Source organism: Streptomyces sp. NPDC020801, assembly GCF_044334385.1.
Lineage (GTDB): Bacteria > Actinomycetota > Actinomycetes > Streptomycetales > Streptomycetaceae > Streptomyces.
The window spans coordinates 641,291-755,021 of sequence record NZ_JBIRST010000001.1; the positions used below are offsets into that span (position 1 = coordinate 641,291).

At 72.0% G+C, this 113,731-nt stretch carries 100 protein-coding genes and 2 pseudogenes (2 of these 102 cut by a window edge); 68 read left to right on the plus strand and 34 right to left on the minus strand.

Features of this window, described 5'->3' with window-relative positions; all coding sequences use genetic code 11:
• The 6 genes and pseudogenes from ACH4UM_RS03065 to ACH4UM_RS03090 all read left to right on the plus strand — a co-directional run.
• A protein-coding gene (locus tag ACH4UM_RS03065; protein WP_398172886.1) for an ATP-binding protein crosses the window boundary here: on the plus strand, nt 1-326 show its 3' portion. Its footprint begins 103 nt before the window's first position; only the last 326 of its 429 coding nucleotides appear in the window; its start codon lies off the left edge, out of view; its stop codon occupies nt 324-326.
• A 251-nt stretch (nt 327-577) separates the two neighbouring features.
• Nucleotides 578-3,190, plus strand: a complete 2,613-nt coding sequence (locus tag ACH4UM_RS03070; RefSeq protein ID WP_398172888.1) for a SpoIIE family protein phosphatase — start codon at nt 578-580, stop codon at nt 3,188-3,190.
• A 207-nt stretch (nt 3,191-3,397) separates the two neighbouring features.
• The gene (locus ACH4UM_RS03075) at nt 3,398-4,270 is read left to right on the plus strand and encodes a TNT domain-containing protein (RefSeq protein WP_398172890.1); all 873 of its coding nucleotides are present in this window, start codon (nt 3,398-3,400) and stop codon (nt 4,268-4,270) included.
• 65 nt (nt 4,271-4,335) lie between these two features.
• Complete coding sequence (locus tag ACH4UM_RS03080; protein ID WP_398172892.1) at nt 4,336-4,743, plus strand: hypothetical protein; 408 nt, start codon at nt 4,336-4,338, stop codon at nt 4,741-4,743.
• A 408-nt stretch (nt 4,744-5,151) separates the two neighbouring features.
• A pseudogene (locus tag ACH4UM_RS03085) lies at nt 5,152-5,739 on the plus strand (hypothetical protein); the annotation flags it as partial.
• 147 nt (nt 5,740-5,886) lie between these two features.
• A complete protein-coding gene (locus ACH4UM_RS03090) occupies nt 5,887-6,174 on the plus strand; it encodes a hypothetical protein (RefSeq protein WP_398172894.1) in 288 nt (95 codons plus the stop codon).
• On the opposite strand, the gene ACH4UM_RS03095 is transcribed toward ACH4UM_RS03090, so the two are convergent.
• The 4 genes from ACH4UM_RS03095 to ACH4UM_RS03110 are packed head-to-tail and all read right to left on the minus strand — an operon-like array spanning nt 6,171 to nt 10,099.
• A complete protein-coding gene (locus tag ACH4UM_RS03095) occupies nt 6,171-6,938 on the minus strand; it encodes a succinate dehydrogenase/fumarate reductase iron-sulfur subunit (protein WP_398172896.1) in 768 nt (255 codons plus the stop codon). The genes ACH4UM_RS03090 and ACH4UM_RS03095 overlap by 4 nt on opposite strands.
• A complete protein-coding gene (locus ACH4UM_RS03100; RefSeq protein WP_398172898.1) occupies nt 6,935-8,911 on the minus strand; it encodes a fumarate reductase/succinate dehydrogenase flavoprotein subunit in 1,977 nt (658 codons plus the stop codon). The genes ACH4UM_RS03095 and ACH4UM_RS03100 overlap by 4 nt, the downstream gene beginning before the upstream one ends.
• 36 nt (nt 8,912-8,947) lie before the next feature.
• Nucleotides 8,948-9,784: a hypothetical protein gene (locus ACH4UM_RS03105; protein ID WP_398172900.1), complete on the minus strand. Its 837-nt coding sequence runs from the start codon at nt 9,782-9,784 to the stop codon at nt 8,948-8,950.
• A gap of 27 nt (nt 9,785-9,811) precedes the next feature.
• On the minus strand, nt 9,812-10,099 hold the full coding sequence (locus tag ACH4UM_RS03110) for a hypothetical protein (protein ID WP_398172902.1): 288 nt from the start codon (nt 10,097-10,099) through the stop codon (nt 9,812-9,814).
• A 344-nt stretch (nt 10,100-10,443) separates the two neighbouring features.
• On the opposite strand from ACH4UM_RS03110, the gene ACH4UM_RS03115 reads away from it, so the two are divergent.
• The 12 genes from ACH4UM_RS03115 (at nt 10,444) to ACH4UM_RS03170 (ending at nt 27,151) form a co-directional block, all read left to right on the plus strand.
• A complete protein-coding gene (locus tag ACH4UM_RS03115) occupies nt 10,444-12,687 on the plus strand; it encodes an ABC transporter family substrate-binding protein (protein ID WP_398172904.1) in 2,244 nt (747 codons plus the stop codon).
• A gap of 168 nt (nt 12,688-12,855) precedes the next feature.
• Nucleotides 12,856-14,772 carry a translational GTPase TypA gene (gene typA / locus ACH4UM_RS03120; RefSeq protein WP_398172906.1) on the plus strand — a complete coding sequence of 639 codons (1,917 nt, stop codon included), beginning with the start codon at nt 12,856-12,858 and terminating at the stop codon, nt 14,770-14,772.
• A gap of 634 nt (nt 14,773-15,406) precedes the next feature.
• Complete coding sequence (locus ACH4UM_RS03125; RefSeq protein WP_398172908.1) at nt 15,407-17,029, plus strand: ABC transporter substrate-binding protein; 1,623 nt, start codon at nt 15,407-15,409, stop codon at nt 17,027-17,029.
• 149 nt (nt 17,030-17,178) lie between these two features.
• Nucleotides 17,179-18,105, plus strand: a complete 927-nt coding sequence (locus ACH4UM_RS03130; RefSeq protein WP_398172910.1) for an ABC transporter permease — start codon at nt 17,179-17,181, stop codon at nt 18,103-18,105.
• Nucleotides 18,098-19,036 carry an ABC transporter permease gene (locus ACH4UM_RS03135; RefSeq protein ID WP_398172912.1) on the plus strand — a complete coding sequence of 313 codons (939 nt, stop codon included), beginning with the start codon at nt 18,098-18,100 and terminating at the stop codon, nt 19,034-19,036. Before ACH4UM_RS03130 ends, ACH4UM_RS03135 begins: the two co-directional genes overlap by 8 nt.
• Before the next feature lie 11 nt (nt 19,037-19,047).
• On the plus strand, nt 19,048-20,109 hold the full coding sequence (locus ACH4UM_RS03140; protein WP_398172914.1) for an ABC transporter ATP-binding protein: 1,062 nt from the start codon (nt 19,048-19,050) through the stop codon (nt 20,107-20,109).
• Nucleotides 20,102-21,250, plus strand: coding sequence for an ABC transporter ATP-binding protein (locus tag ACH4UM_RS03145; RefSeq protein ID WP_398172916.1), 1,149 nt, complete (start codon nt 20,102-20,104; stop codon nt 21,248-21,250). The genes ACH4UM_RS03140 and ACH4UM_RS03145 overlap by 8 nt, the downstream gene beginning before the upstream one ends.
• 318 nt (nt 21,251-21,568) lie before the next feature.
• On the plus strand, nt 21,569-23,191 hold the full coding sequence (locus tag ACH4UM_RS03150; protein WP_398172918.1) for an ABC transporter substrate-binding protein: 1,623 nt from the start codon (nt 21,569-21,571) through the stop codon (nt 23,189-23,191).
• A gap of 4 nt (nt 23,192-23,195) precedes the next feature.
• Nucleotides 23,196-24,119: an ABC transporter permease gene (locus ACH4UM_RS03155; protein ID WP_398172920.1), complete on the plus strand. Its 924-nt coding sequence runs from the start codon at nt 23,196-23,198 to the stop codon at nt 24,117-24,119.
• A complete protein-coding gene (locus ACH4UM_RS03160) occupies nt 24,112-25,107 on the plus strand; it encodes an ABC transporter permease (RefSeq protein WP_398172922.1) in 996 nt (331 codons plus the stop codon). Before ACH4UM_RS03155 ends, ACH4UM_RS03160 begins: the two co-directional genes overlap by 8 nt.
• Before the next feature lie 9 nt (nt 25,108-25,116).
• Entirely contained in the window at nt 25,117-26,091 is a 975-nt protein-coding gene (locus tag ACH4UM_RS03165) for an ABC transporter ATP-binding protein (RefSeq protein ID WP_398172924.1), read from the plus strand.
• Nucleotides 26,084-27,151, plus strand: a complete 1,068-nt coding sequence (locus tag ACH4UM_RS03170; protein WP_398172926.1) for an ABC transporter ATP-binding protein — start codon at nt 26,084-26,086, stop codon at nt 27,149-27,151. Before ACH4UM_RS03165 ends, ACH4UM_RS03170 begins: the two co-directional genes overlap by 8 nt.
• 157 nt (nt 27,152-27,308) lie before the next feature.
• On the opposite strand, the gene ACH4UM_RS03175 is transcribed toward ACH4UM_RS03170, so the two are convergent.
• Complete coding sequence (locus tag ACH4UM_RS03175; protein WP_398172928.1) at nt 27,309-29,432, minus strand: prolyl oligopeptidase family serine peptidase; 2,124 nt, start codon at nt 29,430-29,432, stop codon at nt 27,309-27,311.
• 186 nt (nt 29,433-29,618) lie between these two features.
• On the opposite strand from ACH4UM_RS03175, the gene ACH4UM_RS03180 reads away from it, so the two are divergent.
• Nucleotides 29,619-29,813 (plus strand): hypothetical protein, encoded by a 195-nt coding sequence (locus tag ACH4UM_RS03180; protein ID WP_276107604.1) that lies wholly within the window; start codon nt 29,619-29,621, stop codon nt 29,811-29,813.
• A 53-nt stretch (nt 29,814-29,866) separates the two neighbouring features.
• On the opposite strand, the gene ACH4UM_RS03185 is transcribed toward ACH4UM_RS03180, so the two are convergent.
• The 3 genes from ACH4UM_RS03185 to ACH4UM_RS03195 all read right to left on the minus strand — a co-directional run bounded on the left by ACH4UM_RS03185 (nt 29,867) and on the right by ACH4UM_RS03195 (nt 31,720).
• A complete protein-coding gene (locus ACH4UM_RS03185) occupies nt 29,867-30,547 on the minus strand; it encodes a hypothetical protein (protein ID WP_398172930.1) in 681 nt (226 codons plus the stop codon).
• Between the two features lie 91 nt (nt 30,548-30,638).
• Entirely contained in the window at nt 30,639-30,848 is a 210-nt protein-coding gene (locus ACH4UM_RS03190; protein ID WP_398172932.1) for a DUF397 domain-containing protein, read from the minus strand.
• Nucleotides 30,845-31,720, minus strand: coding sequence for a helix-turn-helix domain-containing protein (locus ACH4UM_RS03195; protein ID WP_398172934.1), 876 nt, complete (start codon nt 31,718-31,720; stop codon nt 30,845-30,847). The genes ACH4UM_RS03190 and ACH4UM_RS03195 overlap by 4 nt, the downstream gene beginning before the upstream one ends.
• Nucleotides 31,721-31,874: 154 nt before the next feature.
• On the opposite strand from ACH4UM_RS03195, the gene ACH4UM_RS03200 reads away from it, so the two are divergent.
• From ACH4UM_RS03200 to ACH4UM_RS03240, 9 genes are all read left to right on the plus strand, one after another.
• Nucleotides 31,875-32,330, plus strand: a complete 456-nt coding sequence (locus ACH4UM_RS03200; protein WP_398172936.1) for an ATP-binding protein — start codon at nt 31,875-31,877, stop codon at nt 32,328-32,330.
• A 56-nt stretch (nt 32,331-32,386) separates the two neighbouring features.
• Complete coding sequence (locus tag ACH4UM_RS03205; RefSeq protein WP_398172938.1) at nt 32,387-32,650, plus strand: hypothetical protein; 264 nt, start codon at nt 32,387-32,389, stop codon at nt 32,648-32,650.
• Nucleotides 32,651-32,660: 10 nt separating this feature from the next.
• Nucleotides 32,661-33,560 (plus strand): N-acetyl-1-D-myo-inositol-2-amino-2-deoxy-alpha-D-glucopyranoside deacetylase, encoded by a 900-nt coding sequence (mshB, locus tag ACH4UM_RS03210; RefSeq protein ID WP_398172940.1) that lies wholly within the window; start codon nt 32,661-32,663, stop codon nt 33,558-33,560.
• 23 nt (nt 33,561-33,583) lie between these two features.
• Nucleotides 33,584-33,976, plus strand: coding sequence for a DUF6113 family protein (locus ACH4UM_RS03215; protein ID WP_398173594.1), 393 nt, complete (start codon nt 33,584-33,586; stop codon nt 33,974-33,976).
• Between the two features lie 156 nt (nt 33,977-34,132).
• Nucleotides 34,133-36,463, plus strand: coding sequence for a hypothetical protein (locus ACH4UM_RS03220; protein ID WP_398172942.1), 2,331 nt, complete (start codon nt 34,133-34,135; stop codon nt 36,461-36,463).
• Nucleotides 36,464-36,632: 169 nt separating this feature from the next.
• Nucleotides 36,633-37,586: an ABC transporter ATP-binding protein gene (locus tag ACH4UM_RS03225; protein WP_398172944.1), complete on the plus strand. Its 954-nt coding sequence runs from the start codon at nt 36,633-36,635 to the stop codon at nt 37,584-37,586.
• Nucleotides 37,583-38,323 (plus strand): ABC transporter permease, encoded by a 741-nt coding sequence (locus ACH4UM_RS03230; RefSeq protein WP_398172946.1) that lies wholly within the window; start codon nt 37,583-37,585, stop codon nt 38,321-38,323. Before ACH4UM_RS03225 ends, ACH4UM_RS03230 begins: the two co-directional genes overlap by 4 nt.
• A 5-nt stretch (nt 38,324-38,328) precedes the next feature.
• Nucleotides 38,329-39,519 (plus strand): sensor histidine kinase, encoded by a 1,191-nt coding sequence (locus ACH4UM_RS03235; RefSeq protein WP_398173596.1) that lies wholly within the window; start codon nt 38,329-38,331, stop codon nt 39,517-39,519.
• The gene (locus ACH4UM_RS03240; RefSeq protein WP_398172948.1) at nt 39,516-40,130 is read left to right on the plus strand and encodes a response regulator transcription factor; all 615 of its coding nucleotides are present in this window, start codon (nt 39,516-39,518) and stop codon (nt 40,128-40,130) included. The genes ACH4UM_RS03235 and ACH4UM_RS03240 overlap by 4 nt, the downstream gene beginning before the upstream one ends.
• A gap of 449 nt (nt 40,131-40,579) precedes the next feature.
• Here ACH4UM_RS03240 and ACH4UM_RS03245 read toward each other — a convergent pair whose 3' ends face one another.
• The gene (locus ACH4UM_RS03245) at nt 40,580-41,431 is read right to left on the minus strand and encodes a tetratricopeptide repeat protein (RefSeq protein ID WP_398172950.1); all 852 of its coding nucleotides are present in this window, start codon (nt 41,429-41,431) and stop codon (nt 40,580-40,582) included.
• A 29-nt stretch (nt 41,432-41,460) separates the two neighbouring features.
• Entirely contained in the window at nt 41,461-42,753 is a 1,293-nt protein-coding gene (locus ACH4UM_RS03250) for a GNAT family N-acetyltransferase (RefSeq protein ID WP_398172952.1), read from the minus strand.
• Between the two features lie 140 nt (nt 42,754-42,893).
• Here ACH4UM_RS03250 and fdxA point away from each other — a divergent pair, with 140 nt between their 5' ends.
• Both fdxA and ACH4UM_RS03260 read left to right on the plus strand, forming a co-directional pair.
• Nucleotides 42,894-43,214, plus strand: a complete 321-nt coding sequence (gene fdxA / locus ACH4UM_RS03255; RefSeq protein WP_276107596.1) for a ferredoxin — start codon at nt 42,894-42,896, stop codon at nt 43,212-43,214.
• 135 nt (nt 43,215-43,349) lie between these two features.
• Nucleotides 43,350-44,447, plus strand: coding sequence for a bifunctional succinyldiaminopimelate transaminase/glutamate-prephenate aminotransferase (locus tag ACH4UM_RS03260; RefSeq protein ID WP_398172954.1), 1,098 nt, complete (start codon nt 43,350-43,352; stop codon nt 44,445-44,447).
• Between the two features lie 169 nt (nt 44,448-44,616).
• On the opposite strand, the gene ACH4UM_RS03265 is transcribed toward ACH4UM_RS03260, so the two are convergent.
• Entirely contained in the window at nt 44,617-45,033 is a 417-nt protein-coding gene (locus ACH4UM_RS03265; RefSeq protein ID WP_398172956.1) for an ATP-binding protein, read from the minus strand.
• A 342-nt stretch (nt 45,034-45,375) separates the two neighbouring features.
• Nucleotides 45,376-46,419, minus strand: a complete 1,044-nt coding sequence (locus tag ACH4UM_RS03270) for a heavy metal transporter (RefSeq protein WP_398172958.1) — start codon at nt 46,417-46,419, stop codon at nt 45,376-45,378.
• A 94-nt stretch (nt 46,420-46,513) separates the two neighbouring features.
• Here ACH4UM_RS03270 and dapE point away from each other — a divergent pair, with 94 nt between their 5' ends.
• Nucleotides 46,514-47,593 (plus strand): succinyl-diaminopimelate desuccinylase, encoded by a 1,080-nt coding sequence (gene dapE / locus ACH4UM_RS03275; RefSeq protein ID WP_398172960.1) that lies wholly within the window; start codon nt 46,514-46,516, stop codon nt 47,591-47,593.
• A gap of 119 nt (nt 47,594-47,712) precedes the next feature.
• Nucleotides 47,713-48,471, plus strand: coding sequence for a TIGR00730 family Rossman fold protein (locus tag ACH4UM_RS03280; protein ID WP_398172962.1), 759 nt, complete (start codon nt 47,713-47,715; stop codon nt 48,469-48,471).
• 163 nt (nt 48,472-48,634) lie between these two features.
• On the opposite strand, the gene folP is transcribed toward ACH4UM_RS03280, so the two are convergent.
• On the minus strand, nt 48,635-49,495 hold the full coding sequence (folP, locus tag ACH4UM_RS03285; protein WP_398172964.1) for a dihydropteroate synthase: 861 nt from the start codon (nt 49,493-49,495) through the stop codon (nt 48,635-48,637).
• A gap of 117 nt (nt 49,496-49,612) precedes the next feature.
• Here folP and ACH4UM_RS03290 point away from each other — a divergent pair, with 117 nt between their 5' ends.
• A complete protein-coding gene (locus tag ACH4UM_RS03290; RefSeq protein WP_398172966.1) occupies nt 49,613-49,969 on the plus strand; it encodes a DivIVA domain-containing protein in 357 nt (118 codons plus the stop codon).
• Nucleotides 49,970-50,025: 56 nt separating this feature from the next.
• The gene (locus ACH4UM_RS03295) at nt 50,026-50,640 is read left to right on the plus strand and encodes a DNA-3-methyladenine glycosylase I (RefSeq protein ID WP_398172968.1); all 615 of its coding nucleotides are present in this window, start codon (nt 50,026-50,028) and stop codon (nt 50,638-50,640) included.
• 45 nt (nt 50,641-50,685) lie between these two features.
• Here ACH4UM_RS03295 and ACH4UM_RS03300 read toward each other — a convergent pair whose 3' ends face one another.
• A complete protein-coding gene (locus ACH4UM_RS03300; RefSeq protein ID WP_398172970.1) occupies nt 50,686-51,489 on the minus strand; it encodes an enoyl-CoA hydratase/isomerase family protein in 804 nt (267 codons plus the stop codon).
• A gap of 392 nt (nt 51,490-51,881) precedes the next feature.
• Between ACH4UM_RS03300 and ACH4UM_RS03305 the strand changes: the two genes are divergently transcribed.
• The gene (locus ACH4UM_RS03305; protein ID WP_003966491.1) at nt 51,882-52,049 is read left to right on the plus strand and encodes a DUF3117 domain-containing protein; all 168 of its coding nucleotides are present in this window, start codon (nt 51,882-51,884) and stop codon (nt 52,047-52,049) included.
• Nucleotides 52,050-52,187: 138 nt separating this feature from the next.
• Here the strand turns inward: ACH4UM_RS03305 and ACH4UM_RS03310 are convergent, their stop codons facing one another.
• Nucleotides 52,188-52,949 (minus strand): O-methyltransferase, encoded by a 762-nt coding sequence (locus tag ACH4UM_RS03310; RefSeq protein WP_398172972.1) that lies wholly within the window; start codon nt 52,947-52,949, stop codon nt 52,188-52,190.
• 171 nt (nt 52,950-53,120) lie between these two features.
• On the opposite strand from ACH4UM_RS03310, the gene sigE reads away from it, so the two are divergent.
• The 5 genes from sigE to ACH4UM_RS03335 all read left to right on the plus strand — a co-directional run bounded on the left by sigE (nt 53,121) and on the right by ACH4UM_RS03335 (nt 58,667).
• Nucleotides 53,121-53,822, plus strand: a complete 702-nt coding sequence (gene sigE, locus ACH4UM_RS03315) for an RNA polymerase sigma factor SigE (protein WP_398173598.1) — start codon at nt 53,121-53,123, stop codon at nt 53,820-53,822.
• Nucleotides 53,819-54,823 carry a zf-HC2 domain-containing protein gene (locus ACH4UM_RS03320; protein WP_398172974.1) on the plus strand — a complete coding sequence of 335 codons (1,005 nt, stop codon included), beginning with the start codon at nt 53,819-53,821 and terminating at the stop codon, nt 54,821-54,823. The genes sigE and ACH4UM_RS03320 overlap by 4 nt, the downstream gene beginning before the upstream one ends.
• A gap of 142 nt (nt 54,824-54,965) precedes the next feature.
• Entirely contained in the window at nt 54,966-57,134 is a 2,169-nt protein-coding gene (locus ACH4UM_RS03325; RefSeq protein ID WP_398172976.1) for a trypsin-like peptidase domain-containing protein, read from the plus strand.
• Nucleotides 57,135-57,275: 141 nt separating this feature from the next.
• Nucleotides 57,276-57,734, plus strand: a complete 459-nt coding sequence (locus tag ACH4UM_RS03330; RefSeq protein WP_398172978.1) for a sec-independent translocase — start codon at nt 57,276-57,278, stop codon at nt 57,732-57,734.
• A gap of 261 nt (nt 57,735-57,995) precedes the next feature.
• Nucleotides 57,996-58,667, plus strand: a complete 672-nt coding sequence (locus ACH4UM_RS03335) for a hypothetical protein (protein ID WP_398172980.1) — start codon at nt 57,996-57,998, stop codon at nt 58,665-58,667.
• Nucleotides 58,668-58,751: 84 nt separating this feature from the next.
• On the opposite strand, the gene ACH4UM_RS03340 is transcribed toward ACH4UM_RS03335, so the two are convergent.
• The 3 genes from ACH4UM_RS03340 to ACH4UM_RS03350 are packed head-to-tail and all read right to left on the minus strand — an operon-like array spanning nt 58,752 to nt 61,831.
• The gene (locus ACH4UM_RS03340) at nt 58,752-59,885 is read right to left on the minus strand and encodes an Mrp/NBP35 family ATP-binding protein (protein ID WP_398172982.1); all 1,134 of its coding nucleotides are present in this window, start codon (nt 59,883-59,885) and stop codon (nt 58,752-58,754) included.
• A 43-nt stretch (nt 59,886-59,928) separates the two neighbouring features.
• On the minus strand, nt 59,929-60,522 hold the full coding sequence (locus ACH4UM_RS03345) for a DUF1003 domain-containing protein (protein WP_398172984.1): 594 nt from the start codon (nt 60,520-60,522) through the stop codon (nt 59,929-59,931).
• Complete coding sequence (locus tag ACH4UM_RS03350; RefSeq protein WP_398172986.1) at nt 60,512-61,831, minus strand: magnesium transporter MgtE N-terminal domain-containing protein; 1,320 nt, start codon at nt 61,829-61,831, stop codon at nt 60,512-60,514. The genes ACH4UM_RS03345 and ACH4UM_RS03350 overlap by 11 nt, the downstream gene beginning before the upstream one ends.
• Before the next feature lie 219 nt (nt 61,832-62,050).
• On the opposite strand from ACH4UM_RS03350, the gene ACH4UM_RS03355 reads away from it, so the two are divergent.
• The gene (locus ACH4UM_RS03355; RefSeq protein WP_398172988.1) at nt 62,051-62,797 is read left to right on the plus strand and encodes a hypothetical protein; all 747 of its coding nucleotides are present in this window, start codon (nt 62,051-62,053) and stop codon (nt 62,795-62,797) included.
• 106 nt (nt 62,798-62,903) lie between these two features.
• Here the strand turns inward: ACH4UM_RS03355 and ACH4UM_RS03360 are convergent, their stop codons facing one another.
• Complete coding sequence (locus ACH4UM_RS03360; protein ID WP_398172990.1) at nt 62,904-63,416, minus strand: hypothetical protein; 513 nt, start codon at nt 63,414-63,416, stop codon at nt 62,904-62,906.
• Between the two features lie 38 nt (nt 63,417-63,454).
• A complete protein-coding gene (locus tag ACH4UM_RS03365; protein ID WP_398172992.1) occupies nt 63,455-64,570 on the minus strand; it encodes a magnesium and cobalt transport protein CorA in 1,116 nt (371 codons plus the stop codon).
• Between the two features lie 476 nt (nt 64,571-65,046).
• Between ACH4UM_RS03365 and ACH4UM_RS03370 the strand changes: the two genes are divergently transcribed.
• Nucleotides 65,047-65,631 carry a suppressor of fused domain protein gene (locus ACH4UM_RS03370; RefSeq protein ID WP_398172994.1) on the plus strand — a complete coding sequence of 195 codons (585 nt, stop codon included), beginning with the start codon at nt 65,047-65,049 and terminating at the stop codon, nt 65,629-65,631.
• Nucleotides 65,632-65,661: 30 nt separating this feature from the next.
• Here ACH4UM_RS03370 and ACH4UM_RS03375 read toward each other — a convergent pair whose 3' ends face one another.
• Nucleotides 65,662-66,891 (minus strand): MFS transporter, encoded by a 1,230-nt coding sequence (locus ACH4UM_RS03375; protein ID WP_398172996.1) that lies wholly within the window; start codon nt 66,889-66,891, stop codon nt 65,662-65,664.
• Nucleotides 66,892-67,076: 185 nt separating this feature from the next.
• Here ACH4UM_RS03375 and ACH4UM_RS03380 point away from each other — a divergent pair, with 185 nt between their 5' ends.
• The 3 genes from ACH4UM_RS03380 (at nt 67,077) to ACH4UM_RS03390 (ending at nt 69,344) form a co-directional block, all read left to right on the plus strand.
• On the plus strand, nt 67,077-67,718 hold the full coding sequence (locus ACH4UM_RS03380; protein WP_398172998.1) for a DUF6758 family protein: 642 nt from the start codon (nt 67,077-67,079) through the stop codon (nt 67,716-67,718).
• A gap of 106 nt (nt 67,719-67,824) precedes the next feature.
• Nucleotides 67,825-68,682 carry a PHP domain-containing protein gene (locus ACH4UM_RS03385; protein WP_398173000.1) on the plus strand — a complete coding sequence of 286 codons (858 nt, stop codon included), beginning with the start codon at nt 67,825-67,827 and terminating at the stop codon, nt 68,680-68,682.
• Nucleotides 68,683-68,738: 56 nt separating this feature from the next.
• Nucleotides 68,739-69,344 carry a MarC family protein gene (locus ACH4UM_RS03390; protein WP_398173002.1) on the plus strand — a complete coding sequence of 202 codons (606 nt, stop codon included), beginning with the start codon at nt 68,739-68,741 and terminating at the stop codon, nt 69,342-69,344.
• 120 nt (nt 69,345-69,464) lie between these two features.
• On the opposite strand, the gene ACH4UM_RS03395 is transcribed toward ACH4UM_RS03390, so the two are convergent.
• The gene (locus ACH4UM_RS03395) at nt 69,465-69,641 is read right to left on the minus strand and encodes a hypothetical protein (protein ID WP_398173624.1); all 177 of its coding nucleotides are present in this window, start codon (nt 69,639-69,641) and stop codon (nt 69,465-69,467) included.
• 199 nt (nt 69,642-69,840) lie between these two features.
• Between ACH4UM_RS03395 and ACH4UM_RS03400 the strand changes: the two genes are divergently transcribed.
• The gene (locus ACH4UM_RS03400) at nt 69,841-70,746 is read left to right on the plus strand and encodes an NYN domain-containing protein (protein WP_398173600.1); all 906 of its coding nucleotides are present in this window, start codon (nt 69,841-69,843) and stop codon (nt 70,744-70,746) included.
• Nucleotides 70,747-70,938: 192 nt separating this feature from the next.
• On the opposite strand, the gene ACH4UM_RS03405 is transcribed toward ACH4UM_RS03400, so the two are convergent.
• Together ACH4UM_RS03405 and ACH4UM_RS03410 are read right to left on the minus strand one after the other, a co-directional pair.
• Nucleotides 70,939-71,844 (minus strand): alpha/beta fold hydrolase, encoded by a 906-nt coding sequence (locus ACH4UM_RS03405; protein WP_398173004.1) that lies wholly within the window; start codon nt 71,842-71,844, stop codon nt 70,939-70,941.
• Between the two features lie 150 nt (nt 71,845-71,994).
• Entirely contained in the window at nt 71,995-74,643 is a 2,649-nt protein-coding gene (locus ACH4UM_RS03410) for a DEAD/DEAH box helicase (protein WP_398173006.1), read from the minus strand.
• Nucleotides 74,644-75,138: 495 nt separating this feature from the next.
• On the opposite strand from ACH4UM_RS03410, the gene ACH4UM_RS03415 reads away from it, so the two are divergent.
• The gene (locus ACH4UM_RS03415) at nt 75,139-75,885 is read left to right on the plus strand and encodes a ferritin-like domain-containing protein (RefSeq protein ID WP_398173008.1); all 747 of its coding nucleotides are present in this window, start codon (nt 75,139-75,141) and stop codon (nt 75,883-75,885) included.
• Between the two features lie 203 nt (nt 75,886-76,088).
• Here the strand turns inward: ACH4UM_RS03415 and ACH4UM_RS03420 are convergent, their stop codons facing one another.
• The 4 genes from ACH4UM_RS03420 to ACH4UM_RS03435 form a co-directional block, all read right to left on the minus strand.
• Nucleotides 76,089-76,358 carry a hypothetical protein gene (locus ACH4UM_RS03420; protein WP_398173010.1) on the minus strand — a complete coding sequence of 90 codons (270 nt, stop codon included), beginning with the start codon at nt 76,356-76,358 and terminating at the stop codon, nt 76,089-76,091.
• 182 nt (nt 76,359-76,540) lie between these two features.
• Nucleotides 76,541-76,768, minus strand: a complete 228-nt coding sequence (locus ACH4UM_RS03425) for a DUF3107 domain-containing protein (RefSeq protein ID WP_398173012.1) — start codon at nt 76,766-76,768, stop codon at nt 76,541-76,543.
• Between the two features lie 177 nt (nt 76,769-76,945).
• Complete coding sequence (locus ACH4UM_RS03430) at nt 76,946-77,590, minus strand: TetR/AcrR family transcriptional regulator (protein WP_398173014.1); 645 nt, start codon at nt 77,588-77,590, stop codon at nt 76,946-76,948.
• A 230-nt stretch (nt 77,591-77,820) separates the two neighbouring features.
• Nucleotides 77,821-78,036, minus strand: coding sequence for a hypothetical protein (locus tag ACH4UM_RS03435; RefSeq protein WP_398173016.1), 216 nt, complete (start codon nt 78,034-78,036; stop codon nt 77,821-77,823).
• 185 nt (nt 78,037-78,221) lie between these two features.
• Between ACH4UM_RS03435 and ACH4UM_RS03440 the strand changes: the two genes are divergently transcribed.
• From ACH4UM_RS03440 to ACH4UM_RS03480, 9 genes and pseudogenes are all read left to right on the plus strand, one after another.
• The gene (locus ACH4UM_RS03440; RefSeq protein WP_398173018.1) at nt 78,222-79,286 is read left to right on the plus strand and encodes an alpha/beta fold hydrolase; all 1,065 of its coding nucleotides are present in this window, start codon (nt 78,222-78,224) and stop codon (nt 79,284-79,286) included.
• Between the two features lie 8 nt (nt 79,287-79,294).
• Nucleotides 79,295-80,980: a DUF3152 domain-containing protein gene (locus tag ACH4UM_RS03445; RefSeq protein WP_398173020.1), complete on the plus strand. Its 1,686-nt coding sequence runs from the start codon at nt 79,295-79,297 to the stop codon at nt 80,978-80,980.
• Between the two features lie 36 nt (nt 80,981-81,016).
• Nucleotides 81,017-81,342, plus strand: a pseudogene (locus ACH4UM_RS03450) (ATP-binding cassette domain-containing protein); the annotation flags it as partial.
• Nucleotides 81,343-81,545: 203 nt separating this feature from the next.
• Nucleotides 81,546-83,303, plus strand: a complete 1,758-nt coding sequence (locus ACH4UM_RS03455) for a DUF3492 domain-containing protein (protein ID WP_398173022.1) — start codon at nt 81,546-81,548, stop codon at nt 83,301-83,303.
• Nucleotides 83,304-83,758: 455 nt separating this feature from the next.
• Nucleotides 83,759-84,835: a hypothetical protein gene (locus tag ACH4UM_RS03460; protein ID WP_398173024.1), complete on the plus strand. Its 1,077-nt coding sequence runs from the start codon at nt 83,759-83,761 to the stop codon at nt 84,833-84,835.
• Nucleotides 84,836-85,003: 168 nt separating this feature from the next.
• Nucleotides 85,004-85,966 carry an NAD-dependent epimerase/dehydratase family protein gene (locus tag ACH4UM_RS03465; protein ID WP_398173026.1) on the plus strand — a complete coding sequence of 321 codons (963 nt, stop codon included), beginning with the start codon at nt 85,004-85,006 and terminating at the stop codon, nt 85,964-85,966.
• Entirely contained in the window at nt 85,954-86,703 is a 750-nt protein-coding gene (locus tag ACH4UM_RS03470) for a spherulation-specific family 4 protein (RefSeq protein ID WP_398173028.1), read from the plus strand. The genes ACH4UM_RS03465 and ACH4UM_RS03470 overlap by 13 nt, the downstream gene beginning before the upstream one ends.
• Before the next feature lie 63 nt (nt 86,704-86,766).
• A complete protein-coding gene (gene moeZ / locus ACH4UM_RS03475) occupies nt 86,767-87,945 on the plus strand; it encodes an adenylyltransferase/sulfurtransferase MoeZ (RefSeq protein ID WP_398173030.1) in 1,179 nt (392 codons plus the stop codon).
• A 314-nt stretch (nt 87,946-88,259) separates the two neighbouring features.
• Entirely contained in the window at nt 88,260-88,442 is a 183-nt protein-coding gene (locus ACH4UM_RS03480) for a hypothetical protein (RefSeq protein WP_398173032.1), read from the plus strand.
• Between the two features lie 405 nt (nt 88,443-88,847).
• On the opposite strand, the gene ACH4UM_RS03485 is transcribed toward ACH4UM_RS03480, so the two are convergent.
• From ACH4UM_RS03485 to ACH4UM_RS03495, 3 genes are all read right to left on the minus strand, one after another.
• Complete coding sequence (locus ACH4UM_RS03485) at nt 88,848-90,407, minus strand: alpha/beta hydrolase (protein WP_398173034.1); 1,560 nt, start codon at nt 90,405-90,407, stop codon at nt 88,848-88,850.
• A gap of 148 nt (nt 90,408-90,555) precedes the next feature.
• Entirely contained in the window at nt 90,556-92,106 is a 1,551-nt protein-coding gene (locus ACH4UM_RS03490) for an alpha/beta hydrolase (protein ID WP_398173036.1), read from the minus strand.
• A gap of 72 nt (nt 92,107-92,178) precedes the next feature.
• Nucleotides 92,179-94,986 (minus strand): lysylphosphatidylglycerol synthase domain-containing protein, encoded by a 2,808-nt coding sequence (locus ACH4UM_RS03495; RefSeq protein WP_398173038.1) that lies wholly within the window; start codon nt 94,984-94,986, stop codon nt 92,179-92,181.
• Nucleotides 94,987-95,172: 186 nt separating this feature from the next.
• On the opposite strand from ACH4UM_RS03495, the gene ACH4UM_RS03500 reads away from it, so the two are divergent.
• From ACH4UM_RS03500 to nudC, 5 genes are all read left to right on the plus strand, one after another.
• The gene (locus tag ACH4UM_RS03500) at nt 95,173-95,559 is read left to right on the plus strand and encodes an MGMT family protein (RefSeq protein WP_398173040.1); all 387 of its coding nucleotides are present in this window, start codon (nt 95,173-95,175) and stop codon (nt 95,557-95,559) included.
• 302 nt (nt 95,560-95,861) lie between these two features.
• Complete coding sequence (locus tag ACH4UM_RS03505; protein WP_398173042.1) at nt 95,862-99,356, plus strand: ATP-dependent helicase; 3,495 nt, start codon at nt 95,862-95,864, stop codon at nt 99,354-99,356.
• 113 nt (nt 99,357-99,469) lie between these two features.
• On the plus strand, nt 99,470-102,961 hold the full coding sequence (locus ACH4UM_RS03510) for an ATP-dependent DNA helicase (RefSeq protein ID WP_398173044.1): 3,492 nt from the start codon (nt 99,470-99,472) through the stop codon (nt 102,959-102,961).
• A gap of 10 nt (nt 102,962-102,971) precedes the next feature.
• Nucleotides 102,972-104,375 carry a dipeptidase gene (locus tag ACH4UM_RS03515; protein ID WP_398173046.1) on the plus strand — a complete coding sequence of 468 codons (1,404 nt, stop codon included), beginning with the start codon at nt 102,972-102,974 and terminating at the stop codon, nt 104,373-104,375.
• Between the two features lie 162 nt (nt 104,376-104,537).
• On the plus strand, nt 104,538-105,482 hold the full coding sequence (gene nudC, locus ACH4UM_RS03520; RefSeq protein WP_398173048.1) for an NAD(+) diphosphatase: 945 nt from the start codon (nt 104,538-104,540) through the stop codon (nt 105,480-105,482).
• A gap of 120 nt (nt 105,483-105,602) precedes the next feature.
• Here the strand turns inward: nudC and ACH4UM_RS03525 are convergent, their stop codons facing one another.
• Entirely contained in the window at nt 105,603-105,845 is a 243-nt protein-coding gene (locus tag ACH4UM_RS03525) for a mycoredoxin (protein ID WP_398173050.1), read from the minus strand.
• A gap of 98 nt (nt 105,846-105,943) precedes the next feature.
• Between ACH4UM_RS03525 and ACH4UM_RS03530 the strand changes: the two genes are divergently transcribed.
• The 5 genes from ACH4UM_RS03530 to ACH4UM_RS03550 all read left to right on the plus strand — a co-directional run bounded on the left by ACH4UM_RS03530 (nt 105,944) and on the right by ACH4UM_RS03550 (nt 109,974).
• Nucleotides 105,944-108,244: an ATP-dependent DNA helicase UvrD2 gene (locus ACH4UM_RS03530; RefSeq protein WP_398173052.1), complete on the plus strand. Its 2,301-nt coding sequence runs from the start codon at nt 105,944-105,946 to the stop codon at nt 108,242-108,244.
• Between the two features lie 166 nt (nt 108,245-108,410).
• The gene (locus ACH4UM_RS03535) at nt 108,411-108,731 is read left to right on the plus strand and encodes a hypothetical protein (protein ID WP_398173054.1); all 321 of its coding nucleotides are present in this window, start codon (nt 108,411-108,413) and stop codon (nt 108,729-108,731) included.
• A gap of 173 nt (nt 108,732-108,904) precedes the next feature.
• Nucleotides 108,905-109,273: a WhiB family transcriptional regulator gene (locus ACH4UM_RS03540; RefSeq protein WP_398173056.1), complete on the plus strand. Its 369-nt coding sequence runs from the start codon at nt 108,905-108,907 to the stop codon at nt 109,271-109,273.
• A complete protein-coding gene (locus ACH4UM_RS03545; RefSeq protein WP_398173058.1) occupies nt 109,270-109,593 on the plus strand; it encodes a hypothetical protein in 324 nt (107 codons plus the stop codon). The genes ACH4UM_RS03540 and ACH4UM_RS03545 overlap by 4 nt, the downstream gene beginning before the upstream one ends.
• A gap of 171 nt (nt 109,594-109,764) precedes the next feature.
• Nucleotides 109,765-109,974 (plus strand): hypothetical protein, encoded by a 210-nt coding sequence (locus ACH4UM_RS03550; protein ID WP_398173060.1) that lies wholly within the window; start codon nt 109,765-109,767, stop codon nt 109,972-109,974.
• 13 nt (nt 109,975-109,987) lie between these two features.
• Here ACH4UM_RS03550 and ACH4UM_RS03555 read toward each other — a convergent pair whose 3' ends face one another.
• Both ACH4UM_RS03555 and ACH4UM_RS03560 read right to left on the minus strand, forming a co-directional pair.
• Nucleotides 109,988-111,361, minus strand: a complete 1,374-nt coding sequence (locus ACH4UM_RS03555; protein ID WP_398173062.1) for an ABC1 kinase family protein — start codon at nt 111,359-111,361, stop codon at nt 109,988-109,990.
• On the minus strand, nt 111,354-112,568 hold the full coding sequence (locus ACH4UM_RS03560) for a TOMM precursor leader peptide-binding protein (protein ID WP_398173602.1): 1,215 nt from the start codon (nt 112,566-112,568) through the stop codon (nt 111,354-111,356). The genes ACH4UM_RS03555 and ACH4UM_RS03560 overlap by 8 nt, the downstream gene beginning before the upstream one ends.
• A 272-nt stretch (nt 112,569-112,840) precedes the next feature.
• On the opposite strand from ACH4UM_RS03560, the gene ACH4UM_RS03565 reads away from it, so the two are divergent.
• Nucleotides 112,841-113,437 carry a M48 family metallopeptidase gene (locus ACH4UM_RS03565; RefSeq protein ID WP_398173064.1) on the plus strand — a complete coding sequence of 199 codons (597 nt, stop codon included), beginning with the start codon at nt 112,841-112,843 and terminating at the stop codon, nt 113,435-113,437.
• A gap of 138 nt (nt 113,438-113,575) precedes the next feature.
• Nucleotides 113,576-113,731, plus strand: the 5' portion of a protein-coding gene (locus ACH4UM_RS03570; RefSeq protein WP_398173066.1) for a TerD family protein. 1,557 nt of this gene lie beyond the right edge of the window; the window shows 156 of its 1,713 coding nt (coding positions 1-156); the start codon lies at nt 113,576-113,578; its stop codon lies off the right edge, out of view.

The following is a 113,731-nucleotide window of genomic DNA, read 5'->3' on the forward strand; positions in this document are numbered from 1 at the left end:
CCGCCGTCCGCAGCCAGCTGCGCACTTGGAAACTCGACTCGCTCGGCGACACCGCGGCCCTGTTGGTGAGCGAACTCGTCACCAACTCCCTGCGGCACGCCACCGGTCCCATCGTCGTCCGCCTGGTGCGCCCCGCCGGGCTGCCGGACGTCCTGCTGGTCGAGGTCTCCGATCCGCTCCCGGACCCGCCCCGCGAACGTCCCGCCCGTCCCGACGACGAGAGCGGCCGCGGTCTGCAACTGGTCGCCTCCTCCTCCCGCCGCTGGGGCACGCGGCCGGACGCGGCCGGCAAGACGGTCTGGTTCGAACTGGCGGTACCGGGCTGAGCCGGGCTGTACACGCCCCAAGACGCTGTCGAACGACCGGAACGGACCGGTGAAGGTTGTCATCGGACGGGATTCGACGGGGTGTCGCCTGGTTAGAAGACAGGTTGTGTTGTCGCAGGCCGGACCGAAAAGCATCGGGATGGTCCTGTGATCGTGAACACCGTGTTGTGCGGCGCCGTAGTGCTGGATACTGCGGGCAGCCGCCCCCGGTGACCGGTGCCGGACGCGGTGAGCTGGAGGGGACGGTTCGCGTGAGCGAGATACCAGCGAAGGCCACGGAGTCCGAGGACCCGTCGGACGGCGCGAGGACGGAGTCCACGGGCGGTGACGCCGCCGCCGATGCTCCGCCCACCGACGCGATGTGGCAGAGCAGTCCGCCCGGCTCCATGTACGACTACATCAAGGTGGCGTCCTTCTCCATCGGTCCCGACGGTCATGTCGACCAGTGGAGCCTGCGCGCCGAGCACATCTTCGGCATCCCCGCCGCGCGCGCGGTCGGCATGGACCCCATCGAGGCCTTCGTCGACGCCGACCTGCGCGAGCGGGGCCAGCGCAAGATGGCCGAGATCCTCGACGGCCGGGAGTGGACCGGCGTGGTCCCTTTCCGGCTGCCGGACGGCGAGGACGGCGAGCGCGGCGAGGAGGGGCTCGCCGAGGTCTATGTGATGCCGACCCGGACCGCGGAGGGCGAGAAGGCCGCCGTCTGCACCGTGGTCGACGTCCGCACCCTGCGTCGCATTGAAACCGACCTTGCCGCCTCTCAGGCTATTTTCGGACAATCCCCCTTCGGCTTCCTGCTCATCGACACCGACCTGCGGGTCCGCCGCGCCAACGAGCGCTTCGCCTCCACCTTCGGCGGCACGCCCGACGACCACCGGGGCAACGGCGTGCACGACTACCTGCCGCGAGGCGAGGCCGAACGCGTCGCCGCCACCCTGCGCCGGGTCCTGGACAGTGGCGAGTCCATCACGGACATGCACGTCACCGGCTTCGTGCCGGGTTCCAACGAGCGCCGCCACTGGTCCGTCAACCTCTACCGGGTGCACAGCGGAAGCGGTCGGCCCATCGGCATCGCATGGCTCGGCACCGACATCACCGCCCGCCGAGCCGCCGCCCGCGAGGCCGCAGCCGCGCGGCGCAATCTCGCCCTTCTCAATGACGCCGGCGCCCGTATCGGCAACTCCCTGGACCTGGAGACCACCGCCCGCGAACTCCTCGACGTCGTGGTCCCCGGCTTCTGCGACCTCGCCACCGTCGACCTCTACCAGGGCCTGCTGGCCGGCGACGAGACCCCGCCCGGACTCGCCGACGGCAGCGCCGAACTGCGCCGCGTCGCCTTCGCCAGCGCCGTCTCCGAAGCCCCCTTCACCGGCACCGGCGCCCCCGTCGAGCTCGGCGCGGTCCACCACTACCCCTTCAACTCGCCCTGCGCGGACGCCCTGCGCACCGCCCGCCCGCAGAACGTGCCCGGCGAGGAAGGCGGCCTGGTGCAGTCCACGCTGGCCGTCCCGATGGTCGCCCACGACACGGTCGTAGGACTCGCGCAGTTCGCCCGGACCAAGGGCAGCGAGCCGTTCGGCGACCGGGACCGCGACCTCGCCGTCGAACTCGCCGCGCGCGCCGCGGTCTGCATCGACAACGCCCGCCTGTACCGGCGCGAGCACGAACGCGCGTTGATACTGCAGCGCTCCCTGCTCCCGCCCGGCGACCCCGAGGCCTCGGGCCTCGACATCGCCTGCCGCTACCTGCCCGGCAACGCGGCCACCGGCCGGCCCAGCGAGGTCGGCGGCGACTGGTTCGACGTCATCGAACTCCCCGGCCACCGCACCGCGCTGGTGGTCGGGGACGTCATGGGCCGCGGCCTGCGTGCCGCCGTGGCCATGGGTGAACTGCGCACGGCCGTACGCACCCTGGCCCTGCTCGACCTCGAACCGGCGGAAGTCCTGTCCCAGTTGGACGAGATCGCCCGCGGCCTCGGCGCCCCCGGTGGTGTCCAGCAGGCCACCCGGGCGGCCCGCCGCCCCCGCGAGGCCGACCTCTCCGAGGTCTACCTGGCGACCTGCATCTACGCCGTCTACGACGCGGTCACCCGAAGGTGCACCTTCGCCAACGCGGGCCATCTGCCGCCGGTCCTGGTCGAACCCGGCGAGTCCGCGCTGATGCTCGACGTCCCGCCGGGCATGCCGCTGGGTGTCGGCGGCGAACCCTTCGAGGAGGTCGAGGTCGAACTCCCCGAGGGTGCCCTGCTCGCGCTCTACACGGATGGACTGGTCGAATCGCGCGACCACCCCCTGGACGAGGGCCTGCAGGCCTTCGTGGGCGCCCTCACCGAACCGGGCCGCCCCTTGGAGGACGTCTGCGACCACGTCCTCAACACCCTCGGCAGCCACCACGGGGAGGACGACATCGCGCTGCTCATGGCGCGCGTCCAGGGCCTGCCCGCCGAGTCCGTCGGCGACTGGACCCTGCCGCGCGAGCCGCGCAGTGTCGGCCGCGCCCGCGAGTACACCCGCTCCCAGCTGCTCGCCTGGGACATGGAGCCGCTGGTCGACACCACCGAACTCCTCGTCAGCGAACTGGTCACCAACGCTCTGCGCTACGGCGAGGGCGAGATAAGACTCCGCCTCCTCCTCGACCGCACACTGGTCTGCGAGGTGTGGGACTCCGGACTCGTCCAGCCGCGCCGCCGCCGCGCCCGCGACACCGACGAGGGCGGCCGCGGTCTCCAGCTCGTCGGGCTGCTGAGCGCCGCCTGGGGATCCCGGCGGACCCCGCGCGGCAAGACGGTCTGGTTCGAACTCCCGCTCCCGGGCGGCGAGAACGGACTCGCCGACCCGGCAGAGGCGCTGCTGAGCCTGTTCTGAGCGGGTGCGGCAGGAGGCTGCGGGGTGTCGTCCGGCGGCGCCCCGGGGCCGCCACCTGGACGAACCCGTTCGGACCCAGCTTCGGCACGTCTGCACGCACTCGCCGCCCCCTGCGGCTTTAGTGATCTCGTCATTCCGGCTGTTCCATGGTCGTTTCCGTGCAACTCGGGCGGCCCGTGCCGGACGCGCGTTCACGTGGGAGGTGCAGTGAGACCGTCAAGACGGTGTGCCGGCTTCGCGGCCGGGGTCGGCCTGGCCGGTTCCCTGGTCATGGGCCTTTCCGCCCCCTCGGCCGCGACCGCGGCCGAGGACGGCGGCCGGGCGGGTGCCCTCGGGCAGGTCCGGCCGGGCGTGCCGGCGCCCCGGCCGGTGGGGCTGCTCGCACAACCGGGGCCGCAACAGGGGGACGGGCCCGACGAGCCCGGGCGGCCGCCCGTGTGCAGCGGCCTGGTGCCGTACCCCATCGCCGAGGCCTACCGCTCGTACTACTTCTGCCGTGACTGGCGGCTCGGCCCCAGGCGGTTGCCGGTCCGTGGGGTGCTGGGGAACATCCTCGAAGGGTACGACCGGCTCGGGGGTCTCACCGCGGTGAGATTCCTGGACGAGTGGTGGGACCCCACCCTCGATTCGGGCCAGGGCGACTGGAACTACCCCAAGGACGACGGCTTCGCGCACGACGCCCAGGGCGGCGTGATCGCGGCGCCCCTGACGCTCCTGGCGGGCCAGAACCTGACGGTCGACCGGTTCGGCAACGAGACCGGCCGGTTCCTCTCCCCGGCCGGCACGAAGTTCGGGCGGCGGGCGATCCCGCCGTCGAACCTCAACACCTCCGACCCCCGCTACCCGTACAGCTACCACCTGTACAGGGTGGCGAAGGACGTCACCGTGTGCGCGGGGCCGGCCGCCCCGGCGTTCGAGCAACCGGGCGGGGCGGTTCAGTACGCCACCAGCAGCAAGGTGTGCCCGACCATCCCCTTCACCACCGTGGCCAACCTGGTGTCCAACGGCACCCTGGTGCGGCTGAAGGTGCCGGCGGACAGGCAGGCCACGTCGGTGGGCGCGAAGGCCGCATCGCGCTGACCCCGTGAAGCCGGGCCCGGCCCCACGGCCGGGCCCGGCGCCGTCCGTGATGGGAGACTGGCTCCATGGACCGGTCCCAGCTGTGCAAGGCTCTTCGGGCGGCCGGGGTCCCCGAGGCGTACTACGAGATCCCGGGCTGCACCCACGGTCCCCACCTGGCCGCCGATCGCTACTTCCTGGAAGAACGCGGCGGCCTGTGGTGCGTGGGGGTCCATGAGCGGGGCACGCGCGAGGTGGTCGAGCGGTTCACGGACGAGGACCGGGCGTGCCGGTGGCTCCACGACCGCCTGACCGACGAGGGTCCCGCCTCCGTCCAGGCCACGCCCGAGGAGATGGACGCGCTCCTGCACCACAGCGACGGCATCCAGCGGCGGGCCCGCGAGGAGCTCGAGCGGGCCCTCGCCGAAGCCCGCCGCCGGACCTCCGGGCAGGGGTCCTCTCGGCCGCGGCCGAGGCGGCGGCCCCACTCGTAGGCGCCGCGGTCCCGTGGGCTCCAGCGAGGTCGGCCGGCCCAGCACCTCGCCGGACACGAGCGGGAGTCCGCACCGCTGCAACCGGAGCGGCCGTACCGAATGTCGTCACCACCGGCGCCGGCGAGGCGTGATGCGTCACAGCCGCCACCGCACGACCGGAGTGCGGCGCCGGCTCGGGGAGGGGACGGCATGGAGCGGGCGGCGGGGGACGAGGCTCCCACCGGAGCGGACGGCCCGGAGACCGGCGCCGCAGCGGCCGAAGCGGAACCCTCCGGCGAAGGACACCCCTCCGGCCGATCCGGCGCTGACACCGCGCGATCCCCCGACCCCGGCCCCGACCCCGCCTCCGCCTGGCGCGGCGCATCGCCCTCGCGCTGGTCCTCGCCCTGCTCCTGCCCCTCCTCGCCGGCCGTGGTCGGCTCCACCCGCGCGATCCTGGCCGCCGGCTTCGACGGCGCCCACTTCGACCTGGAGCCGCTGCACTCCGGCGACCGCCACTACCTGGACCTCCTGGACGACCTGCGCGAGGTCACCCGCGCCCACGGCGTCCCCCTGTCGGTCGCCGCGCACCAGATCGGCCCGCTCCCGGCGTTCCACTCCGTGTGGGGCACGCTCACCGGCCACCCCAAGTGGTGGTCGCAGGCGTACTTCGGGCAGGTCGCCCGCCGCGTCGACCAGATCGCCGTGATGTCGTACGACACCATGCAGCCGCTGCAGAGCCTGTACGGCGGCTACGTCGCCGAGCAGACGTCGCTAGCCCTGGAGGTCACCCCGCCCACCACCGGCCTGCTGATGGGCCTGCCCTTCTACCACGAGAACCGCTTCGGCCACCGCGCCGCCGCCGAGACCGTCCCTGCCGCCGTCCGCGGCGTCCGCCTGGGCCTGTCCCGCACGGACGCGGACCGCAAGGCCTTCGGCGTCGCCCTGTACGTGGACTTCGCGGCCACGCAGGACGACTGGACCGCCTACCGGGAAGGCTGGGTCCATCCGTCATGACCGCCGCCCGCACCCCGCTGACCACCGCCGCTGGCACCCCCGGCCCGCTCCGCCTGCTCGACGGCGACTTCCCGGAAGGGGAGGCGATGCGGGGATCGCGGAGTACAACCTGGCGCGGGCCCTGGACCTGGTGGGACGATGATCGTCATGCACACGTTCTTGGAAGTGGCGGGGGCGGTGGTCGTGACGATGCTCGCGGTGAGCGGCATCGCGACGGTCACGACCGGCTGGGTGATGCCGATCGGCCGGCACCGGGTCCTGCGGCCGAGGTTGTGGGGGTACGGAACGCTGGTGTGCGCGGCCGGGGCGGGCGTGTTCCTGTTCCTGGGCCCGCTCGCCAACGCCTACGGCCCCCTGCCGTGGGCCGGCTGGATCGCGTTCATGGCGGGACTGGGACTCCAGTGGATGGGCCAGCGCCCCGGCCGCGTCCCCTAGGAGCGCCTCCTGATCTTCGACCCCAGCCACACCAGCGGGTCGTACTTGCGGTCGACCGCCCGTTCCTTCAGGGGGATCAGGGCGTTGTCCGTGATCCGGATGCCCTCGGGGCAGACCTCCGTGCAGCACTTGGTGATGTTGCAGTAGCCGAGGCCGTGGTCGTCCTGGGCCGTGCGTTTGCGGTCCAGGCCCGTCTCGTCGGCCGCGTCCAGGGGATGCATGTCCAGTTCCGCGATCCGCATCAGGAAGCGCGGACCCGCGTACGCCCGCTTGTTCTCCTCGTGGTCGCGCACCACATGGCAGACGTCCTGGCACAGGAAGCACTCGATGCACTTGCGGAACTCCTGCGGCCGGTCCACGTCCTCCTGGAACATCCGGTACTCGCCCGGGCCCAGATCGGCGGGCGGTACGAAGGCCGGGACCTCCCGCGCCTTGGTGTAGTTGAAGCCGACGTCCGTCACCAGGTCCCGGATCACCGGGAAGGTGCGCAGCGGGGTGACGGTGACCGTCTCCTCGCGGGTGAAGACCGACATCCGCGTCATGCACATCAGCCGGGGACGGCCGTTGATCTCCGCGGAGCACGAACCGCACTTGCCCGCCTTGCAGTTCCAGCGCACCGCCAGGTCCGGCGCCTGGGTGGCCTGGAGGCGGTGGATGATGTCCAGCACGACTTCGCCGTCGTTGACCTCGACCTCGAAGTCCTCCAGGCCGCCGCCCTGCGCGTCGCCCCGCCACACCTTGAAGCGGGCCTCGTAGCTGCTCAATCGAAGAGCTCCTCTTCGGCGAGGTACTTGACCAGCTCCTCCTTCTCGAAGAGGGCGAGCAGGTCCGGGCGGATGGGTTCGGTGGTCTCCCGGGAGAGCGTGATCTGGCCGCGGACCGGGTCCGTCGCCGCCAGGCCGCCGGTCGGGTCGGCCAGCCGGCACAGCAGGTTGACCGGGCGCCACTTGCGGTCCATCGACGGGTAGTCCTCACGGGTGTGCCCGCCGCGCGACTCGGTGCGCTCCAGCGCGGCCCGCGCCACGCACTCGCTGACCAGCAGCATGTTCCGCAGGTCCAGCGCGAGATGCCAGCCGGGGTTGAACTGCCGGTGCCCCTCGACCCCGGCCCGGCGTGCCCGCACCCTGAGCTCGGCGAGCTTCTTCAGTGCCTGCCCCATCTCGCCCTCGCGGCGGATGATGCCGACCAGGTCGTTCATGGTCTGCTGGAGCTCCTGGTGGAGGGTGTACGGGTTCTCCGGGATTCCCCCGGCCACCGCCTCCTCCCCGGCCTCCCCGGCCTCCCCGGCCTCCCCGGCCTCCGAGTCCTCCGCGGAGAAGGGCCGCAGCGCCTCGGCCGCCGCCGTGTCGACCTGGGTGTCGTCCACGGCCGGGCGGTCGTGCGCCAGCCCCTGCGCGTACTGGGCCGCGTGCCACCCGGCCCGGCGGCCGAACACCAGCAGGTCGGAAAGCGAGTTGCCGCCGAGCCGGTTGGAGCCGTGCATGCCGCCGGCCACCTCCCCGGCCGCGTACAGCCCGGGCACCCCGCGTGCGGCCGCGGTGTCGGAGTCGACCGCGATGCCGCCCATCACGTAGTGGCAGGTCGGCCCGACCTCCATCGGTTCCGCCGTGATGTCGACGTCCGCCAGCTCCTTGAACTGGTGGTGCATGGAGGGCAGCCGGCGCCTGATGACCTCGGCGGGCATCCGCGTCGAGACGTCGAGGAAGACGCCGCCGTGCGGCGAGCCGCGGCCCGCCTTCACCTCGGAGTTGATCGCGCGGGCCACCTCGTCACGGGGGAGTAGCTCGGGCGGGCGCCGGTTGTTGTCCGGGTCCTCGTACCAGCGGTCGCCCTCCTCCTCCGACTCGGCGTACTTCTCCTTGAAGACGTCGGGGACGTAGTCGAACATGAACCGCCTGCCTTCGGAGTTGCGCAGCACCCCGCCGTCGCCGCGCACCGACTCGGTGACGAGGATGCCCTTCACCGACGGCGGCCAGACCATGCCGGTCGGATGGAACTGCACGAACTCCATGTTCAGCAATGGTGCCCCGGCGAGCAGCGCCAGCGCGTGCCCGTCACCGGTGTACTCCCACGAGTTCGACGTCACCTTGAACGACTTGCCGATGCCGCCGGTCGCGATCACGACCGCGGGGGCTTCCAGCACGAAGAAACGGCCGCTCTCACGCTCGTAGGCGAAGACGCCGCTGACCCGCTCTCCGTCCTTGAGGACCCGCGTCACCGTGCACTCCTGGAAGACCTTCAGCCGGGACTCGTAGTCCCCGGTCTCCCGGTGGTCCTCCTGCTGGAGCGAGACGATCTTCTGCTGCAGCGTCCGGATCAGCTCCAGGCCCGTGCGGTCGCCGACGTGGGCCAGGCGCGGGTACTCGTGCCCGCCGAAGTTGCGCTGGGAGATCCGGCCGTCCTTCGTACGGTCGAACAGCGCGCCCCAGGTCTCCAGCTCCCACACCCGCTGCGGCGCCTCCTGCGCGTGCAGCTCGGCCATCCGCCACTGGTTGAGGAACTTGCCGCCGCGCATGGTGTCGCGGAAGTGGACCTGCCAGCTGTCGTGCGAGTTGACGTTGCCCATCGCCGCCGCGATGCCGCCCTCGGCCATCACCGTGTGCGCCTTGCCGAACAGCGACTTGCAGATCACCGCCGTACGCGCCCCGCGCTCGCGTGCCTCGATCGCGGCGCGCAGCCCGGCGCCGCCCGCGCCGACCACGACGACGTCCCACTCCTGCCGATCGACCACGGACATCACAAGGCCCCACTCACTGGAAGGTCACAACGGTCACTAGAAGAAGCGCGGATCACCGAAGACCCCCGAGGCGACCAGGTACACGTAGAAGTCGGCGAGCGCCACGCTCGCCAGGGACAGCCAGGCCAGCAGCATGTGGCGGGCGTTCAGCCGGCCGACGAACCGCCAGGCCCGGTAGCGCACGGGATGCTTCGAGAAGTGCTTGAGCTGCCCGCCGACGATGTGCCGGCAGGAGTGGCAGGAGATCGTGTACGTCCAGATCAGCACGATGTTGACCAGGAAGACCAGGGTGCCCAGGCCCATGTGTCCCCAGCGGTAGTGCTGGTCGCGGAAGGACAGCACCGTGTCGTAGGTCAGCACGCCGGCGACCAGGATCGCCGCGTAGAAGAAGTACCGGTGGACGTTCTGCAGGATCAGCGGGAAGCGGGTCTCGCCGGTGTACTTCTTGTGCGGCTCGGCGACCGCGCAGGCCGGTGGGGAGGCCCAGAAGCCGCGGTAGTAGGCCTTGCGGTAGTAGTAGCAGGTCAGGCGGAAGCCCAGCGGGAAGATCAGGATGATGATCGCGGGGGAGATCGCCCACCAGCTGCCGAAGAGGTCGGCATTGGGCCCCGCGTGCATGGTCCGGCAGTTCGAGGCCAGGCAGGGCGAGTAGAACGGCGAGACGTACGGGGCCGCGTAGTAGTCCGCGTTCGCGAAGGCCCGCCAGGTCGAGTACACGACAAAGGCGAGCAGGCCGGCCGCGGTGGCGGCGGGAGCCAGCCACCAGCGGTCGGTCCGCAGGTGCGGTGCGGTGATCGCGGCGCGCGCCGGGGCGTGGACGCCGCCGCCGCGCGTATGGGGTTCTGTGTCGGGAGGTTCCGTACCAGTGGCCAACGTCAGGACTCCGGTCGGGTCATCGGGTCAGGGGGCGTGGCGGTCGCGGGCGCCGAGTCCCTCGTCGTCCGAGTCCGTCCACAGGGAGATGTCGTAGGGCGCGTCGGAGATGGTGACGAGCGAGGGGCGCTTGGCCGCCACGGGGCCTTCGGAGGCCTCGCGCAGCAGGGCGACACTCTCGCGCAGGTGATCGGCGTCGGCGCGCACGCGGCGCACCTCCAGCCCGCTGCCGATCTGCTGCTCCAGCCGGCTCACCGACCGCAGCAGCTCGTCGACGGTGCGCTGGACCGACGTCAGGTCGTCGTGCACGGACATGACGTGACCTCACTTCCACGGGCCATGGGGCCCTAGGTGCCAACGTTCATGCGCCTGCGAGTGTTGCGCGTCACACGTGTTGGTGGGAAGGCATGTGCATCGATTGGCGGATTGCACACCCCAGCCGCGCGCCCGCACGCGCTCTGTGTGCGCCGGGGGCGTGCGTTGCGCCTAACGGGTGACCTTGCGGGCCCGCGCCGCCGTGTCGTCCCCGGGCGGCGAACCCCTTCCTCTTCAGTGGGGCCATAGATCTGCATAGATCTGATCAGCACCAAAATACCGCCAAATGTGAACAAACCCTACCCGTGTCCACCGGCGGGAGCGGCTCCTCGGAGGTAGTACAGATGTCGTACGACGGTGTCGGGCCGCGCGCGGTCATGCGCTCGGTCGCCTTCCTGACCGCGGGCGCGCTCGCGGTGCCGCTCCTGGCCGGCTGCGGTTCCGACGACAAGGGCAGCAAGCCGCTGGCCGGGCCGGACATCGCGCCCGCCGCCCGCGACCAGGTCGCCGACGGCGGCACGCTGACCTGGGCCGTGGACGCGATGCCGCAGACGCTGAACACCTTCCAGGCGGACGCCGACGCGGGCAGCACCCGGGTCGCCCAGGCGGTCCTGCCCGCCATGTTCCGGCTGGACTCCAGCGGCCGGCCGCAGCGCGACGCCGACTATCTGGACTCCGCCCGGGTGGTGGAGACCGAGCCCAAGCAGGTCGTCGTCTACCGGCTCAACCAGCAGGCCGTCTGGAGCGACGGCCGGGAGGTCGGCGCCGCCGACTTCGCCTCCCAGTGGCGCGCCCTGTCCGGCAAGGACACCGCCTACTGGACCGCCCGCAACGCCGGCTACGACCGCATCGAGAACGTCGAGCGCGGCGCCAACGACCTGGAGGTCAGGGTCACCTTCGCCCGGCCCTACGCCGACTGGAAGTCACTGTTCTCCCCGCTGTACCCCAAGGACGTCACCGGCACCCCGGACGCCTTCAACGACGGGGCGCGCAAGAAGCTCAAGGTCAGCGCCGGTCCGTTCGCCGTGAAGAAGACCGACAGCCAGGGCAGGAACGTCGTCCTCACCCGCAACCCGCGCTGGTGGGGCCGCCCGGCCAAGCTGTCCGAGATCGTGCTGCGCGAGGTGCCGCGCGACAAGCGGGCCGCCGCGCTCGCCGCCGGCACGGTGGACGTCGCCGACGTCGACCCCGCCGACGCCGAGCGCCTCACGCTCGCCGCCGGCGCCCAGGGCAGCTCGCCCTTCCAGGGCCCGGCCGGCGGCCGCACCGCCGCCAAGGCGCTGCGTTCCTGGGCCGTCATCCACGGCTCCGACGAGAAGGCCGCCCGCCAGGAGCTCCTCGCCCTGAAGAAGGAGCGCACGTCGCTCGCCACGTACCTGAAGCAGCAGCAGGCCCTGCGCGACTTCGTGCTCCGCAGGTCGCTGGAGCCCGCCTACACCCAGCTCGCCCTCAACGGCGCCGGCGGCCCCCTGGCCGACGAGCGCGTCCGCCACGCGGTGGCCCACGCGCTCAACCGCCGGGAGCTGGCCGGGATCGCCCTCAAGCCGCTCGGCCTGCCCGCCGTGCCGGTCGGCAGCCACCTCGCCCTGTCCGGCCAGGATGCCTACGCCGACAGCAGCGATGCCCTCGGCGGCCAGGACACCGCCCAGGCCCGCGCCCTGCTCGCGGACGCCGGCTGGGTGCCCGGTCCGGTCAAGGCGCGCAAGGGGGAGAAGGCGGCGGGCCCCGAGGCCGGCAAGTCCGCGGACGCCTCGCCGGACGCCTCGGACGGCGGCGGCGACGACGGCACGTACATCGTCGGCAGGGACGACAACGTCGAGGACAACAAGGGACGCGGCGACCGGGAGAAGAACCGGTGGCAGCCGGGCCGCCAGGAGAGCCAGGAGAGTCACGGGGGCGACGGCGGCGCCAAGCAGCTCGCCCAGGACGGCAGGCAGTACGCCCAGGAGCATCCGAAGCAGGGCGGGGCGCCCGGCGCGTACGCCCCCAGGGGCACCGCGGCCCCGGCCGGCGCCTTCGCCGGACCGCTGGCCAAGGACGGCAAGCCGCTCACCCTGCGCTTCGTGCTCCCCTCCGGCCCCAGTGCGGACACGCTGGGCAAGGTCGCCGACCGCATCTCGGCCATGCTGGAGAAGGTCGGCATCGCCACCGAGATCACCAAGGTCCCCGACGAGAGCTACTTCCGGGACCACATCGCCGCCGGCCAGTACGACCTCGCCCTGTACTCCTGGCCCTCCTCCGCCTTCCCGGCCACCGACGCCCGCCCCATCTACGCCAAGCCCCTCCCGGCCGCCGACGGCTCCCTGAACGTCCAGCAGAACTACACCCGCGTCGGCACCGACCAGGTCGACCAGCTCTTCGACCAGGCCGTCGCCGCCCTGGACCAGGACGAGGCCCGCGCACTGGTCCGCAAGGCCGACTCCCGCATCTGGGCCGCGGCCGGCTCCATCCCCCTCTACCAGCGCCCGCAGCTGACCGCCGTCCGCAAGAACCTCGCGAACGTCGGCTCCTTCGGTTTCCAGACCCCGCTCTACGAGGACATGGGCTACCTGAAGAAGGGCCTGGGGCCGGCACCCGGCCACTCATGACGCCGGGCCTCTCGCGACGACCCTGACCTGCGCCGACATAGCCCGGAAAGCCCCAGCCGCGGCGCACCCGTACCATGGGGTGAGGCCGTGGCGTGTCAAGCCCGGCAGGGCCCGCGTAACACCGACGTACGCGCGTGCCGTCCTCACACTCCGGGAGTACGCCTCAATATGGCTGTGACTGCAACGCGTCACGACATCCGCAACGTCGCCATCGTCGCCCATGTCGACCACGGCAAGACGACCATCGTCGACGGCATGCTGAAGCAGGCCGGTGCCTTCGCCGCCCATCAGCTCGACTCCGTCGACGACCGCATGATGGACTCGAACGACCTGGAGCGTGAGAAGGGCATCACGATCCTCGCCAAGAACACCGCGGTGAAGTACCACCCGAAGGACGGCGGGGACCCGATCACGATCAACATCATCGACACCCCCGGCCACGCCGACTTCGGCGGCGAGGTCGAGCGCGGTCTGTCGATGGTCGACGGTGTCGTGCTGCTCGTCGACGCCTCCGAGGGCCCGCTGCCGCAGACCCGCTTCGTGCTGCGCAAGGCGCTCCAGGCCCGGCTGCCCGTCATCCTGTGCATCAACAAGACGGACCGCCCCGACGCCCGGATCGACGAGGTCGTCAACGAGACCTACGACCTCTTCCTCGACCTGGACGCCGACGAGGAGCAGATCGAGTTCCCGATCGTCTACGCCTGCGGCCGCGACGGCATCGCCTCCCTCACCAAGCCGGAGAACGGCACGGTCCCGGCCGACTCCACCAGCCTGGAGCCGTTCTTCTCCACGATCCTGGAGCACATCCCGGCCCCGACCTACGACGAGGAGGGCCCGCTCCAGGCCCACGTCACCAACCTGGACGCGGACAACTTCCTCGGCCGTATCGCGCTGCTGCGCGTGGAACAGGGCGAGCTGCGCAAGGGCCAGACGGTCGCGTGGATCAAGCGCGACGGCTCCGTGCAGAACGTGCGGATCTCCGAGCTGATGATGACCGAGGCGCTCACCCGCAAGCCCGCCGAGAAGGCCGGCCCCGGTGACATCTGCGCCGTCGCCGGCATCCCGGACATCATGATCGGCGAGACCCTCGCGGACACCGAGAACCCGGTCCCGCTGCCGCTGATCACGGTCGACGAGCCCGCGATCTCGATGACCATCGGCACCAACACCTCCCCGCTGGTCGGCCGCGGCGGCACCGGCAAGGGCGCCGACGCGAAGGCGGCCGTCAAGGACCGCAAGGTCACCGCCCGCCAGGTCAAGGACCGCCTGGACCGCGAGCTGATCGGCAACGTCTCGCTGCGCGTCCTGGAGACCGAGCGTCCGGACGCCTGGGAGGTCCAGGGCCGTGGCGAGCTGGCGCTGGCCATCCTCGTCGAGACCATGCGCCGCGAGGGCTACGAGCTGACCGTCGGCAAGCCGCAGGTCGTCACCAAGGAGGTCGACGGCAAGGTCTACGAGCCGGTCGAGCGCATGACGATCGACGTGCCCGAGGAGCACATGGGCGCCGTCACGCAGCTCATGGGCGTGCGGAAGGGCCGGATGGACAACATGTCCAACCACGGCTCGGGCTGGGTCCGCATGGAGTTCGTCGTCCCCTCCCGCGGCCTGATCGGCTTCCGCACCGAGTTCCTGACCCAGACCCGCGGCACGGGCATCGGCCACTCCATCCACGAGGGCTTCGAGCCCTGGTTCGGCACCCTCCAGACCCGTAACAACGGCTCCCTGGTCGCCGACCGCGCCGGCGCCGTCACCGCCTTCGCGATGACCAACCTCCAGGAGCGCGGTGTGCTCTTCGTGGAGCCGGGCACCGAGGTGTACGAGGGCATGATCGTCGGTGAGAACTCCCGTTCCGACGACATGGACGTCAACATCACCAAGGAGAAGAAGCTCACCAACATGCGGTCCTCGACCGCCGACGTGGCCGAGTCCATCGTCCCGCCGCGCAAGCTCTCCCTGGAGCAGTCCCTGGAGTTCTGCCGCGACGACGAGTGCGTCGAGGTGACCCCGGAGGCGGTCCGCATCCGCAAGGTGAACCTGGACGCCCGCGAGCGCGCCCGCGCCGCGAGCCGCGCCAAGCACGGCTGAGACAGGGGCCGGCCGCACGGCCGGCCGGTCCAGGTGTGACCTGTGGCCGAAAAAGGGGGCCCGCCCGGCAGCACGCCGGACGGGCCCCACCCTTTTCACGGCCCGTCTGTTCGTCGGGCCGTCAGGCCCGTAGAGGGTTTTCCCTACAACCCGGCGTCAGGTCCCTCGCTCTCACCTGTGAGGCGCGCCACCGTTGTTAGAGTGGCCGGAATCTGCGGCATACCGGTCCCTTCGCGCCGGTCTGTCCCGCGCCATGGCGTCGACAGAGCCTCGGCAGAGCGCACTCCGCTGTTCCGCGCAACTGATTTTCCGGGCCCCATGTCCGCTATCCGGACAACGCTGCCCGATAGCTGTGTAACAAGTCCGTTTCGCAGGGATCTTTCACCAAACCCTTTGTCCGAATTTCGGAAGAAGTTAGCGCCAGGTGTGATCGAACCGAGACCTTGCAGGTGTGGTTAGGCCCGGTTCACATGGCAGATAGTTAGGCGCGTAGAGCTCGGGTAAACGGGTCACGCGCTGCTGGCGGCGCCGACTCACGAGCGCGGGGGCACCTGACCATTTCAGGCACCGGTGACGGTGATGTGTCATGTGCCCCTCCATGCGGTGAACCAATGGACTCATGAGGAGGAGCCCCATGCGTGGTGCCAAGAGCGCCAAGTGGGTTGCGATAGCCGCGGTTGTGGCGCTGGGTGCGACGGCCTGTGGCGGTGGCGGAGACAACGGCAGCTCGGGCAGTGGCAAGGGCAACGGCGTGGTCTCGGTGGAGATCGGTGAGCCGCAGAACAGCCTCGTTCCCACCAACACCTACGAGACCGAGGGCGGCCAGGTCATCAACGCCCTCTTCACGGGTCTGACCAAGCTTGACGCCACCAACAAGGTCGTCAACGCCATGGCGCAGTCGATCGAGTCCAAGGACAACAAGGTCTGGACGATCAAGCTGAAGCCGGGCTACACCTTCCACAACGGCGAGAAGGTCACCGCCCAGTCCTTCGTCGACGCCTGGAACTACGGCGCCAACCAGGCCAACGCCCAGCAGACCAACCCGCTGTTCAGTCACATCCAGGGCTACGGCGACCTGAACCCGGGCGAGGGCAAGAAGCCGAAGACCGACAAGCTGTCGGGTCTGAAGGCGGTCGACGACAGCACGCTCCAGGTCACCCTGACCGGCCCGTTCTCGGCGTTCCCGACGCAGCTGTCCTTCACGGCGTTCGTGCCGCTGCCCAAGGCCTTCTTCAAGGACCCGAAGGGCTTCGGCGAGGCCCCGATCGGCAACGGCCCGTTCAAGATGAGCGGCAAGTTCAAGCACAACGAGGAAATCGCCACCACGAAGTACGACAAGTACCCGGACGCCTCGAAGATCGAGGTCAAGGGCGTCGACTTCAAGATCTACTCGAACGTGGACACGGCCTACAAGGACCTCGTCGCCGGCAACCTCGACAACCTGCTGACGATCCCGAACTCGGGTCTGCCCACGTACAAGAAGGACCTGCCGGGCCGCACGATCGACGAGGCCGACTCGGCCGTCGGTTACATCGGCTTCCCGATCAAGTACAACAAGGCCTTCCAGAACCCGGACATCCGCAAGGCCATCTCCATGTCGATCGACCGGAAGACGATCGCCGAGAAGATCTTCCTCGGCGCCCGTACGCCCGCCGACGACTACATCAGCCCCATGATCGACGGCTACCGCAAGGGCGCTTGCGGTGACGCCTGCACCCTGAACCCGGCCAAGGCCAAGGAGCTCTACAAGCAGGCCGGCGGTCTGCCCGGCGACAAGCTGGAGATCGGCTACAACGCGGACGGCGGCCACAAGGAGTGGGTCGAGGCGGTCGCCAACCAGATCCAGCAGAACCTGGGCATCAAGGTGACGGCCAAGCCGTTCGAGCAGTTCCAGACGATCCTGAACGACCTGGACGCCAAGAAGTACCAGGGCGCGTTCCGGATGGGCTGGAGCATGGACTACCCGGACATGGAGGACTACCTCCGCCCGGTCTTCTCCAAGGACGCCATCGCCAACGGCTCGAACTACGCCGGTTACACGAACGAGCAGTTCGAGAAGCTCATCGTCCAGGGCGACAAGGCCCCGTCGCACGAGGCGGCCATCAAGAAGTACCAGCAGGCCGACGACGTCGTCCTGAAGGACATGCCGTACATCCCGGTGTACTTCTACACGCTCAACGCCGGCTTCAGCGACAAGATCAAGTCGATGCAGGTCGCCGGTCACCAGATCCTGTGGGACACGGTCAAGCTCAGCTGACCCGGATCTGAGCAGTCCCGACAAGCGGACAAGGGTGAGCAGGGGGAGGAGGCGAAAGCCTTCCCCTGCTCACCCCTTCTGCCGTCTCCCGTCCGACCGTGCCTCCGCCCCGGCCGCGGGCGGGTCGAGCACCCCCCTCTGGAGTACCCATGGGCCGATACGTCGTGCGCCGCCTCCTGCAGGTGATCCCTGTGGTGATAGGCGTCACGTTCATCATCTTCTGTCTGGTCTTCGCGCTGCCCGGCGACCCGATCCAGGCGCTGGCCGGCGACAAGCGCGCCGACCCCAACGTCGCGGCGATCCTCCGCGCGCACTACCACCTCAACGAGCCGCTGTACCAGCAGTACTGGCACTACATCAGCGGCGTCTTCACCGGTGACCTCGGTGAGACGTACAACGGACGTGCCATCTCCGACATCGTCTCCGAGCGGTTCCCGGTCACTGTGAAGCTGGGCCTGACCGCCTTCGCCGTAGAGGCCGTCATCGGCATCCTGGCGGGCATCATGTCCGCGCTGAAGAAGGGCAAGTTCCTCGACAACGTGGTGCTGGTCGCCACGCTCGTGCTGATCTCGATCCCGGTCTTCGTGCTCGGCAGCGTGCTCCAGCTGGAGTTCGGTGTGAACCTGAAGATCACGCCGGTCGCCGGTATCGAGAGAGGCTGGCCGCAGAGCTACATCCTCCCGGCCATCGTGCTGGCCTCGACCTCGATGGCGTACATCGCGCGACTGGTCCGCACGAGCATGACGGAGTCGATCCGGGCCGACTACGTGCGCACCGCGATCGCCAAGGGCCTGCCGCGGCGCCGGGTCATCGGCCTGCACGCCCTGCGCAACTCCATGATCCCGGTCGTCACCTTCCTGGGCTTCGACCTCGGCGCCCTCATGGGCGGCGCCATCATCACCGAGCGCGTGTTCAACATGCCCGGCATCGGCGGGCAGCTGGCCCAGTCCGTGTATCTGCGCGAGCGACCCGTCGTCGTCGGTCTGGTGACCCTGCTGGTGCTGATCTACCTGGTCGCCAACCTCCTCGTAGACCTGATGTACGCCGTGCTCGACCCGAGGATCCGCTATGAGTGAGAAGACGATAGAGAAGCCCACCACCGACGCGCTGACCGCGGAGCGGGAGGCGGAGGCCGAGGAGAAGGCGGCGGCCCGCCAGGCCAGCCTGCTCAAGGACGGCTGGGCGGACCTGCGCAAGCGGCCCATGTTCATCGTGACCGCCCTGATCATCGTGGGTCTGCTCGCACTGGCGATCGCACCGGGCCTGTTCACGGCGCGCTCCCCGTACTCCGACGGCTTCTGCCAGCTGCAGAACTCCATGAACGGGCCGTCGTCCGGGCACCTGTTCGGCTTCGACGTGCAGGGTTGCGACATCTACACGCGGACCGTGTACGGCACCCGCAACTCCATCGTCGTCGGCGTGGTGACCACCGTCGCCACCACCCTGATCGGCGGTCTGCTGGGCATGCTGGCCGGTCTGGTCGGCGGCTGGGTCGACATGCTGCTGTCCCGGATCACCGAGGTGTTCTCGGCCCTGCCGCTCATCATCGGCGGTCTGCTGATCATGTCGATCTGGCGTACCGGTGACGTGTGGTCGGTGTCGTTCATCATGGCGATCCTCGGCTGGCCGCAGGTCTTCCGGATCATGCGCGGCGAGGTCATCTCCAACAAGTACAACGACTACGTGATGGCGGCCCGGGCGCTCGGCGCGGACTCGTGGCGGATCGCGTTCCGGCACATCCTGCCGAACACGCTCGCCCCCGTCATCGTCATCACCACGATGAACCTCGGTGTCTACATCTCCGCCGAGGCCGCCCTGTCCTACCTGGGTATCGGCATCCAGTCCCCGAACATCTCCTGGGGTCTGATGATCAGTGACGCCCAGGACCGGTTCCTGACCTCGCCGCACGCGCTGATGTTCCCGGCCGGCGCCCTGAGCATCACCGTGCTGGCGTTCATCATGCTCGGCGACGTCGTCCGCGACGCCTTCGACCCCAAGATGCGCTGAGGGAGGCGTACGTGACCATCATCGACCCGACGGACGCCGTCCCGGCTCCGCGATCCGGCGACGCCGAGAAGACCGGCCCGCTGCTCGAAGTGCGTGACCTGCACGTCGAGTTCCAGACCCGTGAGGGTGTGGTCAAGGCCGTCAACGGCGTCAACTACTCGGTGCAGTCCGGGGAGACGCTCGCCGTGCTCGGCGAGTCCGGCTCCGGCAAGTCCGTGACCGCGCAGGCGATCATGGGCATCCTCGACATGCCGCCGGCGCGCATCCCCCAGGGGGAGATCCGCTTCTACGGCCAGGACATGCTCAAGATGGCCGAGGAGGAGCGGCGCAAGCTGCGCGGCGCGCGGATCGCCATGATCTTCCAGGACGCCCTGTCCTCGCTCAACCCCGTGCTCAGCGTGGGCTTCCAGCTGGGCGAGATGTTCCGCGTCCACCAGGGGCTCTCCCGCAAGGAGGCCAAGGCCAAGGCCATCGAGCTGATGGACCGGGTGAAGATCCCGGCCGCTGCCGCGCGCGTGAACGACTACCCGCACCAGTTCTCGGGCGGTATGCGCCAGCGCATCATGATCGCGATGGCGCTCGCCCTGGAACCGGACCTGATCATCGCCGACGAGCCGACCACGGCCCTCGACGTCACGGTCCAGGCGCAGGTGATGGACCTGCTCGCGGAGCTGCAGCGCGAGTACCGGATGGGCCTGATCCTCATCACCCACGACCTCGGTGTGGTGGCGGACGTCGCCGACAAGATCGCGGTGATGTACGCGGGCCGGATCGTGGAGACGGCGCCGGTGCACGAGCTGTACAAGCGCCCGGCCCACCCCTACACGCGCGGGCTGCTGGACTCGATCCCGCGCCTGGACCAGAAGGGCCAGGACCTCTACGCGATCAAGGGCCTGCCGCCCAACCTGCTGAAGGTGCCCAGCGGCTGCGCCTTCAACCCGCGCTGTGAGAAGGCGCAGGACATCTGCCGCACCGAGCTTCCGCCGCTGGTCCCGGTGACCGAGCGGGACGGAAGCGAACTGCCGGGCCGCGCCAGCGCGTGCCACTTCTGGAAGGAGACGATCCATGGCTGACCCGACCAAGGCCGACGAGCCGACGGACGCGACGCCGAACGTCTCCGGCGTGCAGGTCGCCGACGTGCACTCCGAGGAGCAGGCGGTCGCCGCCCTCGACGCGCCCGTCCACCGGGGCGAGCCGATCCTGCAGGTGCGCGATCTCGTCAAGCACTTCCCGCTGACACAGGGCATCATCGTCAAGCGGCAGATCGGCGCGGTGAAGGCCGTCGACGGCATCTCCTTCGACCTGTACCAGGGCGAGACCCTGGGCATCGTGGGCGAGTCCGGCTGCGGCAAGTCGACCGTGGCCAAGCTCCTGATGAACCTGGAGCGGGCGACGGCCGGCGAGATCTTCTACAAGGGCCAGGACATCACCAAGCTGTCCGGGCGTGCCCTGAAGGCGGTCCGCCGCAACATCCAGATGATCTTCCAGGACCCGTACACGTCGCTCAACCCTCGTATGACGGTGGGCGACATCATCGGCGAGCCCTACGACATCCACCCCGAGGTGGCCCCCAAGGGCGACCGGCGCCGCAAGGTGCGGGAGCTGCTGGACGTCGTCGGTCTCAACCCGGAGTACATCAACCGCTACCCGCACCAGTTCTCCGGCGGCCAGCGCCAGCGCATCGGCATCGCCCGCGGCCTCGCGCTCAACCCCGAGGTGATCATCTGCGACGAGCCGGTCTCCGCGCTGGACGTCTCCGTCCAGGCGCAGGTCATCAACCTGATGGAGCGACTGCAGGACGAGTTCAACCTGTCCTACATCTTCATCGCGCACGACCTGTCGATCGTCCGTCACATCTCCGACCGCGTGGGTGTGATGTACCTCGGCAAGATGGCCGAGATCGGCACGGACGAGCAGATCTACGAGCACCCGACGCACCCCTACACCCAGGCGCTGCTGTCGGCGGTCCCGGTGCCGGACCCGGACGCCCGTGAGCACCGCGAGCGGATCATCCTCACCGGCGACGTGCCGTCCCCGGCCAACCCGCCCTCGGGCTGCCGCTTCCGCACCCGCTGCTGGAAGGCGCAGGACAAGTGCGCCGAGGAGGTCCCGCTCCTCGCGGTCCCCGAGCGCTTCAAGTCCTCGGACTCCCCGGCGGCCCACGAGTCGGCCTGCCACTTCGCCGAGGAGAAGGACGTCGTCCACGCGGCGTGACGTCTCCCGGCGCGACCGCCGGATCCCGGTACCCTCCAGGGTGCCGGGATCCGGCCGTTTCAGGGTCCTGCGCGACCGACACGGTCCCGCGCCGCCGTGGGCACGGCCCCGCGCCGCCGTGGGCACGTCCCCCGCCGCCGCGGCACCTCAACCGCCCCCGCGGCCGTGGCAGCGGCCCCCCCCCGGCCGGCCCGCCTCCATACGCCCATCCGGCTGGACTTCCGCCGTCCTCGGTGAGGCGAACGTGCGATAGGTGGCTTATGTGCTGGCATCTCGGCAGCACGCATCCGCGCCGCAGCGCACTCGAGGAGGCACCCCATGCGTGGAGCCACGCGCGCGAAGTGGGCCGCTGGCGCGGTGGTGGCCGCGCTCGGGGTCGCCGCCTGCGGGAGCTCGGGGGCCACCGGCAGCGGGGGTGCGGTGGTCAGTTCCTCCTGGGGTGACCCCCAGAACCCCCTCGAGCCGGCCAACACCAATGAGGTGCAGGGCGGCAAGGTGCTCGACATGGTCTTCCGCGGGCTCAAGCGGTACAACCCCAGGACCGGCAAGGCCGAGAACATGCTCGCCGAGAAGATCCAGACGACCGACTCGCGGAACTTCACCATCACCGTCAAGGACGGCTGGAAGTTCAGCAACGGCGAGGCGGTCACGGCCAAGTCGTTCGTGGACGCCTGGAACTACGGGGCCAGTCTGCGCAACAACCAGAAGAACGCCTACTTCTTCGGCTACATCCAGGGGTACGACAAGGTCCACCCCGACAGCGGCCGGCAGAGCGCCGACACGCTCTCCGGGCTCAGGGTCACCGGGCCGCGGACCTTCACCGTCACGCTCAACCAGAAGTTCTCCACCTTCCCCGACACCCTCGGCTACGCCGCCTTCGACCCGCTGCCCTCCGCGTTCTTCACCGACCACGCGGCCTGGGTGGGCAAGCCGGTCGGCAACGGGCCGTACACCATCGAGTCGTACACCAAGGGCGCCCAGATGTCCCTGAAGAAGTGGGACGCCTACCCCGGCCCCGACAAGGCGCGCAACGACGGCGTGAGCCTGGTGGTCTACACCGACAACAACACCGCGTACACCGACGTGCTGGCCGGGAATCTCGACCTGGTCGACGACATCCCCGCCAGCCAGCTCAAGAACGTCGAGGCCGACCTGGGCGGCCGCTACATCAACACCCCGGCCGGGATCCTCCAGACCCTGGCCTTCCCGTACTACGACGCCAAGTGGAACACCGCCGGGGCGGAGAAGGTCCGTACGGGGCTGTCCATGGCCATCAACCGCAAGCAGATCACCGAGACCATCTTCCGCGGTACCCGCACGCCGGCCACCGACTGGACCTCCCCGGTGCTCGGCACGGACGGCGGCTTCAAGCCGGGGCTGTGCGGCAGCGCCTGCGTGTACGACCCCGCCCGGGCCAAGACGCTGATCCAGCAGGGCGGCGGGCTTCCCGGCGGCCAGGTGAAGATCACGTACAACGCGGACACGGGCTCGCACAAGCAGTGGGTGGACGCCGTGTGCAACTCCATCAACAACGCGCTGGGCAACGACAAGGCGTGCGTCGGCAACCCGGTCGGCACCTTCGCCGACTTCCGCAACCAGATCTCCCAGCACAAGATGTCCGGGCCGTTCCGGGCGGGCTGGCAGATGGACTACCCGCTGATCCAGAACTTCCTGCAGCCGCTGTACTACACCAACGCCTCCTCCAACGACGGCAAGTGGTCCGACAAGCAGTTCGACCAGCTCGTCGACCGGGCCAACGCCGAGAGCGACACTCCCCGGGCCGTCCAGCTCTTCCAGCAGGCCGAAGGGGTCGTCAGGGACCACATGGCCGCCATTCCGCTCTGGTACCAGAACGGCAGCGCCGGCTACTCGGACCGGCTGTCCGACGTGGCGCTGAACCCCTTCAGCGTCCCCGTCTACAACGAGATCAAGGTCGGCTGACCCCATGGGCCGCTACGTCGCCAGACGACTGCTGCAGATGATCCCGGTCTTCATCGGCGCGACACTGCTGATCTTCCTGATGGTGAACGTGATGGGCGACCCCATCGCGGGCCTGTGCGGCGAACGGCAGTGCGACACGGCGACCGCCGCCCAGCTCAAGCGGGAGTTCGGCCTCGACAAGCCGGTGGGGCAGCAATACCTGACCTACATGGGCAACGTCTTCACCGGCGACTTCGGGACCGCGTTCAACGGCCAGCCCGTCACCGAGCTGATGGCGAGCGCGTTCCCCGTCACCATCCGGCTGACCGTCGTCGCCATCCTCTTCGAGATCGTCATCGGCATCACCCTGGGCGTGGTCACCGGGCTCAGACGCGGCCGGCCCGTGGACACCTCGGTCCTCGTCCTCACCCTCGTCGTGATCTCCGTGCCGACCTTCGTCACCGGCCTGCTGCTCCAGCTGCTGCTCGGCGTCCAGTGGGGCTGGATCAAACCCTCGGTGTCCCCGGCCGCGACCTTCGGCGAGCTGATCGTGCCGGGCCTGGTCCTCGCCTCCGTCTCCCTCGCCTACGTCACCCGCCTGACCCGCACCTCCATCGCCGAGAACAGGCGCTCCGACTACGTCCGCACGGCAGTCGCCAAGGGCCTGCCCGGACACCGGGTGATCACCCGGCACCTGCTGCGCAACTCGCTCATCCCCGTGGTCACGTTCATCGGCGCCGACATCGGCGCCCTGATGGGCGGCGCCATCGTCACCGAGCGCATCTTCAACATCCACGGTGTGGGCTACCAGCTCTACCAGGGCATCCTGCGCCAGAACACCCAGACCGTCGTCGGCTTCGTCACCGTCCTCGTCCTGGTCTTCCTGGTCGCCAACCTGCTCGTGGACCTGCTGTACGCCGTACTCGACCCGAGGATCCGCTATGCCTGACCAGCAGCCGTACCGGCCCGAAGGCGCCGTCGCGGGCACCGGCATGGGCGGCGGCATGGACCTCGCGGCGAGCGAGGCGGCCACGCTGGAGCGGGCCCCGGGCGGTCCGGGCGCCGGACCGGAGGGCGCCGGACCGGCGGGCAGACCCCGCAGCCTCTGGTCCGACGCCTGGCGCGACCTGCGACGCAACCCCGTCTTCCTCATCTCCGCACTCGTGATCGTCTTCCTGGTCGTCATCTCCGTCTGGCCGTCCCTGATCGCCTCCGGCAACCCGCTCAAGTGCGACCTGGCCAAGGCCCAGGACGGCTCCCAGCCCGGCCACCCCTTCGGGTTCGACGGCCAGGGCTGCGACGTCTACACCCGCACCGTCTACGGCGCACGCGCCTCCGTCACGGTCGGAGTGTGCGCCACGCTCGGGGTGGCGCTCCTCGGGTCGGTGCTGGGCGGGCTGGCCGGGTTCTTCGGCGGGGCGTGGGACTCGTTCCTGTCCCGGATCACCGACGTCTTCTTCGCCATCCCGGTCGTCCTCGGCGGCCTCGTCCTGCTGTCCGTCGTCACCAGCAACACCATCTGGCCCGTGGTCGGGTTCATGGTGCTGCTCGGCTGGCCGCAGGTCTCGCGCATCGCCCGCGGCTCGGTCATCACCGCCCGGCAGAACGACTACGTGCAGGCCGCCCGCGCGCTCGGCGCCTCCCACTCCCGCATCCTGCTGCGGCACATCGCGCCCAACGCGGTCGCCCCGGTGATCGTCGTCGCCACCATCGCGCTCGGCACCTACATCGCGCTGGAGGCCACCCTGTCCTACCTCGGCGTCGGGCTGAAGCCGCCCAGCGTGTCCTGGGGCATCGACATCTCCGCCGCCTCGCCCTACATCCGCAACGCCCCGCACGCCCTGCTGTGGCCCTCCGGGGCGCTGGCGATCACGGTGCTGGCCTTCATCATGCTCGGCGACGCGGTGCGCGACGCCCTCGATCCGAAGCTGAGGTGACGGCGCGTCATGCTGCTCGAAGTGCGTGACCTGCAGGTGGAGTTCCGCACCCGGGACGGGATCGCCCACGCCGTCAACGGCGTCACCTGCCAGGTGGACGCGGGCGAGACGCTCGCCGTGCTGGGGGAGTCGGGTTCCGGCAAGTCCGTGACCGCGCAGGCGATCATGGGCATCCTCGACATGCCGCCCGGCCGGATCACCGGCGGCGAGATCCTCTTCCGGGGCCAGGACCTGCTGAAGCTGAAGGAGGACGAGCGGCGCCGGATCCGGGGTGCCGGAATGGCGATGATCTTCCAGGACGCGCTGTCCGCCCTCAACCCCGTGCTGAGCGTGGGCGCCCAGCTCGGCGAGATGTTCACCGTGCACCGGGGCACGTCCCGCAAGGAGGCGCGGGCCCGGGCGGTCGAGTTGATGGACCGGGTGCGCATCCCGGCCGCCGCCCAGCGGGTGGGGGACTATCCCCACCAGTTCTCCGGCGGCATGCGCCAGCGCATCATGATCGCCATGGCGCTGGCCCTGGAGCCGGCGCTCATCATCGCCGACGAGCCGACCACCGCCCTCGACGTGACCGTCCAGGCCCAGGTGATGGACCTGCTCGCCGAACTCCGGCGCGAGTACCGCATGGGCCTCATCCTGATCACCCACGACCTGGGCGTGGTCGCCGACGTCGCCGACCGGATCGCCGTGATGTACGCGGGCCGGATCGTGGAGTCGGCCCCCGTCCACGACCTCTACAAGGCGCCCGCCCACCCCTACACGCGCGGCCTGCTGGACTCCATCCCGCGCCTGGACCTCAAGGGCCGGGAGCTCTACGCCATCAAGGGCCTGCCGCCCAACCTCATGCACATTCCGCCGGGCTGCGCCTTCCACCCGCGCTGCCCGATGGCCCGGGACGTGTGCCGCACGGACTTACCGCCGCTGTACGAGGTGGACGAACAGCGGGGGTCCGCCTGCCACTTCTGGAGGGAGTGCCTGAATGGCTGAGCCGATCCTGGAGGTCAGCGGGCTCGTCAAGCACTACCCCCTCCACCGGGGCATCGTGTTCAGGAAGCAGGTCGGGTCGGTGAAGGCGGTCGACGGCGTCGACTTCGTCCTCGGCAGGGGCGAGACCCTCGGCATCGTGGGCGAGTCCGGCTGCGGCAAGTCGACGGTCGCCAAGCTGCTGTGCAACCTGGAGCGCCCGACCGCCGGCGAGATCCGCTACCGGGGGGAGGACATCACCAGGCTGTCGAGCCGGGCGCTGAAGGCGGTCCGCCGCAACATCCAGATGGTCTTCCAGGACCCGTACACCTCCCTCAACCCGCGTATGACGGTGGGCGACATCGTCGGGGAGCCGTACGAGATCCACCCGGAGGTGGCCCCCAAGGGCGACCGGAGACGGCGGGTCCAGGAGCTGCTGGACGTCGTCGGCCTCGACCCGGAGTACGTCAACCGCTACCCGCACCAGTTCTCCGGCGGCCAGCGCCAGCGCATCGGCATCGCCCGGGGGCTGGCGCTGCGCCCGGAGATCATCGTCGCCGACGAGCCGGTGTCGGCCCTGGACGTGTCGGTCCAGGCCCAGGTGATCAACCTGATGGACCGGCTCCAGGCCGAGTTCGAGCTGTCCTACGTCTTCATCGCCCACGACCTGTCGATCGTGCGGCACATCTCCGACCGGGTGGGGGTCATGTACCTCGGGCGGATCGTCGAGATCGGCAGTGACACGGAGATCTACGAGCATCCGACGCACCCCTACACCCAGGCGCTGCTGTCCGCCGTACCCGTGCCGGACCCGGACGCCCGGGAACACCGGGACCGGATCGTCCTCTCCGGTGACGTGCCCTCGCCGACCGACATCCCCTCCGGCTGCCGCTTCCGCACCCGCTGCTTCAAGGCGCGGGAACGCTGCGCGCTGGAGGTGCCCCTGCTGGCGGTGCCGGCGGAGTTCCGCCACGAGACCGGTCCGGCGGCGCACGACTCGGCGTGCCACTTCGCCGAGGAGCGGCGGGTGGTGCCTCCTCAGGAGCGTGACGCCGATGGCCAGAACAGCACAAAAGCGCAGTAACTTCGTTAACACGCAGGCAACTTCGCGGAATCGGCACCGATATACGGACGCGCCACGCTGAACAGCGTACGGCCGTGCGGGTGCCGTGAACGGGCCGGGGCGCATCATGTGCGCCCCGGCCTGTTGTCGTGCGGCCGCCCGGACCGTCCTGGACGTCTCAGCCGAGACCCAGCGAGCGCTTGAGGAAGTCCACCTGGAGCAGGAGCAGATTCTCGGCGACCTGTTCCTGCGGGGTCATGTGGGTGACCCCGGACAGTGGGAGCACCTCGTGCGGGCGGCCGGCGGCGAGCAGGGCGGAGGACAGCCGCAGGCTGTGGGCGACCACCACGTTGTCGTCGGCCAGACCGTGCACGATCATCAGCGGCCGGTGCGGCTCGGCCGCCGAGGACAGTCCGTCGTCGGTGACCAGGGAGCTGTGGGCGTAGACCCCCGGCGTCCCGGCCGGGTCGCCCAGGTACCGCTCGGTGTAGTGGGTGTCGTACAGCCGCCAGTCGGTGACGGGGGCGCCCGCGATGCCCGCGTGGAAGACGTCCGGGCGGCGCAGCACGGCCAGGGCGGCCAGGTAGCCGCCGTAGGACCAGCCGCGGATCGCCACCCGGCCGAGGTCGAGCGGGTACGTCTTCGCAAGGTCCTGGAGGGCCTCGATCTGGTCGTCGAGGGTGACCGTGAAGTCGTGGTGGACCGCCTTCTCCCAGGCGGGGGAGCGGCCGGGGGTGCCCCGGCCGTCGGCGACGACCACCGCGAAGCCCTGGTCGGCGAACCACTGGGAGGTCAGGTGCGCGTTGTGCGCGGCGACCACGCGGGGGCCGTGCGGGCCGCCGTAGGGGTCGAGGAGCACGGGCAGTGGAGTGCCTGTGTCGCCGGGGTAGTCCGTAGGCATAAGCACGGCGCACGGGATTCGGCGTGCGCCCCCCTGGTTGAGGGTCACGCGCGGGGACAAACCGGGATCTTCGGCGTACGAGGGGATGGTGGCCGCCGGTTTTCCGCCGTGCAGCACCCGCACCCGGGTGCCCGGCCGGTCGAGCGTGGCGGAGACGAGGACGGTCACGTCCCCGGCGCGCACCGCCGAGTGCACACCCGGTTCCTGGCTCACGCGCTCCATGCCGAGCTCGTTGACACGGTAGACGTGCACCTCGCCCGTTTCCGGGGCGGCCGCCTCCTCGCCCGCCGAGGCCGAGATCAGCACCTCGTGGTCGGAGACGTCCAGTACGGCGCGGACATGCAACTGCGGTCCGGTCAAAGGCCGTTCGCCGACCGCCAGCACCCGCGCGCCGCCCTCGTCGGCGATGCGCACAAGCTGCCCGGAGGGGGACCAGCAGGGCACTCCGGGGAAAAGATCCAGCCATGTTGGATCTTCGTCCGCGTGGACCATCCGGGTCGCCCCGGAGTCGGGGTCCACGGCCAGGTAGAGCTGGCTGCGCTGGTCCCGCGCCTGTACGAGCAGCAGCGGGGCTCCCGCCGCTGACCAGTGCACATGCGCCAGATAGGGGTAGCGGGCGCGGTCCCAGGAGACCTCCGTGCGTGTTCCGTCGAGCCCGACGACGAACAGCCGTACCTCGGCGTTGCCGGTGCCGGCCGCCGGGTAGGCGACCCGCTGCGGCTCGCGTTCGGGGCGGGCCGGATCGGAGATCCACCACCGCCCCACCGGCGTGTCGTCCACGCGCGCCACGAGCAGCCGGTCCGACTCCGGCGCCCACCAGAAGCCCCGGGACCGGTGCATCTCCTCGGCCGCGATGAACTCCGCCAGGCCGTGGGTGACGCCCTCGGACTCCGGTTCGGCGAGCGCCCGGTCGCCGTCGCCCTCGGCGCCCACCACCCGCAGCGCGCCGCCGGTGACGTAGGCGACGTGCCGGCCGTCCGGGGAGGGCCGCGGGTCGATCACCGGCCCCGGAACGGGCAGTTCACGCGCCGTCCCGGCCCGTAGCTCGGCCGTGAAAAGACGCCCTGACAAGGCGAAGGACGCCAACTCGACCGCTGTGTCGGTGGCGTACCCCACGATTCCGGCGCCGCCCTCGCGGCTGCGCTCCCGGCGGGCCCGCTCCTCGGGCGAGAGGTGCTCGGAGGTGCCGCCGAGGAGGGCGCGCGGGTCGGCGGCCACGCGCTCCCCGCCTTCCGCGATGTCGAGCACCCACAGGGAGTTGGCCCGGTCGGTACCGGAGCCGGAGCGCAGGAACACCACGCGGGAGGCGTCGGGAGCCACGGTGAACGCGCGGGGCGCGCCGAGCGTGAACCGCTGGGTGCGCGCGTGCCGTCGGGGGAAGGAGACAGGCTCGGTCGTCATGCCATGACCATATTGGCCATGCGCCCCCTTGTGCGGCCGTGCGCCGACCGATGCGCGCGTGCGGATAGTTATGATCGTTAGCGCATAGTGGGTATGAAACTGCTGCCCGTTGTGTGGATTTATCTGCCCCCATAGTCCGACCCCCCGACACCCCCCGCGTCCTGGGATCTTTGGAGGTGAGCCGCCGTGGCACTCTCGATTTCGGCGGTGGTGCTGCTGGCGATCATCGTCTTCCTGCTGATCAAGAAGTCCGGCCTCAAGGCCGGTCACGCGATCGTGTGCATGCTCCTGGGCTTCTACCTCGCCTCGTCCACGGTCGCCCCCACGATCCACGAACTCACCACGAACATCGCGGGGATGATCGGCAGCCTCAAGTTCTGAGCGTGCGCGGTCTCCGGCGCCGGACGGTCGGCGCCGGACGGTCGGCGCCGGACTCAGTGTCCGGCAGCGCTCGCGTCCAGCACGTCGGTCCTGGCCGGAGGCCGCACGTTCAACGGCTCGTCGAAGGCGCTGAACGAGATGGTGTTCTGGTAGTCGGGGCCCTTGTAGACGACCTTGAGAAGGTACGGCTTGCCCTCGGTCGCGACGTAGAAGGTGTAGTGGCCCGCCTTGTCTGCTTTGTCGGTCACCGCCAACGCGATCGCCGGTTTGTCGCCGACCTTCGTCCGGCCGCCCTTCGTCGCCGAGCCGAAGGAGGCGAAGGGCCACGTGCACGCGGCGAGCCCGTCTTCCGCCCGCGCCTTGCTCACGGGAGTTCTGACCCAGCGCTTCTGGTCCTTCGTGCCGGCCGCGGACCGCCCCGACCATCGCTCGAGGTACACGCGATTCGGACGGACGTAGTCCGTATCGCCGATCCGGATCTGTTCCAGGCCCGCACCCGTGTCCCAGGTCACCTTGGAGGCGCACCTGCCCTTGAGGTCGGTCGTCTGATGACTGGTGTAGCCGCCGCCGGCGGTCGGGGCGGTGTCCCCGTCGATGGTCACCGACCTGAGTGCCTTCATCGTGGCGTTCGCCCGGTCGAGCATCTGCCCGGCCGAGGCTTCTTCGGTGCCGGTGCCACCCGCGCAGCCCGTCACGGCGGCAGCGACCGTCAGACAGGTCAGTACAGCCGCCACAACGGTCGACTTCGTTCGCACAACTCCCCCTTGCATACAGAGCCGTTCAGGTTACCTGACGGGCTCATGCAAGGGCTTTCGGGGCAGCAGTTCAGCTTTCGGACGCGTACTGCACGAAGGCGGCCCATGCCTCCGGCGCGAGCGCGAGGCGGGGGCCGTTCAGGTGCTTGGAGTCGCGGACGTGGACGGAGGTGGGGGTGGTGGCGAGTTCGAGGCAGGAGTCGCCCTCGCTGCTGCTGCTGTAGCTGCTCTTGAACCAAGCCAGGGCGGAGGCGTCCCCGGACGAGGTGTTGCGGATCATGTCTCCCCCAGCAGGTGTTCGATGAAGGCGGCCGACTCACGTGGGGTGAGGGCCTGCGCCCGGATGATGCCGTAGCGCAGTTCCAGGATACGGAGCTGCCTTGGCTCGGAAACCGGGCGGCCGTTGGCCACCGCCGGTGAACGTCCCACCAGCGAGCCGTCCTCGAACTTCAGCACCTCGATGCCCCCGGCCAGGCCGGCATGCTCCTCGCGGTCCATCGGCATCACCTGCAGTTCGATGTTCCGCAGCCGACCGATCTCAAGCAGGTGCTCCAACTGGGGGCGCAGTTTCGCCATGCCGCCCAGGGGGCGTCGAAGCGTCCATTCCTCAAGGACGAAGCTGAGTTCTGGCGCCGGATCTCGCTCGAAGATGGCCTTTCGGGCCACACGTGCGGTGATGTATCGCTCCACCTCGTCCGCTGAATATGCGGGGCGCCGCATGAGAAGCAGTCCGCGTGCGTACTCGGGCGTCTGCAACAGCCCATGAATGTTCAGCGGGTCGTACAGCTGGAGCTCGACCGCCCGCGCCTCCAGCTTCGCCAGATCCCGCACCTTCTTCGGATACCGAACCCGCTTCACGTCCTCCTTCATCGCAGCGAGCAGCCCGCCCGCTCCCAGCACCTCGTCCGCCTTGTCCAGGTACTCGGGCCGGGGAATCCGCTTCCCGCTCTCGATCTTGTAGACGAGGTCTTCCCCGTACCCCACCGCCAACCCGAACTCGGCGGCCCGCATCCCCGCCGCCTCTCTCCGCAGCTTCAGCTGCCGCCCCACCGTGGCGACCACGGCCACGCCCCAGTCGTCGTCCGGGTCCACCTCCCACCCCGGCTCGTCCGCCTCGCTCCGCAGCCGTACCGCCTCGCCGTCCACCGACATCCGCGCCCCTCCGTAGCAACGCTGCGTACCATCACGCCTTCCCGTGCCCAACGGCCCCGACAGTCAGGACAGCACCGGACAAAGCCTGGACAGTGACCGTACGCAACCGTCTGATCACCCATCACGGTAGGTGCGTTCGGCCACGCTGAGTGACGTGAATCAGGAAATCGCCGAGACCACGGCCCAACGCGACACCGGCATCCACAGCTTCAGCGTGCTGCTGTCGTCCACCCCACGCGGTGCCCGCCTGGCCCGGCTGCTCGCGGCCGACCAGCTCCGCAACTGGGGACTCCCGTACGAGGCGGCGAGCCACGTCGTGGCCGAGCTGGCGGCGAACGCGGCGACGCACGGCCGCCTCCCGGGCCGCAGCTTCCGCCTCACGCTCCACGCCGTCGGCCGCGCGCTGCTGCGTATCGAAGTCACGGACACGCGCGGTGACCGCCGGCCACGGCTGGAAGAGCCGGACGCGGACGCCGAGTCCGGCCGTGGCCTGCTGCTCGTGGACGCGCTGGCCGACCGCTGGGGAATCGACGAAGGGCGCTTCCCGCGCAAGACGGTCTGGGCCGAACTGCACCTGTCACCACCGGACCCCGCCCGGCCTCTGCCGTGACCTGGGGGCCTGGTGACCCGCCTCCCTTCGAATGTCCGTCCAGCGCAAGGAACCGCATGGTCAACTCGTCCCACGAGGCGATGCACCGCATCTTCCAGGAGTACCCCGGCCTGTTCACCGGAGTCTCCAAGGTCCTCGGCCTCCCGTTCATCCCGCCCACGTCCGTCACGGTTCTGCCGACCGATCTCACCGAGGGTCTGCCCGAAGCCGTCGCCGACCCGATCATCGAATTCACCGCACAGGGCCTCGATCGACCTGCTCGACGCAGACCGGTGACCGGCGACGGGGATGCCGCCCGGGAGCGGGGCACCGCCTCGTAGGGTGGACCCCATGACGGAACTGCCCGCCCGGCGTCTGCTGCTGGTGCACGCGCACCCGGACGACGAGTCGATCAACAACGGCGCGACCATGGCCCGGTATGCGGCCGAGGGTGCCCTGGTGACCCTGGTGACCTGCACACTCGGTGAGCTGGGCGAGGTCATCCCGGCCGAGCTGGGGCATCTGGGCGGGGCCGCGCTCGGGGCTCACCGGCGGCAGGAGCTCGCCGCCGCGATGCGGGAGCTCGGGGTCCGGGACCTCCGGCTGCTCGGGGGCGCCGGGCGGTACCAGGACTCCGGGATGATGGGGCTCGCCGGCAACGACGACCCCGGCTGTCTGTGGCGGGCCGACCTCGGCGCGGCCGCCGAACACCTCGTGGCCGTCATCCGCGAGGTGCGGCCGCAGGTCCTGGTCACGTACGACGACGACGGCGGCTACGGCCACCCCGACCACATCAAGGCCCACCGCATCGCCATGCGCGCCGCCGACCTGGCCGCCGACCCCGCCGTACGCCCCGACCTGGGTGAGGCGTGGCACATCGCCAAGGTGTACTGGAACCGTGTGCCGCGCTCCGTGGCCGAGGCCGCCTTCGCGCGGCTCGACGAGGATCTGCCGGGGCTGCCCCTCGCCAAGGCGGCCGGCATCGAGGACGTCCCCGGGGTCGTCGAGGACGAGCGGATCACCGCCGAGATCGACGGCACCGCGTACGCCGCCGCCAAGGCCGCCGCGATGCGCGCCCACGCCACCCAGATCGAGGTGGCCGAGCCCTACTTCGCGCTCTCCAACCAGCTCGCCCAGCCCCTCTTCACCACGGAGTACTACGAACTGGTGCGTGGGGACGCGGACGGCCCCGGAGCGGGCCCCGGGGGCACGGAGACCGATCTGTTCGCCGGGATCGAGGAGGCCTCGTGAGTTCGCAGGGACGGGGCGGCTCCATGCTGGCGCAGCCGCTCAGGCCGCCCTCCGGTGGGCGGATGGCCGCCTACCTGGGGCTGTTCGTGCTCGGCGCGGTGGTCGGCATCGCGGGCGCGCTGGTGCAGGCCGCCTGGTTCCCCGGCGGGCTGCTGCTCGCGCTCACGGGCGCCGCCGGGCTCTTCCTGGGCGGGGCGCGCGCCGCCGGAAGCCGGGGCGGGGCGGTGGCGGGCGCCGTCGGCTGGATGGTCGCCGTCGTGCTGCTCACCGCCAGCCGCCCGGAAGGGGACTTCCTCTTCGCCGCGGGCGGCGGATCGTATCTGTTCCTGCTCGGCGGCATGGCCGTTGCTGTGATCTGCGCCACCCTGGCCCGGGGGCGGCAACCCGATGGCCGCGACGTCCGACTTGGTAAGTGACGTACCACTTCTCCCTGCCGTGCCCGTGCGGGTCCGGTGTGAGTTTCCCCAGCGGTCCTGGGATACGGGTCAGACGTGGCCAGTATGGTGGTGCGCGCCGCCGAGCTGCCCGCGTGAGGTCGCGACGGGCGGCGGAGCCAACCGGGAGAACCTGCCTTGAGTCGTGAAACTGACACTCCGTCCTCCGGGCCCGACGGGCGCGGTGGAGCCGCCTACCCCTCGGGGACCCCGCCGTACGGCATCCCGGCGGTCTCCGACGACGGTACGGACGCGCGCCGTTCGGCCACGCAGCCGGAGGAACGCAAGACCGAGACCACGCTGACGACCCGGATCCGGATCAACATCCCCGGCTCCAGGCCGATCCCGCCCGTGGTCGTGCGCAAGACCGTCCCCTCGGAGGGGGCGGCCGACGGCACGAGTGGCGGCGCGGGCGCCGCGAAGGGCGGCGGCGAGGACACCGGGAGCTTCCCGCGGCCGCCGACGGCCGCCGCGGCCCCGGGCGGCGGCTCAGCTCAGGCACCCGCCGCCGAACCCGCGGCCCGGGCCGGGGAGAAGCCGACCAGCGACTGGTTCGCGCCCCGCAAGTCCTCCGCGGGCAAGGGCGGTCAGGGCGGCGACGCCACCAACGGCACCGGACTGCCCACCGGTTCGGGCACGCCCGCGGCCGGGACCGCCGGGCCCGCGGCTTCCGGCGCGGGCGCCTCCGGTCCGGGTGCCCCCGGCGCCGGTACGGCCGGCGGCCAGCGCCCGGGCACCGGCGGCCGCCCCGGTGGCGTGGTCGGCTCCATGAGCGTGTCCGGCGGCTCCCGGCCCGGCGGCGCGAAGGGTCCCCGCCCCGGTTCCACCAACGGCGCCGGACTGCCCGGGGCCACCGGCGGCCCCGTCGCCCCCGGCCACGGCGGTGGCACCGGCTCGTTCGACGTGACCGAGGCGCTGGCGGCCGGCACCCTCTCGGGCGGCTCCCGCCCCCGTTCCGGTGGCACCGAGCCGAGCCGCGACGAACTGCCGTACTTCTCGGAGAACGGGAGCGGCGGCCAGACCGGCGAGACGGGGCAGAACGGGCAGAACGGTCCGAGCGGTCAGAACGGTTATGGCGGCCCCACCGGCTTCGGCGGCCCGGGCGTTCCCGGCGCCCCGCAGGGGCCCGCGGGCCCGACCGGCGGCCCGGTCACCGGCGACAGCCCCCTGCTCCCGCCCCCGCCCACCGGCGGCGGACCCGCGACCGGCCCCGGCAGCGTTCCGGGCGCTCCCGGCGCACACAACGCGCGTCCCGGCAGCGGCCTGAGCGACGACACCGCGATCCTCACCCCGCAGAAGCACACCCCCGAGCCGGGCCTGCCCGGCTACGGCGGCCGTCCGGACAACGTCTCCGGACACACCGTCACCAGCGGCATCCCCGTCGTACCGCCGAGCGCCAACTCGCCGTTCGCTCCGGGCGCCGGCGGCGACGGACCGCTGCCGCACACACCGCCGAAGCTGCCCGGGACGGCCACGCCGGCTGCGCCCGCCCCCGCGAAGTCCGCCAAGCCCGCGAAGTCCGCCAAGAAGGGCCGCAGCAAGCTCCCGCTGCTCGGCGGCGGCGTGGTCGTCCTCGCCGGGCTCGCCTACGGCGCCGGGCTGCTGATGAACCACTCCGACGTGCCCAAGGGCACCACCGTGCTCGGCGTCGACATCGGCGGCGGCACCCGCGACAACGCGGTGAAGAAGCTCGACGACGCCTTCGGCAGCCGGGTGAACCAGCCGCTGAAGCTGTCGGCGGACGGCAAGACCGTCACGCTCAAGCCGGACCAGGCCGGGCTCCAGTTCGACACCCAGGCCACGGCCAGCGCGGCGGCCAAGAGCGACTACAACCCCGTCTCGGTCATCGGCTCCCTCTTCGGCAACCACCGGGTGGTCGAGCCCGTCATGCCCGTCGACGAGGAGAAGCTCCAGGTCGCCCTGCAGAACGTCTCGGGCGGCGCGGGACTGCTGTCCGACGGCACCATCAAGTTCGAGCCCGGCAAGGCCGTCGCCGTGTACGGCAAGGCGGGCAAGGGCATCGACGCCGCCGGATCGACCCAGGCGGTCGAGCAGGCGTACCGCACCCAGGTGGAGACGGGCGCGGCCACACCGGTCCGGCTGCCCACCACCACCAGGCAGCCGACGGTCTCCAACGCCGAGGTCGACCGGATGATGAAGAAGTTCGCCGAACCGGCCATGTCGGGCCTGGTGACGGTCCGCACGGACGCCGCGCACGCGGTCTCCTTCAGCCCGCAGAAGTCGCTGTGGAAGTTCCTGCGCGTCAAGGCGGTCGACGGCAAGCTCGTGGACTCCTACGACCAGACGGTGCTCAAGCAGCTGTACGGGGGCGCCTTCGACGGGGTGCTGATCTCCCGGGGCAACGGCCAGAAGACGCCCGTCGCGGTCACGGACGTGATCAGCGCCCTGCGCCAGGCCCTGATGAGCACCACCAACCGTGTGGGCGTCATCAGCACCAACCCCAGCTGACCCCGGCCGGCAGGGCCGTAGGAGCGGCAGGAGCCGCAGAGAGGGCACCCGGTGCATCCGTACCGGGTGCCCTCTGTGCATGTCACCCCGCCCGCATGACATCTGTCATGCAGCAGTCAGGACCGGCGACACTGCCGGCCTCCCGGCCCTCGCGGCCAGGATGGGTGACATGACAACGACAGCGGAGACCACCGCCACGGCCACGGTGGTCGGGTTCGACCAGGTGACCAAGAGCTACGGGAACGTGCGGGCCGTGGACGGGCTGACCCTCGCCCTGCACCCGGGCGAGACCGTGGCCCTGCTCGGCCCCAACGGCGCCGGCAAGTCGACCACCCTCGACCTGCTGCTCGGCCTCAAGCAGGCCGACAGCGGCACGGTCCGCGTCTTCGGCACCGGCCCCCGCGAGGCGATCGTCGCCGGACGCGTGGGCGCCATGCTGCAGAGCGGCGGGCTGATGGAGGAGGTCACCGTCGCCGAACTGGTGCGGCTCGCCTGCGATCTGCACCCCCGGCGGTACAAGGCCGACGACGTGCTGGCCCGGGCCGGCATCTCCCAGATCGCCGACCGCAAGGTCAACAAACTCTCCGGCGGCCAGGCCCAGCGCGTCCGCTTCGCCCTCGCCACGGCCGGCGACAGCGACCTGATCGTCCTCGACGAGCCGACCACCGGCATGGACGTCTCCGCCCGCCAGGCCTTCTGGGCCACCATGCGCGAACAGGCCGACCAGGGCCGTACGGTCCTCTTCGCCACGCACTACCTGGAGGAGGCGGACGCGATCGCCGACCGGGTGCTCGTGCTGCACCGGGGCCGGCTGCTGGCCGACGGCACCGCCGCCGAGATCAAGGCGAAGGCGGGAGCGCGTCGCGTCTCCTTCGACCTGGAGGGCGCGATCGACGAGAGCGCCCTGCGCGGTCTGCCCTTCCTGACCTCGATGACCGTGTCCCACAGCGGCTCCGCCGCAGGCAGCGGCCAGACCGTCCGCATCCAGTCCTCCGACGCCGACGCGACCGTCCACGCCCTCTACGGGCTCGGCGTCTACCCCCGCAACCTCGAAGTCGCCGGGCTCGGGCTCGAGCAGGCGTTCGTCGCCATCACCGAGGCCGAGGAGGCCAAGCAGTCGTGAACAGCCTGATCAAGCTGGAACTCGCCCGTGCCCTGCGCAACCGCAAGTTCCTGTTCTTCTCCGTGCTCTACCCCTCGATCCTGTTCCTGATCATCGCGGGCAAGGCCGACAGCGTGACCAAGGTCGACGGCAGCGGCCTGACCCTCCCGACCTACATGATGGTCTCCATGGCGTCCTTCGGCGCCCTGACCGCCGTCCTCATGGGCAACAGCGAGCGCATCGCCAAGGAGCGCGAGAGCGGCTGGGTACGGCAGTTGCGGCTGACCACCCTGCCCGGGCGCGGCTACGTCCTCGCCAAGACCGCCAGCGCCGCCGTGGTCAGCCTGCCGTCCATCGTCGTCGTCTTCGCGGTCGCCGCCGCGGTCAAGCACGTCCGCCTGGACGCCTGGCAGTGGCTCGCCCTCACCGGCGCCATCTGGGCCGGCAGCCTGGTCTTCGCCGCGCTCGGCGTCGCCCTCGGCTACCTGGCCACCGGGGACGCCGTCCGTCCGATCACGATGATCGTCTACTTCGGCCTGTCGCTGCTCGGCGGCCTGTGGATGCCGGCCACCACCTTCCCCACCTGGCTGCAGAACATCGCCAAGTGGCTCCCCACGCACGCGTACGCTGCTCTCGGGCAGGCGATCGAACAGAGCCAGGCCCCGCACACCAAGGACATCGCCATCCTCGTCGTCTTCTTCGCCCTGTTCGCGGGCGGCGCGGCCTGGCTGTACCGGAAGGACACGCTGAAGGCGTGAGTGCCATGACGGACGACCTGCGGTCCGGCGAAGCCCGGGCGGAGCGGCTGATGCGGATGGGGGAATCGCCCCGGAACCGGGGCGAGGCCCTGCGCAAGCTCGTGTGGATCCTGCCCTGGCTGATCTTCCTCAGCTCGCCGGTGAAGGACCTGGTCTGCGGCGCCCACACGACCGCCGCCACCGCGGCCGGCTGGGTGGGGCTGCTGGCGTTCGCCGGGATCTACCTGACGCTGGTGTTCAGGAACATGGGCCGGCAGTTCTCCGAGCCGGTCGTCGCCTGCCTGGTCGCCGTGCTCGGCACGCTCGCCGTCGTCCTGTGCCTCACCCTCGGCGGACAGTGGATCGGCCTCTTCGTGTACGTGTCGGTGACCTGCGGCGCGACCTTCCCGCTGCGCACCGCCTACTGGACGATCCCGCTGACCACAGTCGCCATGCTGCTCATGGGCCTGCGCACCGGCCAGCACGACGGGTGGACCCTGGTCCTGGTGCTGCTGGTCGGCTTCGCGATGACCGGCGTACGGCAGCTGGTGCGCACCACGGTCGAACTGCGCAAGGCCCGCGCCACCGTCGCCCAGCTCGCCGCCAACGAGGAGCGGCTGCGGCTCGCCCGCGACCTGCACGACCTGCTCGGCCACTCGCTCTCGCTGATCACCCTGAAGAGCGAGCTGGCCGGCCGGATGCTTCCCGACCACCCCGAGAAGGCGGCCCAGCAGGTCGCCGACATCGAACAGGTCAGCCGCCAGGCCCTGGTGGACGTCCGCGAGGCCGTCACCGGCTACCGCCGACCCCGGCTGTCCGCCGAACTTGCGGGCGTCCAGGTGGCGTTGACGGCCGCCGACGTCATCGCGGACGTCCCCGCCGAACCCGACCTCACCGGCGTCCCCGAGGAGAGCGAGTCCGCCCTCGCCTGGGCGCTGCGCGAGGCGGTCACCAACGTCGTACGGCACAGCGGCGCGAGCCGCTGCACCGTGGACCTGATCCGCCGCCAGACCCTGGACGGCCCGTTCCTGGAACTGTCGGTCGAGGACAACGGCTCGGGCGGTTCCGGCAAGGGCCCCGGCAACGGCCTGACGGGCCTGACCGAGCGCCTGGAGAAGGCGGGCGGACAGCTGGAGGCGGCCCGCGTCAAGCGCGGCTTCCGGCTCGTCGCCCGCGTGCCGCTCACGTCCGCCGTGGACGTAGGATCCCCGGCATGAGCAGCACGATCAAGGTCCTGCTGGCCGAGGACCAGTCGATGGTCCGCGAGGCACTGGCCGCCCTGCTCGGCCTGGAGGACGACATCGAGGTCGTGGCCCAGGTCGCGCGCGGGGACGAGGTCGTGGCGGCGGCCCGGGCCCACGACGTCGACGTGGCCCTGCTCGACATCGAGATGCCGGGCTGCACCGGCATCGAGGCCGCCGCGCAGCTGCACCGCGAACTCCCCGCGCTCAAGCTGGTCGTCCTCACCACCTTCGGCCGCCCCGGCTATCTGCGCAGCGCCATGGAGGCGGGCGCCGACGCGTTCCTGGTCAAGGACGCTCCCGCGGCCCAACTCGCCGAAGCGGTACGGAAGGTGCTGGCCGGCGAGCGGGTCATCGACCCCACGCTCGCCGCCGCGGCCCTGGCGGAGGGCGCCAACCCCCTGACCGACCGCGAACGCGAGGTCCTGCGCGCCGCCGCCGACGGCTCCACCAACGCCGAGCTGGCCGCCGCCCTGCACCTCTCCCAGGGCACGGTCCGCAACTACCTCTCCACGGCGATCCAGAAGCTGGCGGTACGCAACAGAACGGAAGCGGTGCGGATCGCCAGGGAGAAGGGCTGGTTGTAGCGCCCTGGCGGTGCCGTTCGGACCCGGGGTGATCCAAACACATCCCCTGGCCCCCGCACGGGCCGTCGGCGACAGCGCCGTGCCGTTCGCTGTGTCCGGGACGCTGGCAGACCTGCTTCCCGCTGTCCGGGTCGGTCACGGTCACCTGCCCGTTCGCGCCGAAGGACGCCGTCTCCCGTGCCCGGAGGGGGCCCAGGGAGGTCAGAGCCGTCGAGGCCAGGAGCGCGTCGCGCGGCGAGGTGCTGCACGGCGGCGGAGCGCAGGTGGCCGCGCCGCCCGGCACCAGTCCGCCGGGGTGGGCGCAGGTGGGCTCCGGCGCGGCGGTGGCGCAGCTCCGGTCCGCAACTGCCCCCGTTCGATCGGCCGGCCGTCAGCCCGGTGAGCGGGGGTGGTGCGGACGACGTGGGCGGCCTCGTCCCGCGGGCAGGGCTCCCACTCGATGCCACGCCCTAGTTCAGCATCGCCCGCGCCGCCTGCGCCTGCCCCCGTACCCGCTCGGCCGCCGGCCGGTCCACCGGGGCCACGACGTCCGCGTACGCCTCGAGCTCCTCCGCCCCGGCCACGAAGTCCCCCCGCTGCACCAGCAACTGCGCCCGCTCGTAGCGCAGTCGCGCCGGATGCGACGGCAGCAGCAGCGACAGCTCGACCGCCCACAGCGCCACGTCCGACCGTTCGGGCCGCACGGCCGCCCACGCCCGGATGTTGTTCAGGATCCGCGACACGACCTCCAGCGGCGCCGCGGGCACCAGCATCGAGGGATGCAGCGGCGCCCCCGTCGCCCCGACGACCAGCAGCTCCGCGTCCGCCCCGGTGAGTACCCGGCCTCCGTCGAACGGATCGGCGAGCACCTGTTCCTCCGCCGCCCCGAACCCCACCACGAAGTGCCCCGGCAGCGCGACGCCGTACACCGGCGCCCCCGCCCGGCGCGCGACCTCCATCCACACCACCGACAGCAGGATGGGCAGCCCGCGCCTGCGCAGCAGCACCTCGTGCAGCAGCGAGGACTCCAGGCGCTGGTAGTCCGCGGCCGAGCCGCGGAAGCCGTACCGCTCGCCGAGCAGCCGGCACAGGGCCTGTGCCCAGGCGCGCGGTCCGCCGGGCCGGTACGGCAGCTGCCCCGCCAGCCGGTCCAGCTCCAGCTGCGCCGCGTCCGTGCCCGCCTCGTCCAGCGTCCCGTCGGCCGCCGCGCCCACCAGCAGGCACAGCGTCGAGACGTCGGGCCGCTCGGACCGCGCCTCCTCGGCGAAGAGGCGGCGCAGCTCGGCGGACCGTTCGGGTGGTGGTGGACGGAGGGTACGCATAGCAGGCTCGTGCCCTTTCCCGGCGATCGCTACGACCGGCCGGCGCCGGAGGTTCTTGGCGCGGCCTCCGGACGGGCTTCCGGAGTGGTGTCCGGACGGCCTTCCGGAGCGGTGGCCGGAGGGGCGTCCGGAGTGGTGTCCGGAGTGGTGTCCGGACGGCCTTCCGGAGCGGTGGCCGGAGGGGCGTCCGGAGCAGTGCCCGAATCAGTGTCCGAAGCGGTGTACGCACCGGTCCCCGGGGCGGTGTGCGGCTCGCGGTAGTGGTGGTACGCGTGGTGCGCCGTGAACCCCATCCCGGTGTACAGCGTCCGCGCCCCGGCGTTGTCGGTCTCGACCTGGAGCCAGGCGGCCGACGCGCCCTCCTCCAGGGCGCGCCGGGCGAGGGCGGCCATGACGGTGGTGGCCAGCCCCCGGCGCCGCTGGGCCGGATCCACCTCGACCGCCGCGAAGGAGGCCCACCGCCCGTCGACGACACACCGCCCGATCGCGGCGGGTGCGCCACCGCCTTCCCCCGGCACGGTCGCGAACCACACCGAGGGCCCGCCGGCCAGCACCTTCAGGGCCACCTCGCTCACCCCCTTGCGCTGGTAGCGCGCAAGCCATGCCTCGTCGGCCGTGCGGGACAGCACGACCCCGGAGCCCTCGGCCCGGTCGGCGACCGGTGCGAGCGCCCCGATCCACAGCTCGGCGGTCACCTCGCGCACCCAGCCCCGCCGCTCCAGCTCCGCGCACAGCAGTTCCTGTGTGCCCTCGGCGCCGGTGGTGGCCTGGACGTACGCGGGCAGACCGCGTTCGCCATACCAGCGTCGTACGGCGGCCAGCGCCTCGTCGAGCGGAAGCCCCGGGTCGCCGAGCGGCAGCACGGAGTTGGCCCGCCGGGTGAAGCCCGCCCGTCGCCCGGCCACCACCCCGCACGGACGCTCCCCCGGAGCCGAACGCCCGGGGGGACCCCCGTCGTGCGGCGCCCGCTGCACCGCGGCCCTCAGCTCCCACTCGCCGAGCCGTTCGCTCTCCACCGGCCGCCAGGCCCGCGCCGCGACACGCGCGAGCTCCTCGTACGTGGCCGCCGGCCCGCGTCGCCGGGCCGGGGCCGCCGGCACGACCTTGCCCGCGACCAGCGTGGATTCCGCGATCCGGACGGTCTCGCCGCTCCTCCGTGTGATCAGCAGCACACCGTCGTTCCATGATGTGAGAACACCCACCGTGTCGGTGAACCTCTCACCCGTTCCCCCAGGTTCGCCCAAGCGCCGTATGGAGACCCGTTTGCCCACGTCAGCAGCGGTGATGCGGACCTCGAGACGCCCTGTGGCCGAGATTTCCACTGGTCAGTTCACCCCTCCTGTTCGGATCATGCCCCGGAACGGAGATACTAGGGGCGGGCATCGACGACGCCGCGCTCCCGCGCGCCAGGCGGCGGAGCCTGTGGAGGCCCGCCAGCGCCCTATCGAGGAGGAACGACAGCGTGACCTACGTCATCGCGCAGCCTTGTGTCGACGTCAAGGACAAGGCGTGCATCGAGGAGTGCCCGGTCGACTGCATCTACGAGGGCCAGCGGTCCTTGTACATCCACCCGGACGAATGCGTCGACTGCGGTGCCTGTGAGCCGGTCTGCCCGGTCGAGGCGATCTTCTACGAGGACGACACTCCTGAGGAGTGGAAGGACTACTACAAGGCCAACGTCGAGTTCTTCGACGAGCTCGGCTCGCCCGGTGGCGCCAGCAAGCTGGGGCTGATCGAGCGCGACCACCCCGTCGTCGCCGCGCTGCCGCCGCAGGGCGAGTAACCGTCAGCGGCGCGCAAGCCGCGCCGCCTCGGTCCCGTACGGCCTGATCGCCCGGAGCGCCCCGCGCGTCCTGCGCGCCCGGGGCGCCGTACGGGACCGAGGCGTTTGCCGTACCAGAAAGTGAGCCTGATCCCCGTGTCCGCAGTCTCCGACCGGCTTCCCACCTTCCCCTGGGACAAGCTGGAGCCGTACAAGAAGACGGCCGCCGCCCACCCGGACGGCATCGTCGATCTCTCGGTGGGCACTCCGGTCGACCCGGTCCCCGAGCTGATCCAGAAGGCGCTGATCGCGGCGGCGGACTCGCCGGGCTACCCGACCGTCTGGGGCACGCCCGAGCTGCGCGACGCGATCACCGGCTGGGTCGAGCGCCGCCTGGGCGCGCGCGGGGTCACCCACCGCCATGTCCTGCCCATCGTCGGCTCCAAGGAACTGGTCGCCTGGCTCCCCACCCAGCTGGGCCTCGGCCCCGGCGACCGCGTCGCCTTCCCCCGCCTGGCCTACCCGACCTACGAGGTCGGCGCCCGCCTGGCCCGCGCGGAACACGAGGTCTACGACGACCCGACCGAGCTGGACCCGAGTGGCCTGAAGCTGCTGTGGCTGAACTCGCCCTCCAACCCCACCGGCAAGGTGCTGGGCAAGGAGGAGCTGACCCGTGTCGTCGCCTGGGCCCGGCGGCACGGCGTCCTGCTCTTCTCCGACGAGTGCTACCTCGAGCTCGGCTGGGAGGCGGACCCGGTCTCGGTCCTGCACCCCGACGTGAACGGCGGCTCGTACGAGGGCATCGTTGCCGTCCACTCGCTCTCCAAGCGCTCGAACCTGGCCGGCTACCGCGCCGCCTTCCTGGCCGGCGACCCGGCCGTCCTCGGCCCCCTGCTGGAGATCCGCAAGCACGGCGGCATGATGACCTCGGCGCCCACCCAGGCGGCGGTGGTGGCGGCCCTCGGCGACGACACCCACGTGCGCGAGCAGCGGGAGCGCTACGTCGCCCGCCGCACGGTCCTGCGCCAGGCCCTGCTCTCCCACGGCTTCCGCATCGAGCACAGCGAGGCAAGCCTCTACCTCTGGGCCACCCGGGACGAGTCCTGCTGGACCACGGTCGCCCACCTCGCCGAGCGCGGCATCCTGGTCGCCCCGGGCGACTTCTACGGCCGGGCGGGCGAGAAGTTCGTACGGGTGGCCCTGACGGCGACGGACGAGAGGGTCAGGGCAGCGGTGGAGAGGCTGGCCGGGTAGACGCCCGCACCACCGGCCACACCGGCCACGCACACCGGCCACGCACACCGGCCACGCACACCGGCCACGCACACCGGCCGCACACCACCGGCCGCACACCACCGGCCACACACTCCGACGGGGCCCAGGGAAGCACCCTGGGCCCCGTCGCCGTGCTCAAGCCCGGCGCTCAGCCGAGAGGCAGACCAGCAGCCGGCAGGGACTGCGCGGGCAGCCCGCCCTTCGTCGCCGTCCTGGCGGTGTCACCCAGCACACCGCCCGCGGACCCCGCCGCGTCGCCCGCCGCCTTCTGCGCGACCGGCGCCGCCTTCTTCACCAGCTTGCCGCCGCTCCGGCCCGCGGCCGGGACCGCCTGCTTGACGGCCTTGCCGCCGGTGTCGCCCGCGACCCCGGTGACATGCTGCGCCGCGCCGTCCGCCGCGTTGCCGACGTGCGCCCCGTCCAGGGCGGTCAGCCCGCCGAGGTTGGGGGTGGCCGGCAGCTCGGGGGCAGCGCCGGCGGAGCCGGCCGCACCGACCCCGGCAGCCGCTCCCGCAGCGACGAGCAGTGCGGCACGGGCGATCCGGCGGGTCAGGGGGAGGGACATGTTGCTCCTTCGACGGGAGAGAACGTTGAAGTGTCCGACCGCGCCCGGCAGTTTCGCGTTTCGCCGTCGGCCGTCCAGGCCGCCGGCCGGTCGGGCTCGGACGCAGTGACTACCGCTCGAAGGCCGCGAAGGTTGCGGCGGGCCAACGTAAAGAGTTGCCAATGTGTCGCATTATCGGCTGCAGATAAAAGCGGACAAAGGGTGCCCGGTCCGAAAGTCCGCCGAATCCTTACGGCCCTTTGTTTCCAAGGGCTTCCACCACCCGGGGAGTGACGGTACGAAAACCTGCGCACACGACTGCCGCGAGGCCCTCCGCACAACCCGGGAGGGTGAAGATCCGTACTAGCGCCCAGTGGTGATCCGCACCGCGCCGGCGTCCCGCTCGGCCCCGCCCGCGCCCCCCGCGCCGTCCGAGCGCCACGGGCTGTCGGTGATTCCGGCGGTCCACTCCCGCCCGGCGTACGACACCCGATCGATGTGCAGCGCCGAGGCGTTGGCCACCGCCCAGTGCGCCAGCTGCCAGCCACGCTGCCGCGCGCCGATCCCGGCGGCGGCCGTGCCGGCCGACACGGGCAGCGTCACGGTCCGCCCGCCGGCACCTGAGGTCCCCGAGGAGTCCGGGGTGCCGGAGGAGTCCGAAGTGCCGGAGGAGTCCGAGGTGCCCGAGGAACCGGCCGGCGTGGGCGCCGGCGACGAGCCGCCGCCGTCGCCCACCTCCGCGCCGGCCTCCTGCACCACGTCCCGCCCGAAGTCCCGCATGAGCGCGGCCCGTACCGCGTCCGGGCCGGTGGTGCGGGTGGCGCCCGGGCGGCCCTGGCAGGTCAGCGTGGCCGCGGCGCGCCCGGTGAGCGCGGCGGCGAGCAGCGTGGCGTCCGGTTCGTGCTTGGCGTACGCCTGCGGGAAGCCGCTGCGCTGCACGCGCTGCGCGGCCACGGTCAGCGGCAGCCGGGTGTAGCCGGGGACCTTGGCCAGGTGCGCGTAGAAGATTCCCGCCGCGTAGGCCGGGTCCATGATCTCCTTCGGCGTGCCCCAGCCCTGCGAGGGCCGCTGCTGGAACAGCCCCAGGGAGTCCCGGTCGCCGTGCTGGATGTTGTGCAGGCCCGACTCCTGCAGGGCGGTCGCCAGCGCGATGGTCACGGCCCGCTCGGGCATCCCGCGCCCGGTGCCGACGGCCGCGATCGTCGCCGCGTTCACCCCCTGTTCCGGCGTGAACTCGTACGACGCGCCGTCGCCCTTGCCGGAGACGACCTTGCAGCCGGGACCTCCCGTGCCTCCCGTGAGGTACTGCACCGAGAGGTAGCCCGCGAGCGCGAGCAGGACCGCGACGGCCGCCCCGATCCGGACGAGGCGGCCGCGGCGCTTGGAGGTGGGGGACGGCTCTGGCACGCATACAAGGTACTGGAGGCTGCTGTGACAGCTGAGTCCGGTGTGGACAATATGCGGCGGCATTCGGAAGGTTCGGCGGGTTAAGGTCGAGGTCATGGCCGATACCCCGCTTGACCTCACGCTGGATGCCGCGCGGCTGACCGCGCAGCTCGTCGACTTCCCCTCGGAGAGCGGCACGGAGAAGCCGCTCGCGGACGCGATCGAGGCCGCGCTGCGGGCCCTGCCGCACCTGACCGTCGACCGCTTCGGCAACAACGTCGTCGCCCGGACGGACCTGGGACGCTCCGAGCGTGTGATCCTGGCGGGCCACATCGACACCGTGCCGATCGCGGGCAACGTCCCCTCGCGGCTGGACGAGGACGGCGTCCTGTGGGGGTGCGGCACCTGCGACATGAAGTCCGGCGTGGCGGTCCAGCTGCGCATCGCGGCCACCGTCCCGGCCCCCAACTGCGACCTGACCTTCGTCTTCTACGACAACGAGGAGGTCGCCGCCGAGCTGAACGGCCTCAAGCACGTCGCCGAGGCCCACCCGGAATGGCTGGCGGGCGACTTCGCCATCCTCCTCGAACCCTCGGACGGCGAGGTCGAGGGCGGCTGCCAGGGCACCCTGCGGGTGCTGCTCAAGACCAGGGGCGAGCGGGCCCACTCGGCGCGCGGCTGGATGGGCTCCAACGCCATCCACGCCGCCGCGCCGATCCTGCGGCGGCTCGCGGAGTACCAGCCGCGGTACCCGGTCATCGACGGCCTGGAGTACCGCGAGGGCCTCAACGCGGTGAGCATCTCGGGCGGGGTGGCGGGCAACGTCATCCCCGACGAGTGCGTGGTCGGCGTCAACTTCCGTTACGCCCCGGACCGTACGGAGGAGGAGGCCGTCGCCCACGTCCGTGAGGTCTTCGCGGACTGCGGCATCGAGGAGTTCGTGATCGACGACCACAGCGGCGGCGCGCTGCCGGGCCTGAACCACCCCGCCGCGGCGGCGTTCATCGAGGCGGTCGGCGGCACTCCGCTGCCCAAGTACGGCTGGACGGACGTGTCCCGCTTCTCCGCCCTGGGCATTCCCGCGGTCAACTACGGCCCCGGGAACCCCCACTTGGCGCACAAGCGGGACGAACGGGTCGAAACGGCGAAGATCCTCGCGGGTGAGGAGCGGCTGCGGGCCTGGCTGACGAGCTGAGCCGGGCAGGCGCGCCGTCCCGGCACGGCGGCGCACGGCCGACATCCCGAGATCCCCCGCCCGTAACCCGCGTAGATCTACGCTGAGGCGGAACGACCTGCAAACCGGAGGGAGCGCACATGGCTACAGGCAACCCCGAGGGCAGGAGGCGGCCACCTGAGGAGCAGCGCCTGGGACCGGTCCTCCGGCGGCGGGGCCAGGTCCAGGCGAGCACCACGGACCAGCGGCTGCTGGACGAGCGCGCCCCCACCGACTGGGTGCACACCGACCCCTGGCGGGTGCTGCGCATCCAGTCGGAGTTCATCGAGGGCTTCGGCACGCTGGCCGAACTCCCGCCCGCGATCAGCGTCTTCGGCTCGGCGCGCACGGCGGTGGACTCGCCGGAGTACGAGGCGGGTGTGCGGCTGGGCCGCGGCCTGGTAAAAGCGGGCTTCGCGGTGATCACGGGCGGCGGCCCGGGCGCGATGGAGGCGGCAAACAAGGGCGCGTGCGAGGCCGGCGGAACCTCCGTGGGGCTGGGCATCGAGCTGCCCTTCGAGCAGGGGCTGAACCCCTACGTCGACATCGGCCTCAACTTCCGCTACTTCTTCGTCCGCAAGATGATGTTCGTCAAGTACGCGCAGGGCTTCGTCGTCCTGCCCGGGGGCCTCGGCACCCTCGACGAGCTCTTCGAGGCACTCACCCTCGTCCAGACCCAGAAGGTCACCCGCTTCCCGATCGTCCTCTTCGGCAGCGCGTACTGGGGCGGCCTGGTCGACTGGCTGGAGGGCACCCTGATCGCCGAGGGCAAGGCGGCCCAGGCCGACCTGACCCTCTTCCACGTCACCGACGACGTGGAGGAGGCGGTGGCACTGGTGTCGAAGGAGGCGGGCCGGTAGTCCGGCTCCCCGACGGCCGAGTCGGGTGGTGAGTGGGGTGAGTGGGCACAGGCGCCGGTCCAGAGGGCCGAGCCCCCTGATACAGCGGGGCGCGGCCTCCGGGTACGGCGGGGCGCGGCCTCCGGGTACGGCGAGGCCGGGCCTCCGGGTACGGCGCGCCGGTCTACGCCAGACCCCGCCGGGCCACCGCCGGAGGCCGGTGCCCGGCGATGGCCGCCACCATGTCCACCACCTGCCGGGTCTCCGCGACCTCGTGCACCCGGTACACCTGCGCCCCCAGCCAGGCGGAAACCGCGGTCGTGGCCAGCGTGCCCACCACCCGCTCCTTCACCGGCTTGTCCAGCGTCTCGCCCACGAAGTCCTTGTTGGACAGCGACACCAGCACCGGCCACCCGGTCGCGACCATCTCGCCCAGCCGCCGCGTCGCCTCCAGGCTGTGCCGGGTGTTCTTCCCGAAGTCGTGCCCGGGATCGATCAGCACCGACTCCCGCGGCACGCCCAGCGACACCGCCCGCTCGGCCAGCCCCACGGTCACCTTCAGGATCTCGGCCATGACGTCGTCGTACGTCACCCGGTGCGGCCGCGTCCGCGGCTCGGCGCCGCCCGCGTGCGTGCACACCAGCCCCACCCGGTACCGCGCCGCGACCTCCGCGAGCCGCGGGTCCACCCCGCCCCAAGCGTCGTTGAGCAGATCGGCCCCCGCCTCGCAGACCGCCTCGCCGACGTCGGCCCGCCAGGTGTCCACGCTGATGATCACGTCCGGGAAACGCCGCCGCACCTCGGCCACGAAGCCGACGGTCCGGCGGGCCTCCTCCTCGGCGGTCACCTCTTCGCCCGGCCCGGCCTTCACCCCGCCGATGTCGACGATGGCGGCTCCCTCGGCGACCGCCTGCTCCACACGCGCGAGGGCCGGCTCGTCGCGGAACGTGGCCCCCTGGTCGTAGAAGGAGTCCGGGGTCCGGTTCACGATCGCCATGATCACCGGCTCGTGCGCGTCGAATTCACGCCTGCCCAGCCTGAGCATCCCCTGTGACCTCTCCTTGTACGTCCTGGTCTTCGGCCGCCTGCGACCCTAACTGTCAGCCTCGCATGGCACGATCGGACCCTGACACATACGACAGACTCCGTGGGGACCTCAGCGATGGTTATGTTCTTGTTCCTGGTCGTCGCGCTCGCCGTCGTGGTCGCCGCGGTGACCCTCGCGGTGGTGGGCGGCGGCGAGGGCACCGGACCGCTGCCGGAGGCGGCGCCCGAGCGGCTCCACGACCCCCTGCCGCCGGACCGCCCGGTGGGCCGGGCCGACGTGGAGAGCCTGCGTTTCCCGATGGTCGTCCGCGGCTACCGCATGACGGACGTGGACGACGCGCTCAGCCGGCTCGGCGCCGAGCTCGCCGAGCGCGACGCCCGGATCGCCGACCTGGAGTCCGCGCTGGCCGGCGCCCAGGCCGCCGCGGCCCATGTGCACCTGGCCAAGCGCGAGCCGGAGGAGCAGCAGTGACGGATCGTGCTGTGACGGACGGTGCTGTGACGGACGGTGCTGTGACGGACGGTGCCGTGACGGAAGGTGCCGCGACCGTGGCCGCCGGGGCGGCCGGTGCCGCGGTCGCCGGTCCGGACGGCGGGCTGCGCTGCCCTTGGGCGCTGTCCGCGGCGGAGTACGTGGCCTACCACGACGAGGAGTGGGGCCGCCCGGTCCACGGCGACGACGCGCTCTACGAACGCCTCAGCCTGGAGGCCTTCCAGTCCGGCCTGTCGTGGATCACCATCCTGCGCCGCCGCCCGGGCTTCAGGGACGCCTTCGCCGGCTTCAGGATCTTGGCGGTCGCGGACTTCACGGAGGCCGACCGCGAGCGCCTGCTCGCCGACCCGGGCATCATCCGCAACCGCGCCAAGGTCGACGCGACCCTCGCCAACGCACGCGTGCTCGCCGGATGGTCCCGGGGCGAGCTGGACGCCCTCATCTGGTCCCACGCCCCCGACCCCGCCGGCCGCCCGGCCCCCAGGACCCTCTCCGACGTCCCGGCGGTCACCCCCGAGTCCACGGCCCTGTCCAAGGCGCTGAAGAAGCGCGGCCTGCGCTTCGTCGGCCCCACGACGGCGTATGCCCTGATGCAGGCATGTGGCCTGGTCGACGACCACCTCGCCGACTGCGTGGCCCGCCGCCCCTGACCCCGGCCGGGAGCAGGGGACGGCGGGCCCGTGCCGCGTCCCGGGTCAGCGGCCCAGGTACTTCGGCCTCTCCTTGTTCACGAACGCCTGTACGGCGATGGTGTGGTCCTCGGACTGCCCCGCCCGCGTCTGGAGCTCGTCCTCCTTCTCCAGCGTCTCCTCCAAGGAGTGCGTCAGGCCGAATGCCACGGCCTCCTTCAGCGCCGCGTACGCCACCGTCGGGCCCTCGGCCAGCGACCGGGCCACCTTCTCGGCCTCGGCGCGCAGCTCGGCCGCAGGCACCAGCCGGTTGGCGATCCCGAGCTCGTAGGCCTCCTGCGCGGTGATGCTGCGCGGGAAGAGCAGCAGGTCGGCGGCGCGTGCCGGCCCGACGACGCGCGGCAGCGTCCAGGAGATGCCCGAGTCGGCGGTGAGCGCGACCCCCGCGAAGGAGGTGTTGAAGGACGCCGTGTCGGCCACGATCCGGTAGTCGGCGGCGAGCGCGAAGCCGAAGCCCGCCCCGGCCGCGACCCCGTTCACCGCGGCGACCACGGGCTTCGCCGCCCCGGCCAGCGCCCGGACGATCGGGTTGTAGTGCTCCCGCACGGTGCTCATCGTCTGCCCCGAACCGCTCTCCCGGTCGGCGGCCAGCAGCCCGATGTGCTCCTTGAGGTCCTGGCCCACGCAGAACGCCCGGTCCCCGGCGGCGGTCAGCAGCACCGCCCGCACGGCGTCGTCCCCGGCCGCGTCCCGGGCCGCGTCCCGGAGGGCGACCTTGGTCGCGACGTTCAGCGCGTTCATCGCCTGCGGGCGGTTCAGCGTGATCGTCGCGAGTCCGTCGCTCACCTCGTAGAGCACGGTGTCGGCCATGGGTCATCCCCTCCGGTGTCACGGCTCTGACGTACCGCTCAGTACGTCCTTTGTCCGAGGACAGCATGACGGAGATCACCGGCCGGAGCGCGTACCGGACGTGTGACCTGCGTCAAAGAATTCCGGCGGTCCGCTCGCCGGCGGATGTCCGCGCGGGGGCGCAGTATCGCAGCCACATCGCCGAATTGAGTGGTTTTGCTCGCGCGCGTTGCCCAAGCGATGCCGACTGATGTTGGTCATCGGGTCCTGAGATGCGGGATAATGGCTGGGAAGCAATGTGTTCGATGCCGGTGTCGCGTGTCCTGGGCCGTTTTGGGCAAGGATCGTGCGCGTGCCCTCTCGGTGGGCCGTCGGCTTTGACGATGAGCTGGGTTTCAGGAAGGGGAACGAGCATGGCGGCCATGAAGCCGCGGACGGGTGATGGCCCGCTCGAGGTGACAAAGGAGGGGCGGGGCATCGTCATGCGCGTTCCGCTCGAAGGCGGCGGTCGGCTCGTCGTCGAGCTGACCCCTGACGAGGCCGACGCGCTCGGCGACGCTCTCAAGAAGGTCGTCGGCTGACGCGCACAAGCGACCACACTCTTCCAGCTGCCCCGGTATCCAATGCGGTGCCGGGGCAGCTGCTTTTCCCGAAGTGCCCGGCGCGAGCCGCCGTTCGGTCGTTCTGCGAGCGGGTCAGCCGGTCGTTCTGCGTGCGGGTCAGCGCTTGACCGCGCACAGCAGGCCGTCGCCCACCGGCAGCAGGGACGGCACCAGGTCCTGGCTCTCGCGCACCGTGCGCAGCAGCTCCCGCAGCCGCAGGACCTCCGTCGGCTGCGGTCCGGAGTCCACCGTCCGGCCGTTCGCGAAGACGCCTTCGAAGACGACCAGGCCGCCCGGGCGCAGCAGGCGCAACGATTCAGCGAGGTAGTCGAGGAACTCCTGCCGGTCGCCGTCGCAGAAGACCAGGTCGTATCCGGCGTCCGCGAGCCGGGGCAGCACATCCAGGGCCCGGCCGGGGATGAAGCGGGCGCGGTTGCTGGCGAAGCCGGCGGCGCGGAAGGCCTGGCGGGCGAACTGCTGGTGCTCCGGCTCCGGGTCGACGGTGGTCAGCACCCCGTCCGGCCGCATCCCGTGCAGCAGATGGATCCCGGAGACGCCGGTGCCGGTGCCGATCTCCGCGACCGCCTTGGCGTCCACGGTGGCGGCGAGCAGCCGCAGCGCGGCGCCCGCGCCGGGCGACACCGAGCGCAGCCCTGCCTCACGGGCCCGGTCGCGGGCCCAGCGCAGCGCGTCGTCCTCGGCGACATAGGCGTCGGCGAACGCCCAGCTCGTCTGCCGGTTGCCGGTAATGGCCCTCTCCTGTCCCCACGGTTGCCTGGGCGTGACTGTATCCGTTGGTGCCGGGAACCCGCAGATGGGACCAGTCGTTTGAAGGGGTGAGGCAGCGGCGGGGGATGCGACGGGGGGTATGGGATGCATCGGGACGCCGAGCAAGTGCTGACGCAGCCGGATGAGCCGTGGCAGCGCGTATCAAATTCTCGTAAAACCGCTTATCCGGAGCTAACGGGCGAGGTGGCTATGGTAGGGGCTCCACTGGACACCACCAGAGCCGACAGGGGAGGTGCGGCTGCGCCTGTGGATCGGGGCGGAGTGCTGCGGCGCTTTCTCGGATCGGCAGGCAGGCCGAAATCCGTGAACGACACCGCTGCTGACCCAAGCCACGCCGACGGCTTCGCCCAGACCGCGACCTTCTCCACCGACGCGGACGGGCAGGCGTGGACTCCGCCCACCTGGGAGGAGATCGTCAGCACCCACAGCGGCCGCGTCTACCGCCTGGCCTACCGCCTCACGGGCAACCAGCACGACGCCGAGGACCTCACCCAGGAGGTCTTCGTCCGCGTCTTCCGCTCCCTGTCGACCTACACGCCGGGCACGTTCGAGGGCTGGCTGCACCGCATCACCACGAACCTCTTCCTGGACATGGTCCGCCGCAAGCAGCGCATCCGCTTCGACGCGCTCGGCGAGGACGCGGCCGAGCGGCTGGCCAGCAAGGAGCCCACTCCGCAGCAGCTCTTCAACGACGCGCACTTCGACGCGGACGTCCAGCAGGCCCTCGACACACTCGCGCCTGAGTTCCGCGCCGCGGTCGTCCTGTGCGACATCGAAGGCCTGTCCTACGAGGAGATCGCCGCGACCCTGGGCGTCAAGCTCGGCACGGTCCGCTCCCGCATCCACCGCGGCCGCTCCCAGCTGCGCAAGGCCCTCGCGCACCGCTCGCCCGAGGCCAGGGCGGAGCGCCGCAGTTTCGTGCCCCGCGTTCCCGCGCTGGGGGGAGGGGGCGCGACCGCGTGAGTGGATCACGAGTCCATCCTGCCGCGAGCGGCCTCGCGGAACAGCACCTGGGAGACCGGCTCTCCGCCCTGGTCGACGGCGAGCTCGGTCATGAGACGCGTGAGCGCGTCCTGGCGCACGTGGCCACCTGCCCGAAGTGCAAGGCGGAGGTCGACGCACAGCGCCGTTTGAAGAACGTCTTCGCGGAGGCGGCCCCGCCGCCCCCGTCCGAGAGCTTCCTGGCCCGCCTCCAGGGACTCCCCGGTGGCGGTGACACCGACGACGGCGCACCGCACGACGGAGAGGATTTCCCCGGCGGGCTCTCCCGAATGACGGGACGATCCGGGCTGTCGGCACTGTCCGGGGTGTTCGGCCAGAAGCGCGGCGGCCAGTTCGACTTCGGCTACGTCCCGGCCGGGCCGCACCCCGCCGTCCCAGAACCGGACCGCGGCTTTCGCATCCACCACGTCGGCCGTCCCGACGGCGACCGGCCGGCCTCGCGCGGGCTGCGGTTCGCGTTCGTGGCCGCGGGGGCGGTGTCGCTGGCCGCGGTCGCCCTGGGCGGAGTGACCACCGGTGCGTCCGGCGACACGGCCGCGGAGGCCCGCGGCGGCTCCGGTGCCGGTAGCAACGTGACTCCGGGGCGTACGGCGGGCGCGGGCGCGGCCACGGGCCCCGAGACCGCGCGGCGCCGGCAGTCGACGGGACCGCTCGCGTCCCAGGGGCAGCGGTCCGGTGCGGCGCCGGTCGCGCCGACCACGTTGTCCGCGCCGCTGCTGCCCGGGGTGCCGGCTCCGCTCGCCGGGCAGGCGCAGGACGTACTGCACACCCTGACCACGCCGGTGGTCGCCGGCGCGGCCGTCATGTCCCCGTTGATACGTCCGCTCACCACGGCACCGCCGATCTCCCTGACCTCCTGGTCCACGGAACCGGGCTTCAGGGCGCCCGGCCTGCTCGCCGCACCCGTCCCCGGCGCGGTGCCCGGACCCGCGCCCTCCGCCTTCCCGCACACGGCGCACTGACCGGCGCCGTCCGGACTCTGCGCGGCGGCGCGCGAACCTGGTTGAATTCTGGGTGATTGCGCCCATGACACCGGTCGGGCGCGGAGTCGACGACGCACGGTCACCGCCGACGAGCCGTGCCGGCGCCAGCTGTGGGGAGAACATGAACGAGGGGAAGCCCACGAAGTCCACCCGCCCGAAGTGGTGGAGCCGGCCGCGACCAGTCCCTCCGGGCGAGCCGGAGGAGCCGACCGCGGCACCACCGGCCACGAGTCCGGCACCCGAGCCGCCCGGCACGGTGACCGCGGCAGCGGCTGAGGCGGCTGCAGCCGCTTCCGCGGCCGCGGCTTCCGCCCGGGCGCAGTCCGAGGGCGCGGCGCCGCATCCGGCGCAGGGCAACGAGGCTTCGGATGCGGCCCCGGCCGGTGCCGGGACAGCGCCTCCGGCTCCCGGGCCGGAGGCGGGGGAGCGACGCCCCGCCGCCGACGGGGACTACGAGCTCGAGCGGCCCGTGGGGAGCCCGGACGGTACGGCCGGACCCGCCGGCCGGGACGCGGAGGGCGACTACGAACTCGCCCGGCCTGCCGCACCGGCCGGCGGTGGGGAGAGCGGCCCCGGACCGACGCCTCCCCCCGAGGACGCCGCCGCCGGGCCGCGCAGCGGCCTGCCCGCGGAAGCCGCTTACGGCCCCGGTGGGCCCCTCGCCGCGCCCGGCCCCGCCGTTCCCTCCGCCGAGCGCCCCAAGCCGCTGCACGACCCAGACCCCTACAACACCCCGCCCTACGGCGAACCGGGCCCCTGGGCGCCCGCACCGCCCGTACAGCACCCCGCGGCGGCCCCCACGCCCGGCGTGGCGGCCCCTGCACCCATATCCGCCCCGACGGCACCGTCACCCGCCCCGGGCGCCCAGATGGCGCCTACCGGGCCTCCCACGCCCGTCCCGGGGGCCCCGGCACCCGCAGAGTCCCCCGCCGCTGGCCCCTCGACCCACGACACGGCCTCCCCCGAAGGCGGCGTCCCCGCTGCCGCCGGCCCCGCGGCCACCGCCGAGCCGGCTCCCACGGCCTCCGGCCCGGGCACGCCCCCTGCCCCGGCACCCGGCCCCGACAACGCCCCGCCCCCCACCGGCCCCTGGCAGCGCTACGACCCCTGGGCCGCCCGCCCCCTCCCCGCCCCGCTCCAGCACGGTGGCATGGACGTGCCCACACCGGCGGAGCGGCGTCGGCGGCTCCGGCGGGCGATCGCCGGCGGGGCCCTGGCGCTCGCCCTCGTGTCCGGCGGGCTCGGGGGACTCCTGGGTGCGTACATCGAGCGCGACGGCGGGGTGGGCGCCGTACAGCTGCCGCAGGCCGGGAAGGAGCCCGCCGGGCGTGCCCCGGACAGTGTCGCCGGGATCGCCGCCCGCGCGCTGCCCAGCGTCGTCACGCTGCACGTGACCGGCTCCGGCGAGCAGGGCACCGGCACCGGATTCGTCCTGGACCGCCTCGGCCACATCCTCACCAACAACCACGTCGTCGAGGCCGCCGCCTCCAGCGGCGACATATCCGTCACCTTCAGCGGCGGCCAGACCGCCGGGGCCAGGATCGTCGGCCGCGACGCCGGCTACGACCTCGCCGTGGTCCAGGTGCGCGGCGTCCGCGGCCTCACCCCCATGCCCCTCGGCAACTCCGACAACGTCCAGGTGGGCGACCCGGTCGTGGCCATCGGCGCCCCCTTCGACCTCTCCAACACCGTCACCTCCGGCATCATCAGCGCCAAGGAGCGCCCCATCACCGCCGGCGGCGAGAAGGGTGACGGCAGCGACGTGTCGTACGTCGACGCGCTCCAGACCGACGCCCCGATCAACCCCGGCAACTCGGGCGGGCCCCTGCTCGACTCCCGCGGCCGGGTGGTCGGCATCAACTCCGCCATCCGCTCCGCCGACACCGGCTCCGACCTGCAGACCGGCCAGGCCGGCTCCATCGGCCTCGGCTTCGCGATCCCGGTCAACCAGGCCAAGCGCGTCGCGGAAGAGCTGATCAACAAGGGCAAGGCCAGCCACCCGGTGATCGGCGTGACCCTCGACATGAACTACACCGGCGACGGCGCCAAGGTCGGCGCCAAGGGGCGCAACGGCGGATCACCGGTCACTCCCGGTGGCCCCGGCGCCGAGGCGGGCATCAAGGCCGGCGACGTCATCACCGCGGTGGACGGCCAGCGCGTCCACTCGGGCGAGGAACTGATCGTCAAGACGCGCGCCCACCGCCCCGGAGACCGCCTGGAGCTGACCGTCGAACGCGGCGGACACGAGCGGAAGGTCTCCCTCGTGCTCGGGTCCTCGAACAGCAACTGACCAAAACCCCTCCGACACCTCGGGACGGTACCGGTCGGACACGTGCGCCGGGTACCGTGGATCCGGCCCGGACCACGGACAGCCCCGCACAGACCGGACCACCCGAGGGCCGAGGACCGAGGACATCGCAAGGAGCTTCAGGTGTTCAATGACATAGGACCGCTCGAGCTGGTGACGATCATCGTCCTGGCCGTGCTCGTGTTCGGTCCGGACAAGCTCCCGAAGGTCATCCAGGACGTGACACGCACGATCCGGAAGATCCGTGAATTCTCGGAGAGCGCCAAGCAGGACATCCGGCAGGAGCTGGGCCCGGAGTTCAAGGATTTCGAGTTCGAGGACCTCAACCCCAAGACGTTCGTCCGCAAGCAGCTCGACAACGACGAACTGGGGCTGAAGGAGATCCGCAACGGCTTCGACCTGAAGAAGGAGATGGCCGAGGTCACGGACGCGGTGCACAGCCGCGAGACCGATTCCCCCTCGTCCCCCTCGTCCCCTTCGTCCCCCGGTGCGGGTCCGGCCGGTGGCCGCATCGACATGACCAAGAGGCCCGAGGGCTCCGACCGCGACGACCGGCCGCCCTTCGATGTGGACGCCACCTGAGCGGACGTCACCTGACCCGGCCTCACCCGCCCGGCGTACGACCCGACGGCGTACGCCGGGCGTCCTACGTGACGCGTTTCATACCGGGTTCAGGCCCCGCGCGGCCTGAACCCGCCGTCTTCGCGACCCACGCGCCGGGCGCTTTCCGCGGTTGCCCGAAGCGGGATCGATATGCTGCCGAGTTGTTGTGCGGACCGGACGAGTACGCCCGAAGGGGGGCGGGCCGTCCGGTCCGACGAGAGCGAGGAGGCGTCCGGGCACATGGAGACGACAAGTAGGGCGGTCGCGCAGGCGCCGGCCGCGGAGGGCGGGCGGCAGCTCCCCTCCGCCCGGGGCACGGTCGACGGCTACCTGCTGGCGCCCTTCCCGTGGTACGGCCTCGACGAGGCATTCACGGGGCCGCGCTGGCTGATGCAGGTGGGCACCTCGGCCGACGGTTCCGTGGAACACGGTTCCACCGGGCACGGCGACGAGCCCTCCGTACGCAACGAATACGTGTCCGGGTCGCCGGACGAGCCCAGGGAGAAGTTCGCGGTCGTCGTCACCGTCGCGGCCAACCCGGTGCGGCGCAGCGCGGACGGAACGGGCCTGCTGGAGGCCACCTCGGTGTCCTCGGCGGCCTGGCTGGCCGGAGTCGGGCTGCTGTCCTTCACCTGGCCCGGGCAGATGGACCACGTCCTGCGGGACGACTGGCTGGAGCAGCAGACGGAGACGGCGTGGGTGCTGGCCGACGACCTGTCCGGCCCGGCCTGGTCGACGCTCTCCCTGCCGGTGGACGGCGTCCCGACGCCGTTCCACTACCGGGAGTCCGAGTTCGGCTGGGTGCTCGCCGGTTCGACCCCGCAGGGGGTCCACGTGGGCGCGTACGGCAGAGGGATGAGCGCCTACGGTCTCGGCTTCGCGATGATCAAGGACATCACCACGTACGCCTGACCGGCACGGCAAGCACGACGAAGGGCGCCGTCTCCGCGGGACGGCGCCCCCTTCGCTCGTACCGGAGTCGGTACCGGCTCCGTACTAGAACTTGTTCTTCGGCGTGATCCCCAGCGACAGCCCCGACAGACCGCGCTGGCGTCCGCCCAGCTTCCCCGCGATGGCGCGCAGTGCGGCGCCCGCCGGGGAGTCCGGGTCGGTCAGGACGACCGGCTTGCCCTCGTCGCTGCCCTCGCGCAGGCGCACGTCGATCGGGATGGAGCCGAGCACCGGGACCGTGGTGCCCGTCGTGCGGGTCAGGCCGTCGGCGACCAGCTGGCCGCCGCCCGTGCCGAACACGTCGACCATCTCGCCGCAGTGCGGACAGGGCAGACCGGACATGTTCTCGACCACGCCGACGATCTTCTGGTGGGTCTGCACGGCGATGGAGCCGGCCCGCTCGGCCACCTCGGCGGCGGCCTGCTGGGGCGTCGTCACGACCAGGATCTCGGCGTTCGGGACCAGCTGGGCCACGGAGATCGCGATGTCGCCGGTGCCCGGCGGGAGGTCGAGGAGCAGGACGTCCAGGTCGCCCCAGTACACGTCCGCCAGGAACTGCTGGAGCGCGCGGTGCAGCATCGGGCCGCGCCAGACGACCGGCGCGTTGCCCGGGGTGAACATGCCGATGGAGATGACCTTCACACCGTTCGCCGACGGCGGCATGATCATGTTCTCCACCTGGGTGGGACGGCCGTCCGCGCCGAGCATGCGCGGCACGCTGTGGCCGTAGATGTCGGCGTCGACCACGCCCACCTTCAGACCGTCCGCGGCCATCGCCGCCGCCAGGTTCACCGTCACCGAGGACTTGCCGACGCCGCCCTTGCCGGAGGCGACCGCGTAGACGCGGGTGAGGCTGCCCGGCTTGGCGAAGGGGACCTCGCGCTCTGCCTGGCCGCCGCGCAGGGCGTTCGCCAGTTCCTTGCGCTGCTCGTCGCTCATCACGTCGAGCGTGACGTCGACGCGGGTGACACCCTCGACGCGGGAGACCGCCTCGGTCACCCGCTGCGTGATCGTCTCGCGCATGGGGCAGCCGGAGACCGTCAGGTACACGGTGACCGCGACCGCGCCGTCAGCGCCGATCTCCACCGATTTGACCATCCCGAGCTCGGTGATGGGTCGGTTGATCTCGGGGTCGTTCACCGTCGCCAGCGCTTCGCGCACCGCGTCTTCCGTAGCCATGATGACGATGGTACGGCGCTGCGCGGCGGCCCCGGGACCCCCGTCAGCGGTCGTCCATGTCACGTCGGCGGGGGTGTTCTGCCGGGAATACCCCGTGCCGGTGGTGCCCGTCGACCCGTTCCTCCAGCTCCTTGGCCATGTCCTGCAGTTCCGAGCGGAGCCAGTCGCGGGTGGCTACCTCGCCCAGGCCCATGCGCAGCGCCGCGATCTCCCGGGTCAGGTACTCGGTGTCGGCGATCGACCGTTCGTTCTGCTTGCGGTCCTGTTCGAGGTTGACCCGGTCCCGGTCGTCCTGCCGGTTCTGCGCCAGCAGGATCAGCGGGGCGGCGTAGGAGGCCTGCAGGGACAGCATCAGCGTCAGGAAGATGAACGGGTACTCGTCGAACCGCAGGTGCCGTGGCGCGGCCACGTTCCACAGCACCCACGCGATGATCACCACCGTCATCCAGACGATGAACCGCCCGGTGCCCAGGAAACGCGCGATGCGCTCCGAAAGCCGCCCGAAGGCCTCCGGGTCGTACTCGGGCAGTAGCCGGCGCCGGGGCGGGCGCGGCTGGTCCAGCCGGGCCCGCGGCCGGGTGGCGGCCGTGGCCCCGGCCGGCAGCCGCTCGCGGGTGCTCTCGCGCTCAGGTGCCATGGGTGGCCGCCCCCTTGTTCGCGCCCTTGTCCGCTCCCTCGTCCGTTCCGTCCTCAAGGTGGAACTCCGTCTCCCGCCAGTCGTCCGGCAGCATGTGGTCCAGGACGTCGTCCACGGTCACCGCGCCCAGCAGCGCCCCCGACTCGTCGACCACCGGCGCGGCCACCATGTCGTAGGTGGCGAAGAACCCGGCGATGACCGGCAGCGTGGCGTCGGGGTCGAGTGCCTGCAGGTCGTCGTCGAGCATCGAACTGACGAGGGTGTACGGGGGGTCGCGCAGCAGCCGCTGGAAGTGCACCGTGCCCAGGTACTTGCCGGTCGGGGTCTCGTCGGGCGGCCGGCACACGTAGACCTGGGCGGCGAGCGCGGGGGAGAGGTCGCGGTTGCGGACGCGGGCCAGGGCGTCGGCGACGGTGGCGTCGGGGCGCAGCACGATCGGCTCGGTCGTCATCAGACCGCCCGCCGTGTGCTCCTCGTACGACATCAGCCGCCGCATGTCGGCCGCGTCGGCGGGCTCCATCAGGCTCAGCAGCCGTTCCTGTTCCTCCTCGGGCAGCTCGGCGAGCAGGTCGGCCGCGTCGTCCGGGTCCATCGCCTCCAGGACGTCGGCCGCGCGCTCACCCTGCAGTTTGCCGAGGATCTCGATCTGGTCGTCCTCCGGCAGCTCCTCCAGGACGTCGGCGAGCCGGTCGTCGTCCAGGGCGGCGGCCACCTCGGCGCGCCGCTTGGCGGAGAGGTGGTGCAGCACGTTGGCGAGGTCGGCGGGGCGCAGCTGCTCGAAGGTGGCGAGCAGGTTCTCCGCGCCCTGCCCGTGCTCCTCCAGGGAGAAGCCGGTGACCGCGGACCACTCCACCGTCAGGGCCTCCCCGCGGGCGCGCCGGAAGGCGCTGCCCTTGCGCCCCTTGCGCACGAAGACCCGGTCGATCTCCCAGTCGCGGCGCGCCGGCAGCTGCTGCACCGAGACGTCCAGGACCGTGACCTCCTCGCGCGTCTCCACGAGCGTCACCCGCCGGTCGAAGAGTTCACCGAAGACGAGCCGCTCGGTGGGGCGCTGCTCGAAGCGCCGGACGTTGAGCACCCCGGTGGTGATGACCTGGCCCGACTCGATGCTCGTCACCCGGGTCATGGGCAGGAAGATGCGGCGCCGGGTGGAGAGTTCGACGACCAGCCCGAGCAGGCGGGGCGGCCGTCGCCCGACCCGCAGCATGACGACCAGATCGCGCACGCGGCCCACCTGGTCGCCCGTCGGATCGAAGACGGCGACGCCGGAGAGGTGCGAGACGAAGATCCGGGGCGCGCCCGCTGCCATGGCTGCGCCTCCTTTGCGTGGGCTCTGTGCTGCGTGATGCGTGGTGGATGAGGTGGGTTTCTTTTCCCAATTGCCCGCTCAGGTGGGCTTCAGGCTAGCCCGTCCTGTTCGGATATGCCCTGGTGAGGGGTCCGGACGATCTGGCTCCGCTCGCCCGCCGCGGCCCCGGTACGCTGCCGTACGCCGCTCAGGACACCCGTCAGAAAGGCAGCCCCACCTGTGACTGCGATTCCCCAGGGCCGTACCCGCCGGGCCGCGCTGACGAGCGCGCTGTGCGCTCTGGTCGTCGCGGGGACAGGGCTGACGGGGTGCTCCGGGGACGACCCGGACGCGGGCACCAACGGGGTCGGCAAGCTGCCGCCGGACAGGATCGAGAGCAGAACGCGGGCGGCCGCCGCCTCCGCGGACACCGTGCACCTGTCCGGGAACGTGGTCAGCAACGGCCGTACGTACCGGCTCGACATGCGCCTGAAGTCCGACGGCGGCACCGGTTCGGTCACCTCGCAGGGGGTGACCTTCGGGCTGCTGCGGGTCGGGGCGCAGCTGTATCTGAAGGCGAACGCCGAGTTCTGGAACCACGCCGACGGCAAGGGCAAGGACACCGGGGCCGCCGACAAGCTCGACGGCAAGTACGTGAAGGTGCCGCAGGGCGACCCCGCGTACAAGCGGTTCAGCGGCTTCACGGACAAGAACGTTCTCCTGGAGGGTCTGCTGACGCTGCACGGCACGCTGGCGGCCGACGGCCACCACGAGCAGTCCGGCGTCCGCACGATCCGCGTCACCGGCGACAAGGGCTCCGGCGGCACTCTGGACGTGTCCCTCGAGGGCACGCCCTACCCCCTGCGCCTGGTGCGCGCGGGCGGCGCGGGGACCCTGAGTTTCTCCGACTGGGGTAAGGATTTCTCCCTGAGGGAGCCGGACAAGAGTGAGACCGTCGACTACGGAAGGCAGCTGCCCACGTCGTAGCAGGTTCCCGGTCCGCGGCATCTCGCCCCACTCCTTCCTCCGCCGTTGCGGCACTTGTCCGCGACGGCGGCTCCGGGCGGCGCCGAACCGAATCCGGGCCTTGCGGCTACTTCCGTCGCCGCTTCTTCAGCAGCAGCCGCGGCAGCCCCGCGGGCACCGGCCGGCGGGTCGTCGCCGGGGTCGGCAGCGGAGCCTCGGCCAGCGAGCCGTCCGGCAGCGGCGCGAGCGCGCCCGCCGGCTCCAGACGCAGCACCCGGCATTCGCGGGCCCACCGCCGCGTCATGGCCTCGCCGTCGGGCGCGTTGAGGCGCTTGCCCTTCAGCTCGGCCACCGCCGCCTGCCACGCCTCCGACTCCGGCGCCAGCTCCACGACCCGCGCCGCCCAGGTGACCAGCCGGCCGCCCTTGTCCTTGCTGCGCACGGTCACCTCGGCACTCGCGCCGTCGGCCAGTCCCGGCAGCGGCTGCTCGCCGGGCCCGTCCCCGACCAGGCACGCCGCGCCCTCGTGCCAGACGTGCCACAGGGCACGGGCCGGGACGCCGGGGCCGCCCACCCAGATGAGGCCGGACTTCTTCGTGGCCTCCTCGACGAGGGCCTGGTCGAGCAACGCACGTGTCATGGCAGAAGCCTAACCAGGCACCGGCGAGCGACGAGCCCTCACAGCCAGCCGTTGCGCTTGAGCGTGCGGTGGATGCCCAGGCAGATCGCCACCGTGATGCCCATGATCACTGGGTAGCCGTACTTCCAGTGCAGTTCGGGCATGTACTTGAAGTTCATGCCGTAGACCCCGCAGACCATCGTCGGTACGGCGATGATCGCGGCCCAGGCGGTGATCTTCCGCATGTCCTCGTTCTGTGCGACCGACGCCTGGGCGAGGTTGGCCTGCAGGATGGAGTTGAGCAGCTCGTCGAAGCCGACGACCTGCTCCTGGACGCGGGCGAGGTGGTCGGCCACGTCCCGGAAGTACTTCTGGATGTCCGGGTCGATCAGCCGCATCGGCCGCTCGCTCAGCAGCTGCATGGGCCGCAGCAGCGGCGACACCGCCCGCTTGAACTCCATGACCTCGCGCTTGAGTTGGTAGATCCGGCCGGCGTCGGTGCCGCGCGCGGTGCCGCCCCGGCCGGGCGAGAACACCTCCGTCTCGACGTCGTCGACGTCGTCCTGAAGGGCGTCCGCGACCGCGATGTAGCCGTCGACGACATGGTCGGCGATGGCGTGCAGCACGGCCGAGGGGCCCTTGGCCAGCAGCTCCGGGTCGTCCTGCAGCCGGTGCCGCAGCGCACGCAGGGAGCCCTGCCCGCCGTGCCGGACGGTGATGAAGAAGTCCCGCCCGGTGAAGCACATCACCTCGCCGGTCTCGACGACCTCACTGGTCGCGGTGAGCTTGTCGTGGTCGACGTAGTGGATGGTCTTGAAGACGGTGAACAGGGAGTCGTCGTAGCGCTCCAGCTTGGGCCGCTGGTGGGCCTGGACCGCGTCCTCCACGGCCAGCGGGTGCAGCCCGAACTCCCCGGCGATACCGGCGAATTCCGACTCCGTCGGCTCGTGCAGCCCGATCCACACGAAGCCTCCGTCGCGCCGCACCTGGCGCATCGCCTCCTGCGGGGTGAGCGGCGAGCGCGTCTCGAGGCGCGTGCCGTCTCGGTAGACGGCGCAGTCGACCACGGCGGAGGGCGTGCCCGGGGCGCGCGTGGTGTCGTACGTGCCGTTGTCCTTGCGCGGCGCCGGGCGGGACGGGCGGACCACGGCGCGCAGGTCACGGATCATCGACATGGCAGGGCTCCTTCGCGGCGAGCGACGAAAGCGCCGCCGGCGACGGTTGGAACTGCCCGGAATGAGGACGTCCTGACTTCGGATGTTTGGCGCGTCCACAAAGCGGGGAGCACCGCACCGTCGCGGTGGCGAGCTTCGTCACTGGTACAGATCAAGCAGATCAGGCAAACGAAACGAAGTGCTCTTCCGTGTGACGCGCACGACGGCACGAACGCGAACGAACGTGAGAGGTGGCGGACGGCCGGATCCAGAACAGCTGTATCAGCGGCCGGAAGAGCGGGTGGTACTGCACGGTCGACTTCGATCCATGACAGCCCCACCTCCTCCGGCCGGTCCCTCGTAAGGGAGTCTCATCGGCGTCGGGACCCGATAGCGACGCTTCTGCGTGCTGCCCCGAACCACCGGCTCAGAGTACCAGTCGCCCGACGTGTCAAGGCGCTGCTTTGCCCGCTGCTGACGAGTTCTATGCTCGCCGCATGGTTGACGTTCTTCCCCTGGTCGAGGCCCGGCTGCGTTCCGCGCTGGGCGAGCCGGACGCGCGCGCCGCGGTCACCTTCCTGGGCACGGATCGCCTGGAGGTGCTGCGCTTTCACGAGGGGGACGTCGTCCGGTACGCCACCCTCGGCATGTCCGCCCACCCCATGACCGACCCCACCGCGATGCTCGCCGACCCCGTCCGGGGGCCGCGCGCCGAGCTCGTCCTGTCCGTCCGGGCGGGCCTTGCCGACACCGACAAGGTGCTCCGCCCGCTCGCCGTGCTCGGTGCCTCCCCGCAGGTCGAGGGCGTGGTCGTGGCACCGGGGGCCTCGCTGGACGTGGGCGAGCCGCTGTGGCCGGGCGCGCCCTTCACCTCGGTCCTGGTGGCCGAGCCGGGCGGCCTGGTCGAGGATCTGGAGCTGGACGAGCCGCTGGATTGCGTACGGTTCCTGCCGCTGCTGCCGATGACCCCCAACGAGGCCGCCTGGAAGCGGGTGCACGGCGCGCAGGCTCTTCAGGAGCGCTGGCTGACGAACGGGACGGATCTGCGGGACCCCGCCCGCGGGTCCGTCCCGCTGGAGTGAGCAAGCTCACCAAACTCCGCCCGGGAACGGTCAGTTGGCGAAGACGGTGACGCCGTCCTCGGTCGCGTGCCGGGGCTGCAGCTCCTCCGCCTCGCCGGTGAGGGCCCTGCGCCGTACGGCGACCACGAGCGCGCCCGCCACCGCGGTGGCGCCGGCGACCGCGAACGGGACGTGGACGTCCGTCCACTCCTCGATCTTCGGCGCGAGCCAGGGCGCGGCGGCGGCCGCGAACCAGCGCACGAAGTTGTACCCCGCGCTCGCCACCGGGCGCGGCGCCTCCGACACGCCGAGGGCGAGCTCGGTGTAGACGGTGTTGTTCACGCCGATGAACGCGCCGGACAGGACGGTGCAGATGATCGCGGTGGTGTGGTCGCCGTAGCCGAGCAGCACGACGTCGATCGCGAGCAGCACCAGCGAGCCGCCGAGCACCTTCAGTGAGCCGAACCGCTCCTGCATCCGCGGCGCCACGATCACCGAGAAGACGGCGAGCAGCACACCCCAGGCGAAGAACACCGCGCCCGACTTGTACGGAGTCATGTCCAGCACGAACGGCGTGAAGGCCAGCACGGTGAAGAACGTGTAGTTGTAGAAGAACGCCGAGACGGCCGCCGAGGCGAGTCCGCCGTGGCCGAGCGCCCTGACCGGGTCCAGCAGCGAGGTCCTGCGGGCCGGCTTCGGCTGCTCCTTCAGGAACGCCGTGATGCACAGGAATCCGGCCGCCATCAGGAACGCGGTGCCGAAGAACGGGTAGCGCCAGCTGGCGTCGCCGAGCAGCGCGCCCAGCAGTGGCCCGCACGCCATGCCGAGGCCCAGCGCCGACTCGTAGAGCAGGATCGCCGCCGCGCTGCCCCCGGCCGCCGCGCCGACCATGACGGCGAGCGCGGTGGAGACGAACAGCGCGTTGCCCAGGCCCCAGCCGGCCCGGAAGCCGACGAGCTGGCCGACCGATCCCGAGGTGCCGGCCAGTCCGGCGAAGACCACGACGAGGGCGAGGCCGAACAGCAGGGTCCTGCGCCCGCCGACGCGGCTGGAGACGAAGCCGGTCACCAGCATCGCGAAGGCGGTGATCAGGAAGTACGAGGTGAAGAGCAGGGAGACCTGGCCGGCGGTGGCGTTCAGGCCCTTGGCGATGGAGGGGAGGATCGGGTCGACCAGTCCGATGCCCATGAAGGCGACCACGGACGCGCCGGCCGTCGCCCAGACTGCCTTCGGCTGCCGCAGGATGCTGCCTGCCCCCGCGTCGAAGGGGTCAGCGCCCATGCCGTTCTCCAATCCCGGTGAGGCCCCCGGAGGAACCTTCGTGAGGCAGATGGTTGGTTTATGCACATAGTAAGTTAGCTCGGCTAATTAATGTAACATACATCTAGCGCTTCCTGGTCAGGCGTCGCCCCCGGACGGGTGATCGTCCTTGACGTGACGCATTCGGGGTAGGACCGTGGGGCCCTATGAGGGGCGAACCCAGTTGCCCGAAGTGTGGTGGCCGGGTCAGGGCTCCCGGACTCTTCAGTGATTCCTGGCAGTGCGATGCCCACGGCACGGTGCATCCTCTGCAGCCCGTGATCCCGCCCAGCGTCGAGGCCCTCAGTGTCGTGGTGCACCGCACGCAGGTTCCGGTGTGGATGCCGTGGCCGCTGCCGGTCGGCTGGCTGTTCACGGGGGTGGCCAACGCCGGCGACGACCGTTCCGGCGGCCGCGCCACGGCCGTGGCCTGCTCGGGTCCCGGGCCGCTCGGCGGCATGGGTGAGCTGATCCTGGTCGCCGAGGAGCTGGGCGTCGGCCTGGGTGCGCGCTACGCCGGTATCGACGGCCCCGACCCCGGCTCGTATCTGAACGTCGAGAAGCCCCCGGACGCCAAGGTCCTGGCCGGCGGCCGCCCGACCCCGCTCTGGCATGTCTCCGGCACCCCCGCCGACCGCGCCGTCTTCGCGGGCGAGGCGCGCGGACTGTGGCTGTGGGCGGTGGTGTGGCCCGAGCAGTCCGGGCTGCTGATGTACGACGAACTGGTGCTGGCCGACCTGCGGGACGCGGGCGCCGAGGTCGAACTGGTGCCGTGCGGGGCGCTCTCGCCACGGCTGCTGCAGCCGTAGGTGACCGTGTAGGGGGCGGAACCGGCAGGCGGGTGTGACAGGGCACCCCGGATCCCCCGTTATCCTTGGGTGTCCCCTCCGTCCCGTCACCGCTGGAGTCCGTGTCGTGCGCATCGATCTGCACACCCACTCCACCGCGTCCGACGGTACGGACTCCCCGGCCGAGCTGGTGCACAACGCCGCCGCGGCCGGTCTGGACGTCGTCGCGCTGACCGACCACGACACCACCCGCGGACACGCCGAGGCGATCGCCGCCCTGCCCGAGGGGCTCACCCTCGTCACCGGTGCCGAGCTCTCCTGCCGGATCGACGGCATCAGCATGCACATGCTGGCCTACCTCTTCGACCCCGAGGAGCCCACGCTGCTCGCCGAGCGGGAGCTGGTCCGCGACGACCGGGTGCCGCGGGCCAAGGGCATGATCGCCAAGCTGAACGCGCTGGGCGTGCCGGTCACCTGGGAGCAGGTCGCGCGGATCGCGGGCGACGGCTCGGTCGGACGGCCGCACGTCGCCTCCGCCCTGGTCGAGCTCGGCGTCGTCCCGACCGTGAGCGACGCCTTCACCGGGCAGTGGCTGGCCGACGGCGGCCGGGCCTATGTCGAGAAGCACGAGACGGACCCCTTCGAGGCGGTCCGGCTGGTCAAGGCCGCCGGCGGAGTGTGCGTCCTCGCCCACCCGGCCGCCGCCAAGCGGGGCCGTACGGTCCCGGAGTCCGCGATCGCCGAGCTGGCGGCCGCCGGGCTCGACGGCATCGAGGTCGACCACATGGACCACGACGCCGGCACCCGGGCTCGGCTGCGCGCTCTGGCAGGGGAACTGGGACTGCTGGTCACCGGCTCCAGCGACTACCACGGCAGCCGGAAGACCGTCTCGCTCGGTGAGTTCACCACCGACCCCGAGGTGTACGGGGAGATCACCCGGCGGGCGACCGGGGCGTTCCCGGTGCCGGGGGCCGGCGGGGCCTGAGGCTCGGCCCGCCCCTCGTCCCCCTTCCCTCCCGTACACGCAAGGCCTGTTCACCGATGTTCGATGCTGCCGTCTTCGGCTCTCTCTTCCTGACCCTTTTCGTCATCATGGATCCCCCCGGGATCACCCCGATCTTCCTCGCGCTGACCGCCGGACGCCCCGGCAAGGTGCAGAAGCGGATGGCCCTCCAGGCCGTCTGCGTGGCCGGCGGGGTCATCGCCGTGTTCGGCGTGCTCGGGCACCAGATCCTCAACTACCTGCACGTGTCCGTCCCGGCGCTGATGATCGCCGGCGGGCTGCTCCTGCTGCTGATCGCGCTGGACCTGCTCACCGGCAAGACGGACGAGCCCCAGCAGACCAAGGACGTCAACGTCGCCCTCGTCCCGCTGGGGATGCCGCTGCTGGCCGGTCCCGGTGCGATCGTGTCCGTCATCCTCGCCGTGCAGAAGGCCGGCAGCGTGGCCGCCCAGGTCTCGGTGTGGTCGGCGATCCTGGCGATCCACGTCGTGCTGTGGCTGGTGATGCGTTACTCGCTGCTGATCATCCGGGTCATCAAGGACGGCGGTGTGGTCCTGGTGACGCGACTGGCGGGCATGATGCTCTCCGCGATCGCCGTGCAGCAGATCATCAACGGGGTCATGCAGGTGATCCGGGGCGCCTGAGGCCTTCGCCGAAGGGCGCCGGCGCCCGGAGCCTCTCACGCACGGAAGCCTCTCACGCACGGAGCCCCCGTACGGCATGGGTGCCGTACGGGGGCTCCGAAGCATAGGAGCGGTCCGCTGTTACGAGGCCGAGGTCCCGGCCGGGCGGATCCACAGCCGCTGGCCTGTCGCGGCTGCCTGCTGAACGATCCGGTTGACGGAGGCGGCGTCCACGACGGTGCTGTCCACGGTGGTGCCGTCGACCTCGTCGAGTCGCATGATCTCGAAGCGCACGGGCTTCTCCCTTCGTCTGGTCATCCTCCTGCGGAGAATTACTGGAGATGGATGGTGACCCACGGGGCGGCGGTGCCCGGTGTTCCATACGTATTGAACGGTCTGCGTGTTACAAACATTCCCTACGCTAAAGAAATTTTTCGAACGTCTAATTACTGACTGGTAAGACAGCTTGGATGGACCGACCGGGAGCGGTTGTGTTCGCAGCGTGACCGCCGGGACAATGGAGGGAATGAACGACGACCTCGCGGTGCTGGCCGCCCGCATCGACCGCACGAACGAGCTGCTCGAACGCATGCTCGCCGAGGTGGCGAAGACACCCTCGACCCATGCGATCTTCGTCGACGCCGGGTACCTCTACGCGGCCGCGGGACGGCTGGTGGCCGGCACGGAGGACCGCCGCGCCTTCGACCTGGACGCCGAGGGGCTCATCGACGCGCTCATCGACCGCGCCCGCACCATCTTCGCCGACAGCCGGCTGCTGCGCGTCTACTGGTACGACGGCGCCCGGCGCCGCATCCACACCGCCGAGCAGCAGTCGATCGCCGAACTGCCGGACGTCAAGGTGCGCCTGGGCAACCTCAACGCCAACAACCAGCAGAAGGGCGTGGATTCCCTCATCCGCTCGGACCTGGAGTCACTCGCCCGGCATCGCGCCATCAGCGACGCGGCGCTGCTCGGCGGCGACGAGGACCTGGTGTCGGCGGTGGAGGCGGCCCAGGGCTACGGCGCCCGGGTACACCTGTGGGGCATCGAGGCCCCCGAGGGCTGCAATCAGGCCGAGCCGCTGCTGTGGGAGGTCGACAGCCAGCGCACCCTCGACCTCGACTTCTTCAAGCCCTACGTCTCCCGGCGCACCGCGGCGGCCTACGACGCGACGGGCGCGGCCCGGCCGACCCGCGAGGCAGTGCGCTTCGTCGGCGCGCAGATCGCCGCGAAGTGGCTCGCGGCGCGCGGCAGGGACGCCCTGGTGGACCTCCTCCCCGGCCACCCGTACCTGCCGGGCTCGGTGGACCAGGACCTGCTCGTCGAGGCCGAGGGCCTCCTCCAGTACTCCCTGCGCGGCCAGGCGGACCTGCGGCGCGCCCTGCGGGACGGCTTCTGGGAGCACTTGCAGGCGCAGTTCTGACGGCTTCCGGGGGGCGCCTGAAGGTTGCAGTGCTGACGGCTTCCGGGGGGCGCCTGAAGGTTGCAGTGCTGACGGCTTCCGGGGGGCGCCTGAAGGTTGCAGTGCTGACGGCTTCCGGGGGCGCCTGAACGCGCAGTACCGCGCCGTGCGTGGACCAGTGGATTATTCGCCCGCCCACCCCGGCGGGCATTGTCAGGCGTGCCCCGGCGCCTGGCCGGTGCCCGGTGCCACGCCGTCCCAGAAGCCGGCGAGGGCGCGGGCGGTGGCGAGCGGCTGATCGCAGTTGGGCGAGTGCTCGGCGCCCTCGACGATCGTGCGGTGTGCGCCGAGCCGCCGGGCCATCTCGTCGAGGAGGGACACCGGCCAGGTGTCGTCCAGCGCGCCCGACAGCACGTGGAACGGCAGCGGCAGTGCGGTGAGTTCGGCGACCCGGTCCGGCTCCGTGCACAACTGGCGTCCGGTGGCGAGGAGTTGGGCGGGCTTGTTGCCCAGCCAGCGGCGGCGCAGATCCTCACGGCCGTCCAGACCCGGATCGAGTTCGGCGCCGGTGTCGGTCTCCTCGGGCGTTTCCATCGCCTGGATGGCCTCCCACACCTCGGCCATCGACATCACCTCGAGCGCGTCCCGAAGCAGCTTCACACGCTGCTGCTGTGAGACGGAGATCTGCGCCGGGCCGGAGGCCACCAGGGTGAGCGAGACGAAGGGGGAGTGGTCGACGAGCACGGCCGCGCGGGCGATCTGGCCGCCGAGCGAGTGCCCGAGCAGATGGAGGGGGGTGCCGAGCGCCTCCGCCTGCGCGAGCACGTCCCGCGCCAGTTCCTCCTGCGCGTAGGCCGACTCGTCGTGCTCGGGCCCGTCCGACTCGAACTGCCCCCGTCCGTCCACGGCCACGGTCCGGTACCCGCGCGCCGCGAGCGGCTCGTGCAGCGGGTTGAAGTCCTCCTTGCTCCCGGTGAATCCCGGGAGCAGCAACGCGGTGCCCCGCGCCTGCACACCGGCGGCGACGGGCGCGTCGACCACCGCGAACTCACCCCGGGCGGTACGCAGCTGGTACGCGCGAGCACCGGGCGGCGGGACGAAGGTGGGAGGCCGGCTCATGCGCCGAGGTTATCGGGCCCGTGGGGGCCGCGCGTAACCGGTACGTGAACGCCGGCGGCCCGGTCCCACACGAGGTGGGCCGGGCCGCCGGATCGTACGGGGTCGTACGGGTGCGGTGTGCCCGGGCGCCAGGACGCCCGGGCACCCGGATCAGGCCTCCGCGGACTCCACCGCCGGGCCGGCGGCCTCGGCGGCCGTCGCCTTGCGGGTGCGGCGGCGCGGCTTCGCCTCCGGCTCCGCCGCAGCCTGGGCCGGGATCTCCGCGGCGATCGTCTCCGCCGCCTTACGGGTACGACGGCGCGGCTCGGCCTCCGTGCCTTCGGCCGTGTCGGCGGCGGTTTCCAGGGCGTCCGACGTGGCCGTGGCCGTGGTCGTGGCCTTGCGGGTGCGGCGGCGCGGCTTGGCCTCCGCCTCCGCGGTGGCCGCGGGAACCTCGGCGGCGGCGGCCGTCTTGCGCGTACGGCGCGGCTTGGCCTCGGCGGTCGCGCCCGCCGCGCCCTCGGCCGTGTCGACCGCCGTCGTGGCGGCCTCCGTCACCTCGGCTGCCTTGCGGGTGCGGCGGCGCGGCTTGGCCTCCGCCTCCGCGGTGGCCGCGGGAACCTCGGCGGTGGCGGCCGTCTTGCGCGTACGGCGCGGCTTGGCCTCGGCGGTCGCACCCTCGGCCGCCTCGACGGCGCCCTCGGCAGCGGCGGCTGCGGTCTTCCGGGTGCGCCGGGGCTTGACCTCGGCGGTTTCCGGGGCGCCCGCGGCGGCCGCCGTGGCCTTGCGGGTGCGGCGCGGCCTGGCCTCCGTGACCGTGGCCTCGGCCGTGGCCGGTACCTCGGCCGCCTCCGTCGCCTCGGCGGTCCCGGCTGCCTTGCGGGTGCGGCGGCGCGGCTTGGCCTCCGTGGCCTCGGCGGAGTCGACCGCCGTCAGGGCGGCGCTGTCCGGCCCGCCGGCGGCCTGCGCCGGGATCTCCGCGGCGACCGGCTCGGCGGCCGTCTTGCGGGTGCGGCGGCGCGGCTTGGCCTCCGCCTGCTCCGCGACGCCCTCGGCGACGTCCACCGCGGCCTCGGGAGCCGCGACGGCCTTCCGGGTGCGGCGGCGCGGCCTGGCCTCGGGCTGCTCGGGCGTGCCCTCGGCGGTGGCCACTGCCGTTTCTGCGGCCGGCTCGGCCACCTCGACCGTCTCCGCCGTCCTGCGGGTGCGGCGACGCGGCTTCGCCGGGGTCTCGGCGGTGTCGAGGGCCGGGCCCTCCGCCGTCGTCACCACGGCCTCCGCGGCAGCCGGCTCGGCCACCGGCTCGGCGGCCGTCCCGGTTCCCGTCGCCACCGGCTGTGCCGGGACGCCGGCACGCATGCGCCGACGGCGGCGCGGAGTGCGGGCGGCGGCGTCTTCCGGGGCCGGGGAGTCGACCGACGGCGCGTCGGCGGGCGTACCCGAAGCCGGTGCACCCGTTGTACCCGGGGCGGAGTCCAACGGCGCGCCGCCGCGGGTGCGGCGCCGGCTGCGCGGCGTGCGCGCCGGGCGCTCGCGGTCGTGCTCGCGGTCGTGCTCGCGGCCACGCTCGGCGGAGCGCGCCTCGCCTCGGCCGCCCCGGCCACCGCGACCGCGTGCACCGCGGCCGCCGGTCTCGCCCAGATCCTCCACTTCCTCGGCGTCCAGCCCGGCGCGCGTGCGCTCCGAGCGTGGCAGGACGCCCTTCGTGCCCTCGGGAATACCGAGTTCGGCGAAGAGGTGCGGGGAGGTGGAGTACGTCTCCACCGGGTCGTTGAAGTCCAGCTCCAGCGCCTTGTTGATCAGCTGCCAGCGCGGGATGTCGTCCCAGTCGACGAGCGTGACCGCCGTACCCTTGGCGCCCGCGCGGCCGGTACGGCCGATCCGGTGCAGGTAGGTCTTCTCTTCCTCGGGGGACTGGTAGTTGATGACGTGGGTGACGCCCTCGACGTCGATGCCGCGCGCGGCGACGTCGGTGCAGACGAGCACGTCCACCTTGCCGTTGCGGAAGGCGCGCAGCGCCTGCTCGCGGGCACCCTGGCCGAGGTCGCCGTGGACCGAGCCGGAGGCGAAGCCGCGGCGCTGGAGCTGCTCGGCGATGTCGGCCGCCGTACGCTTGGTGCGGCAGAAGATCATCGCGAGACCACGGCCCTCGGCCTGCAGTATGCGGGCGACCATCTCCGGCTTGTCCATGGAGTGCGCGCGGTAGACGAACTGCTTGATGTTCGCGACCGTCACGCCCTCGTCGTCCGGCGCGGTGGCGCGGATGTGCGTGGGCTGCGACATGTAGCGGCGGGCCAGTCCGATCACCGCGCCCGGCATGGTGGCCGAGAACAGCATGGTCTGGCGCTTGGCCGGAAGCATGTCGATGATCTTCTCGACGTCGGGCAGGAAGCCCAGGTCGAGCATCTCGTCGGCCTCGTCGAGAACCAGGCACTTGACGTGCTTGAGGTTCAGCTTCTTCTGGCCCGCGAGGTCCAGCAGACGGCCCGGGGTGCCGACGACCACGTCGACGCCCTTCTTGAGGGCCTCGACCTGGGGCTCGTAGGCCCGGCCGCCGTAGATCGACAGGACCCGTACGTTGCGCGCCTTGCCGGCGGTCAGCAGGTCGTTGGTCACCTGGACGCACAGCTCGCGCGTGGGGACGACGACGAGTGCCTGAGGGGCGTCGGTGAGGGCCTCGGGCTGGGCGCGCCCCGCCTCCACGTCGGCGGGGACGGTCACGCGCTCGAGGAGCGGAAGGCCGAAGCCGAGCGTCTTGCCGGTGCCGGTCTTGGCCTGGCCGATGACGTCCGTGCCCGTCAGGGCCACGGGCAGCGTCATCTCCTGGATGGGGAAGGGAGTGGTGATGCCGACGGCTTCAAGGGCCTCGGCGGTCTCGGGAAGGATCCCGAGTGCTCGGAACGTCGTAGTCAGGGTGCTGCCTCTTCTGTGTGCGCGGCGCGAGGCGAGCGCGCGGGGGTCGTGTCGTCTGACCGTGCCGGGGACGTCGGCCGCCCTCGGGGGCGGACCGTTGGCACAGGACCACAGCCGACGCTCTAGCGCTCGTACCGCTGAGGGTGTCCCTCCGATCGTCGTACGCACAGTGCCGTACGGTCAGGGAGGGCTGTCGGGTCGGAGCCGATCGGGCCACCGACCGGGCATCCTCATGCGTGCGCCCTGTCGGCGTACGTCGGGAAATGACGGCGTACTCAGCAGGCGCATTACCACCATACCTTGGAATCGCGCACACGCGATGGCCGATTTGGTCACGTAGTCGTCGTCACACTGGTTGACCAGGTCCTTCGAAGGCACGCCGAGCGGGCTATTGTGCGCTTCATGACGAGCTCTGACAAGCCTGGCAACGCCTCCGACGCTCCCGCCGAACACACCGGCATCGCCGCCCAGGACTGGGCGACGGCCGCCGCCGTCCCGCAGTACCGGGCCGCGGTGGTGGATCTGCTCGGCGCGCTGGCGTACGGAGAGCTGGCGGCCTTCGAACGGCTCGCGGAGGACGCCAAGCTGGCGCCCACCCTCGCGGACAAGGCCGAGTTGGCGAAGATGGCGTCGGCCGAGTTCCACCACTTCGAGCGGCTGCGCGACCGGCTCACGGAGATCGGCGAGGAGCCGACCCGGGCCATGGAACCGTTCGTCACCGCGCTCGACGGCTTCCACAAGCAGACGGCGCCCTCGGACTGGCTGGAAGGGCTCGTCAAGGCCTACGTCGGCGACTCGATCGCCAGTGACTTCTACCGCGAGGTCGCCGCCCGGCTGGACTCCGACACACGTGAGCTGGTCCTGGCCGTCCTGGACGACACCGGGCACGCCGGCTTCGCGGTGGAGAAGGTGCGGGCGGCGATCGACGCGGACCCGCGCGTCGGCGGCCGGCTCGCGCTGTGGGCGCGGCGTCTGATGGGCGAGGCCCTGTCGCAGTCCCAGCGGGTCGTGGCCGATCGGGACGCGCTGTCCACGATGCTCGTCGGCGGTGTCGCGGACGGCTTCGACCTTGCCGAGGTCGGCCGGATGTTCTCCCGGATCACCGAGGCGCACACCAAGCGGATGGCCGCGCTGGGACTGGCCGCCTGAGGCGGCCCGGTCGTCAGTGGGCCGGTTGTCAGTGGGCCGGTAGGCCGGTCGTAAGTCGGCCGGCCGTGGGTCGGCCGGCCGTTCGTCCCCGGGGCCGTTCGTCCCCGGGGGCCGACCGTCCTGCGGGCCGAGCGTCATGGGGGATCGCCGGGTGGCCGTTCGCCGGCCGCCGGCTCAGGGGATGCGCCGCCGTCGGCGCCGGCTCAGGCCGGGGCCGATCGTCGGCGCAGTCTTCCCGCGGGACGCAGCAGCAGGGACAGGGAGGCGGCCGAGACGACCGCCGCGCCGAGCAGGCTCGGCAGGATGCTGCCGGAACCGAGCGCGCTGTGGGTGACGAAGTCACCGAAGAGGGCGCCCGCGACTCCGGTCGACAGCACCAGCGGACGCGAGGGCAGCCGGTGGGACAGACGGTGGAACGCGGCCCAGCCGAGCAGCAGACCGAGCACAGCGGAGCCGAGCGCTTCCAAGATCATTACGAGTCCCTCCCAAGCGGTCGGCCGGTGCTGTCGGTCGTAGCCCGTCATACCCCTGACCTGCGGAGGACAACCCTCCCCCATGGGCTGTTTGGGAACCGCCCGTGCGGGAAGAACGAGGGGCCCGGCGGCAGATCCGCCGGGCCCCTCTTCTGTCTCTTCCGCCGCTTCCGCGTTCGCGGCTACAGCGCGCCGAAGCCCACCTTGCGCGGGGCCGGCTCGCCGATCTCCACGTACGCCAGCCGGTCGGCCGGGACCAGGAGCTTGCGGCCGTGCTCGTCCACGAGGCTCAGCAGCTGAGCCTTGCCGGCCAGCGCCTCGGCCACGACCCGCTCGACCTCCTCGGCGCTCTGACCGCTCTCCAGAACGATCTCGCGGGGCGCGTGCTGCACGCCGATCTTGACCTCCACGGCTATGTCCCTCCGACGGTCAGTGAAGTGCGCGACCTTCCGCGCCGTACCCAGCACACATTAGCCCGGTGAGGGGACGAACACGCTCCGCCGAGGAACGCCAGGAGCGAACAGCCGACGGGAACAAGGGACCGGCCCCGTGACCGGCCCCGTGGCCGGACCCTCGACCGGCCGGGCTCAGTGCTGCTGCTCGCTGCCGTGCAGCGGGAAGCCGGCGATGCCGCGCCACGCCAAGGACGTCAGCAGCTGGACCGCCTGGTCGCGTGGCACGCTGCGGTCGCTGTGCAGCCAGGACCGGGCCACCACCTGGGCGAGACCGCCGAGACCCGAGGCGAGCAGCATCGACTCCGCGCGCGAGAGGCCGGTGTCCTCGGCGATGACGTCGCAGATCGCCTCGGCGCACTCGTTCGTGACCTTGTCGACGCGCTCGCGCACGGCCGGCTCGTTGGTCAGGTCCGACTCGAAGACCAGCCGGAAGGCGCCGCCGTCGTCCTCGACGTAAGCGAAGTACGCGTCCATCGTGGCCCGCACGCGCTGCTTGTTGTCGGTCGTCGAGGCGAGCGCGCTCCGTACCGACTGGATGAGCGCCTCGCAGTGCTGGTCCAGCAGCGCGAGGTAGAGGTCGAGCTTGCCCGGGAAGTGCTGGTAGAGCACCGGCTTGCTGACGCCGGCCCGCTCGGCGATGTCGTCCATCGCGGCCGCGTGGTAGCCCTGCGCCACGAAGACTTCCTGGGCGGCGCCCAGCAGCTGGTTCCGTCGGGCACGGCGCGGCAGGCGCGTGCCTCGCGGGCGTGCCGCCTCTGTCTGCTCGATGGCTGTCACGCCGCCTCCCAATGTCGTCCACATGCGGTGTGCGCCGCGCCGCCATCGTACTTTTCGGTAACCGTGCTGTGCGCGGTGCGAGCGCAGAATTTCACGGACCGGACGGTGGCGAAAGCGGTACAGAAGGTTTTGAAGCCCCTCAGGCCGGGCATAGCTCGGCTCCGCTCCTGCTCAGCGGTGGTCTCTCCCGTACGTCGCCCGGTAGGCCACCCGGTTCGCCGTACCGCACCTCACCGGTAGTCGTCCTCGTCGATGGAGACGACCCTCGTCTGCTCGATGAGATCGGCCTCGTTGCCGCGGTCCGGGTCCACGTCCGTCAGAGGTTCGTCTTCCTCCGGGGTGACGTCGGCGTGCTGCTCCGCGGTGTCGTTCTCCGGCGCCTCGACGTCGATCTCCGTGCCGTCGTCGTCCTCGAACGCCTCGGGATCGGTGGGGTCGAATGTCATGCTGGGCTCCCTTCCTACGAACGTCCCTGGGTTCCCTGGAAGAAGCAGGGGCTACATGCGGGTGCCCTGTGTACGAGCGTAGGAGACACCCGATGTGGACGCTATGCGATTCAGGGCCCAGTGTGCGCGCGATCTGTGACGGCGAACACATGAACCACTACGTGATCGTCTCGTAACATTGCCGCATGTCTTCGACCGAGCTGCCCTCCGTGCCGCCCGCCAACGTTCTGCCGAGGGTGGCGCCCGTCGGGGTCGAGGAGGGTGAACGGCTGCGGTCGGTGGGGCTGCCGGGCATCTCGCTGACGGTCCGGTCGAGGCCACCCGCGCGGGAGGGCCTGCCCCCCGCGCTGTACGTGCACGGGCTCGGCGGCTCCTCCCGGAACTGGTCGGCGCTGATGGCCCTGCTCGAAGGTGTCGTCGACGGCGAGGCGCTCGACCTCCCGGGCTTCGGGGACTCCCCGCCGCCGGACGACGGCAACTACTCCGTCACCGGTCACGCGCGCGCGGTCATCCGCTTCCTCGACGCGTCCGGCCGTGGGCCCGTCCACCTGTTCGGCAACTCGCTGGGGGGCGCGGTGTCGACGCGGGTCGCCGCGCTGCGTCCCGATCTCGTACGGACCCTCACACTCGTCTCACCGGCGCTGCCGGAGCTGCGGGTGCAGCGCAGCGCCGTACCGACCGGGCTGCTCGCCCTGCCGGGCGTGGCCGCGCTCTTCACCCGGCTCACCAGGGAGTGGACGGCGGAGCAGCGGGTCCGTGGGGTCATGGCCCTGTGCTACGGCGATCCGGGGCGGGTCACGCCGGAGGGCTTCCGCAACGCGGTTCAGGAGATGGAGCGGCGGCTGCAGTTGCCGTACTTCTGGGACGCGATGGCACGCTCCACACGCGGCCTCGTGGACGCGTACACGCTGGGCGGCCAGCACGGGCTGTGGCGCCAGGCCGAACGGGTCCTCGCGCCCACCCTGCTGATCTACGGCGGCCGTGACCAGCTCGTCGGCTTCCGCATGGCCCAGCGGGCCGCCCGCAGCTTCCGCGACTCCCGCCTCGTCACCCTGCCGGACGCGGGGCATGTGGCCATGATGGAGTACCCGGACACGGTGGCGACCGCTTTCCGTGAACTGCTGGTGGCATCCGGGGAGTTGGACATCGTGGCGACGAAGGGCACAGGCGTGGCAGAGGACGCGGGGGCGGCCGGTTCCGGTGGCGCCGAGGCCGAAGGCGGCGCATCCGGCGTGGGTGCGGGGGGCTGAGGGGCGAGGTGGGACGCCACAGCCGCCGCGGGCCGACGCCCAAGGGCACCGCGGACACAGCCGCAGAACGGGGCGGTCGCGACGGCCGGGACGGCCAGGGTGGTCGGCCGGGGCCCGGCGCGCCGCCGGAGGGCCGGCGGGAGCCGGGCGCCATACCGGCGGAGCGCCGGCCGGGTGCCGGCCCGCGCCCCGGTCCCGGCCCGGGCCCGCTGCCCGGGCAGCAGCAGCCGCGAGGCGGCGGCCCGGCGTACGGAGGACCACGGCTCCCGGACGGCACCCCGGCCCACGGTGCCCCGCGCTTCTTCGACGGCACTCCGGCCCAGGGCATGCCGCGCCTTCCCGGCCAGACGCCCGCCGGCGGCGTCCCGCGTTTCCCCGACGGAACGCCCGCGCGGGGCGTCCCGCGCCTTCCTGACGGTACGCCGGCCCACGGTGTGCCCCGCTTCCCCGACGGCACCCCGGCGCACGGCGTCCCGCATCTGCCGGACGGCACCCCCGCCCGCGGCGTCCACCAAGCCCGCGGCGGTCATCCCGAGCAGCGGGAGGCGGGGGGTGGCTGGGGGCAGCTGGGGGTGCGCGGCGAGGTGGGGAGCCGTCAGGCGCGTGGGGCGGGCGCCGCCGGTCCTGCCGCCGCAGGACAGGGCGCCGCCGCTGGTCCCGCCACATCCCTGCGTCCCGGTGTCCCCTTCCCCATCCCCCGGCAGCGTCAGGCGCCCCCCGACGGGCCGCGGCAGGACTACCTCGACGCCTTCGGCGAGGACGACGACGTCTTCGTGCCCCGGCCCCGCGCCGCCGCGCACGCCACTGCGGCCCCGCCCGCACCCCCGGCCGAACGGGGCGCCGACGCCGGACCCGACGACGACACCGCGCCCCCCACCGGCGAGCCCGCACCGGGCAAGGGCGCCAAGGGGCGGGCGTTCACCGGTATCGCGGCCGCCGCCGTCACCACGGTGCTCGCCGTCATCGTCGCCGGACAGGTCGCCGACGGCCGCACCGGCGCCGGCGCGCGCTCGCAGTCCGCCACCGGCCAGGCCCGCGGCACCACCGGCACGGACGAGCAGGCGAGCCCGTCCGTGACGCCGGGCGTGACGACGCTGACGTACGACCAGAAGATGAGCGCGAAGTACCCGCTGGCTCCCACCTTCAAGGGCTCGGGCAGGTTCGAGGCGGTCCCGGGCTTCGCCAAGGCGCCCGGCAAGGGGCGGAAGTACACCTACCGCGTCGACGTGGAGCAGGGGCTCGGACTCGACGGTCGGCTCTTCGCCGACGCCGTACAGAAGACGCTCAACGACGACCGCAGCTGGGCACACGGCGGCGCCCGCACCTTCGAGCGCGTCTCCTCCGGCAAACCCGACTTCGTGATCACACTCGCCAGCCCCGGCACCACCGCCACGTGGTGCGCCAAGTCGGGCCTGGACACGACCGAGGACAACGTCTCGTGCGACTCGGCCGCCACCGAGCGCGTGATGATCAACGCCTACCGGTGGGCACAGGGTTCGAAGACCTATGGCGACAAGATGTACGCCTACCGGCAGATGCTGATCAACCACGAGGTCGGCCACCGGCTCGGCTACAGCCACGTCACCTGCGACAAGAACGGCGCGCCGGCGCCCGTGATGCAGCAGCAGACGAAGTTCCTGGACCACGACGGAATCCACTGCCTGCCCAACCCCTGGCCCTATCCCAGGAGTTGACAGGCGGCTCGTGGGCCGCACGGACATGCGCCGGAGCGCATCCGGGGGCACGTGAAGGAACTGCTGGAGCGTGTGGGGCTCGATGGGGCGCACTGCGACCGCCATCCGCACGAGTTCAGCTGGGACAGCGCCGGCGCGGGGGCATCGCGCGGGCTCTCGCGGCGGACCCGCGTGTGATCGTGTGGGACGAGCCCGTCTCCGCGCTCGATGCCGGCCGGATAGTCGAGGACGGGCCGGCCGACGCGGTGTACGAGTCGCCGCGAGACCCCTGCACCCAGCAGCTCCTGGCCGCCGTACCGGCTCTGGACCCCGAGACCGCGGCCCGGTGGCGGGCGGCACGACGGGAGTTGGCCGTGGTGTGACGTTTCGTGTCCAAGTGAACTTCTAGCGCGACGAAACGCGACCCGCACGGGAAAGTTACGACCGTTCACCCCTTTTGGTGGCGCGATGGACAACCGTCCGTCGCGCCACCGCCATGTCCGCATACCTTCGTCCCGCTGCGAGCCGCCGGTGCGACGGGCGGCTCCCCATACGGGAGAGAACAGGAGAGGTCGGGGGTGCACGCGTGCGCATCGGACTGGTGACGGAGGGTGGCTATCCCTATGTGAGCGGTGACGCAGGACTCTGGTGCGAACGGCTCGTGCGCGGGCTCGGGCAGCACGAGTTCGACCTCTACGCGCTCAGCCGCAGCCGGCAGCAGGAGGACGAGGGCTGGGTGCCGCTGCCGGAGCAGGTCAGCCGGGTCCGTACCGCACCCCTGTGGACGGCCGAGGACGACGGCGTGGTGCACGGGCGCCGTGCGCGCCGGCGCTTCGCCGAGTGTTACGGGGAGTTGGCGGCAGTCCTGGCCGCGGCGGGCGGCGCTGATCCCGGCGACACGGCCGGGCGGCGCGGCCCGGATGCTCAGGCCCCTCAGGCCCCTCAGGCCGCCCCGGCCGATGAGGCGGACCGTTTCGCCAGCGCGCTGTACGGGCTCGCGGAACTCGCCCGTGACGAGGGCGGCCTGGTCGGCGCGCTCCGCTCGGAAACCGCCGTGCGCGCGCTGGAACGCGCCTGTCGTGCGCCCGGCGCCCCGCGTGCCGCGCGCGAGGCTCGTGTGCCGGATCTGCTCGCCGTGGCCGGGCACCTGGAACACGCCCTGCGCCCGCTCTCGCTCGACTGGTACGAGGACGACGGCCTGGGCGCCGCCGACCTCTGCCACACGGCGGCCGGCGGCACGGCCGCCCTGCCCGGGCTGCTCGCCCGCCATTTCGCCGACGTCCCCCTGCTGGTCACCGAGTACGGCGTACAGCTGCGCGCGCACTACCTCGCCACCGGCGCCGGCGGGACCGCCCCGGCGGTGCGCGCCCTGCTCGCCGCCTTCCACGGCAGGCTCGCCGCCGAGGTCTACCGGCAGGCCGCGCTCGTCACCCATGGCAACGCGCACGCCCGCCGCTGGCAGGAGCGCTGCGGAGCGGACCGCGCCAGGCTGCGCACCGTGCCCCCCGGCATGGACGCGGCCCCCTTCGCCGAGGTCGGCGAGTCCCCGGAGGCCGCCGACCCGGACACGCTGGTGTGGGTCGGGCGCGTCGAACCCGCCAAGGACCTGGTGTCCCTGTTGCACGCCTTCGCGGAGGTGCGCAAGCAGGAGCCCACGGCCCGGCTGCGCATCGTCGGCGCGGCGACCGGTCCCGACGGGGCGGCCTACCTGGGCCACTGCAGGGCCCTGGCCGCGCAGCTCTTCCCGGACGAGGCCGAGGGCCCGCACACCGTCGGCGACAACCCGGTGTCCTTCGAGGAACTCGGTGGCCCGGAGGCCCCGACCCTCGCGGACGTGTACGCCTCGGGCGCCGTGATCGTCCTGTCGAGCGTCGTCGAGGGCTTACCGGTCAGTCTCGTGGAGGCCATGTTCTGCGGCCGTGCGACGGTTTCCACGGACGTCGGCGCGGTCGTGGAGGTCATCGGCGGCACGGGTCTCGTCGTGCCGCCACGCAATCCGCGGGCGCTCGCCGAGGCGTGCGTGACGCTGCTGTGCGACCCCGAGCGGCGTGCGCGCCTGGGCGCCGCCGCCCGTGCCCGCGCGCTCGAACTGTTCACCGTCGAGCAGAACGTCGCGGCATTTCACGGCATTTACCTCGAGGTCGTCGCCCACAGTCCGGTCCGGCGCGTCGTCCTCGACGAGAGCGGCGAACCTCTCCCGTTCGCCACCCCGGCCGAGGCCCACGTACCCGGTTACTGGACCGGCCCCACCGCCCACGTCGCCGTCCGCGGCGGCCCCGGCTGGGCCACCACCGCACCGGCGCGGACCCCGGCCCCCGTCCCCACCACGGAGGCCACCCGATGAGCGGCCCGAAAGCACACGACCACCCCGACACCCCGACCAGCCCCGGCGCCCGGGACCTCCGGTCACGGGAATGGCCCGCGGCGGAGACGGGAGAGACGGGAGAGACGGGAGAGACGGGAGAGACGGAAGAGACGGGGGAGACGGAAGAGACAGGGGGGACAGCAGAGACGGGAGAGGTGGCGGAGACGGGGGAAACGGTGGAGACAGGGGAGGCGAGCGGATCGGGATCCGACGGCGGGGCCCGCGCCCGCCCGGCCCCCGACCGGATGTCGTGGGCAGCAGCCGGCACCGCTGCCCCGGACCGCGCGCCGCAGGGCCCCCTCCACACCCTCGACCGTGCGCCGCGGGAGTCCCGGACGGCCCCCGACCGTGGGCCGAGACAGCCCTGGCGCGCCCTCGACCGGAAACGGCCGATCCCGCCTCGGCGCGGTGCCGCCGACCCCGTCAAGGCGCTGATGCACCGTCACCGTGAGCTGTGCGAGCGGGCCGTCGACCCCCTGGAGATCGCCGCGGGCCTGGAGGCGCACGGGGTCACCGACCGCACCGCCGCCCGCTTCCGGCACCGCGACGTCTTCTCGCTCGCCGAGGAGATGTACGCCCGGGTGTCCCGCGACGCGGAGACGCCGCCGCGCCCCGAGGCCGCCGACGCGCCCCGGGCGCCCTGGACGGGCCTCGCCCGGGCCGCGCTCGGCCTGCTGCCCGGCGGCCTGTGCGCCGCGACGGTGACCGGGCTGCGCCTCACCGGGGGCCGGCCGCGTCTCGTGGTCGCCGCGGTCGGTGTCCTCGCCGTGGCCCTGGGCGTACGGACCGTGCTCCGCCGCGGCCCGCTGAGCGCCAAGAGGCCCACGCCGACCGGCGCGCACCCACCCGGCACCCGTGCCTGGACGTACTGCCTGCTCGCCTACGCCCTTCTCGGCGACGGCCTGCTCGGCGCGGCCGTCAGCGGCGGCCCCGACGGACTTCCCGACGGCACCGCGGCCGGCGCCTGGCCCCTGACCACGGCTCCCGTCCTCGCGCTCACCCTCGCCTGTGGCCCGGCGTCCTGGACCGCCCACCTCTTCGCCGCACGCGCCCGGCGCCGGCTGACGGCAAGCCGCGGCCTCGGGGAGTTCGCCGCCTCCGTACGGCCTCTGCTGCTCGGTGCCTTCGGACTGTTCCTGTGCGCGCTGACGGCGCTGCTCGCCGGTTGCGGCGCGGCTCTGCACGAGCCCGCCGGCTACGCCCAGGCCCTCACGCTGGGCGCCCTGCTGCTGCTCGCCCGCCTCCTCACCACGCACGGTTTCATCCACGCCCCGGCCGTCGCCCTCGGCGCCGCGGCCGCACTCGAGGCGACGGCGCAGGCGTGCGTCTTCGCCGCCCGGCTGCCGGGCTGCCGCCCTCTCGCCGTCCCGGTCGCCGCCCTGGTGGCCGCGGCGGGCCCGGGCGCCGTCCCGGCGCTCGCCTGCGGTGCGGCGGCGCTGACTCTGCTGATCCACGCGACCCGGACCCTGACCAGGGCCTCGGCCCATGCGCGAGTGGAGGGGCAGCCGTGACGGGCACATGGCCGGTCTCGTACTTCCACGCCCGCGCGCCGCACCTGCTTCTCGTCGCCGGAGCCCACCGCATTACCCCCTTGAAGGAGAAGAACAGATGATCACCGCCCGATCCGGAGCGTCCGGAGCATCCGGAGCCACCGGAGCGCACACCCCGGGAGCCGCCCGATGAGGGTTCTGCTGATCGGAGCCAACGGATACCTCGGCCGCTTCGTCGCCGACCGCCTGCTCGCCGACCCGGCCGTCCAACTGACCGCACTCGGCCGCGGCGACGACGCCGACGTCCGCTTCGACCTCGCCACGGGCAGCCCCGGTGCGCTCACCCGATTCCTGGACGCGGTCCACCCCGGCGTCGTCGTCAACTGCGCCGGTGCCACCCGGGGCGGTGCCCGCGAGCTCACCCGGCACAACACCGTCGCCGTCGCCACCGTCTGCGAGGCCCTGCGCCGCAGCGGCTGCGGCGCCCGCCTGGTGCAGATCGGCTGCAGCTCCGAGTACGGCCCCAGCCAGCCCGGCTCCTCCACCGCCGAGGACGCCGTCCCTCGCCCCGGCGGCCCGTACGGCGTCAGCAAACTCGCCGCCACCGAACTGGTCCTGGGCTCGGGCCTGGACGCCGTGGTCCTCCGCGTGTTCTCGCCCGCCGGACCCGGTACCCCGGCCGGGTCCCCGCTCGGGCGGCTCGCCGAGGCGATGCGCCGCGCCATGCAGTCCGGCGACGGCGAGCTCAAGCTCGGCGGCCTGGGTGTGCAGCGCGACTTCGTCGACGTCCGCGACGTGGCCCGCGCCGTCCACGCCGCCTCGCTCTCGGCCGCCCAGGGCGTCATCAACATCGGCTCGGGCCGCGCCGTCCGGCTCCGCGACGCCGCGGCGGTCCTCGCGCGCGTGGCCGGGTACGGCGGCGCCCTCCACGAACTCGACGGGCCGCCCGGCGCCCACTTCAGGGCCACCATCGGCCACCCCCGCACCGAGTCCGACCATCCTGCCCCGATCGCGTATCCGTACCCCGACGGCTGCGGCAGCTGGCAGCAGGCCGACGTGCGCACCGCCCGCGACCGGCTCGGCTGGCGGCCCCGGATCAACCTCGAAGAGTCCCTCGCCGACATCTGGATGGAGGCGGCATGCCGTATCTGACCAGCGCCACGGCCAGCACCTTCAGCACCGACGTCCGCTCCGGTTTCGGTGTCCCCGGCTGTGCGCACCCCCTGCTCGCCCCGGCCGAGTGGAACGCCCTCGCCCGGACCGGCACCCCCCTGCACTGGGTCGTCCTCAACGTCGCCGACGGCCCCGGGGTCCAGCCCGACCCGCACTGCCTGGCGGCTGCCGGACGCCTGCGCAACGCGGGCGTCCGCGTCCTCGGCCACCTCGACACCGCGTACGGCTCCCGGTCCTTCACCGAACTGATCGCCGACGCGCACCGGTACCTCGAGTGGTACCGGGTCGACGGCTTCCTCCTGGAGCGCTGCCCGGCCGACCGCACCGCGCTGCCCGAGGTCCGCCGCACGGTCTGCGCGCTGCGCGCGGTGCGTGACGACGCCCATGTCGTCCTCGGCCACGGCACCCACCCGCACCCCGGCTACGCCGAGAACGCCGACCAGCTGGTGACCTTCCGCGGCCCGTGGAGCGACTACCGCTGGTCGCAGGTCGCGGAGTGGACCGCCGACTACCCGCCCGAACGCTTCTGCCACTTCGTGCACGGCGTCCCGCGCGGCCACCTCGACGAGGCGCTGCGCATCGCGCGCTGGCAGGGTGCGGCGACGCTCTGGTTCACCGATCGCACGGACCGCGGGGGCCGCGCCGACCCCTGGGAGACCATGCCCGGCTACTGGGACGACATTGTCTCGCGTGTCGGAACGGGTGTCTCGGAATGAAGAAGGCCGTGGCAGTGTTACGGGGAGAACAACCGTAGTGATTGACCGACCAACGGAGTCCCCGTGTCGCTGCCACCCCTGGTCGAGCCGGCCCCCGAGCTCACCGTAGACGAGGTCCGCAGGTACTCCCGCCACCTGATCATCCCCGATGTCGGGATGGACGGGCAGAAGCGGCTGAAGAACGCCAAGGTGCTCTGTGTGGGCGCCGGCGGGCTGGGTTCGCCGGCGCTGATGTACCTGGCCGCCGCGGGCGTCGGCACGCTCGGCATCGTGGAGTTCGACGAGGTCGACGAGTCGAACCTGCAGCGCCAGATCATCCACAGCCAGTCCGACATCGGCCGCTCCAAGGCCGAGTCCGCGCGTGACTCCGTCAAGGGCATCAACCCGTACGTGAACGTGGTCCTGCACGAGGAGCGGCTCGAGGCCGACAACGTGATGGACATCTTCAGCCAGTACGACCTGATCGTCGACGGCACGGACAACTTCGCGACCCGCTACCTGGTCAACGACGCGTGCGTGCTGCTGAACAAGCCTTACGTGTGGGGTTCGATCTACCGCTTCGACGGCCAGGCCTCCGTCTTCTGGTCCGAGCACGGCCCCTGCTACCGCTGCCTCTACCCGGAGCCCCCGCCCCCCGGCATGGTCCCCTCCTGCGCCGAGGGCGGTGTCCTGGGCGTGCTGTGCGCGTCCATCGGCTCCATCCAGGTCAACGAGGCCATCAAGCTCCTGGCCGGCATCGGCGAGCCGCTGGTCGGCCGCCTGATGATCTACGACGCCCTGGAGATGCAGTACCGTCAGGTGAAGGTCCGCAAGGACCCGAACTGCGCGGTGTGCGGCGAAAACCCGACCGTCACCGAGCTCATCGACTACGAGGCCTTCTGCGGCGTCGTCTCCGAGGAGGCCCAGGCGGCGGCCGCCGACTCGACGATCACTCCCAAGCAGCTCAAGGAGTGGATCGACGACGGCGAGAGCATCGAGATCATCGACGTCCGCGAGCCGAACGAGTACGAGATCGTGTCCATCCCGGGCGCCCGCCTGGTCCCGAAGAACGAGTTCCTCATGGGCACCGCCCTGGAGGGCCTGCCGCAGGACAAGAAGATCGTTCTGCACTGCAAGACGGGTGTCCGCAGTGCGGAAGTCCTCGCCGTGCTGAAGTCCGCGGGCTTCGCGGACGCCGTGCACGTCGGCGGCGGCGTGATCGGCTGGGTCAACCAGATCGAACCGCACAAGCCGGTCTACTGATCAGCCGTTCCGCTCACCAGCGGGACAGCAGAAGCCCACGGCTCTGACCAGCTCAGATGCCGTGGGCTTTTGTCGTTGTTGGTTGGCGTCGGCTCACCTCGGACGGCCCACAGACGGCCCGGCCGACGGGGCCATGTGCCTACCCGCGTGATCGGCGGAGTCCCCATGGCTCAATCGAGCGGGTGACCGGAGTATCAACGTCCTGTGCCCAGCGGGAGATGATTGCCGCCTCTTGACTTAAAACGCCATCCAATCCGCACCCCGGGACGTATCACCTTTGAACGTGTTGCATAGCGGATTCCAGAAGGAATGTCATGGCGATCTTTACTGCTCTCTTCCCCGCCCTGGGCCGTGACCACGGCCACGGCGACCACGGACACGGCGACCACGGCGATCACGGCCACGGCGACCACGGCGACCACGGCCACGGCGACCACCGCCACGGCCACCGGCACGGCGACAGCGACCACAGCGGCCACAGTGGCCACGACGACTGATTTTGTCCACCACCAGTGATTGGAGCGAAGCGGACCGGAGCCCAAGGGAACCGGTCCGCTCCCTCAGCACGTCCTGAGTCGGCTGCTGTGGATGGGCGTGGATCGGCGGGCGTGGTCTAGAGCGCCTGCAGCCGCCTTCGTGCCAGGTGTTCCAGGCGGGCTCTGACAACCGCCCCTCCGCTTCAGCAGGTACACGAGCGGTCGGTGGAACGGCTTTGGCCGGGAGCTGCTTTGGCGCGAGTGATCACGGCCCCGTAAGCTGCCGGCCGACCAGCGAGGCAGAACAGGCCCATGGCTCCGAGCAGTTCGGATGCCGTGGGCTTCTGTCGTCGCCGGTTGGCGTCGCCTGGACCTCCGGCATCGACCACGATCGGCGCATCCACGGTGCCCGGGCGCCCGCCGTCGTCATGAGCAGACCTTGCCGTCCTTCGGCACCGTTCCGTACAGCAGATACGCGTTCACCGTCGAGTTCACGCAGTCGCTTCCGCTGCCGTAGGCCCCGTGGCCCTCGCCCTTCCAGGTGAGCTCCACGCCGACCCCCCTGCCGAGCCCGTCCGCCATCTTCCTCGCGCCCTCGTAGGGTGTCGCCGGGTCCCCGGTGTTGCCGACCACCAGGATCGGCGCCGCACCCGGTGCACTGACCTGAGGGTGGTCGTACTGCCCGGCCACCGGCCAGTCGTGGCACCAGCCCGCCGTGTCCCAGCCCATGAAGTCGCCGAACACGGGCGAGACCTTCTCGAACCCGGGCAGCAGCTTCTTCGTCTGCTCGGGCGTCGGCCGCTGCTTGTCGTCCAAGCACGATATGACCCGTTGCGAGTGGGTCGTCGTGCCGTAGTGGCCCGAGGCGTCACGGTCGTTGTAGAGGTCGGCCAGCGACAGCAGTTCTGAGCCGTCGCCCTTCTGCGCCGCGCCCAGCGCGCTGGTCAGTGTCGGCCAGCTGTCCTTGCTGTACAGCGGCAGCACGATGCCGGTGAGCGCCAGCGTCTGCGTCAGCTTCCGTCCGGACGAGGTCGGCAGCGGTTTGGCGTCGATGCGCTTCAGCAGGTCCGCGATCTCCTGCGAGCCCTGCTTCGGGTCCTGCCCGGTGGACTTCAGGTAGTCGTCCAGCGCCCGCTGGAAGCCCCTGGTCTGGTTGAGTGCGTGGCCCACCGAGTCGGCGGTCGGGTCGACGACCGCGTCCAGGACCAGCCGCCCCACGTGTCCCGGGAACAGGTGGGCGTACACGCCGCCGAGTTCGGTGCCGTAGGAGATGCCGAAGTAGTGCATCCTGGCATCGCCGAGGACCTGGCGCATCAGGTCCATGTCCCGCGCCGTGTCGGTTGTCGAGACGTGTGCCAGCAGCTTCCCGGCGGCCTTCTGGCAGCCCTTGCCGAAGCCGGCCGCGTCCTGGAAGTAGGCCCGCTCCTCGGCCGGGGTGTCCGGTGTCGCGTCGACCGCCTCGGCGGCCTGGATCTGCCGGTCGCCGCGGCAGCGCACGCCCTCGCTTCCGGCGACTCCGCGCGGATCGAAGCTCACTAGGTCGTAGCGCTGCCGCAGCACGCCGACCGTGGCGGCGTAGGACGGCATGGTCGCCACGCCCGAGGCGCCGGGCCCGCCGAAGTTGAACAGCAGCGATCCGGTGCGCCGGCCGGTGGCCCTGGCCCGGATGAGGGCGAGGCCGATGGTCTCGCCGTCCGGCCGGGACCAGTCCAGCGGCACCTTGAGCCGCGCGCACTGCCAGTCGCCGCCCGGTGCGGGTGAGCCGGACGTGGCCTTGCACCGGCCCCAGCCGAGCCGCTGCGAGGTCAGTGAGGAAGGCAGAACGGAGGGCGGGCTCGCGGACGGCCCGGCGGCCGGCGACGTGGACGCCGGACCGGACCGGCCCTTCCCCTCGTCCCCGCTTCCGCCCGGCGATGATCCTCCGCTGCACCCGGCCAGCAGCACCGTGGCGGCGACCGCGGCCGCCCACTGCACGCAACGCGACATGGCATCCCCCTCACAGGCTCCCCGCGGATCGGCCACGAGGAGCGGTCAGGCCATGGTAGGCGGATCGCGCAGATCCGGCCGAAGCCTGTGGATAACCCTCTGACCTGCTCATTCGGCGCGCGTTCCAGTCGCCGTGCACGCCGTCCCGCTAGCTGCAGACGGTCCCGGCCGCGGGCACCTTCCCGTCGAGGAGGTAGCCGTTCACCGCGTTCTGCACGCACTTGTTCTTGCTGTCGTAGGCGCCGTGCCCCTGGCCGTGGTAGGTGAGCTCGACGGCGACGCCCTTGCCCAGCGCGTCCACCATCTTCTTCGCGCCCTCGTACGGCGTCGCCGGATCGCCGGTGTTGCCCACGACCAGGATCGGCGCCGAACCGGGCGCATGGACGTCCGGATGGTCGGCGGCGCCCGGCACGGCCCAGTCGGCGCAGCTGAGCATGCCCCAGGCCAGGAAGTCCCCGAACAGCGGGGAGGCGGCCCTGAACTCGGGCAGCTTCTGCTCCACATAGGCGGTGTCGTACCGTGGCTTCTCGTCGGAGCAGTTGATCGCGACGTTCGCAGCGGCGATGTTGCTGTACTCGCCGTTCTCGCTGCGGCCGTTCATCGCGTCGGACAGCAGCATGAGGATCTTGCCGTCACCGGCGTAGGCCTGCTGCAGCCCCTCGGTGAGGGGCGGCCAGAGCTCCTTGGAGTACAGGGCCTGGGCGATGCCGTTGGTCGCGGCCGACTGGGTCAGCCGGCGCGGGAAGATACCCGGGATCGGCTTGCTGTCGAGGTTCTTGAGCAGCGTCGCGATGCGGTTCTCGACATCCTGGGCGGAACTGCCGACCGGGCACTTGGTGGACTTCGAGACGCAGTCCTTCGCGAAGTTGTCGAGGGCGAGCTGGAAGCCCTTGGCCTGGCCGAGCGAGCTCTGCTCGGGGTTCTGCGTGGGGTCGACGACCGCGTCCAGCACGGCGCGGCCCACGTGCCCCGGGAACAGATGGGCGTAGACGCCCCCGAGTTCGGTGCCGTAGGAGATTCCGAAGTAGTAGAGCCTGGGATCGCCGAGGACCTGGCGCATGAGGTCCATGTCGCGGGCCGCGTCGGTGGTGCGCACATGCGGCAGGACCCTCGTGGAGTTCTTCTCGCAGGCCGCGTTGAACTGCTTGGTGTTGTTCAGGAACGTGCTGCGCTCGGCCGAGTCGTCGGGCGTCGCGTCCTGCTGGAAGTACTGGTCGAGCTGCGCGTCGCTCTCGCACTCCACGCCCGAACTGCGGCCCACCCCGCGCGGATCGAAGCTCACCAGGTCGTAGCGGGTGCGGAGCTTTTCGTAGTCCTGGGCGACCGCGGGCAGGGTGCTGACGCCGGAGCCGCCCGGGCCGCCGAAGTTGAAGATCAGCGAGCCGATGCGCTCACCGGGTCCGCTCGCCTTCGCACGGATCAGCGCGAGGCCGATCGTGTCGCCCTTGGGCTTGCTCCAGTCCAAGGGGGCCTTCATGGTGGCGCACTGCCACTTGCCGCCGTTCGGCAGCGGCGACGGCGTTCCACCGCCGCCCTCCGACGCGGACGGGGCCGGGCAGTCCTTCCAGTCCAGCTTCTGGGCCGTCAGATCCCCGTCCTTGGGGGCGCTGCCACCGCCACCGCAGCCCGCCAGTGTGGCGGACAGCAGGACGGCGGTTGCGGTCAGGGCGGCGGCACGCAGCCCGCGGGGGGTGTGCATGCCTCCATCGTCGCCCCGCGGGCGGCCTCCCGCGCGGGGCGCGAGCCGTCCGGGGTACCCGCGGTCCGCCGCCTACAGCGCGCCCTTGCGGGTCAGCTGGTTGAAGGCCAGCCAGCCCGGCAGCACCGGCAGCCACAGCGTCAGCAGGCGGAACATCAGCACCGCGGGCGCGGCCACTTCCTTGGGCAGGCCCACGGCGATCAGACCGACCGTGAGGGTCGCCTCGACCGCACCCACACCGCCCGGCGTCGGGGCGGCGGAGCCGAGCGCGTTGCCGGCGAGGAAGACGACGGCGACGCTGGCGATGCTCAGCGAGGCCGAGTGGTCGCCGAAGGCCCGGATCGAGGCGTCCAGGCACATCACGAAGCAGAAGGTCAGCAGCAGCATGCCGCCGATGCCGGTGACGAGCTTCTGCGGCCGCTGCAGTACGTCCAGCATGCGCGGCACGACACCCGCGAAGAGCGAGCGCACGCGCGTGACGACGAACTTGCGCAGGAACGGCACCGAGGTGACCACCAGCACGAGCACCGCGACCGTCAGCAGACCCGCGATGACCGTGCGGGACGGCGACAGCGACGGGGTCTTCTCGGTCCCGGTCAGATAGCCGAAGGACAGCAGCATCAGGATGTGGCAGCCGAGCCCGAACAGCTGCGACGCGCCCACACTCGCCACCGCGAGCCCCGGCCGCACCCCCGCCCGCTGCAGGAAACGCGTGTTGAGGGCCACACCGCCGACCGCGGGCGGTGCCACGATCTTCACGAACGAGCCGGCGACCTGCGCCGCCACGGTCCGCACGAACGGCACTCGCTCCGGCACGAATCCCAGCAGCGCCATGGCCGCCGCGACATAGCTGAGTGCCGAGAACAGCACCGCCGCCACCACCCAGCCCCACTGGGCGTGGGCGAACAGCGTGCCGAACTCGATGTGGGTGAGCTGGGTCAGCAGGTAGTAGGCGCCGATGGCGCCCGCGATGAAGCTGATCAGCGTGCGCGGCCGCACCCGTTCCAGCCGGGCCGGCTCGACCGGCGCCTGTGGCCTGATCCGCAGCACCTGGTGGCGGATCTGTGTGAGCAGGTCCTCCTCGCGGGCCTCGTCCAGGGCCTCGTCGATGGCCCGCTTCTCCGCCCGCGCCTCGGCACGCTCGGCCTTCTTGTCCTTTTTATCCGTCCTGTCGGATCTATCGGGCTTGTCGAGCGTGACCGGCCCGGCGTCGCTCTCGGCCTGCTCCAGGCGGGCCTGCTTGGCCTGCCGCGACGCCTCCAGCACGGCCTCGCGCTCCCGCTGGGCCCGCTCCCGGCCCAGTCTGCGCAGGGTCGCGCGGGTGGAGCGGGTCAGCGCGATGGGCTGCAGCATGGGCAGGCAGTCGGCGACCGCGTCCGGACCGAGGACCTCGAGCGCGGAGTCCACGGCGCGTTCGGCACCCGCCCTGAGGCCGAGCGTCGTCACCAGCTGGGCGATGTCCATCCGCAGCAGCAGATCGCCGGCCGCGATCTCGCCGCCGCGCAGATCGGTGAGGATCACCCTGCCGGAACGATCCACCACAATCGCGTCACCCGCCAGCCTTCGGTGCGCGATGCGCCGCGACTGCAGGGCCCGCACCTGGTGCCAGGTGTGGCGCAGCAGCTCGTCTGTGATCTCCTCGTCCGCCAGCGAGTCGAGCGTGCGCCCGCCGGTGTGCTCGTAGACGAGCATCACGGCGTCCGGACCCAGCTCGGAGGTCGCGATCAGCTTGGGCGCGTTGGCGCCGGCCGCGATGGCCGCGTAGGCGAGCAGCGCCTCCTGCTCCAGGGCCTGGCGCAGCGACTGCAGGCTGCTGCGGGTGGCGAAGCCGCGCAGCGTGAGGTTGCGCCACACCCGGTAGAAGAAGCCCTGCGCCTGCTGCTCGCGGTCGACGACCGTGACGTCCAGCGGCGGGCCGTCCTCCAGGGTGACGAAGTAGCGGCGTCCCCGGTCGCCGGTGTCCGTGGTCTCCGCCGTCTCCTCACGGGCCGCGCTCACCGGGTGGAAGCCCACCGTCCGCAGTCCCGCCATCAGGGTCCGTCCCGTGGGCCGGACGTTCGGCGAGCCGACCGCGTACAGCGTGCCGTAGGCGACGGTCCAGCCGATCAGCACGGTGAGGATGATCGAGAACGGCGTTGTGTAGCCGGTGACCAGCATCGAGAAGGCGTCGAGCAGCAGCACGATCCAGAGCACCGCGCGCCAGCGCGGTCTGCGGGACATGCCGACGGCCGTCATATAGGCGATGACCGGGGCGAGGTAGCCGTGCACCGGGTCGGTCAGTGCATGGATGTCGCCGGGGGAGGGCTGGGTGAGCGCATCCTGGATGGAGGGCGGAGCGGCCTTGGCGACCCACAGGTCGGTGGCGAGCGTCACCCCGTGTGCGAGGACCGCCGCCAGCACGCCGTCGGCGATCCGCAGCCCGTCCCGCTTGATCAGCCGCTCGATCGCGAACGCGACCGGTACCAGCAGGATCGCGATGCTGGACGCCAGCCCGGCGATCTTGATGAGCAGGTCGGGGGCCTGCCCGGTGCCCTTGTTGATGTCCTGTTCGAGCCCGGAGGTGGTGCCGTGCGCGAACGCGGCGATGGCCAGCAGTACGACGATGCCGAGCACACCCACCAGCAGCCGCATCAGGTCGGAGGGACGGTGCACGCGCGCGGGGAGCAGCGGTTCGTCGCCCTCGAGCTCGTCGATGTGCGTCACATCGGCGCTCTCCTCGCCCTTCTTCTCCGCCTTCTTCTGAGCCGCCGCAGCCTTGTTGCCGGGCTCTCGACCGGTGGCGTCCGCATGGTCCTTGCCGCCCGCCTCGCCGGTGCCGGGGCGCGACGAAACCCCAGAGGTGCCCTCCGCGTCGTCGGGGTGAACACCCTGCTGTTTCATGGTCTCTTCTTGGTCTCGAATCACCGGTCACCGCCCGCACGATGGTGGCATGCCCCACCGACACACAGGGGCATCAGGGTGCATATACGGGGGCGCACAGTCTGCCGGAAGCGCCGCGCGGGTGCGAGGGCCACGCCCCGCCACGTGCGCGTCACACTGTCGGTGGCGTGGGGCAGGATGGGGCGGATGAGCGAAGTGAGCCTTCCGGACGACGGCCCCGCGGCACCTCCTGACGCGCTGCCGGAGTACGCCGAGCGGGTCCTCGAGGTCGCGGAACTGATCCCGCCGGGGCGCGTCATGACGTACGGCGACGTCGCCGAGTGGCTGGAGGAGGGCGGACCGCGCCAGGTCGGCCGGGTGATGTCCCTCTACGGCGGAGCGGTCCCGTGGTGGCGGGTCGTACGCGCCGACGGAGTCCTGCTCCCGGGCCACGAGCTGAGCGCCCTCGCCCGGTACCGCACCGAGGGCACGCCCCTGAAGGAGGCGGCCAGGACCGCCGAGGGCCACCTGCCGCGCCTGGACATGAGGCGCGCCCGGTGGGACGGCGGCGAACGTGCGCAGGGTCACACCTGACAGCTTCCGCCATCCGGCGGTGCCATGGGGAGCTCGTGGCCCGTACGGGGGAATCGGGGCACGTCCGTGGCATGCCGTACGTTCGTGCGTCGAGGGACACACGTGACGGCAGCGTCGGCAGGTGACGGCGGGAAGAAGGGGAAGCACTGCTTCCGCCCCCGGCGCCGGCGTAACGTCGGCTCCACGTGCCCCCCTCACCCCGCAGCCACCGCCCTTCCCCTCAGGCGGTCCGCCCCCTCCACGACGGCGCCCCGCACCGCCCGTGACAGACCCCAGAACACCCACCAGGACCGGCGAACCACGTGAGCTCCTCTTCCTTCACCAGGCGCCTGCCGCACCCCCAGGTGCGACCGGGGAACCGTGGCGCCTACCGGCTGGTGCGCACCCCGCCGGCCAGGCCGGATCCCCCTCGTCTGGACGCAGAACAGCGCGCTGTGGTTGACCACGAGTCCGGCCCGCTGCTCGTCCTCGCGGGTCCCGGCACCGGCAAGACCACCACGCTGGTCGAGTCCGTGGCCGCGCGGATCGCCCGCGGCGGCGACCCCGAGCGGATCCTGGTGCTGACGTTCAGCCGCAAGGCGGCCGTCGAACTGCGCGACCGCATGGCGCTGCGCACCGGGGCGGCCCGTGCGCCCCGCGCCACCACCTTCCACTCGTTCTGCTACGCCCTGGTCCGCGCCCACCAGGACAGCGGCCTGTTCGTGGAACCGCTGCGGCTGCTGTCCGGCCCCGAACAGGACGTGACCGTCCGCGGGCTGCTCGCGGGCCAGGTCGACCTGGAGCGGCTGGGCCTCGCGCACGTGCGCTGGCCGGACGAGCTGCGCGCCTGCCTGACCACCCGCGGCTTCGCCGACGAGGTCCGTGCGGTCCTGGCCCGCAGCCGTGAGCTGGGCCTGGGACCCGACGCCCTGGCGTCCTTCGCGCGCCGCATCGGCCGCCCCGACTGGCAGGCCGCGGCCACCTTCCTCGCCGAATACCTCGACGTCCTCGACCTGCAGGGCGTGCTCGACTACGCCGAACTGGTCCACCGCGCGGTGCTGCTCGCCCGTCGCCCGGAGGTCGCCTGGCGGCTCGCCGCGCAGTACGACGCGGTCTACGTCGACGAGTACCAGGACACCGATCCCGCCCAGGTGCGGCTGCTGCACGCCCTGGCCGGGGGCGGCCGCACGCTGCTGGCCTTCGGCGACCCCGACCAGTCGATCTACGCGTTCCGGGGCGCCGACGTGAACGGCGTCCTCCAGTTCCCGCAGACGTTCCCCCGCGCGGACGGCCGGCCCGCGCCCGTCGAGGTCCTGCGCGTCTCCCGCCGCTCCGGCGCCGCGCTGCTGGCCGCGACCCGCCTGCTGACCCGGCGCATGCCGCTGACCCGCCTGCCGGCCGAAAGGGTGCGCGCCCACCGGGAGCTGACCCCGGTACGGGACGGCGGCCGCGTCGAGGTCCACACCTACCCGACGCCGGGCACCGAGGTGGACAACATCGCCGACATCCTGCGCCGGGCCCACCTGGAGGACGGTGTCCCGTGGAGCGAGATGGCCGTCCTGGTGCGCGCCGGCGCCCGCAGCATCCCGACCCTCCGCCGCGCCCTGACGGCCGCCGGTGTGCCACTGGACGTCGACGGCGACGAGGTGCCGCTGCGTCACGAACCCGCGGTCGCCCCGCTGCTGACGGCCCTGCGCGCGGTGGCGACAGCGGAAGCGGCCCGGCGCCCGGAGGAGGGGACGGCCGCCGAGGAGCCGCAGGAGAGGCCCGAAGAGCAGCCTGAAGGCGAGCCGGAAGAGCAGCCTGAGGGCGAGCCGGAAGACCAGCCGGAAGAGCGCGAAAGCGAGCCGGAAGAGCGCGAAAGCGAGCCGGAAGCGCAGCCCGGAGGTGAGTCTGTGGAGCCCCCGGGGGAGACCCCGGAGCACACCCCGGACGCGGACGCCTGCTGGCTCGAGACCGAAACCGCCCTCACCCTCCTCGCCTCGCCGCTGGCCGGCATGGACACCGCCGACCTGCGCCGCCTGGGCCGCGCCCTGCGCGAGGAGGAGCGGGCCGCGGGCAACCCCCTGCCGCCACCCTCGGACGAGCTCCTCGCGCGGGCCCTGGCGGAACCGGAGCGCCTCGTCGCCCACGACCCCACGTACGCGCGCGGCGCCCAGCGTCTCGGCGCGCTGCTCGCCAGGGCCCGGCAGCGTCTGGCCGACGGCGGCACGGCCGAGGAGGCGCTGTGGGACCTGTGGGAAGGCACGCCGTGGCCCGCGCGCCTGGAGCGGACCGCGCGGCGCGGCGGCGCCGCGGGGCGTAACGCGGACCGGGACCTGGACGCGATGTGCGCGCTGTTCGCGACCGCCGCACGAGCGGAGGAACGCACCGGTGGCCGCGGCGCCCTCAACTTCCTGGAGGAGATCGAGGCGGAGGACATCGCCGCCGACACGCTGACACGGCGCGCCGTACACCCCGACGCCGTACGCCTGATGACGGCGCACCGCTCCAAGGGGCTCCAGTGGCGCCTGGTGGTCGTCGCGGGCGTCCAGGAGGGACTCTGGCCGGACCTGCGCCGCCGCGGTTCCCTGCTGGAGGCCGACCGCATCGGCCGCGACGGACTCGCCGAGCCGCTCACCCCGGGTGCGCTGCTGACGGAGGAGCGCCGCCTGTTCTACGTGGCCGCCACGCGCGCGCGTGAACGCCTCGTCGTCACCGCGGTGAAGGCCCCCGCGGACGACGGCGACCAGCCCTCCCGCTTCCTCACCGAACTCGGCGTCGAACCCAAGGACGTCACCGGCCGCCCGCGCCGCCCGCTGTCCGTCGCGGCCCTGGTCGCCGAGTTGCGTGCCACCACCGTCGACCCGCGCGTGTCCGACACGCTCAGGGAGGCCGCCGCGCACCGGCTGGCCCGGCTGGCGTCGCTCGCCGACGACGAGGGGCGCCCGCTGGTGCCCTCGGCGCACCCCTACCGCTGGTGGGGCATGGCCGAGCCGACCGAGAGCAAGGTGCCGCTGCGGGACCGCGACCAGCCCGTGGTGCTGTCCGGAAGCGCCCTCGACCAGCTCGCCAACACCTGCGCGCTGCAGTGGTTCCTCGGCCGTGAGGTGAAGGCCGACGTCCCCGCCACCGCCGCCCAGGGCTTCGGCAACGTGGTGCACGTCCTGGCCGACGAGGTCGCCTCCCGGCGCGCGCCCGCCGACCTCGCGGTCCTCATGGAGCGCCTGGAGACGGTGTGGAACGCGCTGGCCTTCGACGCGCCGTGGAAGTCGGCGCAGGAGAAGGAGAACGCGCGCGTGGCGCTCGAACGCTTCCTGCAGTGGCACGTCCTGGAACGCACCGGCCGTACCCCGGTGGCCAGCGAGCACGACTTCGACGTGACCCTGGAGGCCGGCGACTACCAGGTGCGCATCCGCGGCTCCATGGACCGTGTGGAGGCCGACGCCGAGGGCCGCGCCTACGTCGTCGACTTCAAGACCGGCAAGCAGGCGCCCACCGCCGCCGAGGTGGCCCGCCATCCGCAGCTGGCCGTCTACCAGCTCGCCGTCCGCGAGGGCGCCGTCGACGAGGCCTTCGACGGGATCCGCCCCGAGCCGGGCGGCGCCGAACTCGTCCAGCTGCGCCAGGGCGCGGCCAAGCGGGACGGCGGCGACGGCCTCCCCAAGGTGCAGGCCCAGGAGCCGCTGGAGGGGGAGTGGGTCGGCGACCTGCTGGCCACCGCGGCCGGGAAGGTCCTCGACGAACGGTTCACGCCGACCGCCGGGCAGCACTGCGCGCACTGTGCCTTCCGAGCCTCTTGCAGCGCGCGGCCGGAGGGACGGCACGTCGTCGAGTGACCGATGTCGGTGACGTGCGTGATGAACGGCACCATCTGGGCTGACCTGCGCTTCTGTCGGCCCGGCAGGCGATCCGGCATCCGTTGTCGGTGCCCGCCGCTAGCCTCTTCGACGTGCCCGCCCGTATCACCGATCCCGAGCAGCTCAAGGAGCTCCTCGGGATTCCGTTCACCCCGGAGCAGACGGCCTGCATCATCGCGCCGCCCGCCCCGCAGGTGATCGTGGCCGGCGCCGGGTCCGGCAAGACGACCGTGATGGCGGCCCGTGTGGTGTGGCTGGTCGGCACCGGCCGGGTCGCCCCCGAGCAGGTCCTCGGCCTGACCTTCACCAACAAGGCCGCCGGCGAGCTCGCCGAGCGCGTCCGCACGGCACTGGTCCGGGCGGGCGTCACCGACCCCGACGCCATCGACCCGGACAACCCGCCGGGCGAGCCGGTGATCTCCACCTACCACGCCTTCGCCGGCCGCCTCCTGACCGATCACGGCCTGCGCATCGGCCTGGAACCCACCTCCCGGCTGCTCGCCGACGCCACCCGCCACCAGCTCGCCGCGCGGGTGCTGCGCGAGGCCCCGGGCCCCTACCCGGCGCTGACCCGCTCCTTCCCCGACCTGGTCAGCGACCTGCTGACCCTCGACGCCGAGCTCGCCGAACACCTCGTACGCCCCGAGCGGCTGCGCGCCTGGGACGCCGAACTGCTGCTGACCCTGCAAGGCGGCAAGCTCAGCAACGCCGATCTGCGCAAGGTCCCCGAGACGGCCGCCGCCCGGCGCGAACTGGCCGAGCTGGTGCTCCGCTACCGGGCCGCCAAACGCGAGCGCGACCTGCTGGACTTCGGCGACCAGATCGCCCTCGCCGCACAACTGGCCCAGCTGCCCGAGGTGGGCCGCATCCTGCGCGAGGAGTTCCGGGTGGTCCTTCTCGACGAGTACCAGGACACCTCGGTCGCCCAGCGCATCCTGCTGGCCGGCCTCTTCGGCGGCGGCACCGGCCATCCGGTGACCGCCGTCGGCGACCCCTGCCAGGCGATCTACGGCTGGCGCGGCGCCTCCGTCGCCAACCTCGACGACTTCCCCGAGCACTTCGCGCACGCCGACGGCCGGCCCGCCACCCGCCAGGCGCTCAGCGAGAACCGGCGCAGCGGCGGCCGTCTCCTCGACCTGGCCAACGGCCTCGCCGAGCCCCTGCGCGCCATGCACGCGGGCGTGGAGGCCCTCCGGCCGGCCCCCGGCGCCGAACGCGACGGACTGGTGCGCTGCGCGCTGCTGCCCACCCACGCCGAGGAGATCGGGTGGATCGCCGACTCGATCGCCCACCTCGTACGGACCGGAAAGGCACCCGGCGAGATCGCCGTCCTGTGCCGTACGGCGACCGACTTCGCCGAGATCCAGGGCGCGCTCGTCGCCCTTGACGTCCCGGTCGAGGTGGTCGGCCTGTCCGGGCTGCTGCACCTGCCGGAGGTCGCCGACCTCGTCGCCGTCTGCGAGGTCCTGCAGGACCCCGGCGCCAACGCCTCCCTGGTGCGGCTGCTGACCGGCCCCCGCTGGCGCATCGGCCCGCGCGACCTCGCGCTCCTCGGGCGCCGGGCACGGCTGCTCGTCGCGCACGCGCGCATGGACGCCGACGACGACCCGGACCGCCGGCTCGCCGAAGCCGTCGAGGGTGTCGACCCGGCCGAGGTGATCTCGCTCGCGGACGCCCTCGACACCTTCCTGGAGACCCCGCTCGACGGCCACGGGGACGACGACGGGCTGCCGTTCTCGCCGGACGCGCGCGTGCGGTTCGCCCGGCTCGCCGCCGAACTGCGCGACCTGCGCCGATCGCTGTCCGACCCGCTGATGGACGTCCTGTACCGCGTCCTCGCGGTCACCGGACTGGAAGTGGAGCTGTCGGCGTCCCCGCACGCCCTGGCCGCCCGCCGCCGCGAGACCCTGTCGAACTTCCTGGACGTGGCCGCCGTGTTCGCCACCAACGAGAGCGAGGCGACCCTGCTGGCCTTCCTCGGCTTCCTGCGCACCGCCGCCCAGTACGAGAAGGGCCTCGACAACGCGCTGCCCGGCGGCGAGAACACCGTCAAGGTGCTCACGGCGCACAGGTCCAAGGGCCTGGAGTGGGACGTCGTCGCGGTTCCCGGCCTGGTCACCGGCACCTTCCCGAGCGGCCAGGGCCGCGAGAAGTGGACCGCCCAGGCCAAGGTGCTCCCGCACGAGCTGCGCGGCGACGCCGACACCCTCCCCGATGTCGGCGCCTGGGACTCCCGCGGCATGAAGGCCTTCCACGAGGCCATGAAGGACCACCAGCACACCGAGGAACTCCGCCTCGGCTACGTCACCTTCACCCGCCCCCGCTCCCTGCTCCTCGGCTCCGGCCACTGGTGGGGCCCGAGCCAGAAGAAGCCCCGCGGCCCGTCCGCCTTCCTCCGGGCCCTCCACGACCACTGCGCCGCCGGACACGGCGAGATCGAGGCCTGGGCGGACGAACCCGAGGAGGGCGAGGTGAACCCGGCCCTGCACCGGGCCGGCGCCGACCGGATCTGGCCCCTGCCCCTGGACGAGGCAGCCCTGGCCCGCCGCCGCGCGGCCGCCGCGACCGTCCTCGCCCACCTGGAGGACCTCGCCACCCGCCCGGAAGGCCACCCGGCGGTCAGGCACGACCCGGACTCCCACGACGACCCGGACTGGCCCCCGCCACCGAAGGACGACGAACCGCCCTACGACGAGAGCGATCCCTTTGCCGAGGACCCGGCGGACTGGGAGGAGTGGACGAGCGAGCGCCCCAAGATCCCGCACCAGGCGACCGCACCGCCACCGCCCTCCGCTGCGCCGCCCGCACGGCACCACCCCAGGGACGCCGAACCCGAGCCGCTCACCCCCGAGGAGGCCCGCATCGCCGCCTCCTGGGACCGCGACCTCGACGCACTCACCGGAGAGCTCCAGCGCGCCCGGCAGAGCGTCACCGACGTCCCCCTGCCGACGACGCTGACCGCGTCGCAGCTGCTGCGCCTGGCCGCGGACCCGGACGGGTTCGCGGCGGAACTCGCGCGCCCCATGCCGCGCCCCCCGCAACCCGCCGCACGTCAGGGCACCCGTTTCCACGCCTGGGTGGAGACCCGCTTCGAAGAGCTGACGCTGCCCATGCTGGAGCCCGGCGAACTGCCAGGCACCGACGCCGAGATCGACGACGAGCACGACCTGGAAGCCCTCAAGGACGCCTTCGAGCGCACCGAGTACGCCCACCGCACGCCCCACCGCGTCGAGGCCCCCTTCCAGCTGGAGATCGCCGGACGCGTCGTGCGGGGCCGGATCGACGCCGTCTACCGGGAGGGCGACGGCGCCGGGACGACGTACGAGATCGTGGACTGGAAGACCGGCCGGGCGCGCACCGCCGACCCCCTCCAGCTGGCCGTGTACCGGCTGGCCTGGGCGGAGCAGCAGGGCGTACCCCTGGAACGCGTCACGGCGGCGTTCCTGTACGTGCGCAGTGGCGAGGTCGTACGGCCGCGGGCACTGCCGGACCGGGCCGCCCTGGAGCGGCTGCTGCTCCAGGAGCCCCGGCACCGGCCGCGGTGTGACGCACCGCCCGAACAGGATGGCACCGAGTGCCGCTAGGCTCGGGAGCATGAGCCAGACCCCGGACAGCGCCGTCCGCACGTACATCGAGCAGCACCGCACCGCCTTCCTCGACGACCTCACCGAGTGGCTGCGCATCCCCTCCGTGTCGGCCCAGCCCGACCACGCTCCCGACGTACGGCGCAGCGCCGACTGGCTCGCCGCCAAGCTCAAGGAGACCGGCTTCACCACCACCGAGGTCTGGCAGACCCCCGGCGCCCCCGCCGTCTTCGCCGAGTGGCCCTCCGACGACCCCGGCGCCCCCACCGTCCTCGTCTACGGTCACCACGACGTCCAGCCGGCCGCCCGCGAGGACGGCTGGGACAGCGAGCCCTTCGAGCCCGTCGTCCGCGGCAACCGCCTCTACGCGCGCGGGGCGGCCGACGACAAGGGCCAGGTGTTCTTCCACACACTCGGCGTCCGCGCCCACCTCGCCGCCACCGGCCGCACCACCCCGGCCGTCAACCTCAAGCTGCTGATCGAGGGTGAGGAGGAGTCCGGCTCCCCGCACTTCCGCGCGCTCGCCGAGAGCCACGCGGACCGGCTGACGGCCGACGCGGTGATCGTCTCCGATACCGGAATGTGGTCCGAGGACACCCCCACGGTGTGCACCGGCATGCGGGGCCTGGCCGAGTGCGAGATCCGGCTGTCCGGTCCCGACCAGGACATCCACTCCGGCTCCTTCGGCGGCGCCGTGCCCAACCCGGCGACGGCCGCCGCCCGCCTCGTCGCCGCCCTGCACGACGAGCACGCGCGCGTGGCGATCCCCGGCTTCTACGACGGCATCGTCGAGCTCACCGACCGCGAGCGCGAACTCTTCGCCGAGCTGCCCTTCGACGAGCGGCGGTGGCTGCGCACCGCCAAGTCGTACGCCACCCACGGGGAGCGGGGTCACACCACCCTGGAGCGCATCTGGGCCCGCCCCACCGCCGAGGTCAACGGCATCGGCGGCGGCTACCAGGGCCCCGGAAGCAAGACGATCATCCCCTCCTCGGCCCTGGTCAAGCTGTCGTTCCGCCTGGTCGCGGGGCAGGACCCCGGGCACGTCGAGAAGGCCGTCCACGATTGGGCCGCCGAGCAGGTGCCCGACGGGATCCGGCAGGAGGTCGTGTTCGGCGCGGCCACGCGCCCGTGCCTGACGCCCCTGGACCACCCGGCCCTGCAGTCCGTGGTCCGCGCCATGGGCCGCGCCTTCGGCAAACCCGTCCGTTTCACCCGTGAGGGCGGCTCCGGACCGGCCGCGGACCTCCAGGAGGTCCTCGGCGCCCCCGTCCTCTTCCTGGGCATCTCCGTCCCCTCCGACGGCTGGCACGCCCCGAACGAGAAGGTCGAACTCGACCTCCTGCTCAAGGGCGTCGAGACCAGCGCGTACCTGTGGGGCGACCTCGCCGAGCACTGGCGCGATGCCCCCTGACGGACGGCCGCCGGCCGGGGCCGTGGCCGTGGCCCGAGCGGGGCACACTGGAAGTGCCGCCGCGCGGGCTCCAGGCCCCGCCGGACCCGGTCGCCGCCCGTCGTACGTCCCGCTGAACCGCCGCCGAAAACAACCGTTGCACCGGGGGAGTTGGAAGCACTCGTGACCACCTGGACCGACCACACCGCCGACCGGCCCATCTCGCTCACCGCGCCCAGCGGCATCGACCGGGCCGCCCACCACCGGCTCGACGAGGCGTGGCTCGCCGCGGCATGGAGCCACCCCTCGACCCGCTGCTTCGTGGTCTCCGGCGGCCAGGTGCTCATCGACGAGACGCCCGACGGCCGCACCGAGCTCGTCATGACCCCCTCCTTCGAGGCCCCCCTCACCGAGGCGCACCGCTACTTCCTGGGCACCGACGCGGACGGCGTCAGCTACTTCGCACTCCAGAAGGACTCGCTGCCCGGCCGGATGGACCAGTCCGCCCGCCCGGCGGGCCTGCGCGAGGCGGGGCTGCTGCTGTCGCCCCGGGACACGGGCCTGATGGTGCACGCGGTGGCCCTGGAGAACTGGCAGCGCCTGCACCGCTTCTGCTCCCGTTGCGGCGAGCGCACGGTGATCGCCGCGGCCGGCCACATCCGCCGCTGCCCGGCCTGCGGCGCCGAGCACTACCCGCGCACCGACCCCGCGGTGATCATGGCCGTCACCGACGACGAGGACCGCATTCTGCTCGGCCGCCAGGTGCACTGGCCCGAGGGCCGCTTCTCCACGCTGGCGGGCTTCGTCGAGCCCGGCGAATCCATCGAGCAGTCGGTGCGCCGGGAGGTCCACGAGGAGGTCGGCATCGCCGTCGGCCGGGTCGAGTACGTCGCCAGCCAGCCCTGGCCCTTCCCCTCCAGCCTCATGCTGGGCTTCATGGCGCGCGCCACCTCGACCGACATCGACGTCGACGGCGACGAGATCCACGAGGCCCGCTGGTTCTCCCGCGAGGAACTCGACCTGGCCTTCGAGTCCGGCGAGGTCCTGCCCCCGTACGGCATCTCCATCGCCGCCCGCCTCATCGAACTCTGGTACGGCAAGCCCCTGCCGACGAGAGGCTTCGTCTGAGACCGGCGCCGCGCCGGGACGACGGGAAGGCGGCCCCTGAGCGATCTCAGGAGCCGCCTTCCACTCGGCTCACGGGCGGTCGGGTGTTCCGCCGCGCCGGGGGCCGTCCTCCGGCCCGGCTCAGACGCCGATCTTCTGCTTGACCTGTGCCAGCGACGGGTTCGTCAGCGTCGAGCCGTCATCGAAGAGCACGGTCGGAACCGTCTGGTTCCCGCCGTTCGCCTTCTCGACGAAGGCCGCGGACGTCGGGTCCTGCTCGATGTTGATCTCGGTGTACGTGATGCCCTCGCGGTCCATCTGGCTCTTCAGCCGACGGCAGTAGCCGCACCACGTGGTGCTGTACATCGTCACAGTGCCCGGCATGTCTCTCGTGCTCCTTCGGAGGCTCGGGGACGTAATGGTCGCAGGGGAGGAACGTACGCCACGAGCCCAGGCATTCCCACCGGGGGTATCGGCGGAGCGTGACGCCTGCCGCATTGGTACGACCGCAGGGGCCTGCCTGTGGACAACCGGCTCAGCCGTCTCCGGAGACCTGGCAGCATGGCCGTGTGACAGCAGCAACGCACTCCCCGCTCTCCTCGCAGGTCCCGGACTCTGCCGACGCGGTGCTCGAAGGGCTGGACCCCGAGCAGCGCGAGGTGGCCACGTCCCTGCACGGTCCGGTGTGCGTGCTGGCCGGAGCCGGCACGGGCAAGACCCGGGCGATCACCCACCGCATCGCCTACGGAGTGCGCGCCGGCATCCTCCAGCCCTCCAGTGTGCTCGCCGTCACCTTCACCAACCGCGCGGCCGGCGAGATGCGCGGCCGGCTGCGCCAGCTCGGCGCGCAGGGTGTGCAGGCCCGCACCTTCCACTCGGCCGCTCTGCGCCAGCTGCAGTACTTCTGGCCGAAAGTGATCGGCGGCGGCATGCCCCGGCTCGTGGACCGCAAGATCCAGCTCGTCGCGGACGCGGCCGCAGCGTGCCGCGTCCGTCTGGACCGGAACGAGCTGAGGGACGTCACCGCGGAGATCGAGTGGTCCAAGGTCACCCAGACCGTTCCGGCCGACTATGCCCTCGCGGCCGCGAAGGCCGGCCGCGAGGCACCCCGCGACCCGGCGGAGATCGCCCAGCTCTACTCCGTCTACGAGGACCTCAAGCGGGACCGCTCGGTCATCGACTTCGAGGACGTCCTGCTGCTGACCGTCGCCGTCCTCCAGGACCGGCAGGACGTCGCCGAACAGGTCCGCGCCCAGTACCAGCACTTCGTGGTGGACGAGTACCAGGACGTCAGCCCGCTCCAGCAGCGACTGCTGGAGCTGTGGCTCGGAGACAGGGAGAACCTGTGCGTCGTCGGTGACGCCAGCCAGACGATCTACTCGTTCACCGGAGCAACCCCCGACCATCTGCTCGACTTCCGTACCCGCCACCCCGGCGCCACCGTCGTCAAGCTGGTCCGCGACTACCGCTCCACCCCCCAGGTCGTCCACCTCGCCAACGGACTGCTAGCCCAGGCCCGCGGCCGCGCCGCCGACCACCGGCTGGAACTGGTCTCCCAGCGCCCCCCGGGCCCCGAGCCGGTCCACACCGAGTACACCGACGAGCCCTCCGAGGCCGAGGGCGCCGCCCGCCGCATCCGCGACCTGATCGCCTCCGGGGTCCCGGCGAGCGAGATCGCGATCCTGTTCCGGACGAACTCCCAGTCCGAGACCTACGAGCAGGCACTCGCGGACGCCGGCGTGCCCTACCAGCTGCGCGGCGCCGAGCGCTTCTTCGACCGTCCCGAGGTGCGCAAGGCCGGCGTCGCCCTGCGCGGCGCCGCCCGATTCGGCGGCAACGACTCCCTCCTGGACGACGCCGTCGACCTGCCCTCCCAGGTGCGGGCCGTGCTGTCCGGCGAGGGCTGGACCTCGCAGCCCCCGGCCGGCTCGGGCGCCGTCAGGGAGCGCTGGGAATCGCTGGCCGCCCTGGTGAACCTCGCGCACGACTTCGCCGCCGCCCACCCGGGTGCCACCCTGAGCGATCTCGTGGCCGAGCTCGACGAGCGGGCGAGTGCCCAGCACGCCCCGACCGTCCAGGGCGTGACGCTGGCCTCCCTGCACTCGGCCAAGGGCCTGGAGTGGGACGCCGTCTTCCTGGTCGGTGTCGCCGAGGGCATGATGCCGATCACCTACGCCAGAACCGACGAACAGATCGAGGAGGAACGCCGCCTCCTCTACGTAGGTGTCACCCGGGCCCGCGAGCAGCTGCACGTCTCCTGGTCGCTGTCGCGCTCACCCGGCGGCCGGCCGAACCGCCGGCCCAGCCGCTTTCTCGACGGGCTGCGCCCCGGCTCGACCGGCACCGCCGGCCGCGCCGCCGCGGGCGGTGCCGGAGGCGTCGAGCGCGGCGTTTCCACCTCCGCCGGCCCGCGGGGAGCCGCGGGAGCCGTCCCGCGGCGTACCCGGCGGAGCCCGGCCCGGTGCCGGGTCTGCGGCCGCACGCTCGCCGAGGCCGGCGAGATGAAGCTGATGCGCTGCGAGGACTGCCCCTCCGACATGGACGAGGGTCTCTACGAGCGGTTGCGCGGGTGGCGGGCGGAGCAGGCGGAGCGCAGCGGGCAGCCCGCCTTCTGCGTCTTCACCGACAAGACCCTGATGGCGATCGCCGAAGCCGTCCCCGACGACGAGCGGGAGCTGGCGCGCATCCCCGGCGTCGGGATGCGCAAGCTCAACCGCTACGGGGCCGATGTTCTGGCCATCTGCGCAGGCCAGGAGCCCGCGCAGGAAGAGGACGAGGACTGATACCAACTCGTCGAAAAAATAGTTTGCGCATGCCCCAGGAATCCCCATAGGTTCTTGGTCACGGGAACAGCGGCCTTCCTGAGGCCCTGATTCCGTGCTCTACTTGCATATCCGCGTGGGCTGGCTCACCCCAGTCCCCCCGAGACGCCGAGAGGAGGCGATTCCAGTGATCAGCATCAACAGCAGCTCCATCAGCACCGCCAAAATGACCGATCGCTCGGTCGTCTCCCTGTGCATGCTCGGCGTCTCCAACCGGGGCACCGGTCTGTCCGGCATCCGTGCCGTGCGTCCGGCGTCCCCTCTGTCTCACACGGGTCTTCCCGTCCGTGAGCGCAATGAGCGACCGACGCAGGCACTGGAAGCAGTAGCGGCACAGGCACAGGCCTATGCCTTTACGGCGGCCGGTGCCGGAATCCGGAAGCAGACGACGCAGCACCACCTGATGTGGGCCTTCCGTGGGCCAGAACCCTGGAGTGATCCAGCCTGATCGCCGATCAGGCCGGCGCCTTCAGGGCCGCGGAACCCCATCCGGGATCCGCGGCCCTTCTGTTTGCCCCGAACGGGGACGACGCAGCGAAGGGGCCTCGGGACAAGAAAAGACCCGGTACCCAGCCGACACCCGGCCCACCGGCCGGACCGACCAGACGAGGAAGACGAACCGTGCAACTCGAAGCGCACGCCCCGTCCGTACCGCCTTCCGACACGATCCCCAAGCCCGGTCTCACGGAGGACCCCGCCTTGACCCCGCTCACCGCGCTCACCGCGCTCGACGACGCCATCGAGAGCCTCGGCGTGCCCGTCCCGTGCCGCTCCTACGACCCGGAGGTCTTCTTCGCCGAGTCGCCCTCGGACGTGGAGTACGCCAAGTCCCTCTGCCGCACCTGCCCGCTGATGGAGGCCTGCCTCGCCGGCGCCAAGGAGCGGCGTGAGCCCTGGGGCGTCTGGGGTGGCGAGCTGTTCGTCCAGGGTGTCGTCGTCGCCCGGAAGCGGCCGCGTGGCCGCCCGCGCAAGAACCCGGTCACGGCATGAACACCGCAGGAACGATCGACCGCCCCCTCACGCACGACCCCAAGAAGCAGGCCCCGATGAAGCCGTCCACCAGCGAGCCCGCCGGCTCCGCGACCGAAGACGTCACCACCACCGGCGCGAACGACTCGCGTCAGAACAGGACCCGAGAGATGCAACTCATCCCAGAAGCCCTGGCCCGTGCGCATATGCACGAGCGACTGCGGGAGGCGGAGCGGGAACGCCAGGCCGTGCGCCTGGCGACCGCCCGCCGGATGCAGCGCCGCGCCGAGCGCGCCTCGCGGCGCGCCCGCCGCGCGCTCGCCATGGCGGTCATGCAGTAACCGGCGCCCGCCGATCAGCGGCGACCTCCGCCAGGCGGCGAAACTGTTTTCCGGGGGCCGGTCCGTGCGAACGGACCGGCCCCCGCGGCGCGTTGTGACCTCTCCCGCGGCCCGTCCGGTCTCGCGGTGCGTTGCGCCCGCCGATCCGCGGCCCGGCGGTATCGTCGACGAGTGACGAGTCCATCCGGCGGCAGTGACCACGGCGGCTCCACCGCGGAGCGCCCGTCCCTGGTGTGCGCGCGCTGCGGCACCACGGCCGCAGACCCGCCCCCCACCTGGACCTGCTCCGTGGAGAACGCCGTACGCCGCTACTTCTGCGACGTCTGCTCCCGCCGGCACCTCCGCTCGATCGAGGGACGCCTCGACTCGGCCTGGTGGTAGGCCCCGCCCCCGCTCAGGCCTCGGCGGCCGACTCCTCTCTCGCGCCGTCCTCCGCCTCGTAGACGAAGCCCGGCAGCCACTCCTCCAGCTCCTCCCTCAGCCGCACCGTGGACCCCAGCTGACACAGGACCCCGATCGTGCTGAGGGTGACACGGTGGATCAGCAGGTAGGCCGGGGGCAGGTTGAGCCGCTTGCCCAGCTGGTAGGCGGGGGAGCGGGGGTCGGCGATACGGGCCGCCTGGCTGCGCATCCAGCCGCGGGTGAAGGTGAACTCGTCGACCTGCGCCGGCTCGATGATCGGCAGGAGGTAGTCCAGGACGGCGTCGGGGTCCAGATCGATCGACTCCTTGACGAAGCCTTCCGTGCACAGCAGTTCGTAGACCGCCTCGGCCTCTCCGTCCAGCGTCATGCGCAGCGATTCGCCGATCGGCGACGGCAGGCCACCGGGCAGGCGGTCGACCGTGCCGAAGTCCAGGACGCCCAGGCGCCAGTCGCCTTCGCCGTCGGGGCCGCCGGGCAGGAGCCGGAAATTGCCCGGGTGCGGGTCTGCGTGCAGCAGTCCGGTGCGGGCGGGGCCGGAGAAGAGGAAGCGGGCGAGGAGCTGGCCGGCGCGGTCACGCTGCTCCCGGGTCCCGTCCGCGATCACCTCCGAAAGGGGGACGCCGTCGATCCACTCGGTGACCAGCACCTGCTCGCGTTGGTGGACCACTGCCGGGACGACGACGTCCGGGTCGTCGGTGAACTCCTCCGCGTGGGCCCGCTGGGCCTGGGCCTCCAGTCCGTAGTCGAGTTCCTCCGAGACCCGGTCCTTGAGCTCGGTGATCAGCGGCTTGATGTCCATGCCGGGGATCAGTGGACCCAGAAGGCGGGCGAAGCGGCTCAATTGACTCAGGTCGGACAGCAGGGCCTCGCCGGCGCCGGGGTACTGCACCTTGACCGCCACCTCACGGCCGTCGTGCCACACCGCGCGGTGCACCTGACCGATCGAGGCCGCCGCGGACGGCTTGTCCTCGAACTCCTCGAAAAGCTCCCGCCAGTCCTCGCCGAGCCGCTCGGTGAGCACGGAGTGCACGGTGCGCGTCGGCATCGGAGGTGCGGCCTCCTGCAGCTTGGTCAGCGCCGCGCGGTAGGGGCCGGCGACCTCCTCGGGCAGAGCGGACTCGAAGACGGACAGCGCCTGCCCGAACTTCATCGCCCCGCCCTTGAGCTCGCCGAGCACCTTGAAAAGCTGCTCGGCCGTGCGTTGCTGCAGTTCCCGGCCGACGAGCTCCGCGGACTCCCCGACGATCCGTTTGCCGAGTCCCCAGGTCGCTCTCCCGGCGAAACCGAGCGGGAGCGCGGCGAGCTTGGCGGTCCGGGTGACCGCCTTCCGGGGAAGATCAGACATGCGCCCTCCAAGTCCCAGCAGGCCGCGTCGCGTCCGCCTGACGGCATGGCGTCGACGACGGCCGTTGCCCCGCCATTGTCGCGCGTGGCCGCCCATCTTCTGAGGTGTCCTCGCCCACGGTATTCTCCGCCGCTCCGCATGGACACGCGGGATGCGGCCGGACCGGCCGTGAGTGCCAGTGCAGCCCGGGCACGGACACCTCCCACCGGACGCCCGCACTGGAGGGCGACTCGCCGTCCAGGAAGGCGAGGGCGTGCGCGGCCGCCAACCCCGCGACGGCCGCGGCGAGAGTCACGTCACAGGGGCGCACCTGGCGTGGTCTCGCGCAGCGCCACTGCGCCACCAGCCGCGGCCAGGTCGCGTCCCGGTCCGTGCGGCCCCGGTGCAGGCAGCCGGCGCAACTCGTCTCGCCGGGCAGGACGAGGGGGCCCACGACGCCCGTGCCCTCCACGACGCCGGCATACAGGTGAGGTGTCCCGGACTCGACGAGGTCGGCGGCCGCCGACGGGTCGGGGGCGTGCACGGCGATGTCGTCCCGCGGGGCGAGGACCACCAGGGAGAAGCCCGGGTCGGCCTCCTCGGCCGGTGCCCGCCGGCCGCGGCGCGCCGGGCGCTCCGGGGCCGCCCGGTGCACGGCCCGCCGCGCCGCGGCGTCCCTGCGCTCGCCGACGGCCTCGGCGGGCAGCCCGCCCGGAGCGACGTCCCAGGGTTCGACACAGCCGCCGTCGCGGACGTCGACCTCGCCGGCCCCCGCACCGGACAGCAGGGCGGCCAGCGCCGCCCCGACCCGGCCGGCGCCCCGTACCTGCACGCGCAGTCCGCGCCGGGCGGCCAGCCGTCCGATCGCCTCGCCGGGTTCGCGCGCGACCAGGGAGAGCGAGGCGAGATCGGGGCCCAGCCGTTCCATGACCTCCTTGTTCTCGCGCAGCGCCGCGGCCGCCGCACCGCCTCCCCGGGCGTCGTCCAGGAGACCGGCGCGGGCCAGCCGCTCCACGAGCCGGTCGACATGGCCCTCGGGCAGGTCCATGCGGTGCCCCTCCTCACGCAGCAGCGGCAGCCCGCGCGTGCCGTTGAGAAGGTCGAGGAAGCTGCCCGTCGCCGTGTCCATCGGCCCCAGCGTGAGCGCGTGCGCGGGCGTCATTCCGAACTGCACGGTGTTGAGATCGCGCCAGCCGCGCCGGAGCGCGGGTTTCACCATCGGATTCACGATCGGATGCATGCAGGCCCCCGTAGCCGGAAGAAAGTCACAGAAAGTCCCGTGTGCCGGTGAAGCCGGTCCTCGCTCCGCCGACGAGTGCCAGCATGCCCGGCCCGGCCGACCGGTGCGGAAAGTTGTCCACAGGTGGGCGGTATTCGTCGTACTGGTCGCATGAATCGGTCGCGAGAATCAGTCGTACGAATCAAACGCTTGGTGGGGGATCGGCAGGGAACCGTTCCGGACCCGGGACTTCTCGCACGTACAACCGGTAACGTCGGGGCGTGTCCGCCGACCCACTGCACCGCGCCGGAATGCCACAGCGCAGCAAGACGAGCCCGCCGCCGAGCGGCTCGGCGGCGAGCGCGATCGAGGTGCGCAGGAGCGCCCGCCGTCGCAGGACGGTCTCCGCGTACCGCGAGGGCGATCGCACCGTCGTGCTCATCCCCGCCCGGATGTCCGAGGCGGAGGAGCAGCGCTGGGTCAACGTCATGCTGGACAAGCTGGCCGCCCAGGAGAGCAGACGGGCCCTCGGCGACAGCGAGCTGGCCGAGCGCGCCGAGCGGCTGTCGGCCCAGTACTTCGCGGGGCGGGCCCGCCCCGCCTCGGTCCGCTGGGTCACCAACCAGAACACCCGCTGGGGGTCGTGCACGCCGGCGGAGGGCAGCATCCGTCTCTCGCACCGCCTGCAGGGCATGCCCGAGTACGTCGTCGACTACGTCCTGCTGCACGAGCTCGCCCATCTGCTCGTCCCCGGACACGGCCCCGACTTCTGGCGGCTGCTGGAGGCGTATCCCCGCACCGAGCGGGCCCGCGGCTATCTCGAAGGGGTGGTGGCGGCGGCCCGGCTGCCGCATCTGCCGGGTGTGCCCGGCGAGTGACCCCTTTGCCGGGCAGGGCGTCCGGCACGGCCGGGCAGGGATTGTGTACCGGGTCTGTACCGACTTCGTCCGGTGTCGGATTTTGCCGTTAGCCTGGCGCGACGCACTCGCATTAGGGATGGGGGACGGTCGTTACGCATGCCCAGGGAATTCCAACGCGGCCACAAGGCCAGGATCAGTGACCTGACCGCGGGCACGGATCTGTACGTCGGCGTGCAGATCTCGGCCCCCGGACTGACCTTCGACATCAGCTGCTTCGGTCTCGACGCCGACGAACGGCTCTCGGACGACCGG

What these genes read in the sequence shown, in the direction of transcription:
- ACH4UM_RS03110 (WP_398172902.1), bottom strand. Translation starts at nt 10,099, where the DNA reads ATGTCCGTGCACGACGACCTGACGTCGGTCCAGCGCACCGTCGACGAG.
- ACH4UM_RS03225 (WP_398172944.1), top strand. Translation starts at nt 36,633, where the DNA reads ATGACAACGACAGCGGAGACCACCGCCACGGCCACGGTGGTCGGGTTC.
- ACH4UM_RS03235 (WP_398173596.1), top strand. Translation starts at nt 38,329, where the DNA reads ATGACGGACGACCTGCGGTCCGGCGAAGCCCGGGCGGAGCGGCTGATG.
- ACH4UM_RS03495 (WP_398173038.1), bottom strand. Translation starts at nt 94,986, where the DNA reads ATGAAACAGCAGGGTGTTCACCCCGACGACGCGGAGGGCACCTCTGGG.
- ACH4UM_RS03415 (WP_398173008.1), top strand. Translation starts at nt 75,139, where the DNA reads ATGACGAGCTCTGACAAGCCTGGCAACGCCTCCGACGCTCCCGCCGAA.
- ACH4UM_RS03345 (WP_398172984.1), bottom strand. Translation starts at nt 60,522, where the DNA reads ATGGCACCTGAGCGCGAGAGCACCCGCGAGCGGCTGCCGGCCGGGGCC.
- ACH4UM_RS03160 (WP_398172922.1), top strand. Translation starts at nt 24,112, where the DNA reads ATGCCTGACCAGCAGCCGTACCGGCCCGAAGGCGCCGTCGCGGGCACC.
- ACH4UM_RS03410 (WP_398173006.1), bottom strand. Translation starts at nt 74,643, where the DNA reads ATGACGCTGCCCGTGGCCCTGACGGGCACGGACGTCATCGGCCAGGCC.
- ACH4UM_RS03115 (WP_398172904.1), top strand. Translation starts at nt 10,444, where the DNA reads ATGTCGTACGACGGTGTCGGGCCGCGCGCGGTCATGCGCTCGGTCGCC.
- ACH4UM_RS03150 (WP_398172918.1), top strand. Translation starts at nt 21,569, where the DNA reads ATGCGTGGAGCCACGCGCGCGAAGTGGGCCGCTGGCGCGGTGGTGGCC.
- ACH4UM_RS03515 (WP_398173046.1), top strand. Translation starts at nt 102,972, where the DNA reads ATGAGCCAGACCCCGGACAGCGCCGTCCGCACGTACATCGAGCAGCAC.
- ACH4UM_RS03195 (WP_398172934.1), bottom strand. Translation starts at nt 31,720, where the DNA reads ATGTCGGTGGACGGCGAGGCGGTACGGCTGCGGAGCGAGGCGGACGAG.
- ACH4UM_RS03155 (WP_398172920.1), top strand. Translation starts at nt 23,196, where the DNA reads ATGGGCCGCTACGTCGCCAGACGACTGCTGCAGATGATCCCGGTCTTC.
- ACH4UM_RS03465 (WP_398173026.1), top strand. Translation starts at nt 85,004, where the DNA reads ATGAGGGTTCTGCTGATCGGAGCCAACGGATACCTCGGCCGCTTCGTC.
- ACH4UM_RS03310 (WP_398172972.1), bottom strand. Translation starts at nt 52,949, where the DNA reads ATGCATCCCATACCCCCCGTCGCATCCCCCGCCGCTGCCTCACCCCTT.
- mshB (WP_398172940.1), top strand. Translation starts at nt 32,661, where the DNA reads ATGACGGAACTGCCCGCCCGGCGTCTGCTGCTGGTGCACGCGCACCCG.
- ACH4UM_RS03130 (WP_398172910.1), top strand. Translation starts at nt 17,179, where the DNA reads ATGGGCCGATACGTCGTGCGCCGCCTCCTGCAGGTGATCCCTGTGGTG.
- ACH4UM_RS03245 (WP_398172950.1), bottom strand. Translation starts at nt 41,431, where the DNA reads ATGCGTACCCTCCGTCCACCACCACCCGAACGGTCCGCCGAGCTGCGC.
- ACH4UM_RS03165 (WP_398172924.1), top strand. Translation starts at nt 25,117, where the DNA reads ATGCTGCTCGAAGTGCGTGACCTGCAGGTGGAGTTCCGCACCCGGGAC.
- ACH4UM_RS03480 (WP_398173032.1), top strand. Translation starts at nt 88,260, where the DNA reads ATGGCGATCTTTACTGCTCTCTTCCCCGCCCTGGGCCGTGACCACGGC.
- ACH4UM_RS03265 (WP_398172956.1), bottom strand. Translation starts at nt 45,033, where the DNA reads ATGTCCCTCCCCCTGACCCGCCGGATCGCCCGTGCCGCACTGCTCGTC.
- ACH4UM_RS03375 (WP_398172996.1), bottom strand. Translation starts at nt 66,891, where the DNA reads ATGGGCGCTGACCCCTTCGACGCGGGGGCAGGCAGCATCCTGCGGCAG.
- ACH4UM_RS03405 (WP_398173004.1), bottom strand. Translation starts at nt 71,844, where the DNA reads ATGAGCCGGCCTCCCACCTTCGTCCCGCCGCCCGGTGCTCGCGCGTAC.
- ACH4UM_RS03325 (WP_398172976.1), top strand. Translation starts at nt 54,966, where the DNA reads ATGAACGAGGGGAAGCCCACGAAGTCCACCCGCCCGAAGTGGTGGAGC.
- ACH4UM_RS03420 (WP_398173010.1), bottom strand. Translation starts at nt 76,358, where the DNA reads ATGATCTTGGAAGCGCTCGGCTCCGCTGTGCTCGGTCTGCTGCTCGGC.
- ACH4UM_RS03340 (WP_398172982.1), bottom strand. Translation starts at nt 59,885, where the DNA reads ATGGCTACGGAAGACGCGGTGCGCGAAGCGCTGGCGACGGTGAACGAC.
- ACH4UM_RS03380 (WP_398172998.1), top strand. Translation starts at nt 67,077, where the DNA reads ATGAGGGGCGAACCCAGTTGCCCGAAGTGTGGTGGCCGGGTCAGGGCT.
- ACH4UM_RS03280 (WP_398172962.1), top strand. Translation starts at nt 47,713, where the DNA reads ATGGCTACAGGCAACCCCGAGGGCAGGAGGCGGCCACCTGAGGAGCAG.
- ACH4UM_RS03125 (WP_398172908.1), top strand. Translation starts at nt 15,407, where the DNA reads ATGCGTGGTGCCAAGAGCGCCAAGTGGGTTGCGATAGCCGCGGTTGTG.
- ACH4UM_RS03080 (WP_398172892.1), top strand. Translation starts at nt 4,336, where the DNA reads ATGGACCGGTCCCAGCTGTGCAAGGCTCTTCGGGCGGCCGGGGTCCCC.
- folP (WP_398172964.1), bottom strand. Translation starts at nt 49,495, where the DNA reads ATGCTCAGGCTGGGCAGGCGTGAATTCGACGCGCACGAGCCGGTGATC.
- ACH4UM_RS03100 (WP_398172898.1), bottom strand. Translation starts at nt 8,911, where the DNA reads ATGTCCGTGGTCGATCGGCAGGAGTGGGACGTCGTCGTGGTCGGCGCG.
- typA (WP_398172906.1), top strand. Translation starts at nt 12,856, where the DNA reads ATGGCTGTGACTGCAACGCGTCACGACATCCGCAACGTCGCCATCGTC.
- ACH4UM_RS03335 (WP_398172980.1), top strand. Translation starts at nt 57,996, where the DNA reads ATGGAGACGACAAGTAGGGCGGTCGCGCAGGCGCCGGCCGCGGAGGGC.
- ACH4UM_RS03145 (WP_398172916.1), top strand. Translation starts at nt 20,102, where the DNA reads ATGGCTGACCCGACCAAGGCCGACGAGCCGACGGACGCGACGCCGAAC.
- ACH4UM_RS03545 (WP_398173058.1), top strand. Translation starts at nt 109,270, where the DNA reads ATGAACACCGCAGGAACGATCGACCGCCCCCTCACGCACGACCCCAAG.
- ACH4UM_RS03365 (WP_398172992.1), bottom strand. Translation starts at nt 64,570, where the DNA reads ATGTCGATGATCCGTGACCTGCGCGCCGTGGTCCGCCCGTCCCGCCCG.
- ACH4UM_RS03190 (WP_398172932.1), bottom strand. Translation starts at nt 30,848, where the DNA reads ATGATCCGCAACACCTCGTCCGGGGACGCCTCCGCCCTGGCTTGGTTC.
- ACH4UM_RS03490 (WP_398173036.1), bottom strand. Translation starts at nt 92,106, where the DNA reads ATGCACACCCCCCGCGGGCTGCGTGCCGCCGCCCTGACCGCAACCGCC.
- ACH4UM_RS03290 (WP_398172966.1), top strand. Translation starts at nt 49,613, where the DNA reads ATGGTTATGTTCTTGTTCCTGGTCGTCGCGCTCGCCGTCGTGGTCGCC.
- ACH4UM_RS03175 (WP_398172928.1), bottom strand. Translation starts at nt 29,432, where the DNA reads ATGACGACCGAGCCTGTCTCCTTCCCCCGACGGCACGCGCGCACCCAG.
- ACH4UM_RS03205 (WP_398172938.1), top strand. Translation starts at nt 32,387, where the DNA reads ATGGTCAACTCGTCCCACGAGGCGATGCACCGCATCTTCCAGGAGTAC.
- ACH4UM_RS03370 (WP_398172994.1), top strand. Translation starts at nt 65,047, where the DNA reads ATGGTTGACGTTCTTCCCCTGGTCGAGGCCCGGCTGCGTTCCGCGCTG.
- dapE (WP_398172960.1), top strand. Translation starts at nt 46,514, where the DNA reads ATGGCCGATACCCCGCTTGACCTCACGCTGGATGCCGCGCGGCTGACC.
- ACH4UM_RS03350 (WP_398172986.1), bottom strand. Translation starts at nt 61,831, where the DNA reads ATGGCAGCGGGCGCGCCCCGGATCTTCGTCTCGCACCTCTCCGGCGTC.
- ACH4UM_RS03485 (WP_398173034.1), bottom strand. Translation starts at nt 90,407, where the DNA reads ATGTCGCGTTGCGTGCAGTGGGCGGCCGCGGTCGCCGCCACGGTGCTG.
- ACH4UM_RS03440 (WP_398173018.1), top strand. Translation starts at nt 78,222, where the DNA reads ATGTCTTCGACCGAGCTGCCCTCCGTGCCGCCCGCCAACGTTCTGCCG.
- ACH4UM_RS03360 (WP_398172990.1), bottom strand. Translation starts at nt 63,416, where the DNA reads ATGACACGTGCGTTGCTCGACCAGGCCCTCGTCGAGGAGGCCACGAAG.
- ACH4UM_RS03525 (WP_398173050.1), bottom strand. Translation starts at nt 105,845, where the DNA reads ATGCCGGGCACTGTGACGATGTACAGCACCACGTGGTGCGGCTACTGC.
- ACH4UM_RS03240 (WP_398172948.1), top strand. Translation starts at nt 39,516, where the DNA reads ATGAGCAGCACGATCAAGGTCCTGCTGGCCGAGGACCAGTCGATGGTC.
- ACH4UM_RS03170 (WP_398172926.1), top strand. Translation starts at nt 26,084, where the DNA reads ATGGCTGAGCCGATCCTGGAGGTCAGCGGGCTCGTCAAGCACTACCCC.
- ACH4UM_RS03305 (WP_003966491.1), top strand. Translation starts at nt 51,882, where the DNA reads ATGGCGGCCATGAAGCCGCGGACGGGTGATGGCCCGCTCGAGGTGACA.
- ACH4UM_RS03435 (WP_398173016.1), bottom strand. Translation starts at nt 78,036, where the DNA reads ATGACATTCGACCCCACCGATCCCGAGGCGTTCGAGGACGACGACGGC.
- ACH4UM_RS03400 (WP_398173600.1), top strand. Translation starts at nt 69,841, where the DNA reads ATGGAGGGAATGAACGACGACCTCGCGGTGCTGGCCGCCCGCATCGAC.
- ACH4UM_RS03555 (WP_398173062.1), bottom strand. Translation starts at nt 111,361, where the DNA reads ATGTCTGATCTTCCCCGGAAGGCGGTCACCCGGACCGCCAAGCTCGCC.
- ACH4UM_RS03090 (WP_398172894.1), top strand. Translation starts at nt 5,887, where the DNA reads ATGCACACGTTCTTGGAAGTGGCGGGGGCGGTGGTCGTGACGATGCTC.
- ACH4UM_RS03300 (WP_398172970.1), bottom strand. Translation starts at nt 51,489, where the DNA reads ATGGCCGACACCGTGCTCTACGAGGTGAGCGACGGACTCGCGACGATC.
- ACH4UM_RS03135 (WP_398172912.1), top strand. Translation starts at nt 18,098, where the DNA reads ATGAGTGAGAAGACGATAGAGAAGCCCACCACCGACGCGCTGACCGCG.
- ACH4UM_RS03390 (WP_398173002.1), top strand. Translation starts at nt 68,739, where the DNA reads ATGTTCGATGCTGCCGTCTTCGGCTCTCTCTTCCTGACCCTTTTCGTC.
- ACH4UM_RS03470 (WP_398173028.1), top strand. Translation starts at nt 85,954, where the DNA reads ATGCCGTATCTGACCAGCGCCACGGCCAGCACCTTCAGCACCGACGTC.
- ACH4UM_RS03460 (WP_398173024.1), top strand. Translation starts at nt 83,759, where the DNA reads ATGCACCGTCACCGTGAGCTGTGCGAGCGGGCCGTCGACCCCCTGGAG.
- ACH4UM_RS03215 (WP_398173594.1), top strand. Translation starts at nt 33,584, where the DNA reads ATGCTGGCGCAGCCGCTCAGGCCGCCCTCCGGTGGGCGGATGGCCGCC.
- ACH4UM_RS03500 (WP_398173040.1), top strand. Translation starts at nt 95,173, where the DNA reads ATGAGCGAAGTGAGCCTTCCGGACGACGGCCCCGCGGCACCTCCTGAC.
- ACH4UM_RS03395 (WP_398173624.1), bottom strand. Translation starts at nt 69,641, where the DNA reads ATGACCAGACGAAGGGAGAAGCCCGTGCGCTTCGAGATCATGCGACTC.